This is a genomic window from Bacteroides sp. A1C1 (assembly GCF_004328515.1).
In the GTDB taxonomy this organism is placed as follows: Bacteria; Bacteroidota; Bacteroidia; order Bacteroidales; family Bacteroidaceae; genus Bacteroides; species Bacteroides uniformis.
In genome coordinates this window covers 4,325,069-4,436,927 of the sequence record NZ_CP036491.1, presented here as the reverse complement: position 1 = coordinate 4,436,927, position 111,859 = coordinate 4,325,069, and the positions used below count along the sequence as shown (strand labels likewise).

The window sequence follows — 111,859 nt, the reverse complement described above, 5'->3', positions numbered from 1 at the left end:
GCTTCCAGCCCAATGTTATCATGAGCGACCGCGAACTGGCACAAGTCACTTTTGCCATGCGTATCTTTGACCATGATGTGGACATCTCCTACTCCACCCGCGAGCCTGCCGATATACGCGACCATATGGCAACACTTGGTGTGACAACCATGAGCGCCGAAAGCAAGACCGAGCCGGGAGGATATTACAGCTATCCGCAAACGCTGGAACAGTTTCATGTCAGCGACGAGCGCAAGGCTGTGGAAGTGGACAAAGCGTTGAAACGCCTGGGGCGCGAACCGGTGTGGAAAGATTGGGATGCGAGTTTTGATTTGAAGGCTTTCAAGAGATGAGTGGCCGAATACAGAACCTTAATAATAATGAACAAATGAACCGATATGCCAGACAAACGTCCCTCCCTGAAATAGGCGAAGCCGGACAAGAGAAACTGCGTAATGCCAAGGTGTTGATAGTCGGTGTGGGAGGATTGGGTTCTCCCATTGCCCTCTATCTGGCGGGAGCAGGAGTCGGAACGCTGGGATTGGTGGACGATGACCAGGTCAGCATCAGTAATCTTCAACGTCAGGTTCTGTATGCTGAAGCTGACCTTGGGCAGCCTAAACCTCTATGTGGCGCCCGTAGAGTGCAGGGTTTGAACAGCGATGTAAACGTGGAAGCGTACCCCTTCCGTCTGGACAAGAAGAATGCCGGGGAACTGATAAGGAACTACGATATAGTGGTAGACGGGTGCGACAACTTCGCTACCCGCTACTTGCTGAATGACGTATGCAACGCTTGGGGAAAGCCCTACGTTTATGGTGCCATTCAAGGCTTTGAAGGCCAAGTGTCCGTCTTCTGCTACGGTGAAGGTGCGAAAAACTACCGTGACCTCTATCCGGATGAAGAAGGGACACTGCTCATGCCGTCTCCGGACAAATCGGTTATCGGCGTAACCCCTGCCATTGTGGGTAGCGTAGAAGCCAATGAAGTATTGAAACTGATTTGCGGCTACGGTGAACCCTTGGTTGGAAAGCTATGGACGATTGATTTAAGGACCATGCAGTCGTATATTTTCTCATTATAGACAAACATCCATAAAGATATGAAGCTGATAGTCATTACCACGCCGCAATTCTTTGAAGGAGAAGCAGCGGCAGTTACCTCCTTATTCCAAAACGGTTTGGAAATACTCCACCTGCGCAAGCCGGGAGCTTCGGCAGAGGAGATGGGGAGTTTTCTTCAACAACTACCGATGGAATATATGCCGCGCATTGTCACGCATGAGCAATTCCAGCTGGCATCCGTTTTCGGTCTGAAAGGAATTCATCTGAACGGGCGCAATCCGCAGATACCGTCCGGATATAAGGGACACATCAGTTGTTCCTGCCACTCTCTTGAAGAAGTGTTGAAACATAAATCAGATTGTAACTATGTGTTCCTCAGTCCCATTTATGACAGTATATCCAAAGAAGGCTACTCTTCCGCTTACTCCTGCGATACCTTGAAGAAGGCACAGAAAGCTGGTATTATCGACTCCAACGTCATGGCATTGGGTGGCATCAGCCTGGAGCATCTTCCGGAAATAGCCGCTTTAGGTTTCGGAGGTGCCGTCCTGCTAGGAGACATCTGGCAGCAAGCGAAGGAAGATTTCATCCCCCACTTCCTCCACCTGAAACAGCTCTCCTCCCCCCTTCTTTAATTTTTAATTTTTAATTATCTCATGCTTCCCCCTATTATCCTTTCCATTGCCGGTTCCGACTGTTCGGGCGGTGCAGGCATACAAGCAGACATAAAGACCATTTCCGCTTTGGGAGGTTATGCCGCTTCCGTCATCACGGCTGTTACTGCACAAAACACACTGGGAGTACAATCGGTTTATCCGATACCTGCGGATATGGTTAAAGCACAAATCACCTCTGTTATGGATGATTTAAGGCCGGATGCCGTCAAGATAGGTATGGTACATGGTGCCAGTATTGTGACCGCTATTGTCGATTGTCTTCAGACTTATACTCTGGAGTGTATAGTCTATGACCCCGTCATGATATCGACCAGTGGACGGCGACTGATGACCGAAGAAACTATACAAGTCATTAAGGCGGAACTGTTTCCGCTATGCACCCTCATTACTCCCAACCTGAATGAAGCAAGCCTGCTTTGGGGGCGAACCATTGCCGGCACTGTGGAGATGCAGCAAGCGGCACAGGAATTATCCTGCAGATACAATACCGCTGTTCTCGTCAAAGGCGGACATCTGGAGGGCAATGACATGTGCGACGTGCTTTATTGTCGGCAACCTTCTGCCGGGGCTGACGTCCTGCCATCCGGATGCATCCTCTATTCCAATCCCAAAATAGAAAGCCGTAACCTGCACGGCACGGGGTGTACCCTTTCCTCTGCCATAGCTACATTTCTTGCCGGTAGCAGCAAACTCGATGAAGCGGTCTGCAAGGCTAAAGAGTATATCGGTACTGCGATAAACCGGGGGAAAAACATGGATATAGGGCACGGGAACGGTCCGCTATGGCACTTTCCCTTATAATGCGTTCCGACAAGCCTGCTCCTTAATAGCGTATACCCAGAATTTTCTTGGCGTCGTCTTTCTTGAACAGTGAATCAATGACGTCTAAAATCGCTTCGTAGTTTTCCGGGTCTACGATATTGGGAGCGAATATTCTGAGGACTTTCATCTTGTCGTCATCAAAAGTATATAGTGCCATCAAACTGGCACATTGCACACAGTTCAGACTGTTGTTTCGGGCAACGGTTCTCATCATTTCGATTTGATCATCCTTGAAAGGGCGGGACTTCACTTTTTCATAAAAATGCCGAAAGTCTTCGGGGTGCATCCCTCTGACGTAAACCGGGACTGGAGAATCAATCACTACTTCACAGGGAACAACCGGCAACGTACGTGGCTCTCCGGAGAATGAATCCATCGCAACGACTCTCCCACCTTCAAAAGTCACGACAATCTGAGTTCGGCTGATATTACTTTTACTGGACAGCACTCTGGAATATTCCCATTCTTCTATATCCCGGTCGAAGCGGCGATACTCGGGAGTTCCCAATATCTTGGTGACTTCCTGCCTGCTCATCCCTTTCTAAATACTGTTCAACACATCTGCCTTTGCATCATAAAACAAACTGGAACAACTGGTGAATCCCATCGTCATTACCAGTCCCACAATAATTAGTCTGATTGTCTTCATCTTATTAAGTTTTTAGTTGTAGCAAAGGTAGGTAGAAACATGGATAGACCTCTTATTATCCCCCTATTTGTCAAAAGGGATTTCCCTACTTTTTTTAGCCATATACCTATTAATATGGAAATAATCCGTTATTTTTGCAGATACTATCACTATAAACAGGTAAAACACATGGAAAAAGCAAAAGTATACTACTCTGACTTGCGTACTTCCCCTACATCCAATCTTTTGGATAAAATGGAACGCTTGCTGAAACGGGCAGGCATCGAGCAACTCCCTTTGAAGGATAGCTTTGCTGCCATCAAAATCCATTTCGGCGAACCCGGCAATCTGGCATACTTGCGTCCCAATTATGCAGCTCGAATGGCAACCCTGCTCCGCAGCCTGGGAGCCAAACCTTTCCTGACGGACTGCAACACACTGTATTCCGGTCGTCGCGCCAATGCCGTAGACCACTTGCAAAGCGCGATGGAGAATGGGTTCAACCCCATTTCGGCCCAGTGCCAGGTCATCATCGGCGACGGACTGAAGGGAACGGACTACCGCGAAATCCCTCTGAACGGAGAATATTGTCCGGCACCCAAAATCGGTACAGCGATAGCCGACGCCGATATTGTAATCAGTATGAACCACTTCAAGGGACACGAACAAGCCGGCTTCGGCGGTGCTTTGAAGAATCTGGGCATGGGATGTGCCAGTGTAGGCGGAAAGCTGGAACTGCACTGCGCTTCGCAACCCAAGATTGACGTAGAAAGCTGCATAGGCTGCAACATCTGCGTGAAGCACTGCGCACACGACGCTGTGCACCTCAATACCAGCCGCAAGGCAGAAATAGACTACACCAAATGCGTAGGTTGCGGACAGTGCGTAGCCCTCTGCCAGCACGACGGTGCCGTGATGGGAGCCGAAGATACTTCCGAACGCCTGAACTACAAGATTGCCGAATATGCCTTGGCTGTCGTTATGGGCAAGCCCCATTTCCACATCAGCTTCATCATGAACGTATCTCCCGAATGCGACTGCTGGAACCACAACGATGCCGCCATCGTGCCCGACCTCGGCATCCTGGCTTCGGCAGACCCGGTTGCACTGGACAAGGCATGTGCAGATATGGTCATCCAAGCCCCGATACTGCACGGCAACAATTGCCTCGCCACGGCACACGAGCACGATGACTTGTGCGGATGCGACAAATTCCACTTGATGCACCCCGACACGGACTGGCTTGCCGGGTTGCGCCATGCCGAGAAAATCGGATTGGGAACCATGAAATATGAATTGGTGAAGATTTGACTAAACCTTTTCTGTTTTAAACAGTCATACTAAAAATAGATTTGTCAATTAATGCATAATATTATACAAATGGAAACATCTGCAAAACTTTATTCCCTGCCTTTCGGCAACGTAAAGACCTATCTATTCGCCCTGCTGTTCGTGGCAGGAAACATCGCCTTGCTGCAACTCTGCCATCTGGTCCCGGCAGGCGGTCCGACGTTGCTTCCCATCTATTTCTTCACACTGATAGCTGCTTATAAATATGGTTTCAAGGTAGGTCTGCTGACGGCTATCCTGTCGCCGGTCATCAATCATCTGCTTTTTGCCATGCCTGCAGCAGCCGTGTTGCCGGCCATGCTTATAAAGTCCGGTCTGCTGGCCGGAGCCGCCGCTCTTGCTGCACGCAATGCCAAGAATATCTCTTTATTGGCATTGCTGGGCGTGGTTCTCTCCTATCAAATTATCGGTACGGCCTTTGAATGGGCGCTGTGCGGTAATTTCTTTCTGGCTGTGCAAGATTTCCGTATGGGCATTCCGGGCATGCTGATTCAGTGGTTCGGAGGATATGTACTGCTGAAAGCAATCGCAAAAAATTAAGCGTATATTCTCAAACAGTATCCCTTAATCCTAAAACTTTGTTCGCAAACTGCGGATACATATCCCCAGTTTGCGGATGTCTATCCCAAGCCTTGGGATAGACATCCGCAAACCATAAACAAACTTTTTCCCTAACTAAGAAAAACTTTCTCCTTAATAGAGAAGACTTTTCTCTTAATACTTTGAACTTTTTTCCGCTATTTTCCTTTCTCCCTACAATAAAATCATTAATTTCGTGCCGAACAATATATCATATTTTCAACATGGAGGTAGCAACGAACAACTGGTTCACTAAAAAATATCCGATAGGTTTTGCCTTGAGCGGCGGTTTCATCAAAGGCTTTGCCCATTTGGGTGCCATGCAATCTTTATTGGAACATGACATCAAGCCCAATATACTTTCCGGAGTCAGTGCCGGAGCCTTGGCCGGGGTATTCTACGCTGACGGCAATGAACCGCATCAAGTTCTTGACTACTTTGCCGGGCACAAGTTTCAGGACCTGACCAAACTGGTGATTCCCAAAGTCGGATTGTTTGAATTGGGAGAGTTCATCGATTTCCTGAAAAGCAATCTGAAATCCAAGAAACTGGAAGAACTGCAAATCCCTCTGATTATTACAGCTACTGACCTGGACCACGGACGTCTGGTACATTTCCATAAAGGGGACATCGCCGAACGCGTAGCAGCTTCGTGTTGCATGCCGGTATTGTTTGCCCCGGTCAATATAGACGGCACCCATTACGTGGACGGAGGCCTGCTGATGAACCTGCCTGTCTCTACCCTCCGCCGTATATGCGAAAAAGTGATTGCCGTGAATGTCAGCCCTCTGATGGCAACCAAGTATAAAATGAACATTGTGAGCATTGCCTTACGTTCCTATAATTTTATGTTCCGCTCCAACTCTTTTCCTGAACGCGAGAAGGCTGATTTGCTGATAGAACCTTATAACTTGGAGGGATACAGCAATACAGAGCTGGAAAAGGCGGAGGAGATATTCATGCAGGGATATAATACGACCAATGATATATTGGAACGTCTGCTCATAGACAAAGGCAGCATTTGGAAAGAATAAAATAACCATTCTATAACATAGAAAACAAAGAAATGAACGACGAAAACAAATTGATTATTTATCAAGTGTTCACCCGACTATTCGGAAACAACAATAACCACTGCATCAATAATGGCAGCATCACCGAAAATGGATGCGGCAAGATGGCTGACTTTACAGCCAAGGCGTTGGGAGAAATCAAGAAGCTTGGCGCTACACATATATGGTACACGGGCATCATCGAGCATGCTACGCAAACTGACTACCGCCGTCACAATATCCAACCCGACCATCCGGCCATTGTGAAAGGTAAAGCCGGATCTCCCTATGCCATCAAGGACTACTATGATGTCGACCCGGATCTCGCCAAGGACGTACCGGAGCGTATGAAAGAGTTTGAGAATCTGGTGCAGCGCACTCACCGTAGCGGTCTGAAGGTCATCATAGATTTTGTTCCCAACCACGTAGCCCGTCAATATCACTCGGATGCCCAACCGGATGGCACTTCACAACTGGGTTCAAACGATGATACCAACTATGCGTTCAGCCCATATAATAACTTCTATTATATCCCGAAATCGGAACTGCATGGCCAATTTGACATGAAAGGTGCAGCCACCGAACCTTATAGGGAATTTCCGGCAAAAGCTACCGGAAACAACCGTTTTGACGCTTATCCAAACATCACCGATTGGTACGAAACTATAAAGTTGAATTATGGAGTGGATTATCAGAACGGCGGAACTTGCCATTTCGACCCCATTCCCGACACATGGACCAAGATGCTGGATATCATGCTGTTCTGGGCGGGAAAGAATATAGACGGTTTCCGTTGCGATATGGCCGAAATGGTTCCCGTAGAGTTCTGGGAATGGGCAATCCCGCAGGTAAAGGAGCAATATCCCTCCCTGCTGTTTATAGCCGAAGTCTATAACCCGGGAGAATACAAGAATTACTTGTTCCGTGGCAAGTTTGATTATTTATACGACAAAGTAGGACTTTATGATACCTTGCGGGCTGTTACTTGCGGGTATGAATCGGCAACTGCCATCACCCGCTCTTGGCAAAGTCTGGGAGGTATAGAAAAACGCATGCTGAACTTTCTGGAAAACCATGACGAGCAACGTATCGCTTCCGACTTTTTTGCCAGTAACCCACGCAAGGCGATTCCGGCACTCATTGTGTCAGCCTGCATGAACACCAATCCGATGATGATTTATTTCGGTCAGGAGTTTGGTGAGCTGGGCATGGATAGCGAAGGTTTCAGCGGCCGGGACGGACGTACAACCATCTTTGACTATTGGAGTGTAGATACCATCCGCCGTTGGCGCAATGACGGCAAGTTCGACGGCAAGATGCTGACGGAGGACCAGAAACACCTATACAGCATTTATAAACGGTTGCTGACTCTTTGCAATGAAGAAAAGGCCATCTCTCAAGGAGCTTTCTTCGATTTGATGTATGCCAATGTCAACGGATGGCGCTTTAATGAACATAAGCAATATACATTCCTGCGCAAATTTGAGAGGGACCTGCTGCTGTTTGTCGTGAACTTCGACCATATCTCGGCAGACCTTGCCATAAATATTCCTTCTCATGCTTTTGACTTCCTGCAAATACCGCAGATGGATCAGTACAAAGCTACGGAGCTGCTCAGCGGAAAAGAAGAAAACATAAGTCTGCTTCCCTATAAGGCTACTAATGTGGCCGTCGAAGGATATGGAGGAAAGATACTTAAGATAAAGCTATAATGGGGGCACAACTCAGGTGATTTATTAGGTTTGGCACTAATTATGCAGAACAACACGGATTTCTTAATCGCTTCGCGGCTTTCCGCATAATCAGTGCCAAGTCTTTATTGGTTCTCTTCCATATATTCCTTCAGCCGATATAGCCGCGTGATGGCAGGATTATAAAAATCATCAGGATAATGTGCATCTATATCACTGAGGTTAGCTTGCACAAAACGTTTCACATCCACTATGTTCTCAGCATCAGACAATGTTACACTTTGAGGGAAAGATGTGCTCTTTGCCCAATCTATCAGCGCTTTAACGCTATCTTCATCAAATTTATATTCGGCCATATTCTACATTTTTTCTTGCAAAGATAGTGCAAACTGGATGCAGAATAAAATGACCCACCCATTTTTTATGCTAAAGTTATCCTCATCTGCATGAACAAAATCTCGATTTGTTGTGTTATATAAATGTGTTTTTCATAGTATTAGATATAAGATTAATTAAAAGAGACGTACCCGCTTGTGATAAGTAAGTACATCAAAAACAGAAGCGTCTGTTTGATTGATAAATGTGTAAGGAGCATCGGTTTACCAGAGCCGATGCTTTTTTTACCCTTCTTTGTAGCATGTTAGAAATATTATCCGTAAATTTGGCAGATAATAAGGAAAGAATATGATATGAATATCCCTGTTATATTTCAATTTTTGAAAGAACTGTCTGCAAACAACAATCGTGAATGGTTCAATTCTCACCGGGAACAGTATGAAGTAGCCCGCAGCGAGTTTGAAAACTTGCTTACAGTAATTATCTCCCGTATCTCTTTGTTTGATGAAAGCATCCGTGGCATAGAAGCAAAGGACTGTACATACCGTATTTATCGTGATACACGCTTTTCCGAAGATAAAACTCCCTACAAGACACATCTGGGAGGATATATCAATGCGAAAGGAAAGAAATCCGACCATTGTGGCTATTACGTGCATCTGGAACCGGGAAACTGCCTGTTGGCCGGTGGAAGTTATTGTCCTCCCTCGCCCTTGTTAAGAGCTCTGCGACAAGCTGTATACGATAATATGGATGAATTTCGTAGCATAGTGGAAGATCCCGCTTTCAAGCAATACTTCCCCATCATCGGAGAGAATTTTCTAAAAACAGCTCCAAAAGGATTTCCAAAGGACTATCCCTATCTGAAATACCTTCAGTGTAAAGAGTATACGGTTGCCTGCTGCCAGCCGGACAGCTTCTTTCTTGCTCCAGACTTTTTGGATCGTACAGACGACATCTTCAAGCAGATGAAGCGTTTTTCTGATTTTGTGAATTACACCATAGACGACTTTGAATAATTTACCTATATAACTAACTTAAAACATTTGAATTATGGTTGTAGACAGACTTGAAAACATAGAAAAATATACTTTGCTGCATCCTCTGTTTGAGCAGGCCATTGATTTTTTAAAATCACATGATTTGCACTCTTTGGAAATCGGCAAGACCGAACTGAAAGGAAAGGACTTGTTGGTCAATGTGGCTCAGACAAATCCAAAAGAAAAAGAGAATGCCAAACTGGAAACTCATAAAGACTATATTGACATTCAAATACCTTTGTCCGGTACGGAGATAATAGGTTATACCGCCGCCCAAGACTGCCTTCCGGTTGATGCTCCTTACAATGCGGAAAAAGACATCACTTTTTTTGAAGGACTGGCAGAGAGCTATATTGCAGTGAAGCCCGGAATGTTTGCTATCTTTTTCCCTCAGGACGGGCATGCTCCGGGTATTACTCCTAACGGTGTAAAAAAAGTAATTGTGAAAGTTAAAGCGTAAATTTATCAAATATCCAAAACTCATCCTCTATATGGAAACATTGAATTTAATCAAGAATGACCCATGGCTGGAACCTTTTGCCGATGCCATCAACGGACGTCATCAACATGCCATAGACAAAGAACTAGAACTGACCAATAAAGGAAAGTTAACCTTATCTGATTTCGCATCCGGATACCTCTATTTCGGTCTGCATCGTACTGACGACGGCTGGGTTTTCCGCGAATGGGCGCCTAACGCAACCCAAATCTTTATAGTCGGAACTTTTAACGGTTGGAAGGAAGAAAAGAAATACAGCCTGAAACGCAAGGCAAACGGCAATTGGGAAATCAAGCTTCCTGCTGATGCTGTGAAACACGGTGACTTGTACAAGCTGATGGTACATTGGGACGGCGGTTGCGGTGAGCGCATTCCTGCATGGGCTACACGTGTCGTACAAGACGAACAGACTAAAATATTCAGTGCCCAAGTTTGGGTTCCGGAGAAACCCTATAAAATGAAGAAGCGGGTTTTCAAGCCGTCTACAGATCCTTTGTTGATATATGAATGCCATATCGGTATGTCTCAGCAGGAGGAAAAGGTCGGTAGCTATAAGGAATTTCAAGAAAAGATTCTTCCACGTATCGCCCAAGAAGGCTACAACTGCATACAGATTATGGCTATCCAGGAACATCCCTATTATGGTAGCTTCGGATACCATGTTTCCAGTTTCTTTGCCGCTTCTTCCCGCTTTGGTACTCCGGAAGAACTGAAAGAACTGATTGATACAGCCCATAGCATGGGGATTGCGGTTATCATGGATATTGTCCATTCACACGCTGTGAAGAATGAAGTGGAAGGCTTGGGTAACTTTGCCGGTGATCCTAATCAATATTTCTATCCCGGTGGACGTCGGGAACACCCGGCTTGGGATTCACTTTGCTTTGATTACGGCAAGAACGAAGTTATTCATTTCCTGCTTTCTAACTGTAAATTTTGGTTGGAAGAATATCATTTTGACGGCTTCCGCTTTGACGGAGTGACTTCCATGCTATATTATAGCCATGGTTTGGGAGAAGCATTCTGTAATTACGGAGATTACTTCAACGGACATCAAGACGACAATGCCATTTGTTATCTGACACTTGCCAACAGGCTTATCCATCAAGTCAATGCCAAAGCCATTACTATTGCCGAAGAAGTATCGGGAATGCCCGGACTGGCGGCAAAATATGAAGATGGTGGCTACGGATTTGATTACCGTATGGCCATGAATATTCCTGATTATTGGATTAAGACAATCAAGGAGAAAATAGATGAGGACTGGAAGCCATCCAGCATGTTCTGGGAAGTGACCAACCGCCGCAAAGATGAAAAGACCATCTCCTATGCGGAAAGCCATGACCAAGCTTTGGTGGGTGACAAAACCATCATTTTCCGCTTGATTGATGCGGATATGTACTGGCACATGCAGAAAGGAGACGAAAACTATACCGTAAATCGCGGCATTTCTCTCCATAAAATGATACGTTTACTGACTGCGACTACTATCAACGGCGGTTATCTTAACTTTATGGGCAATGAATTCGGACATCCGGAATGGATTGACTTCCCCCGTGAAGGTAACGGTTGGTCATGTAAATATGCCCGCCGTCAATGGGATTTGGTGGACAACAAGAATCTGGCATATCATTATATGGGTGACTTTGATGCTGCCATGTTGGGAGTTGTAAAAAGCATAAAGAACTTCCAAGCTACTCCGGTCCAAGAAATATGGCATAATGACGGTGACCAGGTATTGGCCTATATGCGCAAGGACTTGATTTTTGTATTCAACTTCAACCCCAAGCAGTCTTTTACTGATTATGGTTTCTTGGTTCCTGCCGGAACTTATGAAGTTATTTTGAATACTGATAATCCAGATTATGGCGGTAATGGTTTAACGGATGATACCATCAAACATTTTACCATCCACGATCCGCTTTATAAAAAAGACAAGAAGGAGTGGCTGAAGCTTTACATACCGGCACGTACAGCTGTTGTACTGAGAAGAACTAAATAATCATTTCATAACATTAAAAAAGGAGGTTGTGTCAAAATGCTGACACAGCCTTTTTTTATGCGCAAAGCCCAGACTTTCTCAAGCCCGGGCTTTGTTATTACCCAAAGTTTTCGTATCTTTAGGCATAAAGTTTTTCGTTATGGCAAAGTTACATTTTCGTCCTTACATTCCCAACCAAACCGTTCTTTTTCCACAAAGAATTGATGAAAACATAGCTGCGAACGACCCGGTCCGCATCGTGAATGCTGTTATTGACAACCTCAATCTTGAGAGTTTCAAGAAGCTTTATAAGGAAACGGGCCGTTGTCCTTATCATCCTAAAATGATGCTTAAGGTGATAATCTACGCCTACATGAATAATATCTATTCTTGCCGTAAAATAGAGAAGCACCTCCTTCGTGACATTCATTATATTTGGCTTGCCGGTAATGAGCATCCGGATTTTATCACGATCAACCGTTTTCGTAACCGTGTAAAGGAGGAAATAAATAATGTATTTACCCAGTTGATTTTTGTCCTTGCCGATAAAGGTTTCATCAGCCTTGATGTGGAGTATATTGACGGCACCAAGATTGAATCCAAAGCCAACAAATATACTTTTGTCTGGCGCAAGACAGTCGAACGGAACCGTACGAGACTAATGGATAAAATCCGTATTCTCTTGGAGCAGGTGGATGAAACCATTGCACAGGAGAACTCTATAAAAGACACATCCGTGGAGTTTACTTCCTGCAGGCTCTCTGACATAGTGGATGAACTTAAAGAAGCCCTGGAACGCCAGCCTGCAACAAAGGATAAGGAAGAAAAGAAAGCCCTGCGCAAAAAGAAGAAGCAGGTCAGGGAACTTGAAGGGTATCGTGACAAGCTGATAGAATATGACAATCACCTTGATACCCTTGGAGAACGTAACTCCTATTCCAAGACCGATCCTGGTGCCACATTCATGCGCATGAAAGAAGATGCCATGAAGAACGGGCAGACCAAACCCGGATATAATCTGCAAATAGGTACTGAAAACCAATTTATCACAGACTTCCGTCTGTTTCCCAACCCTACCGATACACTGACCCTCATACCTTTTTTCCACTCTTTCCAGTACCGCTATAACCGTTTACCGAATATCTGCGTGGCAGACTCCGGTTACGGTTCGGAAGAAAATTACCGGTTCATGCAGGAGAATGGGATAGAAACCTTCATCAAGTACAATTACTTCCATAAAGAACAGCGTCCCCGTTATACTCCCAACCCGTTCCATGCCGAAAGTCTCCATTACAATGCCCAAGAGGATTATTACGTTTGTCCTATGGGACAGCACATGAACCGTATAGGAACCAAACGTGACAAGACAGCGAGCGGATACATCACCGAAAGTGCCCGGTATAAAGCAAAAAGATGCGAAGGTTGCCCTTTGCGTGGCAGTTGTTTTAAAGCTCGGGGGAACCGTATTATAGAAGTCAACCACCGATTAAATCAATACAAACGGCAGGCACGGGAAAGGTTGCTCTCAGAAGAAGGTATCAAGCATAGAGGCAGGAGGTGTATAGAACCAGAAGCTGTGTTTGGACAAATGAAATACAACATGGCATACAGAAGATTCCGGCATGTGGGAGAAGACAAGGTTACAATGGACTTTGCTTTCTTTGCTATAGCCTTTAATATCAAAAAAATGTGTGCTAAACAGATAAAAGAAGGAAAGGGGCTCATTACAGTTGCCAAATATTTGTTTATGGGACTATTTATAACCCGATATAATTGGAATATAGCAACTTGCTGCCAAATGCATGAGGAAAAAGTAGCATAGCCAAAAGAAAATATAGCAGAACTTAAAATATAAAAGAGGTTGTGCCAACGTTTTGACACAACCTCCTTTTTTATATAGGAGAGTCTTTTATTGGTAGTGTAAAATAAACTGTGTCACGCATTATTTATCTCTAGAAAACTCATCGGTCGGGGAACGGCCCGCGCCAAGGGGCGGGACCACCCGTCCCGACGAGCGTAAAATTACAATAATTTAAACCGGTTTCCAAACTTTATAGCCAGTTGTTGCGAGATGGTAGCCCAATTGGCCAGTGGCATGGTCCATTTCTTACGTATATTGCGGTATGCAAGATAAACAAGTTTCTCAAGGGCTGTATCCGATGGGAACACGCCCTTGTTTTTTGTTACCTTGCGGATCTGACGGTGATACCCCTCAACGGTATTTGTGGTATAGATAAGCTTACGGATGACCGGAGTATACTGGAAGTATTCGGACAGCTTATCCCAGTTGTCCTGCCAGGATCTGATAACGACAGGATACTGTTCACCCCATTTTTCATCCAGCTTGAGGAGCTCATTTTCTGCGGATTCCTTATTGACTGCCTGATAGACACATTTCAAATCCCTTAAGAACTCCTTCTGATTCTTGGATCCTACATACTTGATGGAGTTACGTATCTGATGTACTACACAAAGCTGTACGGCTGTATTAGGATAAACGCTTTGAATGGCTTCAGGAAACCCCTTCAGACCGTCTATACAGGCAATGAGAATATCCTCAACTCCACGGTTCTGAAGGTCTGTCAACACGCTGAGCCAGAAGTTTGCTCCCTCATTCCTTGATATATACATTCCAAGTAACTCCTTGTGTCCCTCCCTGTCAATGCTCAGTACATTATAGATTGCACGGGTTACCGCGCAGCCACGTTCATCCGTTACTTTGTAATGAATGGCATCCATCCAGACTATAGGATAAACAGAATCAAGCATCCGTGATTTCCATGCTTTTATCTCCGGAAGTACACGGTCTGTGATGGAACTGATTGTGTCGGCCGAAACACGATTCCCAAGATTTTCTTCCATCCAGTCACTGATTTCCCTTGTGCTGTTTCCCATTGCATACAAGCCAATTATACGGTCAGCAACACCTTCTGCCAGAATAGTCTCACGCTTCTTGATAAACTGGGGATCAAAACTCGAATTACGGTCACGGGGAGTGGAAACGGTTACTTCGCCCAAGGGAGTCTGAACCTGCTTTTGCATCTTTCCGTTACGACGGTTACCCATCTGGCGTTCTTCTTCTGTCAAATGTGCATCCATCTCTCCTTCCAGGGCTGCATTCAATATACTTTCCAATAGTGGGGCAAAGGCGCCGTCCTTACCCAACAAAGGCTTGCCGGCTTTCAGCTGTCCAATGGCCTTGTTCTTGATACTCTCGAAATCAAATTCTTCTTTCATAAAAAAAACTGTGTTAGCAAAGTTAATACTTTATTCCTTGCTGACACAGTTTAATTTACATCCTCCTTTTATTTCAATTGACTGTCGATGAAGTTCAACATCGTTTTTGCATTATCCATCATCTTCTTTTGAGCTGGTTTGTTTGCAGAGAGCAATGGAATAAGTTTATCCAAATATTCTTTGGCTTCCTTGAATTCAACTTTTGCTTTTTCTACATCTGTTTTCATGGTATTGGCACCCTTACTATAATACAAAGAACCCAGACTGTTAAGTGCATTTACATTATCTGCTTGGATAGCTATGGCTTGTTTAAAAGCTTCTTCGGCTGCATCCATCTTTTTGGCTTTCTGCGCCATGATACCTTGATTTACGTAATAAGTAGCATACAATTTAGTCAATGTTTTGTTACCGGGATTTGCTTCCAGCCCTTCCTTTAAAGTGGCAACATACTCATCATTTTTCTTCAAATCTTTCAAAGCACCGGCTTTACCTATATAAGCATTTGCCAAGTTGTACTTTTTCTGTACAGCAATATCAAAATACTTCAAAGCTTCGGCAGGTTTCTTTATCTTATCGGCACAAACGCCACAGTTATATGCAATTACGGAGTCTTGGTTGTTTGTTTGTGTTAGATAAGTACTAAATTTTGTGTAAGCTTCCTGGTAATTCTTAGCTTCAAGAGCAGCCTTACCATCGTTGACCAACTGGGCAGGGTCAGCATTCTGCGCAAAGAAATTCGTAGCTGCACAACATAGTGCAATAGATAAGATTAATTTTTTCATATGCTTTAATTCATTTAAAAGTTGATTTTCAAAGTTAGTTTACAATGGTATAGAAGCAAAACCTTTTTACTTTTTTTAAGGTTTTTAGTATAGTCGTAACAAGTGTTATTTTACGTAAAAACAAATATCTGGATGTGTTTTTGGGGCTTTGTCACATATGTTACACTTATACTTTGAATATCATATTATCTTTGCAACAAAAAAGATTATGGAACAATTACATGCACATGAAATCTTCCACATGATGGAAGGTAATAGTTATACTGAGTTATCATTGAGAGAAGCCATTATCCAAAAATTCGGAGAGCGGCAGCGTTTCTTCACTTGCTCTGCCGACAATATGGATGTAGATACCCTTATAGAATTTCTTAAAAGAAAAGGAAAATTTATATCCGCCAATGGTGGATTTACCGTCGATATGATTAAAGTTTGCAATCATTGGTGAGGAATATTAATTCTTGCTTTTGTTAAATCGAACATTATTTATGTTAATGGTTAACAGAAATAATATTCTACTAAACCATGTTATAATATCCACTGATTACCCACTAAAATTTGGATATCTCCTGCAAGTACGTATCTTTGTACTGTGTTTTTCATAGTATTAGATTTAAGGTTAATAAAAAAGATTGGCTGTCTGGGATAGATAGCCTTTTTTTATGTCTAAATGTCATCTTTCCCCTTTTTAGTTATAGTTTTATTCTATCTTTGTAGGTCAGATAATCCACGCAACATTAATAGAATAAACTGAATATGGGAAAACGCTTTATTTTTATCTTGATGGCATGCTCATTATTGAGTATAGCTACTGTTGTGCATGCACAACATATTGACAAGCAAACCTATACTTTTGCCATCAAAAAGGCTGATACTCTGAAACTGGACAAGTATGTAATGATTGATCAAATACAAGGGACACAATCAAAGCCCGTCATTCTTTTTGCATTTGGGGGAGGTTTCAAAGGCGGGAGAAGAGATAATCCCGATTACATTTCTTATTTTCATTTTCCCAATTATATACTTTAATGCACCAATCACACAAAAATAAAAGCCGCACCCAAATTCAAACTTAGGTGCGGCTATTCTTAATTGCAAATTTTCAATTAAGCTATAAAAATACATATTCCATTATTACCTAATTCTTTAACAGGTATATCCATTTCCTTTAAAGAATTACGTATCATATTAGAAGTACATGGTCTTTCTTTCATCAAGACTTGCATGTCTCCTCTAAAATCAGGCATATAAATGTAATAATACACCTGCTTTAAACACTTACTAAATACTTTTTCCAATAAGGTCTTTAAACGATTTAAATCGTCCATAATGGTATTCTTTTAGATTTGTTAATACTCTTAATGCTCTATCATTCGTCTAAAAAATCTAAAGCATTAATTTTCAATACAAATATAGAGAAACTAAATTAAACGACCAAAAATCGCAATAAAAGACCACCAGAAAACAATCCATCTTTATGGATGTTTTCTAAAATCAAAAGCCAACCACTTAATTATAAGTTGGTTGGCTTTTACTGTTATACTACTTATTATTTTTTTAACACTTTCGCTATCTTTTCAAACACTCCAGCTTTTTTCTCATCCCACTCTTGTGCTTTCTTCTCAAAATACGGTATCATCTTATTATGCTCATCCAAACATTTCAACCTCATCAATTTAGTATCAAATTCAGCACGTTCCCCAATAAGTTGCTGCTTATCCCAAGCTCTTGTAATCATACCAAATCCGGGCATTGTGGGACTTGGTGCAAATTTCTTAGAAATACATTCAGTTAGCCATGAAAGGCTATCAATAATATCTTCAACCTTTTTACTATTTGGTTCACTTGTCGTCTTTTTTACAGACTTTTCTGTTTTACTTTCTTTTTCTTCCACCTTCTTCACAACTTCTACTTTCTTTTTGGAAAAGGCTTCAAACGGGAACATATAAACTACTGAACATTGTTCAATGGCAGAATTAGACTTCAAATAGGCAGAAATATAAGGCTCATTACCCAAAATGTCCTTATTATCTCTTTTGTTTTCATTTCTCGCCTTAGCATTCCAACGGAAATCGCTATCAACCATTGAATTAGCCCAAGTACACCAAGCAATAGTACTCCCTACCATCCAAACTTTAAAATACTTATCGCCTTCTTCTCCCGCATATTCAAATGCTTTCTGCGGACTCAAAATGATAATATCACTTTGATTAATATCCGTAAAATTAACTTGCTTTCCTTTACGCAAAGCATTCACGATTTTATCAAACAGTACTTCATTGTTTGCTTTCAAATACTCTAAAACTGAATTTTCATTATTGTTCATATCTTCTCATTTTAATGTTTCTACCCAATTATCAAATTTCCGATAAACCACACTGCAAAAGCTGTCATATTGGCTACACCAAGTTTCTTTATAAAGATGCCAAATGCAGAATTTACCCAAAAATCTCTTGAAGCAATCGTTACTTCCACACTCAAAGCATATCCTATAAAGAATGCTATAATACCAAATACTCCAGCAAGTCCCGAAGCTGCACTTTCAGCCCAAAACATAATATCTATTGCAACTAATGCAATGATATTCAATACTAACAATACGAATGTTATACAACCCATAATTCTACTATTTTAATGATTCAACAATTTCATCTACATATACATTTGCAACATTTTCGGCTGTTGCTTTAATGTCTTCTAATATTGGAAACCTTTTGACTATTGCACCTCGTGCAGTTCCCGACAAATGCGGCAACATTATTGATTTGACATTTACCATACATTTATCCAAAACTTCTTTCGCTTTCTTACCTAAACAAACACAAAGATTTGGTCTCACTAAGTCTAATTCTTTTTGCAATATATCAGTATATGTCTTTAATCTATTTTCAGCAAAAGTCTTAGACATTTCTCTATCATGTACAAAATACTTATTCGCATCAGTCAAGTATATTGCAAACCTTTTCTTAATCAGACCATTAATCAACAAGTCGGCCATTTTACCTCCACTTCCACTTTTCCTATGGGTTGCATCATGTAACCCAAATGGACTTGACACTATTGCATCATGGCATTCTTCATACCATTTTGCATCACGTAACGGGTCTTGCGCAATAAGCATAATTCGGACATTATCGACTTGAACATTAAACCAAGTCGGCAAATCCAAACCTATTGCACCTTTATCCGCAAAATCTTTTCTAAACAATGGATTCAAAATGGGAATACAAACAGAGGTAGTATCTGTATATCCATTAAAAGGCTTCAAATCATCGGAAAACTCTTTTTGCCATTCTGCATACGAGAAGTCATAGCACTTTCTCATTTGCTTATAACGAGCCTTTAACATATCTAATTGCTGAATACCCAACAATTCATCAGCAACTAATTTTGGAATATCATCCGACAAATGACAATCATTGCAGAAGACTGTTCTCATACACAATCACTTTGCGCTCCCCCAGTCTCAAAGAAAGCATTTTCTAAAATAGGGAAGGCGCAAGACTGTTATCAAATTCCGTCAATGGGTTCTGGACTACCTCTGCACCGAAAAATGAAAACAGCTCACGCCTTTGGCTGTATATCAACACATCAGTGCTATATATGCAAACCAAAGGGAGCATTCTTTCATATTCCTCAGTGCAGGTGAATTGTCCAGATTCATTAACAAGGAATAAGCTAAACGCTTCCTAAACTATGTCTGTCCACTTGGGACAATGCAAATATAGGAACTATTTAGCAAAAATGCTACTTCGTGAACTGCTCTTTTTCTATTTTCAATTCAAATTTACCCATTCTTATGGGTAAATCAAACTTTGATACTTTAATCTTTTATAGGCTGACATCGTAAAATAAATAAATCTTTGAACATCTGTTAGTCCTCTCGTATTATATCTAAATGCAAATTCATCACAGTATTTATCCAAATGCTTTGGACTTACCTTATGATATATTCCTAATATTCCACGTTTCAAGTGTGACCAAAATCCCTCAATACTATTGGTATGGAATCCGTCTTTTACATATTCGCCAGTACTATGTTCAACTACTTTATGAATATAATTTTTCGATATTCCAGTATAACCTTTCCATCCATCTGTTATAACGGTAGAACCTTCCTTGACTAAAGTATTGATTATCGTTTTCAAAACCTTTCCACCAGTATTTGGAACAACGGCTGTATATGCCATTCCATTAGATAATAGACCTACTACGGGAGTCTTAACTTTAAGGCTTCTTCCTTGTGCATTCTTTACTCTACCTTTATTCTTACCACCTACATAGGTTTAATCAACTTGTGTCATATCATTAAATTGAACTACAAGCTTGTCTTTCAAATAATGTCTTATCCGTTCCAACATAAACCAAGCTGTTTTCTGTGTTACATCTATATCTTTAGATAATTGTATGCTACTTATTCCTTTCTTATGGACTAAGAATATATACAATGCATAGAACCATTTCTTTAATGATACATGACTACCTTCAAACATAGTACCAATAGTAACCGTAAATCTTTTCTTACATCGTTTACATTTATATAGTCCTTTAAATTCTCCATTAGACTTTAACTTATAATGCTCTTTCGTTTGACAATTACAGTGTGGGCAAATCGGTTCTCCATGCCATTTAATATCTTCAAGAAATTCTCTACATGATTTTTCACCATAAAAGGATTTCATCAAATCAATAAATGACTTTACTTCTCGCATTTGTTTATTCTTCTTTATTATTTCTACAATATTGATTATTTCTGTTTCCAATTGACATGTTATTTTTATTATATAAATATAATAAAAAATCATAACATATAAAAATAAGTATCTAAAAATTAGGCACTTAAATAAAACAATTGAGTATAATTATCATATACATATTTAAAGATAAAATGTTACATAAAAAATAAACCCGATTTTGCAGAGTCGGGTTCTTGTTACATATCTCCTGTATATTACAGGGCATTAAGATGTTCCAATATTTCAAGTATTTCATGGAACATTCCTAAAACTATTAGGACTATCTCTAATAGGACTATCTCTAATAGTTTAATAATTAGTATAGTTTTATTTCTCATATACTTTTTGATAGTCCTTTTATGAACTATCAAAATTATATATCAGAGTGCCCTTACAAATCAAGGTTGATATAACAATTATTATGAAACATTTATCTTTATGGTCAAATACCTCAATTCAACTTGGGCATTTGACCTTTATTTAAGACAAATTAATATTGCTCATTTAAACATTAACCAAGTGCTTCCAGTACGATACTTGGAACACTTGGTTTTTACTACCATGAAAACTACTTTGGCGAATTATACCCAAATCCAATCTCAAGTGTTATCTACTTAGGATTCTTTAACAAAATTCTTTGATTCACTTGAAAATGGGCATAAAAAATAGGGAAACCCAAAAGATTTCCCTTATTGAAATAAGATATAAATAGATAGAATTAAAATTAGTACATTAAAGTATGGTAACTATATACCACTTTGCACTAAATATTAAATTCAATAAAAATAGAAAGTTATGGAAATGAACGAGGAAAGTATCAAAAATTTATGGGTAATAGTAGAAAAGACCCATAAGCAAGTTTTAGCGATGAAGTTTTTAGGCGAATTTAAAGCTTATGTAGTAAGTGGGTTTTCAACAAAGACAAGGGACAACCCTTTTAATGAAGCTTACAATGCGATTGATATTACAGATATATCGGTTAACCTGCCTATTTTACCGTCGGAATTAAACCCACAATCTTTTGAAGAAAAGCTACGAGGACGTTCTGTAAAAAATTTTAAATTTGGTGGTGATGATTATTTTTGGTTGATTAAATCTGGTAAAACAGAATATTTATAAGAAAAATATACTATTTTAGTTGGATTTGTGAAAAAATATTCGTATATTTAGATGTAAAAGGAGGAATATATTATGATAGGATTCAATTCGTTTAATTCATTGTTTGAACTGTTAGAAGCATTTCCTACTGAACAGTCTTGTATCGAATATTTAAAGAAAGTGCGATGGGGTGAAAAGGTGGAATCTCCTTTTAGCCCTGGCTCTAAAGTGTATGTATGTGGAAATAATACATATTTATGTAAGGACACCGGGAGAAGGTTTAATGTAAAAACGGGAACCATTTTTGAGAATACGAAAATGTCATTGCGAAAATGGTTTATGGCTGTATGGATGGTTCTTTCAAACAAGAAAGGAATATCATCTTTACAGTTGGCGAGAGACATTAAAGTTACTCAGAAAACAGCCTGGTATGTGTTACAACGGATAAGAATATGTTTGGCATGTGAAAATCAAGGGAAATTGCATAATGAAGTAGAAGCCGATGAAACCTTTGTCGGAGGAAAGAACAAGAATAGACACAACGACAAGAAAGTTAAGGCTTGCCAGGGACGTTCATTCAAGGATAAGACCCCGGTTCTTGGAATGGTAGAAAGAAAAGGAAAGGTTATCGGGATAGTTATCAAAAACACGTCCAAAGAGGAACTTACTCCTAAAATATTGGAGTTTGTTGATAGAAACGCTATATTGTACACTGATGAATGGTACGGATATAATGAGATAGACAAAATGTATTATCACTATTCCATAGACCACAGCAAGAAACAATATGGGTACGGAAGAATCAACACTAATACCATTGAGGGTTTTTGGACTTTATTAAAAAGAGGATATGTAGGAATATACCACTATATGAGTTCTAAGCATCTTCAAAGATATGTTAATGAATTTGTGTTCCGCTATAATACACGAAAAATCAGCGAGAATTCAAGATTTAATTTGTTACTTTGTAATATGAATTACCGTATTACATATAAGAAATTGACAGCATGAGTAAAAAGGAAATGACGATAGGAGAAGAATTTGAAAACTTTATGAGTTTTGCAATGCGATATAATTACAAGAAGAAGGATATAAGAAAGAAGAAGAAAGAAAAGAATTTACTTACACCTTCTGAGGTAAGAGATATTTTTAGGCAAAATTCTTGGTCTGATGAAATGCTTTATAAAAGACTTGTAGGAATTGGAGAAAAGCCGGACAATGCACAAATATTAGTACAAAGGATTCTTCACCCTACAGAAAAAGACTTGGAATTAGAGCAGTCTGTTAAGGAAAAAGACCTTTATTTGGATTGATTCTCTTCTTTGTCTGTTTCTTCTTGAAGTTCTTCTGAACTATCTAATATTACTCCTAATACGGGTATAACATCTTTAGTTAAGATAATGGCTGAACATTTTTGGCATGTATAGCCGGAGGATGTTTTTACCCATTCATGTTTGCATTTATTTTTCATAAACTATTTAAAATCAATTATTTATGAGAGTGGATTTAAAAAAGAAAATGATAAACGGTTATGAGGTCGGTAAATTGCTTGCAAACCTTCATAAAATTTCAAAGGAACTTGACAAACCTTTTGACGCACCCGAAGTCTTACTTGCATATAGCGAGCAGAATAACGGAGTGAACGAAGAATTATCGATTTATGTGATTCATCCAATTTATTTTCCGCCGGAGGACTGTTCTTATGATAAGAACGAACTTATAATTTATCCTAACAACCCAGTTTCTCCACTATAATTCTTTTCTAATTCACTGATTAGATTATAGTCTGTAATAGGTTTAACTTTTGAATAATGTATAAATTGTCTATGGGGATTGTCTTTAAGGTAATATTCTAACATGCCATTAGGATTTGAGATTGAGATTTTAACCATAACAGATTTGTCAGATTCCAAGTATACCCATTCTCCACCTGAATAAGGATTTTTAGTGTTTTCTGAAATTTCCATAATATTTTCTTATTTGTTTGACATTGCAAATGTAGCAAATATCACTATATTTGCAAATGTTCTATAGAACAAATGTTTTAGAGAAAATATTCGGGAGTGCCTTACTTCGTTAAAATCGCCAGTTTTAACACGCACACAAGGCACAAGCCCTCACTGTACCAAGTGGGTTGCTTGTCTGCGTGTGCATAGGTTTCTGGCGATACCTTACGAAGTTGTGGACTGTGACCCACTTCCTTTTAGGTACAGCCTTTATAGGTCACGTGAAGGCAGAAATACGAATAGTTATGAAAAAGTTTGTATTATTGATTTTGTTTGTCGTTTTACCAATAATTGAGATAGCATCTCAAACTGGGAAAACTCTAAAATTAGATTCATTGTCTTCTATTTTAGAGAAAAATTATGATGGTATAAAACTTAAGGGAAAATTGGAAGGAATGCGTATAGATAATTTATTTGATATTTATAATTTAGATATTTGTGAATATTATGATTTGAGAGATTATGATACTGAATTAAAACGTAAAATGTTTAAGACAACTCCAGAGGGAAAAGACCTTTTAAATAAATTGAATGCGAAAAAGAAAGATATAATGAATTCAAGTATGTATTATGTATTTCCTTTTAGATACGCAGGTTACGGAAAAGAATATAATTTAGAAACAAAAACCTTTGACCTTTCCTATCAAATGGATTGGGATGATTTTTATCCCATTCAAGGGTATATGAATATTGAACAACTTGTTTTCAAATGTCCTTCTTCTGTTAAACAATATTGGAAAGAGCGTAAGCATTCAGATAGATATTATTATTACAATACTTTAAAATTACCTATGACAGAAAGCCAAGCCTTTCCTATTGAAACAAATAGGGATAATATGGCTTTAGTAATAGAATTCAAATATTATAATGGTAAGTGGAATTCTCGTCAAGCTGCTATATTCAATATTAGAACATTGGTTATCCAAGGTATTTGTTCAAATATTTATATTATAGATAAGAATAGTAAAGAGATTTATTATTCATTATTACCAATAAAATCAACTATTAGTAATTAATTCTATTTTAAAAACACATTGTGCATCAGTTTAAATGTCTGATGCACATATTGTTAATATTTTTAATTAATGTTTAGTGCAAAGTGGTATATAGTTACCTAAAGTATATAATTGGGTTCATTTTTTTGCACGAGCCGGTTATGTGGTAGTATCAACAGATTACCGCACCCAATTAAAGGATATAGATAAATCGGAGTATTCGGACTTGCAAGGATTCTCTTCTGCCCTGCAACAAGCAATCACTTGTGCTGTAGAAGATTTTGGTGATGCTACAAATCATATAATTGAGCATAGTGTAGAATGGCAAATAAATCCTGCACAAATTATAGCTTGCGGTTCAAGTGCAGGTGCGATAACTGCCCTTCAAGCAGAGTATGAGATTTGCAATCAAACGGCCTTTGCGGACAGATTACCTGCCAATTTCAATTATGCAGGGGTCATTTCCTTTTCTGGAGCAATCTGTGCCAATGGTATTCCAAAATGGATAATGTCCCCTTGTCCTCTTATGTTGTTCTATGGTGATGCCGACAGCACGGTTCCTTTTACTAAGGCAGTAATAGAAGAGGAAATGGGGCTATGGGGCTCAAACTTTATCTGTATGCAACTGAAAGAAAAAGAGACAGCATACTATTTCTATATAGCGGAAGGTATAGGACATTCCCTATCCTATTCTCCTATGAAGGATAATCGTCGTGACATCCTGAGCTTCCTAAACCGGTTGGTACTTGGTAAAGAAAAACGTTGCATTACGACTGTAGAGAAGAATCCGGAAATATCTAGATATAAGAGTGATTTTACAATAGAGGATTATATCCGTGAAAATATGCGTTAACTCCTATCTTTATATCCTTTCCAGAGTTTTTGTTTCTCCACCAATCAATTATCTTTGCACATTATTATTCTATAAAAACAAATCTTTAATTCTATAAATTATGTTGGTACGTATTATCAGTATGGTCATAGCCGGAGTTATTATAGTATATCTAGTCCGTTGGATTGATAATTTTTTCTCCAGGTATCGCAAATAAATCTTGCCTGCAATGTAAACCAAATACTCCAATTTGTTTCCCATTACAACCTATGCGGACATTTTCTAATTCTAAAACAAGAAAACCGCAAAAGCTTTTTATTAGCTATTTGCGGTTTTTCGTTGTGATTCCGTTGCGATTCGGAATATAAAATACTATAAAACCAATACATATAACATTACATTAAAAATCAGAGTAATATAAAAATATTATATTGCATGCCATTGCATTATGTTGTGCAATATTTGAACTGAGTTGTGCAATTTATGTATATTTGCACAACCGATATAACAGAGAATATATGACTACAGTAAAAGCATTTATAAGAACAGGGAAGAGAGATAAAGAAGTAAATGTCAGATTTCGATTATCTGATGGACGCAATGTGCAGTTATTCCACAAATCAGATATTATGGTCTCTCCTACTCTTTGGGATGCCAAGACTGAAAAATATAAGGCTAAAAGTATTATAAAGTTAGACATAAGAACATCATTTAACACATCTATTGAAGAACGGAAGAATCTAATTTTATCCATTTATGGGAGCAACAAAGAATTAACCAGTGAAAAACTGGAAATCTTAATAGACCAGCACTTACATCCTGAAAAATATAACATCAGCAGTGAAGAGGAATCCATGTGTAGTATGTTCCAACGCTATGTTGACGGATGGCTAAATGCAGGTGTAATAGGTCCCGGCAGAAAGAAACATTACGATGTAGTGATAAGGGAACTGACTCGATTCCTCATTATCAATGGCATTGACGGGTTGCCGGTCAATGAATTCAATAAGGAACATATTCTAAATTTTCGTGATTTTCTACGCAGAGAATACACTCTGGTTGAAAAATTTCCAGAACTGTACGCAGAAATGAATAAGCGGAATATACCATCAAAGGAAAGAAGCCAGAATACAATTGCTGAGAAACTATTATTATTACAAGCATTTATGGTGGAGCTTGAAAGTAATGATGTTATTCCCGTATCTCCTTTCCGGAAGATAGGAAAAGAAAAAGAGTCCATTATGAAGCAACAATATGACGAGCCTTTCTTTCTCACCAAAACAGAATTCAATGAAGTTATCCACAAAGAATGTCCCGAAACATTGCAGCGAGTAAAAGATGTATTCGTTGTTCAATGTTGTTTCGGTTGCCGTATAGGTGATTTCAGACGATTCACTTTTGATAATATCAGCATTGAAGAAGGAATACCTTACATTCATTATTTACCTCAAAAAACGCACAAGGATGGACTTATACGCACTGAGATAAAAACTCCCATCATTCGTATTGCTTATGATATTATTATGAAGTATAAAGGTAGGCTACCAAGCAATGCTTTGTTACCCTATTATCCTGATGGCAATGGTGAAACCGGGTACAATTATCAAATAAAAAAACTACTTGAATACTGTGAGATTAGCCGGAAAGTGGCAATGTTTAGTGCGGCATTGGGAACAAATGAGTACAAATCCATATATGAGATTGCAAGCAGTAAACTTGCCCGTAAAACTCATGTAGATTTAATGAATAAAGTTCAGATAGATAAATACGCAGCAGGACTTCATGCAAAAGGCAGCGGAGCTGTAGACAGATATACTGGATTAGGTATAAAAGAACGTTTTATTTTAATGTGTGCGGCTTTTGGCTGCAATCAGTATGAAGTTGACGATGATTTATCTGTAATGGAATAGGCTCACTTAGTATCTCATATTGATACTCTGTTATTTGACACCATCCCCGTAGTTGAGCCGCTACGGGGATTTTTACTGAAAGAGGAGCAGCTTATTCAGCAGCCTCTTCTTTGTGTTAGTATTCAAAAACTATAGCTGAGAGATACTGAAAATTCGTGAAGAAATTTATATGTACGTCGTGAAGGACTAATCTTGTGTCCGTCGAAACATACATTTCTTCGACCTGAATAAGGGTCCTGATTGGAAATCGTATAGCCCAAGGAAAAAGCCAATTGGTCAATTCCTAAAGAAAGGGCGCTTTTAACACGCCAAAAGGCAACATCTCCTCCCTTATTGCGAACTGACCTAAACTCTCCCTTTATCTTTCTACCTTCTTCAGTATAATGTGCATATGAAAAAGCCTCGTTGGGTAATGTTAGAATCAATGCCGGCTCACATTGAAGAAAAAGCAGATAATCCCTTTCACGCCCCAAGCCCACTGAAGGAGTCCTAAAACTGGGACCTATCAACCAGTTCCCCCGCAGTAGTTTACCGTCATCATAGCGTGTATACTTCTGGCCTTTGCTGTCACTCACCTCTATATTAGGCTTATAATCATTGTCCATCCAGTTTTGAAAAGCAAGACCGGTCATAACGCCAATATATTTCCCAATGTAACGGATATATGATACCTCAAGCCCTAAAGCAGGATCAGAGCCATATACAAATAGAGAACCGGATAGAGACAAAACATTTTTATTAGTTCTAAAATCTTCCTCTCGTTCACTGGCAAAAAGGTGAATGACCGACAGACATAAACAGAAGATAAAAGCAATTTTTTTCATTTCAGTCTAAATATTATGGCTGATACCAAAATTAAAAAAATATATTCAACTGCTATAAAGACAACTGCTTTTCTGAAATTCCCTACGTGATTTGAGAGAATTTTATAAAAGAAAGAGCCCAAATGAAAAAAAATCCCGACGAAAGCCGGGACATGTCACACACAATAGATATGAATTGTTGCCTATGAATATAAAGGCAGCTTATTCAACCGCCCCTTCTATTACTTCCTTCAACCGATACAATCTATCAATGGCCGGATTATAGAAAGCATCCGGATAGTGCTGCTTTATATCGCAGATATTCGCATTAACATACATGGAGGTATCAAAAATATGTTCTGCCTCACTTAATGTCACCTCCTTGGGTAACTGGGTTGTTTGTGCCCATTCGATTATTGTCTTGACGGATTCCTCGTCATAGGAATATTTACTTTCTTCTGCCATAATTACTATTTATGTTTTTTATGAATTAGCCTGCACAAATATAGATAATTGAAGGCAATTACAAATGATATAGAAGCCGAAGTTATAGGAAATATTGAGGCTTTGCATTAATTTTGTCACTACTTATAACTTTTTACACCATATGAGCCCAAAGAATGTATATGAATTAATCCAGGAAAGACTGAACATGATTTTTAAAGAGTTCGACAATATATACATTTCCTTTTCAGGTGGAAAGGATAGCGGAGTGTTGCTGAACCTATGTCTGGACTATATGCGTAGGAACCGGCTGAAGCGCAGGATTGGAGTGTTCCACATGGACTATGAGATACAGTACAGTATGACCATTGACTATGTGGACCGGGTATTGAAGGCAAACAAGGACATGCTGGACGTGTACCGTGTCTGCGTGCCTTTCCGTGTAACGACCTGTACCTCCATGTACCAGAACTACTGGCGTCCCTGGGACGAAGCAAAAAAGGAAGCATGGGTCAGAGAAATGCCGGAGGACGCAATGACTGTAGACGATTTCCCTTTCTATAACCGCAGGATGTGGGACTATGAATTTCAGACAGAGTTTTCCCGTTGGCTCCATCAACGGAAAGCTGCACGGCGTACCTGCTGTCTGGTGGGCATACGTACCCAAGAAAGCTACAACCGTTGGCGCACAATCTATCGAGGTGTGAAAGAGCAATATAAGGATTACCAATGGAGCACGAAAATCGGTGAGGGTGTGTATAACCTATACCCACTGTTCGACTGGAAAACGGAGGATATATGGATTGCCAACGGCAAATTCCGATGGGATTACAATAAACTATACGACCTCTACTACCAAGCCGGGGTAAGCCTTGACCGGCAACGGGTGGCAAGTCCATTCATCAGTGAGGCCATTGAGAGCCTTGCCTTGTATAAAGTCATTGACCCCAATACTTGGGGACGGATGATAGGACGTGTAAACGGAGTCGGCTTTGCCGGACTTTACGGCAATACCCGTGCGGCAGGAAGGAGAGCGATACGTCTGCCGGATGGATATACCTGGAAGTCATTCATAGAATTCCTGCTTTCGACCCTGCCGGAACATACCAGGAGAAGATACCAGGCCAAGCTGGAAACCAGTATCAAATTTTGGAAGGAAAAGGGTGGAGTTCTCAGTGATGAAGTCATACAGAAGCTGAAAGACCGCAATATCCCCATCCAGGTAGGTGACAGCACCAACTATAGGACAGACAAGAAACCAGTACGAATGGACTACCTGGATGACATTGACATAGAAGAGTTCCGAGAAATTCCCACCTATAAGCGTATGTGTATATGTATCCTGCGTAACGACCATACCTGCAAGTATATGGGGTTCGCCCTAACCAAGGAGGAGAATGAAATGAAGAGCAATGCCTTGAAAAAATACAAGGATATTTTATAAATACTGCATTGTACAGTAAACATATAAAACTGCCCCGACTTTCGCAAGCCAGAGCAGTCCAATTTATAAATTTAAAGTCTTATGATGAAGATTGTCTGTTGCGCCAATGTTTTACTATCAGCATAACGACAATCAAAACGGTTACACAAACACAAGCAAAACCAATTTGTTTAAGCAAGGTGGATTCTTTTTTTTCTTTTATAGTTTCTGACCGTTTTTCCTCACGGGTATTGGAAATGGTTCTTTTATCAGCCTTGACACTCGTAGTATCGGCTACTACCGTCTGTCTATCCTCCTTCTTATTGAAATCACCTTCTACATGACCGTCAGCCAATAACGGAGATTTCCCGGTCAGGCTGTCGGGCGGTTTTCTTGTATCATAGATACGGAAATCAATCACATAGTTACCATTAGCGGTAATGAGTTCGCTCAAAGAGGTACTTGCCCCATGTACGATATCGACCGATTCACTCGTGCTGTCCTTTCTGATTACTTCTGCATCGGACTTGACAGTTTTATGAGAGCTGCCACATGATAACAATAGGAACAGACACATGAAAGGAGCCAGCAATATATGCCGGCTTACCCAGTTCATAACCTTAGCCAACATAGGCAATGTCATTTATACGGTTCATCCAGCCTCTCTTGAATTTATTGTTAGCCGGACGTTTCCTGCATATATCCTCAATGAAGTCGAACCGTGCAAGCTTAATCATGTCGAACAACTCACGCGGGTTCCTGGCATTCACCGCAGCAAGTGTCTTAGGACCTACTATTCCGTCCACAGTAACACCAAGCAAGCGTTGAGGTATCTTTATCCCATGCGCACCGGATGCCCACACCCAATCGACAAGGATATTAGCAACTGATTGCGATTTAATATCGTCAGCTTTCCATCTGTCCCAATAATGCGGCTTGAGCACCCGGTTAACGACATCCTCACGGGTAAGCAAACGCAGGTCATCCACGTCTATATCACCGTCACCGTCCTTGTCATAGCCGCATGATTTCCACGTGCCGATAGTCACACCCATATTCGTAGCCCCTCCCAAATCGTCAGGGTCATTTACAAAACCGCCTTCCCATTTGAGAATCCACGGCGCTAATTTATACACATTCGCCATTCTTATTTTCCTCCTTGATTTTTGGTTTTACATAAAAATACAATATATTCGCAAACGCCTTTGTTTAAACTTTAAGTTGTGTAGTATTAGGGGAAAGGAAGCCGTTGTGAAACACCTTCCTTTCCGCGAATCAGTAGCCGTTTTGCGGTTCTCTATCACCGCATTTCTTTCTCTCACACCGTTTAAGCGCCAGTTCCAGTTTCAGGTCAGAATTAGTCTCCTTCAGTGTAAACAGTTCATCCTGCACCTTACGGAGCCGGTCAGTCTGTTCCACAAACCGCTGTTCCTTCTCCGAAAGTTGCTTCTGCAGGAACTCGTTGTACTCCCGTAATGCCTTGAACTCCTCGACATCAGCATGAGCGTCCTCAATACGTGCATTGGTTTTGCGCGACATCCACCACTTGATAAGCTGCTTGATGCCCTCGATGCCACCGAGGGCGGTCATCAACATAACCCAATCATTCATATCCATTTCACCAATTCATTTAATAATCTACTAATAACCATTTCTTTGTCCGACACCGCACAAATGTACATCAGACGAAATCAAACAAGTTGTTGAATTACAATTTTCCACTGACATTCCGTGACAGCAAAAGTAATTGCTTCCACAACCTTGAAAAAGGACATAAAAAAAGAGCTCGATGACAACATAAGTCGCCACTAAGCTCTTGGTATTTATATACATTTCTACAAGCAAATATAGGAATTTATATTTGAAATCCGATTACTTATTGCATCCTTTTTAAATGTTCATCCAATGTTTTAGGATTGCACTTCAACTTCCGGCAAATAACGGCTTTACTATAACCATATTCGAGCATAGTTCGGATAAGATTTTCCTTTCCAGTCAGCTTGTAATGCGTGTTTTTATCCCCCTTTTTTCGACCAAGTCGTATTCCTGCAGCTTTTCTGTAAGCAAGGGCCTCCTTGGTTCGCTGACTGATAAGGTCACGTTCAATTTCAGCGGATAAACCGAAAGCGAATGCCAATACCTTACTGTTGATGTTATTACCTAATTCGTAACGCTCCTTGACAGTAAGAACACAAGTTTCCTTAATCATACAGAGGTGAAGCATTGACATAATACCCATCAGGTTTCTTCCTAATCGGCTGATTTCTGTTATGATTAGAGTGTCGCCTTTCTTCATCCTCTTGAGAAGTGGACCTAATTTCCTATCATTAGCAATTTTGGTACCGGAAACCTTCTCGGACACCCATTTATCTATTACAAGTCCTTTTTCCGTTGCAAATTTCTGGACTTCGAACCTTTGGTTCTCGACTGTTTGTTTGTCAGTGCTAACCCTAATGTATGCGTAAACCATTTTTAGCCGTGAAGGTAGTCTTATTCAACAGCCTAACCAAAAAGGGTATTCTAATGACCCTCAAAAGTACAAAGGTATGATAGAAAAGGTTAATATAACAGATGCCAATGTGGTTGAGTTAATTAGAGAAAAACTGCCTGCTGCAACAGAAGCAAACAAGGACTTATGCAAGCTAATGGATTTGAACAAGGTAAGAATATATTAAATGAAGAATACGATAGTAAAATCAGTGCTGGTGTATATTCATCTACTGATAATTTAAATAATATGGCACTGGAATTTTATTAGCGCTAAGAGGTTTCAATACACAGCCCATTTATATATTACTAACTCTGCAAAAATATATATTAAAACCATTCGTAGCAATGGAGAGGTTTTGAAAGATTGGACGTTAATAAATAATACCATAACATAAGAGACTTTTGGAGTATCCATTTTCCTACCCTATCCTTTGACCCTCAAAAGTACAAAGGTATGATGGAAAAGATTAAGTTGTCAGAAGTGGAGAGAGGTTTGCCTAACGGAATAATTGCTCAGATACGCGGGCTGAATACCCAGGGAGAGGGCATTTTAGAAACGGTGGAATCTTTTTTGAGTGACATATTATGTGCAAGAGGCTCCTTTATATATAACAGTCAAGAAGTTATAGATAACCTCAAGCAACCTGGTGTGTATATGCATGGGGACCCCATAATCGGTACGGGGACTTTCTATGGCGCGCATGGTGTGCTCTTAGTCTTGTATGTAAATGAATATACAATACATATTGATTTTCCTGCAAGGAAAAACTTTATCCTTGTAAGAAAGTGTGTCACTGTCAACGGGAAAGATGATTGGTCAGAGTGGAAATATATATCGTTAACAGACATATCAACGTAACAGACCTACCCGTTTTATCCGAGATGGCCGGAACGGATAATCTGTTTCTCACAAACTAAACATCCGTCAATGGCGACAAAGACAAGAAACGGAAATAAATGCTACAGTGGGGGGAATTATTCCCCCACCTTAGACTCCTCCATGTAGCTCGCAGCAGTCACCTCACTCTCGTCAGCCGCTTCCAATATGAATTCAAATGTTGTCGGATGGTAGGAAGACAATAGTTTCGCATATACTCCGGGCGTGTAATCCCTACGCTCAAGAAATACCTTGAATGCTCCAGTATCGGTATTATAGAGCTTGAATTTCGGCCTTGCATTTTCCGTTCCCAAAACACCGCCTATCAGATTTAATTTGTATGAAGGAGCTGCTGTTACCCCTTCAGACCTATATATTGAAAGGAAATATAGGGCAACCGGTCCTCCTCCGTATGACTGTACACTAAATAGAATTCCATCGGAGAAAGAAGATGTGTCCTTTCTCTCAAACAACAATATGGAGGATGTCATGGATACCCGCTTTTCTTGTCGCATGTCCCTGGAAGGTTTCAGACCGTTTTTTTACCTCTGTTGCAATGGGTAGTTTCCCTCTGATTAACTCAACTACATTGGAATCTGTTATGTTAACTTTCTCTATCATATCCCTTGTACTTTTGAGGGTCGTCATTTTCGGATAAAAACGACAACCAGTTTAACATTTTGTTTTTATTCTCGTTTTGTTAATAATTATCTTATTTTGTCAACTGTTCGAATAGCGTTTCGTTTCCACCCCATTCTTGGAAAACGCCAACCCGATGGATGGATTTATGAGAGCACTGTATACATCATTTCCCAACGACGAGTCATTAATCATAATCGAGCCTGCTCGCAGAATAGTATCGCCAAATTCCTCACTGTTATGGTAGTTCCTCAATCTGACCATAGGAAGGTAATTGATGTTTCCATTCCATTGCTCTTCCATAAACTTGATTTCACCGATAACACTATTGTTCTGGTTGTACATCCTGATGGAGTTGGTATCCGGATCCAACTCGATTCTCGTTCCATTCAGTGAAGTGGAGAACTTGCCGATAATCTTAATGTCACCGTTATCCTCTATTCGGAATGCACCGTTGGGGGACCTGATGTTTCTGAACACGCCGCCGTCAACCTCGACATTTCTTCCATAAAAGATCCCCCTCAAGAAGTCAATCAGCAGGTTCGGCCTGAACCCGTTCGCCGGATTCATCGGATCACTGTAATTGAAGTCCTTGTACCCGCCCTCCGTCTCCACGGCCGAACCGTCCGCTCTCACCCCGTACTGGGAGAACATGTACTGCCCGTAGAATACGGCGCTCGCCAGTTTTGCGAAGTTCGCCATCAGAATCTCGACGAACGAATACCTGACCTTGTCCATCAGCACCCAGGTGGCCTTGCTGCCGTTGGCCGCATAGTCCTTTTTCGGATTAATATTCTTAAAAGTGCCCTCCTTGTTCAATACGTAATACTGCCCCTCACACAGCACCATGGGTGCGGACAGTGGGGTACGGGTATAGGATACGGATGCCGCGTACTCCCCGGTCGGATAGACCAGCGGGCCGACCGGTCCCTGCTGGAGATACTTCACTTCTCCCGTCTTGCTTGCCAACGCTTTCTTTACCATATCATGCTGCCGTTGAGAATGTCCATGAAACATTGCCGCCTGCCTGCTGGCACATCGCTTCGGTGCAGGTACCGCTTGCCGCCGCCACATTCGCCGTAGCCGGATTGAGAATGACCCCTGCCGAATCCATAAAGACAAAATAGAACAGCATATTCATTGCCTTCGTGGTCTGTCCCCGCTTGACAAGGATAGGCGTATAAGTCACCGAACCTCCGGAACCGGAAACAATCGTCTCATCCTCGGGATTGGGATTAGTTATGATGTCGTAGGGGTCTGACAAGTCCATCACCGTCTGCGTGTCAAGGCCTATCAGATTGCCGCCCTGCGACACCTCCACCTTGAAGATGCCCGTAGTGTCAACCAGGCTGTCCGTGACGGTCAGACTCTTGCCAGTCTGGTCGACGAGTGTCTGCCAGGTACCGTTAACCATCCTGGACCACTTGTAGGTCAGTCCGGAGGTGATCTCTGACGCTCCACGCCGCGCCATCGCCGTGAGAACGACACTGCCTCCCTTCTCACGGATGGCAAAGTATTTGTCATCTCCGGAAACGATGGTCACCACGTTCTGGTTGCCCACACCCTTGGTGATAGGGATGCTGTAGACGAACTGCACCTCATCCGACACGTTGCCCACGGTCACCGTAGCCACCGCCTTGACGCTGCAGCTCGCACCGGATGACGCCTTCACCAGGTTCTTCACGATCTGAAGCCCGTAATAGTTTGTAGTGCCTGCTTTATATGGAATGAACTTGAAATGCCCCGTCTCGCCGCCGAACGTGTTTGTGGAGACGTTACCCGAGAACTTGATCTCGACGTCATTGAAATACCACCTGATGGCTGAGGGCACCACAATCCCCTCAGCCACCCGTGAGGAGGTGAGAAGGAAGGAGAGCGTCGGCTTCATCGTGGTGAAGTCGGGGGCTATGTTTGTCGGAGCCCCCGATTCACCATCATACTCTTGATAGAGGTCGCCTTTGTCGCACATAATCGCTGGCATGTAAACGCCAGACTTTTGCGAAAAGATTACCTGCCCGACCTTACTCGCTACGCTCATCGGTCACCTCCTCCCCGTCTTTATCCATGAAACCCTCCGGAGTGGCGACCTCCACCGGATCTTCCACGCCGTCTATCTCACCCTTGGCCTGCTGCGGGGAAAGGCACACGCCCCCGACTACTGCCGCCCGGTCGAATACCGTATCGCCGGGAAAGCCTGCCACATCGGCCTGCCATAACAGCACATTGCCGTCGGCAGTGCTGTTGCGGATTCCCGCCACTCCCAGCTTGTCCGCAACTTGCTTTGTAACCTTGATATAAAATGCCATATCACAAATTATTAGAAATTAAACATCCCTTTTCCTTGCCACTATAAACTTACCGCTGTCATCCGTCACGTACTTGCCGTCAGATGTCACCACCGCCGCATACGGGCCCTTGTCAATCACCTTCAGCTGTAGCATCATGCCGTCGGTGCATGGGATGGAGGGCGAGTACCCGGCAGCGGCCAGCACGTATGAGGAGGCGCCGGCCGCCTTCGTGTACCATTCGCACTCAAGGATGGCCTGGGGATTGGGGACAATCCCTGCCGTATCACGGATGACCGGTTTCGGGTATATCATCTTGGTTCCGTCTGCCACCTGCTGCGGAAATCCCTCCCAGTCAATCTCGATGCTGGGAATACGCCTGCGGATGGTGGTGGAGACATAGTCTATGTCACTGTCCGGCTTGGATGAAGGAGCACCGTCCTTCGAGTACGATGCTTTCACAACGTAGGTCTGTTCGTGGCCGATATAGTCCCGGTCTATGGTAAGCACGTTCTTTGTCAGTGATACGAACTCCCAGTCATTGTCGCCGTTACCGTCGGTAATCTGCTCCAGTGCGCCCGTATTCAGCTTCCGATAGAAGAAGAACTTGCACTTGTTGGTTGCTGTGACATCTACATCGCCGACAAGCAGCTTGGCGGTAATGATATGTTTTGATATATCACGGCAAGGATTCCAATCCAAAGAAGAAGGAGAATCAATCACCAGCTTAGGCTGTGCTTCGCTGCCATCTACGGCGCGAACAAGACGGCTGAAACGGTAGACGTGCGTCTGTCCGGTACGCTTCGCATCGACATACTCGGCGTAGAACTCCAGTGTTACCGGACTGCCGGGAACGGTATTCTTTTTCACTTGTATCTTACCCTTCTCGGCTCCGGTCTCGGTAATGACATAGCTCTTGTTGGCAGATGTAATCAATGTCCGCACACCGTTCAAGCGCTCGTACCACTTCATGTTGACCAATGACGCGTTGACCGCGCCCACTTTGGTCACCGCATCCGGGTCGGTGGCATTGCACCGGGGGAACAGCGTCAGGGGGGTAAGCGTGTAGTCCGGAGTGTACTCGGCCTTGTCAGCCTGGTACACCTGCACGTCCGGTACGCTGCCGACAACCTCTATCCCGCCGCTGGTCTGGAGAGGGCGGTAGTTGACCTCTATCTTCTTCTGTATAGTCTGCATAATTAGAAAGTTATATAATTCATTGTCTCATAATTATTCTGCCCGTCACGCAGCAGCACCCTTGCGATAAACTTGCACCCGGTCATGTTCATATAGTTGGGACCGAGGTCGTTGACCGTCAGCGGCAGCGACTTGCCGGTTTCCGCGTGTGCGACCGCCCAGGCGTTGTCCTCGGTGACGTTGCCCGTGTCGCGCGTCCACTCCACATCACTGTCAAGGATATGCGCCGTCACGTCACGGTTGTACAGCTCACCGGTAATGGTGAGGGTGGTCGCAAAACGCTCCGCATCGAAGTACCAGCCATTGGAGCTTTCTATATCGATGCTGAAATCCGGATTGCCCTCGATCATTGCCCAGGATGCGGAACCGTATTGGGGTTCGTCGGTAGTGCCGGAAACAAGACACATCCACTTGCATCCGTAGTGCCACACGGTATCGTACATCATCACACGTACAGTCTCGGTCTGTGCCTCGCGGTCGGCTTGGTAGGGTTCTGCTCCCGTGGCGGTCTCCATGCTCCACTCGCCACGGTCGTTGGCGATGCGGGGCAATACGCCTTGGAAGTCGATGCGGTGGATGTCCTGCGCTACCAATCCCCGAACGTAGATATAAGAGTGCAGGTAGTTGATGGGCAGGTTGTCGAACAGAGACAGATGCTTCAGCCTGCCGACGATCACCGAATAGTTGCTTTCCTCAAGGACGGGTTTTGTGACCCCGTTAAGCATGCAGATACAATGCTCACGGGATGACAGATACCAATAACCCTGCCGTTCAGTATCAACCGGGTTGCCACGGTGTGATAATATCATCAACGGCTCAGGAGGATAATTCTTGCCACCCGGCACCTCGCTATCAGGGTACATCACAGCGTTGATCGTATTGGCTGAGATGTCAACATGCAAGACACGTAGCCAGGAGGTATAATACTTGCCGCCACCTGATGCAAGGTCATTGACAACACCATATACAACATCGTTTTCTGCCAGTGCAGTAAAGTCGTTATCCCACCGTTTCTTCATCTTCAGGCTGTATGTGCCGTCTTCAAGCTGCGATACACTTTCGATGGTACCGGACTCGGAGAATGAATAGTCGCTTTCCATGGCGGAGAGACGGTTGAAGATAAGCTCAAGGACGGTAAGGCTGTCGCGGACCTCGAGGCGGGACAGCTGCATACGGCCGTCAGGGAATATTCCGGCACCCTTGCCCGCGACCATCGAGTCGATAAACTCGCCGAACTTCAACAGAAAATTTGTGCCGTCAGACTGGTCTTTGCGAAGGAACATAGCCAAGGAACGCAATGCCGAAAACACGTTATTATCCGTGGCCGGTGTAGAGTCATTCCTTCTTATCACATACACACCACTACTACCACTGCCAGTATAGGTCTGTCCCTTCAGAGTAAGGCTCTCAACCTTCTCCTCCAGCTCCCCAATACGGGAATAGGCAGCGGTTTCCCCGACAGTATATATAGGGGAATCATAAGGCAGGTCAAGATTGAATTCAAATCCGATAATCCTTGACTGCCTTCCGTTCTCGAAATAGGCCTTGTTGATAAGGTTGACCTTTTGACCGATGCTGTAGAGGTTGTGAATGCCGTCCTCACTATATGCGACATCCGACATCATCTTACAGTTATATGTAGAAGGGTCTATCTTTGATTTGGCAACGTACTTATCGGCTTTGTCCTTTAACTCCAACTGTGCTTCTGCTACCAGTCCCATTTCAGCTATCTTCATGGGATTCCAGCCCGATAAGATGTAAGTATCACCATTTTCGGGGATAAGCACTCCATCCGGAAGCGGTCTGCCGTAGTCCTCATTCCTGACTATCTCCCAAAGCTGTGCCTCAGGGTTCCAGCTACCGTTCTCCAGTTTCTCCGGCTTTCCCTCAGGGTCGAATGTCACAGCGAATTCCATACCATTCAACTTGCCGGATTGGAAAGTGATTTTCAATTCATTACCGGGAAGGATATAGTCCTTTGAGAAGGTAATGCCAGTATCCTTGAAACGGTAGGCATTCCACTTCTTTTCAGTGGTAGTCCCGTCGGCATTTTCTATTTTGTCAGTGTATTCCTTGGTGGTAATGTCCGACATCGTGCCGCCCCTTCGGGGATAGATCTCATCGAAGATAACCACTTGTTCGATGGCTTCCTCGATGGTCATACCAGGATAAGCGTCTATGTACGGAGTTCCTTCGGGCAACATTAAGCGTTTTTGCACCACGCCGTTCAGTACTACAGTCTCATCAACGGGGCGGTAGTCAGATGGGATATTCTTTGTTGAGCCGAAAGCATAGATACGGGTGGCGTAGGTGGACCGGGATTCTGATCGTGGCATTTCCTGCACGTTTTTCCCAATCTCGAAATCCACCGCATCGCCAGACTCACAACGTCCGAAATGGATGATGTTTTCAGTCACCCAGCATTCGCAATCCCATTTCTTTGCCATAGAGAAGCAGGCGTCAAGGATGTTGATGTTGTCATAAGTCATCAGTAGCGCCTTATTCTCTACAGTGCTGTCAATGGAGAAAACAAAATCTTGTCCTTTGTATTTGTAACCAAGAGCTTTTAAATTTCTAAGGACTATACCGGCTTGAACATCAAGTGAAGCGGTGAGATTCCAGGACGCTTCCTGCCCGGCCACTTCGGGGGTATATTTAAAGATTTTGTTTTTCCATTTCCAGTAGTGGGCGTCAAGCTGCAACTCATAGTCGTAGCCTGCGTTATCGGTGTTGAATACCGGCTTCTGCAAGTCGCACACCTCGAACAGCCCGAAGTCGCACTCCACGTATGAACCAAGTTTGAAGAATATAGGACTCTCCAAGGAGAACTTTAACGTGATGTAGTCCTCCTTCATAAGAGTAGACTTACGCTTGCAGCCTTCATTGGGAAGGGTAGTAAGCAGGATAGCACCGGATATGTCTTTGATGTCGATTTGTTCCACGTCTTCAAAGTTCGGAGATAAAAAAAAGAGTGCCCAATTTTGAGCACTCATATACGCAACAATCTCTCTATTGTTGGAATTTAATTTCTGTTTGCCGGATTCGGTTCGTTGAACTTGGCTGAAATTTTTCCGAAAGTTCGGTCTAAACTCTGTGCGTAAGTGACACTCTTGCCAGTATAAATAAGATGATAAATCTCGCTACTATTAGCCGGGACTTGAATATCAATCTTGCCTTTATAAAGCTCATCGAAGAAAGCTTTTTTCTTTGATTGATAATCGGACTGGGAGTTTCCTTCAATTGTAAAAGAAAGTGTTATTTCCCTCTCATCGACTTTAGGATTATTGATTATCACACGTTTTCCATGTTCTAACCGGGACTTATTCTCTATAAATTCTTTCATGGGTGATGATGCACCAAGTACATCAAGAAAGCCCTCTCCCATTCTTACCCCCCATGTTGTGTAGGCGTCTTGGGTATTTATCAATAAATCTGACATAGTTTATAATTTAGATGTATTGTTTTTCACTTCTGCCATATCTTTCTGAATTTGAATGATTGGTTTTACAATAGCTCCTGTATTTTCCGTAATCTGTACCAATTCAAGATAAGATTGTGCTATCAAATCTCGCGTATCATCAGCGATATTCCTTGTTTCCGTATTTATGGAAAGTAGAGCATCAGCTTTTACTGTTAGTAAATTAAGCGATTGAGATTGAATGATATTTTGATTCTTTATCTCTTCTCCTGCTATCTGCAGAGCAGTAAACCTACCGCTTAATTCTCCTGCATCTTCATGTGTCATTTCAGTACCGAACCCTCTGGAAGCTGAAGACTGGGATGTTGATTCTTGCGAAATCTTGTCATATCCGGTGGCTGCGGCAAGCTCGTCACGGAGCTTCATCGCTTCTTCAATGTAGCCCATATACTCGTTGTTCAACGCATTTCTTTCGGATTCCGTCAAAGAACCATCCTCCATACCCTTTGCAAACTTCTCATACCACTTCTTTAGCTTGTCCTGATAAAGTGTGCCTATCTGCTCGGAGAGCATAGCTTGCATGAAGTATTCCGAAATGTCTTCGGCAGCATCTTTAGACGATGCCTTCATATTCATAAGGGTATCTATGAAATTACTGTACACACCATCGAATGTGGTTTGTGTAAGCTGCTCGTTTATCTGATTATGGATTTCCTCAATACGTTCCTCTCCCTCGATAATCTTATCAAGATAATCTCTCACATCGCCATCTAATTTAGCCCAAAAAGTAGGCGCTTCTGACTTTAGTTTCTCCAACTGTTCAGTAGTTAGGTCAAACAATCCCGTCATGCGTCCGGTACCTATAAAATCCTTGGCGTCTTTGACAGACATATCGAGCGCTCTGGCGATGTCCTGCCAGTCGCTTGACGAGGTGTTCTTTGCCATGCGCTTGCCAATGGAATGAGAACCGGCAGACGCACCGGAGTTTAATCGTTCACGCCCAAGTATTCTGTACGCCTCAATGCTCTTGTTGACAAGTTCAAGAGCCTCTTTGCCTACCTTGTCCGCTTCTGCTCCGTAAGATGTGTTGATGTACTCCAGCTTCTTGTCTATCAGCTCATCCCATATCTCATTGAGTTTGTTATATTCCTCGACCATCTCATTATAGTGGGAATAATCGGCACCACCCAAACCCGGTATTAACCCTCCCAAAGAAATAACAGAAGTCAAAGCCCCTTTAACGGTTTGTAGACTACCGGTGATGATAGACATAGGCTTCATCAAGTCGATATTTCCAAGTCCGTTCAGCATCTCACCAAAACCGGACATTGTTCCTTCCATCCATTCAGGTGTTTTTATACCAAGCGTTTCCATGATACCGATAACTTGATTACCGGCATCGACATATTGCCCTATCTCATTAATTCCTTTATGTAAAGCATCCGTGGCTTCATATAGGGCTTTCTGCTTGCTGTTCTTTGCACTTTCAAGGGTGGCTTTGGCATTCTTCTTTTCTTCATCAGTACCTTCTTCCAAAGCTTTGTTATACGCTTTCTGTGCTTCACGCTGTGCATCCGTGACTTCTTTGAGGGATTTGAAAGAAATAGACATAGTTTCAAAAGGATCACGTTCTGAAACCTTATCATCAATCCGTTCAATAGCATCTACCAGTTCTTTAAGGCTTTCAGGAGATAAATCCTTTTGAGATGATATAAAGTCTTTAAGGTTCGCTTTCAACTTTTTCAAAGTATCAGTAGAAACCTTGTCAAGATTACCAAAGACTTGTTCCCAATTCATATTTTTCTTGAATTGTTCAGCATCAAGTTTGAATATATCTTCATTCTTGATTTCTGTACGCTTCTCAATGCTTCGGTCTATTTGGGCTATTTCACTAGCATCACCTTTGGTTTCCGCTTTCTTACGGGCTTCCTGTAATATTGAAATATCATCATTAAATTTCTTTTCAATGGCAAGACGTTCATCGGCATAAGACAAATAGCGCTCTGCCAAATCCTTATATATCTTTTCATTACTGATAATGGCTGTCTTGTATAGTTCATCATAATAGTTTTGCTCATCATCAGACAGCTTTATATCGGTGGCATTAAAAGACTTGCCTTTATTCTTCGGATTAGCTTCCCATGCAGCGCGAGCATCCTCAACTTTCTTCCGCAAAGCATCTTCTTTTTGTCGGTCAATAGCCTGCATCTCCTTTTCAAAGTTGAGTTCCATTTCAGCGATAGTCTTGGCAGAACCTTCATCCATAGCTTTGATTCGGGCTTCATCAACTTCCATCTGCAAATCTTCGGCAGAACGTTGCTGTTCTAATGATTGCTTATCAAGGAGGGCATTGTATTTGTCTGTTTGCTTGCGGAGCTTTTCGGCTTCTGTTTCTTGTTCATTACCAGTAATGTCTTCCGTCAATGCCACAATATCTATTGACTTAGCCAATTCCTCATTGGCCTTATTCAATAGTTCAACGGCTTCTTTATTCTTTCTCAGAGCGTCTGTTCTTCGATTGTATTCAGCAGCCTCCTTAGTCAAAACCTGACCGCTTTGTGTATACCCGGTTACTGACGAACCAACAACTACGGTTGTAGTTGCCGTTCCCCCTTTTGTACTTTCCCTATTCCTATTAGTCCAATTAGTATCTGCGTTTATGGCTTTCTGTAACTGGTATATTTTATTGTAATTTTCTTCTATAATTTTCATCGCAGCCCTTGCCTGCGACGCTTTTAGTATATTATCCGTTAGATTCTTGTATGCGGAAGCAGCATTACCTGCAAGAATAGCCTCGTTTGTCAGATTGCTGAAATATGAAGGATATTTCTTTTTCAGCTCATCAGCAGCCGCGTTCCTTTCTTTCAGTGATTTCGTATGGTTCTGTGTCGCTTTGTATAAAGTGTCGAGTTCCACACGCTCCCTCACTGAATCTTTAACACTGTCAGACATAATCTTACTAAGATTCTGTTGATAAGAGGCTACGTCTTGTAAGGCATCCTTAGCTTTAAATAAACCAGCAACCCAATCCACTACTTTATCACCGTATAAAGTAAGCAGTGTAATTCCAACGGTCAATACAGACTGCCAGCTAAACAAAGAGGATACAACCTGTTTCCACACCGGAGTAGCCGCCTGCCCCGACTCCTTCAATAGTTTATATTCAGTTCTCGCCCGTTTAATTTCATCTGCTAAAATTGGAATATTATTCGATATAGCAGAGAAAAAGACTTTTGGACCGTAAGCCAAAGAAGGAAGTTCGCGTCCTACTTGCTGAATAGACATACTAAGCCCATTCCACTGCTTACCATAATTACCTACATTACGTTGATGATTGCCAATAGTGGCATCAAGTTCCTTTATTTTTGTATCCGCTTGTTGAATAGACGCAAGCAATTCTTTACCAAAAGGAGAATTGCGCTCTTCTTCTGTCAATTCGCGATAGGCTATTCTCATTCTTGATAAAGACTGGGATAACCCGTTCATGGAAGTGGCGGCTACATTATCAAGTTTGGCATTATTATTCAACGCTTGTCTCACCTCCGACAAAGCGGTTTTATGTGTCAATAATGAATTGTTTAACTGTTCAAGCCGCTTTTGTTGGGCAGAAGATAAAGAAGATGATTCCCCTTGTGATTTATTGATTTTCTTAATTTCAGCATTAATCAGACGGATAGCATTCATTTCCTCTACCATTCGTTTGATATTGGCATCCCTTGTTCCAAGAATATCGTTAATCTTGGTTTTCAAATCATCATAAGCCTTTGCTTGTGCTTGAATGCTTGCTGTTTCAGCCGTATTAGTCTGTGTATTTGCATCACCTATCTGTGCAGGAGCATTAACGACTTTAGATACTTTCTCCTGCGCTTGAACAATCTTTTCAGTAGCTTTATTGATTCGACTGACCGAAAGCATTATTTTCCCTTCCGTTGCCGCAATTTTATCCACCAACGCATCATATTGCCCAATCAAAGAGGTAAGCTGCGATTGCAATCCCTTTGCAATATCAATATCCACTGTGATATTAATACCCATCAATGCTTTCTTTACATTCTCTATCTCGTTCTTTAGTTTACGCAACTTCTGAACGTCATCGTCTACATTTGATATAATTCCTGCCATATTATAGTTTTTTTTCTATTTGCCTACCTGCATACAAGATGCCATTAGTCATAATAACTTCAAATCCTTTACTTTCGACATAGCTTGCATAAGGCTGACCGTTAGCCAAATAAAGCCCATCCTTTGATTTTTCGGAATAAATCAGAAGATTCTCTGTATTTCTTACCGCTTCGGAATGAGAACCGTCTGATTCCACCCACATATCTACTATTTTCCCATTACGGACAACACACCCCCCATTTGCATTATTCAAGTTACCAGTCCTATTTTCATAAGTCTTGTTAATCTTTGCATTTCGGGTGGCGTCTCTCCCTATTTGAGAAAGAGTATTATAATACTTATCATCTACACTTTCAAGCAATTCATCTAATCCTGATGTATCTCCTCTAAACTCCATTATTTTTCATTTGTGCTAAGTTCGACAAACACAAGTTATCCAGCAATATTTCAAATATTTAATATGCGACAACGGAATAATTGTCGTGAAATAATTGGGAATGATTGATTTTTGAGATATTTTTGTTTATCAATATTAAAGTTAATCATTATGGAAACTACATTAAACATTGTATCAATCATCATCATTGTGTTTGGAATACTTCAAATCATTCTATTTTTCAAAATATGGGGGATGACGAATGATATTTCGGAAATTAAAGTTATGGTTAAAGATTATATCAAAAAATCGAATAGCAAACCTATATGTGATAAAGATAAATCAGAAAGTGATATTAAAATAGAAGATTTGGTTGTAGAATTAAAAAATGAACGTCAATTAAAGGTGGTCAATATAACGGATGATGGGAAATTTGAATGTATCATACCTGGAGGAATATCACCTATTGGTATATTCAATAGGGATGAAATAGAATTGTTTGACAGATACTGGAATAAATCAAAATAAGACGAGACAGCGCACCCCAACCTAATGAGGTGCGCATTATTATTTAAGCAGCATCTTTACCTAAGAACTTTTCTACGAAGTAAATTTGCCCCTTACCAGTCACTTTGGTAGTAGTAGTGACCAATACAGAGCCGTCCGGCTTGGTGATGGTGGTTTTCTTCAATTCAAAAAGCCCCAATTTCATAGCTTTCTGCGTTGGCTGATTGTAGTAGTCACCCTTTTGGCAAAGATAACCATTCTCGCGCATCCAGCTAAACAAACGGTTCTGACCGATATTCACTCCATTTTGTTGCAGTATCTTTGCTAATTCAGCAACCAAGCAAGAACGTTGAGAAGTTGAAACGGCATCGGCAAAAAGGACTTTAGGTGCATCTTTCTGAATCTTCTGTTCGGCTTCGATACGCTTCTGTTTTTCTTCTTTCAAGTTGGTTGCAAGCTGAATCAGAAAATCGGGTGAGGTCAAAGCCTTTTCAAGTGTCTCTTGCGTCATGTATGCACCATGTTTGCGGATTGAAGGCAAAACTTCGCTCGTTACCCATTTGCGAAACGGCTTTGCTTTTTCACTGTCACTGCGAATTATCACATCATATAAACCGCTTTCGGTTATAAATGTAACTTGTTGATTTCTACCTAACGAATCTATGGTGTCCATTTGGTGGACATCATCTTCTTCAAGCCTTGACCGGACATTTCTTGCGTTAGCAATGCCTATAACATTGCATACATCTGCCAAGCAAAACAAAGGTTCATCACTCTCATTCATCGCAATTCTCACTTTTCCGAACTGCTCATTTTGGAAAATCTGAATATTATTCATACTTTTACACAGTTTTAAAAATTAGACCCCACCAAAGGCAAGCTCCTCACTTCTTACCAATGGCGGGGTTATATTTTTCAGCCGTGAGGATAGCTGCGTTGTTTCTGTTTGCAAACTTATTATATAATCGTGTAAGAGAGAGATTTTCACTTTACCATAACACGACAATCGTTTCATTGTCGTAAAGTTTTTGGCGGTGGTCTGATTTTTATCTGTTTCATAATCATTTAGTCAATACATTGTCTATCAATCCACGAAGTTCTTTCAGTTCTTCTTCGGTCAACCCATACACATTGCCCAATGCAGAGGGCTTTTCAATCTTTAAACCGTACTTTACCCCCCCTGTTGCTTCTCTTTGGGTAAAACGGCAATAGCAAATCGTTTACTCATTTCTTGCTGTTTTAATTAATGACTATGTTCTCAGATTCTCGTTGAATAGCCTTAAAGGCGGCGGTCTTGCTTTGAGGTTCATAACTATGGAATTTATAAGGCAGCCTTTAAAGTCGTGCGAAGACTGCCTTTTTGAATAATCGTGTTATTTATACACTCGGATATATCCTGAATCCCTCTACCAGCTTCCCCTCAAAATCAGAAATCAACTTGCGTATCTGCTTGTTTTGATTGTCAGCATTTATATAGTGACCTGCCAAATAATAACCCTCTACATAAGCGTTGCCTATTTGGGAGAAGATATTACGCAATCTTTCTTGAAATGGAAGTTTGTCACAGTCAAAGACACCTGCCATTATTTCGCCATAAACACCATATCCAAACCCTTTTTCATCTCTCATTCTTTTCGCTGTTTCTTTCAACCGTTTATTGAAACGGTTCAGTTCGGACTTGAATATCTTTTCGGCATACTTGGTGCAATCATTCTTGCGAAGCATTTCTTCCATTTCGTTGAAGGCGCTAATATACGCTTCTTTGAATTGTGCAGCCACCCTGCCAGTGAATCCCATAGCCAAAAAGGTGAACCCATCACGGGTTAAATAGTACATGGGTCTTTTTTCACCTTTTTTATCGACATATTCAACGGGCGCAAAATTGCGCTGGTTAAATAACTCACTACAATCCAATGATTTAATAGCTCTCAATACATCTTTGTGTGCTTTACCAAAATACTCGGCAACTACCAATGAGGAAGTTACTGCCTTACCTTCTCTCACTTCAATCAAATCAACTTCATACGAAGAAGAATTGTTCCTTTTAATAATCTCTGTTTGCATGTTCATTATATTTATGTGTTAGTACTATAAGTTCTACTTTAATCACCCACATAGTGAGCACCGAAATGCCCGTAACTATACGGATTGTAATATACTGATTGAGGTATTGACAAATCATCATAAGAGCTACGCTCTGTTGGTTGTGCCAAAGCGGATTTCATAGCTTGCTTCTCTACCTCTCTTATCTCTTCTTTAGAGATACGTTCTTTCTCGTTAGCCCAAGCAAGTTTCAAACAGTCTGCCCAAGTCTTCACACCGTGAGTAAGAGAATACAGTTTCATGTACTTCTTTATCTGATGGGCTTCTTTCATTATCTTGCTTAAATTGTAGCGTTTCATAATTGTATGTTTTAGCATTTATACTATTTCGTTGTACTTTGATGATGCAAACATACTACTTAAATAGTATAACACAAAACAGAAAGAACTATTTAATTAGTATATTAACCTTATTTAATACTATTATAATAGTACAAAAAAACAAAGAAACGTACCTTTGTATAAAATTAAAATACACGATTATGAATCTAAGAATTACCGAACACTGCAAAATGCAAGGCATCACCTTACAGGAATTAGCTGATAAAATGGGGGTAGCCCGTTCGACATTAGCTAATACATTATCAAAAGGCAATCCTACCATTGAAACCCTATCCAAAATAGCGGACGCTCTCGGAGTTGAAGTAACAGACCTATTTGAAAAATCTTCCGATGAAGTTATAGGAGCTGTCCGAATTGGAGATAGCACTCACGTTATCAATAGTAAGGAGGATATTAAGAAGTTAGCGGAAAAATTATAAACTTAACTTAATAAAATAAGGAGGTAATACTATGAGCGAAAAAAAAATCAAAGAATCTGATGTAGTAATAAATACACAAAATGGGAAGGAGTATTATATTACTCAGATAGAAAAAGTGTATGATGCAGATTTAAAACATTCAGTTCCTACGGGATATGCTGAATGCCGTCCTAATAATTTAGATGATAATCTGCCCGATTATAATAGATTCACTATTGACATTTTAGAACTAAAAAAATAAAAATATGGAAAAGAAATATATTATAAAAGGAGTTTTAAATTCTTCTGTGCTATCTTTAAACTCTTATGGAACATACTGCTTAACAAATATTTCAGATATATACCACGAGGCAGAAAAAATTAAATTCTTTGATTCAAAAGAAGATGCGGAAAGCTACATTCTACAAAATAAACTTTCCCCAGTCACCATATTGGAAATTTTCATATAATAGTAAAGCCGGATTCCTCCGGCTTTAACTTTACTTTACCCATTAGCATTTCCCATATAAGTCTTACGAGAAACCTGCTTATTCCAACTCGTTCCATTCTTGTTGAAATTTCCCAAGTACCGCCCTGTAATCCGATTCACAAGATTATTAGGATTACTTGCATTACTCCCATAACGTCTCTCTGCAATTCTTGCAGCTTGTCGGGCAATATCCCAACCTGATTTAGTCCTTTTCCTGACTCAGCTTTAAATTTTAAAAGTTAAACAATATAATTTCGCCATATCTATTTCTTTTTCCTACGATTAGCCAATTCCTTACCACTGATTCTATTCACCTTTTGACCACTGACACTATGAAGTTTATCCCGTTGCATCATCAACAGATTCCTATAAGGGATAATCTCAAACACTTCTGTATAACCCAGATGAAGCGTATCAATCAAATGGGCTATCTGCCCGAAGAACGTTGCGTTTCCTACTGTTTCGGTCTTGCTGCCAGCATCGACACGTTCCTCATCGAGCTGACACACTGAAAAGCCGAAATATCCATCATAGAGAAACAGACTTCCAAGGCATCTTTGACTTCTTCAAAAGTGCCGTTCTCCAATTCTTTGACCAAACTATCATTCCCGCAGATGAAGCATGAAATACCTTTCAGCATATCTTCAGTAGCTTCAGGAAGCTCTTTAATAGCCTCCATGATATTATCTCCTCTCAGGGCGATATCGGAAAAATGATGAATGGCACGACAGATAATTTTAATTGTAGGAGGTTTAATGGTATAAACCATCCCTCCTATCTCCACATTCATGAAATCCAGCCCTAACAAAGCATCAGAAACCGTTTTTGCTGCTTGATTCATATTCTTAAACTAAAAGGGGGAATGGTATATATCCATCCCCCGGTTATCACTCTTGTGCTTTTACCAATGTTATCTCTTTTTTAAGAGTGGTATCAACTTCAGAAGGAGTGGTTTTAATATCTCCTGACTGAGTGACGTACCCCACTTTCGACACTTCATAGTGAACGGTAGCCCCAGCATTCACCTGCTTTGACTTGACCGTTGCACCGTCCAGCTTTACGGTCGCATCGGAAGGAGTAGGTACAATGGTTACTGTAGTTCATGCCTGCAAAGCTTTAATCTGCCCTTCTTCATAGTTATACTCAGAAGAAACACCTTCGATTCCCGGTTCCTGCACCAAGCCTTTTACAGCGATTGCAATTGCCTTATCCGTATTGGCTTCACGGGAAACAATACGGCATTTTGGGAAGATGAACCAGACATCATCATCGGTCAGACAGAACAATGCTTTGTTGATAATAACTTTATCCAAAGCACGCTTCCAACCTACATCTTTAGATGTTGCCTGAATAACATCGCCACCCATGAACGCTTTCTTGGTCTTCCAGTCATATTGTCCGATAGAGAAAGCGGGCGATACTTCTCCCGGCGCATCATCGTAACGGTAATTCTTTCCCGTTAATTGGTTCTTGTGCCCAGTGACGGAGGCTTCCGTTTCCTCAATCTGCCACGTTTCCCCGTGTACATTCAAAACCTCATCTTTCGCTTTGATAGCGGCTTGAATCAAAGTCTTTGCGATTTCGGGGGTAATGTCTGCCGTTACCTTATCAATATCGGCAAACAAGATTCTTTTTATTCCTACTGCTGAAATCATAATCTTATAGTTTTACATTTATTACTTCAAATAAAATTCTCACATTCACGTAATGGCATTTCAAAGCTGTATCCGCTTCCGCGCCAATTGATTCGATAGAGTAACGATAGGTTGTACCGTCATAGGTGCTTACTACATCATCAAGCAGCTTGTCAGCCTTTCTTTCAAGTTCGTTAAGCCGGATTGTGTTCGCTTCATTCTCGCTTAAATTGGGTACACATAGATTCACTTCTGCAAAAGATTTCTTCCAATACTTTCCCGGCTGTTGTTTCTTCGTATGGATAACGATTCTTTCAGAGGTCAATTCACCCGTCAGCGTTTCCCCGTCCGGCACTATGGCTATTCCGAAAGCCTTGCAATCCCGGTAGAGAATGTTTCCTATGTCGGTAGTTACAATCATTCCACAATCTCCCAATCTTCGGCAAATACATCACTGATAGACGGAACCCATGAATCAGCACGTCCGTTATTCTCATTGTAGATAAGGCACTGGCTTGTATAGTCAATGAATCCTTTACTTCTCAGAATAAGGTCTTTTGCTGATTGGGAAAGAGATTGCATCTTAGGGATGATGTCGCTTTCGATATGAGCTGGCACTTGTTTGAATACCATCAAACCTTTACCGTTCCAACCACTTCTACGAACAGCCCCACCTTGTTTTAACACTTCGATTGCATCACCGAAGCCCATTACGGATGAATCATCGGCTTTATCGTATGTTTTCTCAAAAATGTCCGGCTTGCAAGGATAAAACTCCCCGTTTACTCCTTTGATGATATAATCTCCATAGTTTGCAAGCATTTTGCCTTCAAGCGTTTCGATGTACACACCAAGATAAGGCTCATTGGTGTTGCCATTCTCGTCTATACCGAAATCGGGATTGTGTTTCGGTACGGGAGTTCCGCCCATAAAATCACATACAACATCGAAGTTGTCTGTTGTCAACCGAATGGCTTCAATTACTACTGGTTTCTTTCTGTATTTCATTTTTCAAATTCTTCTTTTAATCGTTTCTCCGCATATAAAGCGGCACTACTTAAAACATCAAATCCCTTAGATTCTACGAATGATGCGTATTCCGCTTCGTTTTTCAGTGTCAAACCATCTTTATCGACATCGTAATCATTGGACGTTCTCAAAGTGAGTGTGTGGTCTTGATAATCGCCATGTTCCTCCGCGTACTTCACGGCTTCATCGCCTACATCAATCATCTTCTTTTCGACCTCCCATTCTCCTTCATCGAAAAAGGAGTCGACATCTGAGAAATCGAAATCTACATCCATAATTCCGAGTAGTTAAAGTAGTTTGTACTCTTTACCGTGTAGACTTCGCCTTGACCTCTTACGCCATCACCATCCATGCAACGTACTTCATCACCAGCCTTGACAGTAATTCTTTTCTCACATACTACATGATAATTCGGACGATACACAGAGCCGTTATCAGATGAAAACTCTTTGGTAGTGTTATCATCACAACGGCACTTGCATACCTTCTGCCAGTATTCACCACCTGTTCCGGGAATAGGTCTGCCAAACTCATCCTTGTCCATCGGGGTGATAACTTTTACCTGCAATATGTGTGGGGCGAATATCATAAGAAAGTCACTTTAGGTTTGTTACCCAGTTCGTCTTTCAAACCGTACTGTTTACACAGAAATGAATAGTAATCCTTAATGCCTTGAATGTTCCAAGACATAGAAAAACCGCTTTCGCTGATGGAAGTGGCACGAAGCAATAGAGAGGGGATGAACTTCGCAATTGCCACCGACACCCGTGTTTGGCAATCCTCGTTCATCTCACCCCCTCCGCTTATCTTTGCGTTCAGACATATATCGAAAAGGTCAGCCTCCGACAAGTTAACGCCGAAGGTCTGAAACTTCTGTAATATATAATCGTTTACTGTCATGCGTTCATCTCACTCAAATCGAAGTTCACAATCAGGTTCGGGTTCGCAATCTGCGGAATCCATTCGGCTGTGTATTCCAGATAGCGACCATTGCCGTCCTTGTAACCTGAAATCAGCATATCGCCATCTGCCTGAGTGTAATTACGTCCCGGTACACCATCCACAGCTTCATAAGGAGTGTGGAAGCGCATATAACCGATTTTATCCTGCGGAAGCAGGGAAATACGACCATCTGCATAAATGGGGATATTCTTACCTGTTTGGTCTACCACATAATCTTCCTTGATTTCAATAGCCGGAAGTCCGATACCTGTAAAAATGGTAGAAGCCAGTTGCGAGGTGATAAGCCCGGTAGACATATACATTTCATTGCCTGTAAGCTGCATCTTGAACTTATCACCGAACTCGCTTGAACCGATGATGTTCTTGATGAATGTGCCACGGCTCATAATCATCTTGGGGAATGTGCCGTAAATAGATTTCAGCTCATTCAGTTTCTGCTGCAAGTAAGTGACGAAATAGTCTTTATCCTCTGTGTCCGGCTTGATAAACTTGAACGGCAAGTCGATGTTCAATAAGTCAATTCCTCCGGCATTGTCGTCCTTGTTCTTCACGCTTGCTGCTCCAGTCATCAACAGAGAGCCTACGATAATGTCCATACGCTTGTGCGGTGCCAGCAATACCTGACGGTAATCGTCATAGATGAAGTCCACGATGTCACGCATGGCTGCTTTCTGGTCTTCCGGTTTGGCGGCATTATACTTGTCTATCAAATCCTGCAAATCCGACAAGCGGTCAATGGAGATTTGGTATCTATCGCCCAAATAAGCAATCTCACCATATCCCGAACCGATATTTCTACGTTCACGGATAGGCTTTTCGCCATAACGGGAGTTGATGGAACCAGCCATCACACCAGTAACCTGACCGATGTAGTCTTTAAATACACGAGTAGTAGTCCTACGGAAGCCCAAATACTGCTGCCAATAAATTGTGTCCTTTCTTGTCTTGAGGACACGCTGAATCACTGCATTTACAATGTTCGGGTCATTAAACAATGTATGAATAGTTAGCATCATATATTAGTCCTCCTTTCTTTATTTTGCCATTATACCTGCGTTTTTCAACGCTGTCAATAATCCGTTAAAGTTTTCTACCGACACCGTACCAGATGCATCATTCACTTTGGCTGCCTGCTTTACACCTCCAAGAGCAGAAGGCGTAGCTGCTGTTAAAGTATACTTGTTAGCTTGTGCTGCAACCCCATCCAATTTGGCTTTATCTTCCTTACTCATCAAACCGTCCTGACTAGAAGAAGCCTTAGGAATTGATACAGTATCTTTTTCTTGTTTGACATCCTGAGCATTAAACTGGAAGTGCGGCATATTCGCCTTGTCAATATCTGCGAAAGGCATTACCAGCTTGGTCGGTTCGATTTCAAACGCACGCATCAAAAGGGAAACCAATACTATGCCATCCTCTACCTGCTTCCTTTCATACAGAGCTGAATTTGCGATAACTTTGGGCGTTGTACCGTCTGCGGCTGTCGCTTCGTAAAGAACTGTTCCAGCTTCTAGATTTTCTCCAAAGTCTGCCGCTAACGTCAGCTTATCAAAAGCTTTGTCAGCCTTGTCAATAGCGTTGATTGTCGCTCCATGCGCACCGTTACCCAAGTGCATACCTTTGTAAGCCAAAGAACGTTTCTTGATTTTCAATGTGGTATTGGAGCCTGTCGTAAACTTCTCATATACTTCCACACGGATAGCCACTTGGGATGTTTTCTTCACCAAGTCAGCTGCAATCGGTGTGAATGAGGGCAAGTACGAGCCGACAACGAGATTGGTTGTGTCCAACTTGTACGGACCTCTGCGTCTGCGTCCGGTTTCTACGTCGTAGCGTTCTTCCTGCTCAACTTCCGGTTCAAGATTATACTTAAATCCTGCTGCCATAAAATCACTGTTTTTGTTGTTCTACAATTTCTTTAGTGTCGTCTGCAATCATTTTCGCAAACGCCTGAGTCTCATTCTCCAGTTCTTTTTTTGCTGTATCTGGAGGAACTACACCCTTAAAGCCGTCATTCGCAAACTCCTGCTTCAAGTCCTTGAAGTATGCGTCCAAGTCCTCATCGTCCTTAATGGCGCATCGTTTGGCGTAGTTTTCGGGAATACCATACTCCTTTGCCTTTGCCAAAATCTGCTGGCTACGTGTTGCTTGAGCCTTTTCCGTTTCTAACTGTGTTAGCTTATCAGAAAGGTTCTTGTTGGAGTCAATTAAAGCTTGCGCCCATGCAGGCACATCGTCTTTATTCTCTTCCGTTTTGGTGGTTGTGGTAGTCTCGATTGGCTTACCGTCTTTAAGGTTATGCTTCTTTTCGTAGTTGGAAACTGCGGTCTTGGAAGCATCCCCGGCACGGAAATCACCATAGGAATTAAGCACGTCCGAAAAACTAATACCCTCAACAATGGAGTTTACCTTTGTCTCGTCCGTTACACCCTCTGCCTTTTTAGTAGCGATTCGGGTTAAGATAGCAGTGTCCACCCCAGCGAATTTCTGTTGTAGCCCTGCCAAGATTTGTTCTAAGATTGTCATACCGTATGAATTTGATTTATAAATTTCTACGGTAAATTTCGTTATTTATAAAGAAGGTGAAAAATTATCAGATAGGTGATACACAACAATGAAGCGGTTGTTGTAAAATGATATAAAAAAGGCGTGAAACCGAATGGAATCACGCCTAAATAAAGTATTGTAACTTATGCCGGTACAGCCATTAATTCACGCCCTACTGAACGTATTGTTTCTATAATATCTTCAAAACGTTTCTTAGACGGCTTCTTTGTTCCACTTACATATTGAGCAAACAAACTCTGAGAAATACCTAAACGTCGTGCTATGGCAGCAGCATTCAATTCAGGATGAGCTATAAATAAATCATAAAGAGGATTGGATTTCCTTTCCCGAAAGAATCCCTCAAAACTCAAATCTTCATCAAGCTCTCTCCAATGTATTCCGTCATGGCTCGTTGTGAAATTTGCGCGCTGCGCAGGAGTAGCCCATTTCAGCCTTTGGAAATCTGAAAACTTCTCACATGCCTCCTTCCCGTCAGTGGTACGTATCCATACCTCCGTATCAGTTAACCATACCTTTTCAACTATGATATTTTCCATAACCACTTATTTTGATTTATTAAAAAATTTATTCCAATGCTCTGCTATTACTTCTTGATTTTCTTCTATAACTGATTCTACAAGTTTCAGTTCAGATGACTTCAAGCCATTATTTTTGATTAATGTAACTGGAAATAAAGTGAATTTAGCACTTACATCCCCTTTGATTACATGAACATGTATAGGCTCATGGTCATTAGCGTAAAACATAAAACGAAAACCAAATAAAATAAATATCGTTGGCATACCTTTCTCTATTGATTACCCTACAAATATAGGTAATTATTTAATTACCTACAACTATTCAAGCAAAAAATTAGCGGCAATTCTTTGATGTTGCCGCAAAATATTCTATTTTTCTTGTACTAAAATTATAATCCCCATAATTTTTCTGACTAAGAGGCATTTTTCTGTCCCTTATTTCCGATTTGCTCATTCTTTGCCGCTTGCTCCTCCTTGATTTCTGCAAGCTCCTCTTCTACCCTATCAGCATTCCCGGCAAACATGATTCCCTCACGCGTTGACCAGATGCCACCACTGACAGCGGAAACGGCAGTAGTCACCTTATCATTCAAATCATCAATCATATATGGAACCAGTTCTGTTTCTATGTCAATGGTTTGCGATGCCTTGCTAAACTCGGTTGGATTGATAGAGCCTAAAGCGGAAACAATGAAATTTACTCTCCGCTGTAAAAACTCGCCGATAACCTCACCGTGATTTTCTACCGCCATGTGTGCACCCATGAACATAAAGCGGAAAGCGGTTCCTGATGCTTTGCCTACCCCCTTCAACGTCTCAAAGGATATTCTTGGAGTGTTTGACATATCATAAGCCATATTGGTGAGTGTTTCTGCTTCAAAACGTACCGTATCCGGAACTTGGTTCCACGTCAGATACTGGGCATCCGCACCTTCACCTGTAAGTTTGACCATTCTATCCTTAACCTTACCCATGAAACCCTCCACGTCACCGATAAGTTTCAATAAAGGGAAGAAATGATAATCGATGCAATCTGCATAATTGGATAATAATTTCTCCAACCGAACCCGAAAAGTCTTTATCTTTTTGCAATAAGGTTCAGGACGATAAGCATAGAGAACCGGTAGTTTTGGGAATCCATGAGCAAAAGGCGTTCTTTCTTCATATCCTTTAGACAAATCCCATTGATAAACCATTTTGTCCGTGATAGTCATAAAGCAGATGACCTCCGAATCATCCATGAGCTTCTTTTTATACTCACGTGAGAAAGCAATCATTTTACCTTCATCGTTAAAGAACGGGTATAGCTTATCACCTTTGAATGGAGACCATAACACACTTTTCAGTTTCTTGGTGGGCTTTACCTTGCCACCGAACGTAGTCTTTACTTTTTTCCAGAACTTCGCCCAAAACGAATCATCATCGGTAACATACCAATATTCTGCCGCTTCTTGTTCGGAGAGCCAGGCACGGACAATCTTCTTGTTTTGGTATTTGATTTTGTTGGATTTAAATACAGCCTTTACCGCATCCAGCAGCTTCTTTTCATCATCATCAGTCGGAGTGCAATCCATAGACGGTTCTGTGCCGACCGTGAAAGCAGTTTGAATGTTCACTATATCCTGTTCCAATGGAATGGAGATACGGTTCACTGGTTCTGTTTTATACTTTGCTTCGATTTCATAAGTCTTACCAGTTTTTTCATCGAAGTGCTTCTCAGCTTCTTTTTCAAGAACCTTTCTGTCCGGATACTTCTTTTTGTCAACCATAATTTCATGGCGTTCCGGATTCCAATCGTCCCAAAGTTTACAACAGTCGGGAAGTTCAGTCTTCCTACCTTTCTTCAGGTAGTTTATCTTCTGCCCGATATCGGGCAATGCTAATATTTCTTCTAAATTCAATGGCATAGCTTATATTTTTAGTGTGTGAATATTCCAGTTAAATCTTTCGGCTTCAAAATGCGTCCAAGCAAACAACCCAATACATAATATCTAATAGCATCCATCAAATGATTATATTCATCTACTGGCTCATTGATGTAGTTTCCATCCTTATCTTTATCCCAAACATATTTCCGAAGTTCAGTAATAATATTGTAAGAGCGTTCTGTTACAAAGAACTCCATGTCTTTAATCTTATCAATACCCGCTTTGATGGAGCCGGGAAACTTATCTACCGGATAGATATTCACGCCTCTGTTCTTTATCTCTTGAATCAATCGAGGGTCTTGCGAATCGGCAAAAACTTTCATAGAGAAAGGCTTTAACCTATTGGCAATAGCCGACGAAAGCATATCCGTTTCATAGAAAAGTTCATCAACATACAAACGGTTATCAATAATGCCACATCTTACAGCAGCGGAAGGATCATTAGTAAAGCCGAAGTCCTGCCCTATTCCTACCTTTTTACATTCCTGCGGGAACTCTTTCACAATTCCCCACTTCTTGAACACAGCACCTTCTGCAACGTCAGCCCACCGGCCGATAACCACATGACCATACTTTTCAGGATTACTCACCTTTATATCCTCTACCTCTTTTAGAAACTCCGGTGAAAGATTCTCCAAATTATCAAAGTAAGTCGTATGAATGTGGAGCACATTCGGATGAGTGGAAATCTGAACCTGCACACCATCAATCTCTACCAGCTTGTGAGTTTTCTCAATGTATTTCTTGTAGATGAAGTGATTGGAATCGCATGGGTTCATTATGATAATAATCCGGTTCTGAATACCCTTCTTGCGAATGGAGAGCATTATCTTGTCGAACTCATCTTCGCTTGTCCACTCTTCCGCTTCATCGCAGACAAAAGTCGTAATGCCTTGAATGGATTTCAGTTTTGCTGTCTGGTTCCCGGAAGAAGTCTTGATGCCTCGGAACATTATACGGCTCTTAGTCATCTTATTGACTATATCCGTCTTTGTGGTCTTGAAATATTTCGTGGTACCGTCCAAATCTATCTTCTCCATCATTTCGGGGATGATAGACATACCGGCAGAAACCATCGTGTAACGGGTGTAAAGAATCTGATGAACTATCTTCTCTACGGGAGTCATTTCAAAAGTCAACCGCTCAATAAAGGTAGAAGCATTGAAAGACTTTCCGCTACCACGCCCACCGGTGATAAGAATTATAAATTTTTCCTTATCCTCATATAATGGATGGTAAATTTCTTGAGGTACTATCATTTCAGCTTGTCTTTAATCCAGGAATCAATGTTGATGCCGTGCTCTATGTCTGTTGGAATATCAGCATCTTCATCCTGCTTGCGTTCAATCTTTCTCCAATCTTCATCATGGTGGTACAGCCAAACGGACATTGCTTGCAAATTAGGAGCCAACTCGCTTTCGCTAACTTGTAATTCATCCTCACCTGTCAAATTTCCCTCTGAATCACGGAGCTTTCTTACCACGGTGCTTTTGGTTTTTATGCCACCGAGAGCCATTGCAAGGAATTTAGCCCTTACAGTGGCATTGATTGTCGCGCGCCCACGCGCTAAGACTTCGGATATTTCGGTGTACTCACTTTTCTTTTCGCAGAAAGTTTGTGGTAAAATCCCTATGGCATAGGCTATTTCCTTGTCAGTGAATCCCTTTTTGGCATACGATTCCACGAGAGAAAGAAAGTCCTCGCTTGTATAATCAAACTTTGGCTTTCTTCCTCCTTTACCTTTTCTATTTTGAGATTCACTATTGCTCATATTACTTCTTTAATTTTCCACATTTCTCACATTGTTCATACCTGAACTCAGAGAACATCACACTACCTTTCCAAACATAATGATGAACACAAAACAGGTTTTGCTTTAGAACATTCCTTATCCAAAGTATAAAATCGCCAATCATAATTTTAACCGTTATTGTTACCCATATATACACGGCGAGAAATTGGCTTGTTTCCATAGACATCAACTCCTCTTTTTGAGAAATAGCTATCTATTTTCTCAGCATATCTTCCCATTATAGATTTCGTTCTATCCCTTATGTTTCTTTGTCTTGCAGAACCTAACCCGTATTGCCTTCCAGCGTTGTACATTATTTGTCTGGACTGCTGATATAACTGGCTATATGTTTTCTTTCTAACTCAGCTTTCCTCCCAATAATTAATCTATTCTTTCTACTTGTTCATCAAATACTTCTCCCTTTATGAACTTCATATCCGGATCATACCCGAACCTTTCGCAGAAAGCGGCTTTAGCTTCATAGGTATCAAAGGACAACATCACATAGGCATCCATGTTCTCGACTTGCTTCTGTGCGTTTTCTTTTACCTGTTGCTTGACTTCCTTCATGTGGGCAACCTTTTCGGCACGTTCCAACTGCTTGGTGGCTTTATCGGCTTCTTTCTGTTCTGTTACAGGCGACATCATGCTTTCCAGTTCGTCAGCAATGGAGCTTTCTTCTTCGGTCTGCAAAAGGAAATCAACCCCAATCATATTCAAGTCGGCATCCGTCAATCCTGCATCTTTCCAGTCAATATCAGGAACAATACGGGCAAGAGCGTCAAAATCCCATGTACCTTGTGCATTCGGGTTGTTCATTAAAATATTCAACTCCTTTTCCTGCTGCTCGTTCACATCTATGACATCGACACGAATGCGGTAGTCGTTATCGGGAAACTTTTGCAATTCGTCCATGACAGACAAACGCTGGTGCCCGCTGACTACGGTAAGACCTGTACGCTTGTTCACGACAATTCCACCGACTAAACCAAACTTCTTGATGCCACGTTTCAGTGTCTTACGTGATTCATCGGAAAGTTTCCGGGGGTTATAATCTGCAAAGTGAATGGCAGAACGATTAAGTTCCATCGATTCACTCTTTATGTATTTTGACAATTCCATATCATCCATTAGTTAAACCCATATAAATTCTTCGAGATACTTTTCTTGCGCCATCTTGTTGTTTCCCCTCATTATACCCAAAGGTTTGTTCAATGTATCGAATATACTTTCTTGCAATAGAGTTTACTCTGTTCAGCCTATTACCCGTTAAAGTACGAGATAGTCTGTATCTTTGCTCTGCAATATCATCAATTGATTTTCTTCTGACTCGGCTTTCCTTCTATTGCTTTTGTTGATTATTATACTCCCAAAGCACCCTTTCAGCCATTGGGAAAACTTTGTAAATTCTCTGTAAATCTTGCGGGTAATTATTCTCCATCCAAAGCATACAATCAAGATTGAAACCTACTCCCGAACTGGCTTTCAATGAATATCGAACTGGTTCGGGTAATTTGTGCTGCCTCATATAAGCAAGAATATCCTTTTGTGTCCAATCAGCCAAAGGATAAACCATACCGTTATTCTCGTAACCGTTTACCTCATACCCTTTCAGCATAAGCCTGCGGTTCATACCATCAGCTTTTTTCATGCCCAAGAATGTATAATAAACTCCATGAGTAAGCTGCATAGCCTTTACCACATCTGCCAACTTCAATAGCTTTACTTTCGGATTGGGTACACAATACAAGCCACCTCTAAGAATGTAGGTAAGATTCCAGTGTGGCACTTGAACAAACTCAATCTTTGGATATTTGGCTTTAGTCCAGCCAATCCATCGGTTAATATGCTCCAAATTCTTGACAAAGTACATGAACACACAAACAATCCGGTCAAACTTCGGATAGATTAAATCAAGCAGAACAAGCGAATCTTTACCAAGTGATAAAAACAGTAAAGCCTCATTCGATTTTACCCGAATGAGGTCTATATACCGGTTCGCTTGTTCTACCTTGCTCATAGCTAACCACCACTTAAACCAAATGAAGTACGAAGGTCACTATAACGCTGTCTGCGTGACCCCAACTGTGATGTACCAGCTTCACCGCCACGTCTGGCAACCAATCTACCACCAGCCCCTGCACCGTTCATATTTCTGCGAGGCCCGGCTACTCTGTTAATTCTTCTTGCGACTCTGCTTTCTAATTTTAAAAGTTAAACAAATCAATCTATATGTTTCTCTAATATCTTACCCAAAGTATAATCCATTTGTGCGGCAAGATATTCTTCGCCTTGATATTCGTAAACAATATCATTACCGTTTTCATCTGTGAGAATTACTGCTTCTGCATTCTTTACCTCTATAATGATGTAAGGACGTTTACCCGTATATGCACCTGTCAGAAGCTTGATTGCATCGTACTTGATAGGCTTCAATTCTACCTCACCTTCTTCAGGCAGTTCTGCATCAGCCGGATATTCTTTACCGCCACATAGGTAAGTGATATATTTCTTAGCGTTTGTTGGTCTGATTTCGCGGTATTCGTGGGTTTTCTTGCCTGCCAAGATTTCATCGAAATACTTCTGTTTGATGCTTAATGTAAGAATGTTCATAATCGTGTCAAATTTAAATTAATACTCAATAGTTGCGGGGGGCTGAATCGAACAACCGACCTTCACCAAGTCAAAGTGAAAAGCTACCACTGCTACACCCCGCGATAGTACCCCAAAGGTACTACCACAACCAAAGATAACGAAATATCTTCAATCGTTATACACAACAATCAGGTTATTGTTGTGAACTAAGCCATTTGTCCCGTCTTTCTCTGCACTGCTCTAAGGTAGGTGCACAACAAGAAAACAACTCACCGCTTTCAGTACGGTAGTCATACTGATACATTCTCATTCTCTTTCTGCCTAACTTCGTTGTGTAGGTAGTGTAATTCTCTTTACCGGGCTGGCATACGCTGCAACCGTTTTCGTTTATTGAGTTCATAATCATTTATATTTAAAGTTTCGCTTTCAATCTTTCTTCACTCGTATAAGCCACTACAAGCCCAGTTTCATCATGCTGTATGGTGATGTACTTTTCACCCCTCTCTATGGTGGTAAAATCGCACATACTACATAACTTACCCAATACTTTGCCCAGTTGTTTCATCAGTGGGGCTTCGGGGCTGATAACTAAAACTAAATCCGCTTCCATAATCGTGTGTATTGTGGTAGCCCAAAGGCTACCGGATTAAAACTTATGCTATTTCTATGCTTATTATATCCAAAATATTGTCAGTAATCATGCTATTTACGCTTAATTGGGCAGACTGAATATTGTTATCAACCATCCATCTTTTCGCACGATTAACAGCGGTTTTCTTACTACTGCCGTCCGGTATCAATGCACCCAAATCATTATAATCATCATCTAACAGTTCAAAATAATATCGCTTCATAATCTTCTATATTACGCAGGGCTTTCGCCCTGCTGATTAATTATTTAATACCGTAATCTCTTTGTTGCCTATCTCTGTATCTACATTCAGAACCTCGTACTTTTGAGCCTTGTAGTTATAAACAACTTCACAGGTATTGAAGCCTCTGCCATCTTCTCTTTGGTCATAAACAGTATTTATATGCTGATACATTTTATTGCCTAACATGAAGTTTATCTTACCTGATGTACAGAAGTAGAATGCTACTGCATACTTCAATGTTTTCTTTTCATCAATCTTCTTTGTTGCCATGATCGTATATTTAAGCGTTAATACCAATTGTGTTTCTCATAAAGTCACTTGCTTGCTCTACTGACATACCCAGCTTCTTTTGAATCAAAATGAGCATACAGCTTACTTGTTCTTTTGTGTTCAAATTGCCTTGTACAAACTCTGACATGATGAACTTCTCTATTGTTCTTTGTTTAATTACTGATGCTGCCATAATCGTATATCTTTTAATTGTTATTACTTCTTGTTTGATGATGCAAATGTATGGGTTTATAATTACACTTCAAATAGAATAAAGATAAAAATGTAGCTGTTTAATAAACATTAGCAAAAACACAATTGTAAGGGTATACAATTACATATTTATTAATAAATCAATCTTCTTGATGCAATAAACAGCTACTTTTATTGCATTATTGATTTTATCATATTATATTTGTTCCGTTTATTATAATATACATTTGAAATGGATATAAAAAGCATCATTAAAGAAAAGGGCTACACCATTCAGGATGTAGCAAAAAAGATGGGTGTAAATAGAGTAACTCTTACTCTTACCTTACAAGGAAATCCCACCTACAAAAAGTTGAAAGAGATAGCCGACGCCATTGATTGCAATATAGTTGACTTCTTCCGAGACGAAACAAATAACTCTTCCACTTGTAAAGGAGAAGATAGTGAACTCACCGCCCTTATCCAGTATAAAGAAAACTTCTACAAAGCCGATACGATAGAGGAGCTAAAGAAAATTGTGGCTGAGATTGAAGAAAAACAGTAAATCACTTGTTCTGCAACTGTAAAATAGTTACATTTGCATAAACCATTAAATTATGGGTACAAAAGAGAAGTTGATAGAACGCTTTAAAAGCCAGCCAAAAGATTTTAATTGGGATGAGCTTGTACGCTTGTTCTCCATTTTCGGATATAAGATAGATAACAAAGGAAAAACAAGTGGGTCACGTGTCATTTTCGCAAAAGGGGAAAGCTCGTACACTGCGCATAAGCCACATCCAGGAAGTATCGTAAAAGGGTATGTAATGAAACAAGTATTTGAATTTCTGACTAAAAATAAATTAATATGAAAACATTGACTTACAAAGGTTACATAGGAAGTATTGAGATAAGCGATGAAGATAATTGCCTATTTGGAAAAGTCCTTGATTTGCCAAAAGATACAATGATTTCGTATGAAGGTGAAACTGTATCTGAATTGAAAGAGGATTTTAAAGGAGCTGTGGATGATTATATAGCATATTGTAAGGAAGCCGGAATTACACCGCGTAAAAGTTATTCTGGTTCCCTGAACATACGAATTTCCCCAGAGGTACATAGCAAAATTGCCATTCTCGCCCAACAGGCTGGAATATCAATAAACGCTTTTATTAAATCAGCCGTAGAAAAGCAAGTTGCAACTATGTTATAAACAACCATGGATAAAAAAGAACTCTTTATTTGTGAATGCAACAGCATCGAACATCAGATTGTGATGTCATATTTTGAGGATGAAAAGGAAGTATATTGCAACGTACACTTAAAACCCGAAAGAAATGTACTCAAACGAATTATCCATGCTGTTAAGTACATATTTGGTCATCGAAGTGCATATGGAGATTTTGACGAATTTATTTTCAATCCTAAAGATGCAGATAGGTTGCAAAGTGTTGTTGACCATTTGAGAACAGAAAAGCCGGAGCACTAAACTCCGGCTCATTAATTGATTAGCCCTTTGATTCTTAACCGATTTACGATTTCGGTGTAAAGATACTCTATATCCCCACTGAAATCCCCATAGTTCTGATACAAAAACACGACATCCGCACAGTTGTCGGAAATGGTACATTCTGATTGAACACCAAGAACCCTTGCTAATTCAGGTCGTAACCCTGCTGTCATTTTTCCACCGGCAAGCGAGCTTGGAGAAAACAGATACAGGATAATGAAAATGAACTTCTTCCGCTGGGTTACACTGTCAATATTCGGCGGACATCCCCTCTTATTCAACAACTCAACAAATATTTTATAGATTTCATGGATAAGGCTCTTATCTTTCAGAACCGGGGAAGTTAAGATATTTTCTTCCTCTGAAAGTTCTGATTTTTCGATACGAATCTTTTTAAGACGAATTATTTTGTTAAAATCCAACTCCATAACACGATTATTTTAAAAGTAAATAGTATATTTGCATCATAATCGTGTGAGGAGCTGATTCATGGTCGTGCGTGGGTTGGCTCTTTTTCATTTTTCCCCATTCGTGCTGACGAATGGTTTCTTTTCCAAATCATAGCAGGTGATATATACCCGTTTCCCATTGACATCACATAGAGCAAGGGCATATCCTTTCTCTAGTATTTTAACCGGCTGATTGTCGCAATAGACAGTACTTCCAACCGGAACTCTTATAAAATGACGTACTATCATTTGATTATCTTTAGCTTGTTATACCAGCGTGAAGAAAAAGGGAACCACCCGATTAGGAATGATTCCCCGAAAATAGTTACTTTATATAGTTTGCTCATGGCTATTTCTTTTTCAAATTAGACATCACACATTTAATCACTTCATAAATGAAAATAGCAAGAAAAATAGTAGTCCATGGATATTGGTTTATCAGTTCATAAAAATCTCTCATAGTTTTACCTCCTTCCACTCACTTTCTATAATCATATGTTCACACTTATTACACCTATGCAAATAAGTTGGGAATGGTGCCGTTGTATAGTCCTCAACAGCTATTTCTATACTGCCACATTCCGGACATTCTATCTTTACCTCTTTGATACCGGGATAATCCCAAAAGGATAATTTGCCTTTCACGTCCTCAATTGGATTTTCGTAGAGAATAGGGTTAGCTAGTACCCAGTTATAAACTCCTTTCTCTGCCCAGATGGAAGGATGGTTTTGTACACAGTCTATTATCTCGACGCTTCCGATTATGGAGCCTGTACAAAAACTAAAATCTTTCCACTCTTTGTTTTCCGGTAATGCCAATAACTGCTCATTGGTAAGTATTGAATCATAGAAATTATCATAATTCAAAGGTTTACCGCTTGAATGAATCAGTACCCTCTGCCCTAAGTATTTCTTAGGGCAGCTCCAAGTACGGTTCTCAATGTCTTTAATACCATGGACTATCAAAGAGACCCACGGCTGTTTTATGGTTATTGCTTTCATCTTATTATTTTTTACTTATATTTGTGCCAAGTAACTAAATGGTACGCATTGACGTTAAGGTTCAAATCCTTGTTGCTTTTTAATTATTGTTTAATTTCTAATAAATACTTTTATGAAAATAATACCGACAAATACTTGTCGGCTCATTTCAGAACGTATCTCAGAAATTTTCAGAAATTCTCAGAATAAAAAGCCGACAATAATTAAAAACAAATTTGGCTTTAAACTCAATTTAGGAATTATCTCCTTTAGGCTATGCCGAAAGGAAAGCCTTGTTGAATTTTCAACTCAACTGAATTTGGGGATTTTTCAATTTGAGTGGAGTAGAGAATGGAGTAGTTTAAGTGGAAAGAATGCCACTCATTGTGGAGGCGCAGGTTCGACACCTGCTCTCCATTCTTTTTTATCCTACATTTATCAAGTCAAACAATGTGGGTGCGCTGACCTCCATCTCCGCCTCATACAGATATGAAAGACTGTCTTTCCAATAGTCATAATTCAGTTCTGTAGACAGACCTTTCCTCCCCAGATTGATAGCGCAATATGGAACAGTGCCGATACCTCCGAAGGGGTCAAACACCAACTCACCCTTGTTTGAGTACCGTTCAATCAGTCTTTCAACAATATCGAGTTGTAAAGGGCAGATGTGGTTCTGCCGTTTCTTCTGCGACTGCTTAGTATTGAGCGTGCGCATCCGGGTGACATCATCCCATATCCAGGGCTTCTTGCTTACCGGGTCAACGGCCATGAATGTCTTTGGCAGTTTTCCGTATGCCTCCAACTCTTCGGCGAATGACACGTGTTCCTCATAATCATAAACGTGCCCACGCTCGTAGTTCCTGAATAGGTGGCGTATCTTGTCAATGCCGGCCCCTTTCATGTCCTCGTAACTCAATAGAGAGTTACCCGAAGATTTCCAACTTGCATGAGCGTCTATCTGCCAACGGGCTAACGAATATTCGCTTTTGTTCTTGGTCACCGGCAAATCAGCATAGGCCCGTGAGGTGTCAGAAGGAAGCTTGCGGAAAAGAAGGACATATTCAGGACAACCGATACCCATCTTTGAACCGTCCTTGCACATCTCCGTATATCCAAGCCGATAAGTCTGGTTGTTCTCCCTTACCACATCCGTATCCACAGTGATGCGCCCCATGTAGCGGAAACCGTGTTTTATGTAGTGGAATACAGTCATTTCACTGAACGGGTCGATGGTGGGCATACCGTCACCAGTAGCGTTGCCGAACAAAACACGGTCTTTCACATGGATGCAAGCTAACCTACCGGGTTTAAGAATACGCATAAGCTCCGGTGTAAGATAATCCATCTGCTCGAAGAACTTGCCGTTGTCCTCATTATGCCCGAAGTCGTTATAGGTCGGAGTGTACTCATAGTGGTTGGAGAACGGGATGCTGGTTACAATCAAGTCCACCGAATTACTTTCCATAGTCTGGCATTCAAGAACATTGTCATTATTGATTGCCCTCCACAGTTTACCGGACTTTTCTTCCCTGCTGGCAAACATCCACCGCATCATCTTTTCCTCTGCCTGCAAGCCGAACAAACCGTTCTCGCGGACTATATCGGTCATCTTGGCTACCATCTCGCGGTGTTGCGCCCACTTCTGCATGAAGCTCTTGTATATCTCGCCCTCACTTTCCGCATAGACCAGATAGAGGTCAACCGGATGCTGCTGCATGAACCGGTAGATACGGGCTATCGCCTGGAACTTGTCGTTAAAACGGTAGTCGATGAACATGATTGCCTTATGGCAGTGGTACTGGAAGTTCAAACCCTCACCGAGCATCTCCGGTTTGGCGGCCAAATATTTCAGACGGCCGTCCTTAAAGTCCGCTATTACTCTGTCGGCTTCCTCATCATCCTGCGAGCCGTACACAGCCTTACATCCGGGTATGGCATCACACAAAGCCTTCCGTTCATTCTCCAGGTCATGCCATAAAAGGAAATGGTCGTCTTTGTTTTCAGGACGGTTAATGATTTCCATCACACGGGCAATCTTTTCCTGCATGTTGTCCCGACGTTCTTTCGCTGCGTCGGCAAGTCCGAGAGCAGCCTCACGGAACATCTTCACTTGTCCGTCACGGTCAGTTCCGGCTGTGGAGTTATCAACACTAACCACTTCTTCATGTACACGCAGTTCCGGCAATTCATATCCGGTATCGGGGTAACCAAGGTCGGACGGTTTGGTGAGGAACAACGCCCATGTACTTACCCACAACCAGAACTCCTTCTCCTTGTGCGGATAAAGGGTAAGGTTATTCGCCTTCGTGCTGTCACGCTGAAAGAAACGGGTAAGTGCCTGCCCGGTATCCATCACACCGAGATAACCGGCATAATGTATCAGCTCCTTGTATCTGTTGGGCGATGGCGTGGCGGTGGCTACAAAGCGGTAGGGAACATCCGCAAACAAGGGAAGGAACTCCTGATAGGTCTTGGTACCGAAACCACGTAATACGCTCGCTTCATCCAATGATGTTGCGGTGAAGTAGGAAGGTTCTATTCTTACACCATCTTCACCGTCGCGCACACGCTCGTAGTTCGTAACCATGATGTCAGTCGGGCATATCATCACATCAGCCATAGTTCGTACATAGGTCACTTTCATGTGCAGATGTTGTTCCGCTTGTGTAAGGAACTCAACCACTACACGTTTGGGACAAACTATCAGCCCTTTGCCGCCTTTGTGTTTCAAGACTACCCGAAGTATCTCCAACTGGGTTACGGTTTTCTGCATACCGAAACTGGAGAATATGGCACGGCAACCACCGGACACCGCCCAGCGAACAGTATCTTTCACATGGGGATATAACGACGGTGTCAGTTCATCCGGATTGACCTCGAACCCGGTCTGACGGCTGATGGCCATCTTGTCTTTTAAAAATTCTATATATTCTTTCATTAAGCTACTTCTTTTAATTTCTTCAATCTTAAATCTCTAAGTTTTGCACAAAGTGCTTCGGCATTCTTCTTTGCCTGCGTAACCTCTACCGCATTTCCGATAAACTTCTTCTGGTCAGCTTGTGTACCAACTAACACATAATCTTCCGGAAAGCCCATGATACGTTTTAGTTCAGGAATGCGAAGCATCCGCATTTTAATATCCACTATGCCATACAGTGCCATGAACTCCTTTATCTTCACGGTCATAGGACTATCATTGTCGTAGATTTCAATCGCTATCTGACCGCTTTCTGTTGCTACCAGATAGGGCGGCATCTTATCCATTCGTGCCATCAGGGTGAAGCTGGGGTTATCAACGGAGCTGCCAGCGCTGTTGAACTGTGGATTCATCAGATAATGCCATTTCCGGTTTGCGGTTATTGTCTGTGCCGGTTCCTCTATGTTGCTACCAATATTTGAGAAAGAAGTATTCATAATCCAAGGCTTGCATGTTATAAGTTTTTGCTTGGGATTGGTTAAAATTGCCGGACAAATATTGTCAATACTTGTATGTTGTCCTCCACCGGAATACTCATTGGCGATAAACCTTGGAGTTACTAATGATAATCTGTCTTTTGTTGTAACTGTCGCAGACGGATCGTTTACCGAACGATTAAAGCCGTTCCCATAGTGCGCTGATACGAAGGCATGATGGTCCCTGCATGTGATTGTTCCGGCAGGCTCTTCCACTGATACATTCTTGCTTTCGGGATGTCCGCTGAATTGTTTGGAAAGAAAGCAAACTTGCGCTACTCCAAGTCTGTTTTGTGTTGTTACCACCGGACATGGTTCGTCAATCCCAGGAGCGTTATATTTCCCCGTACGGTTCATAGAATTATACTTCACGAGGAAGGCATCCTTTCCTCCGGCTACAAACTTGATAAGTCCGTTATAGATACGCTCAAGCGTTTTCTCTGCAAGAGGCTTTTCCCTGAAGATGGTAGTTCCTTCATCAGAGAAATCAAGTACATCCTTTACCGGCTTCCACTTCTCCAGCCGCGAAAACATATCTTGCCTACCACCCTTACAGTGGGTCGGTTCAGGGAATACTATCGGCAAACTCTTTTTAGCAAAGATGCCGAAGAAGCGTTTTCTTGTGGTATAGGCGCCGAAGTCGGCAGCATTCAGGATACGGTGTTCAAAGTTGTAACCATATTTTTTCACGTTGCGTACCCACTTCTGATAAAGTCTTCCTTTATCCATGCTGATAGGTTTCCCATTCTCATCCATATCTCCCCATGACATAAACTCTTCTACATTTTCAATCTGAATGTAGTCAGGGTCTATAACATCAATATAACGGAAGAGATGTTCTGCCAGCGTCCGGCTATCAGCATCTCTCGGTTGACCGCCTTTAGCTTTCGAGAAGTTGGTACATTCCAAAGAAGCATGAAGCATTATCATCGAATCAGGATATAATTCACGGATACGTTCAACAATAGTATTTATCGGTGAAAGTTCCAGTGTACGAATATCCTCAATGAAATGAAGTGCATCAGGAATGTTGGCATCATGTGAAAGGATAGCATTCTTATCGTGATTCACACAGCAAACGACTTTTGCACATCTATTGCCATTTAAACGGGCTTCTTCCACGCCTTCCGACAAACCACCGGCCCCACAGAATAGGTCTATGACAAATAATTCAATGTCGGACAACCCTTCTAAGCTGCATAATATCTCTTTCAATGATTTCATAACTCAATCAATCTCCTTCGGTTTCCAATCAGACGGTAATTTTGCCCACTCGCGGAACTTGGCGTCGAAGTCGTCCATGTCCCTGAACATATCCATCTTCGAGTTCTCTGTCTCTACGAGTGAGGAGAATTCCAGGAAGTACATGTCGGCGCTCTTGACAAAGCTGTTATGAATCCTTTTCAAATTTCCGAGTAGTAACCCTTTGGCGTTCATCAGGTCTGCCGCTTCCTCCACCAGCATGTTGGCTTCGCAGTTAAGTATGTGTGCGGCTGAAAGAAGGCTGGTCAATCTGTCAATGCTACCATCGGCTGTGGCGGCGTCAATTAATTGTTTTCTTGGTTTCATAATCGTGTATAAATTATTTATTTCTTATTTGGATAAACCCTCGTTTTTCGCATTCACGAAGAAGCAACAAATCTTCTTCTTTAATTTCGCATGGCGTTTCGTGGTTGATGCTCATATACCGTGAAATTCCGAATTTCCTGCATATATCGTTATAGAAACGCTTTTGTCAACCTTTTGCCATCCAACAGATTGTTAGTTTCATACGTTTTACCCCTATTAAAACTCGCTTGGCTTCTTTTCCAGCCCCTCGTATCTTTTTCTATTCAATTCAGCAATCAATTCATCCGACATCCTCAAGGCGTTGATGGCAGATTTGTCACCGGACAGTGCACGTTTTTTAAGTTCCTCCCGATATTCTTCGTAGAACATCCCATTGGTTGTTCTTTGCTCATCAGCCATGTGTGATTTATGCTCATTCCATGACTGGCTATCAGCAATAGCACAACGTTCTTTGTTGTATTCACGTAACCAGCCCATAATAACTTGCCCGTCTATGCGGTTGTAACTTTCTCCATATTTCATTTTCATTGCATTTTTGAAACACAATTTGAAATCGTCAGTTTTCATGTAAGGGTATTCCTCAATGATTAAGTCTACGGTCATTGCAACCTGTGTGTCAGACATGGTATTAACCACATTGAAGAACGCCAAAGCGTCAGCAATTAAAATTACCAATATGGCTCTCGCCTGCGGCTCTCCGAGTTTTCTGATTATAGTCCCTATGGCCGGCTCATTGCTTAGAAATACATCCTCAACTTTTTTCGGGCGCAGAGTTTCGCAATATTTCTCCGGCGAGGTCTTTAAGACGACTAACCGATTCTCTTCTTGTGGTGACAGTATCAGTTCGTTTCCCATTATAATTTCCTTCCAATATTTTAGTAAAGTTTGCTTGTTTGAAAATCCAATCAAAGTCACATTTCCAATTGCGGTCATTAGCTCCCAGCAGGAACGGGGATTGAAGAATGAGATTGAAAACAGTCCTCACTGACTCTTTTCCATATTGGGCTATCCGGGCTTTTACAGCCTTTTTTCTCACATCGGTCATTGATTTTATCTGCTGGAGTCTATCTTTGAATGTGGAATTATAGTATTCCATCAATCCGCTGTAATCAATCTTTTCAGAAAGAGAGGGCGAAGAAAGCTTGTCTTTCTTTGGTACTCCGTCAGGAGTATTTTCTTTCTTTTGATGTAGAGATATATCTATATACTCTCTTTCTTCTTTCTTTGTATTTGTGCCCTCTGTGTGCCCTGATTTTTGTAAAAGTTCGGATTGCGGTAGATTGTTGTTCATGGACTGTGCCCCAAGTTGTGCCCTTAGTTGTGCCCATTCGTGTCTTAATTCATTGATTTCCTTTTCAATACCCGTGCCCTTACTTGTGCCCTTGGTTGTGCCCATTGGATTATATTCTTCATATTTACATAAGGTTATAAGGTTCATTCCTTGATTGCACTCAACAGTTATCATACCTTTCTTTCTAAGATGCACAAGAAAGGAACGCACCTTCTTTTCAGACCATTTCCAACGCTGTGACAGAAATCTTATGGATGCAGGATATTGACCTCTTGAATAAGAGATTTCTCGACCTCCGATACTCTCCTTTCGGGGCGTTGCCTCAAATCGTGCAGACTGAATTAAGTCTAACCACGCTTCGCAACTGCTAAAAGTACGGGCTTCATTCCACATTTCATTCGAGAAAAACCTGCGGCTTAGCCTCAAAAATCCTTCGTCCATAGTCTTAGAATCTCACGTTAGTTAATTGCCTTCCGTTAGAAAATACAGCCCACTTACCATTTCCGCTATCAAACAACCGTAAGTCCGACACCTCTCCGAAACGTTTGATATTACCGCATAAATCCACAATCCAGCCACATTCTTTGGAAGGATGCGGACGGATGGCACGACCGACTATCTGATACCACATAGCAAGTGACATTGTAGGACGTGCCATAACGACTGTATCAAGTTCCGGATAGTCAAAGCCGGTGGTTAATACCCCGACATTCGCCACTACCGAAATTTCACCAGCCTTGAACGCTTCAAGTATCCTTTCGCGCTCACCTTTTGGGGTGTCACCCGAAACGATTGCGGCTCCGGGTATAGACCAGGTAAGCCGCTCCGCTTCTTTCAGAAAACGGGTAAATACCAAAATACCTTTCCGTTTTCCTCCAGCTTTGGGATTCATCAGCCTTTGGACGATATGAACGAGATAACCGTAGAAGTCTATCCGTTCATATTCTCTTTGAACTGACCTATCCGTATAGTCGGCACCAGTAGTATTTACTTTCAAGTTAAGTTCGTTCCATCCCGAAGGATTCATTGGATAGTAATTCAACTTCGCCAAGTAACCCATGTCTAATAAGGTTGATACCTGTACATGATAAATGACCTCTGAAAAGACATGAGGTTTTGTCCGAGTGATAAATTTCAGCATGGAGCCGAAATCACGACTGGAGCTTAAACGGTATGGCGTTGCTGTCAGTCCAAGAACCTTACACTTCACTGCATCAAAAAAATCCTTGTACATTCCCTCTTTGGGGTTTACAAGATGACATTCATCCACAATGATGTTCTTGAAGTGGGTAAACAGTTCGGGATGATTCTTCACACTGCCGATGGTGGCAAATGTTATTCGGCTTATCTCCTTTGAGTTAAAGGATGCTGAATAGATACTGCAATCAAGAATACCGTATGAACAGAGTTTCTTGAAATTCTGTTCGAGTATTTCCTTCGAGGGCTGGAACACCAAGGTATGACCGTCAAGCCTTGCGGCTATATCCGCTATGATAAGCGACTTTCCGCTGCCCGTAGGTAACACCATAATGGCATTTGTTTTCTTCGCCTTGTTATTGAAGAAAGAAACGGCAGCATCAGAGGCTTTCTGTTGGTAATCTCGTAATACATAACTCATAGCCCTTTCTCCTTTCGTAACTTCTTATTAAGTGCTTTGTAATACTTGATTAGCTGTTCGTACTCAAAATCAGTCATTTTGGAAGTGCTGGCAACTTTGACTTTCAGCAAATCAAACTTCTGTTGACCGATTTTAGCAATTAGATTCACCCGATAGTCTTCCAAATGGTCGGCTTTGAACCTGTTGCAGTGCCGGCATTCGGCATGGCAATTATTCTCATCAAACCGTGTTGCCAAATGTGTACGACTGAAATAGTGTCCGCAGTCGGCTTGTGTAAACGGTTTTATCTGCCCGCACGAGATACATCTAAAATATCCGTTCGGCATTGCATCACGAAGCCGGATAAAAAGGGAAAACTCCTTGTCGAGCTTAGCTTTCAAATCCGGCTTCTTCTTTACTGTTATCCCTGCTTTATCAAACAGAGGTAAAGGCTTGTCTTTCTTCTTAGCCTTTCGTTTTATGTAGTACGGCATTGTCTATTTGTCCAATTGTTCCATCAAGTACCTTGTCTCTTGAACGACGGCTTGTTTGTCCCAGTCATATTCATTGTCTCCATAATGGAATGTGTCAAACCCGAATATCCACCAGTCATCACCTATTTCCGTATTATCGGTAATGAATTCCACATCATCCAATATGGGATTTCTTTTTCCGACATACTTGGAATTAATTTTCCTTTTGCTTCCGATAGATTCTTCACCGCTTATTGCCGGTTCTGAAAATGTGATACCTCCATGTACACTTATATCATCAATATCAAAATAAGACATTCCATGATATTTGTTCGCAGAGGAAACAGCCACATATCCGTTATGCGTTCCATGCTCTACCATAGTGGACTTAAACCATTCGTTTGATTTTATAAATGCTACTGCTTTATTTTCCATAGTTTTCTATTATTGGTTTACACAGTTCAACAACTTGTTTACAATCCTCCACATCAAACATTCCGATATGGCAAAGCTCACGTGGTATGCCCAGTTGATTGGATAGCCACAGGTAGGCTTTGTTTCTGTTTGAAGTGTTGGGGATTTGTTTCTTCCAAATTTTATTGATAAGATTGGTCTTAGCTACCTGGTCGAAGTAGAAGTGGGCTTCTTTCTTGGCTTCCCTTAGTTCCGCGTTTGCCAAACGCCCTAACGCCTGGTCTGTACCCTTGTGTACTCCGACATAAGCCCTACAATCTCGGCAGAGGTAAATCATACCGTAGGAGCGTCCGTAGATCACAGAACTATCCACGTATTCAGTAGACCTACCGCAATAAAGGCAAATCTTACCAGTTAATAATTCATCCATAATTTTCCATTAAAAGCCCCGAAGCGTATTCTCCGGGGCACAACCATTATTTACTAACCCTTGCCATTTATGTGTGGCTCACATCATTCCATCGGGAACACTATCCGTATGCGCATTACAGAAATATCCATTTGCAACTAAATACTTTCATGTCCCCTTTCTAACACAAGTTTGTGGAGAAGCCCGGGCTCGAACCGGGATGAGTTTATTCGGCTTGTTACTATAGCATGACTACTAAGGTGGGAAAGCACCAACTTCCTATTTCTATTACACTCACCGCGCTACCCACGGCGTGCCTACCAATTACACCACTTCTCCATATTCACCTGCCCAATCTTCACAGACCGAGCAGGCAGGTTAACAAAGTTATTCCATATAAGCCATTGAAAACTCTTTCGGAATAAAACGCCCGACCGGGATAGGTTTAGCAGATTCAATGGCTGTATGGATTTCCCTCTTTCTGAACTCATGTCCCTTTTCTTTGGCTTGTTTCTCACATTCTTCCTCTTTGTTTTTGAGATAGTGGGTAATAAGCATCATCGCTCTGTCAACGTTGAAGGTGTTCACGACAAAAGTCTGAACTCTCTCGTCTTCATTCTCCCCATCCGTGAATGTGATTTTCGTCTCAATCTGATAGAATTTCTTTTCATTGGGCTTGGAATCTCCCTCTTCTTCATCTTCTTCCGTTACAGAATCGTTTAAAAGGAATGTATCTTTTAATTCTTCGAGGGTGGCATCATCTACCTTGCGTTCTTTCAAATTATCAGTAAGAATCACACAAGAATCGAACTCCTTGACCATTGTCAAGGTGAATCCGAACATATAGTTTAGTTCGATGTAATCTTTCAAGATACTACAAGAATTTTCCAATCCGGTGGCATACAGCAGGAACTTATGTTTCTTGTCCCCTATTTGTGCCTGTGCAAGATAGGGATATAAGAATTTGTTCTCGTTCTCGAATGCCAAGCGGTTCTGGTTGCTGACTTCCACTTCCTTAATACCGTCAGCTTCCATACTGAAACGAATTTTCGCCAAAGTGTCTTGGTCTATCAGCGTGCCACGGTCAAAAAGAATTTCATTCCGTTCGATGATTACTGTTTCACCTGTATCTTCATCAATGAAAGACTCCTCCCATGTTTTGAGGACACGTTTTGCAAGGTACATGTTGAGCATCTTTTTCGGGTCAGATGTCACATACCTGATTTCTGTTTTTCTTGTTTCTATCATAACTAAATAAATTCTTGATTTCTTTGTATTTCCTGCTGTTCCTCAAATTTCCAACAATATCCACCTGCTGTTTTTCTTTTGTTGTTACAACATTGTGAGATATTTTGAAAATTTATGCCGGTATCTCTACAAGCGTCCATTAATGTCAAATGTCGCTTTATAAAAGCTCCATTCTTATCTAATTGAATAACTACTTTACCTTGAGATACGGCCCTTCTTCTTTGGGCAGTACCATAACTCAAATTATAAGCGTGAGTACACCATTCCAAATTAGACAAGCTGTTATTGCTTTTGTTTTCATCTTTATGATTTACAACTGAATACCTATGAGGATTGGGTAAAAAAGCCTCTGCTACTAAACGATGAATGTTAAGTGTATGTGAGCGTCCGCCTTTGAATAGGTTTACACATTTATATCCACATCTATCTTGTAGTTTAAGGATATGCGGCTTTTTCTTCATTAATTCACCATTTTGTAGTCTTACGTAACTGCATATAGATTTAATTCTACCCCTGTCTGATACTTGATATAAACCTTCATATCCGACAACATCTTTCCATATTTCTGCCATTATAAATAATCTTTATTTCGTCCAATCTCTATTTCCATTAGTTGAATCAATCTATCTTCATCAGCAGAAGGTAAATATATTCCGCATTCAGCACTTGCCCAATTACGAAAACGGGTAATACTTGTACTCATTTCTGCACTATCTAAATCAGCAGAGCTGCGCAATATCTTTATCCGTCCCAAATACTTGTCGTCTCTCTCACGAATGAAAATGGATGGATTAACAAGCTTTTTATAATACTGTTGCTTCACCCACTCCAACGTGTTTCCGGTCTCACACGCAAAGTAACCTAAAATCACATGCAAATATTTATTGCTTTGCAGGCTTCTTTTAGGCTTTTTCTCTGTGAGTTCTACAACCTTACCGCTTTCTGCGAGCTTTGCAGAACGAGCCTTAAATTGCTCTTTCTGCAAAGGGTTTGAAGTATCGTAAAGGGACATACGCTAAAAAGGCAAATCATCCTTTACATTGCCATTAGCATCAACCGGAGGCGGGAAATTCTGCGGCTGTTGCTGATAAGTCGGCTGAGGTGTAGGTTGTTGTATCGATGTTGTCTGTTGGGATTGCGATACACCGCCACGCGCTTCTATTTTATAGCATCGAATGGATACCATACGTTTGAATTCTCCGTCTTGATTCGTCCAAGAACGCCCTTGTAAGACAAATGATACAGTAACAACATCACCCTGATTAAAGCGGTCAAGTTCTGTACACTTGTCACCCGAAAACTCTAAGGGAATAATGTTCTCATACTCGCTACGCTCTCCCGTATAAGGGTCGTAAGTGGTAGCATCTAAAATAAACTCCCGTTTTGTAAATGAGGAACCACCGTTTTTGGATGGTATTTGAACGGTTTGTCCGATTTCGATTATCCGTCCGGTTATTTGGTTTGCCATTAATTTTCTCCTCCAAAAATCTTTTTATCAGTTATAAGTTCTCTGTTTTCTTCCAAAAACCGGATAAATTCCTCACAATGATTAGTGAGAATAGGAATATCACGTTCTGGATTGAAAACGTATGTTTCTGTATAGGTATCTACCACAAAACCGCCTTTATTGAACTCTACAATGTTGTACTCAAATGTCCGTACATCCGAACCGTTCTTCATCAAAGCGTAAGGATAAACCAAATGTTGATGGTGGTCTTTGAACTTCCCTACGGTATAGCTTCCAGTTGTTTTGATGTCGTGGACGCTGGCCGGCATCAGCTCGTCAATCACCCCATAAACCAAAACATTGCCGTATGCGGTTGAAAGAATCGCTTCTACCCTTTGTTGGGTCAATGCTCCTTTGAAGTAACCGGCGAACTCTCGGCAAAGTGAGATTGGGAAAGTAAAAACACGATTATTATAGGTAACTCTCAAACCTATAACCTCGTTGGTCTGAACCTCATCGTAATACAAAGGTTTACCTGTTTCGTCACAAGCTCCTTCGCGTATTGCCTTATATACCTTTTCAATCTGCACCGTTTCGGATTTCCGATTTTCAACCATACAGTCAATAACCTCATTAAAGGCTGTTCCCTTGTCTGCCGCTTCGCTGTCGAATGGCCTGCGGTTAATCCGGTCTATCAGTTCTTGAAACTGCTTCTGCCGAAACTCTTCTTCCGTATATGGTGGATTCTCACTCCACCCATAATAACGCTCATATATGACATCGCTATTAAGGTAATTGAAGTAAGAATCCAACAATGTTGCATATATACGATAGTTAGGCTGCATCTGAGTAGATTTTAGTTTCCTTATTGAATACCAGTCCCAAAGCCTTTACCTTTGCAGCAAACAAACTTCTCGCCATCATCAAAGAACTACCAACGTGTTCAAACTCATTGATATGTGAAGCGAACTCATTAGCGGAGTTGGCATCGGTGATAAATTCAATGCTTTCTTTTATTTCTTCTATCACCTTGTCATACTTTTCCTGCGCTTCCTTCTTGGCAGCAAGCATACCCAAATACGAATTGATTATCTTGGCGGTGATAAAGTCGTTCTTTGCGGTTGGATTACCATTCTTGTCAAGGATGGTAGGAACTTCCATCACTGAAGGAAGATTGCATGTATTCTTACCGTCATTTCTTGAAGTCGGGTCAAAAGTTATAGTGCGTCTTTGAACACCTCTTTCGCTTTTCATTTCAAGATAGCCGAGCAAATCCAGTTCGGTAACGATGGAGTTGTAGGACTTTTCACGCAAGGCAGGGATAAACACGGTATCATCACCTTCTTTCCGTGTGTCGCGATGGGCAACGAAAATGATGTGCTTGTTAAGCCCCGAAAGTGTTCGTGTCATCCATGAAAACTCCGCATTGATACCACTCCAATCCCTGATAGACGGTTGGCGGCTGCCACATTTATAAGTAATGATGAAATCCATCATCTTACCAATAGTATCAACTACAATGGTCTGATAAGCAGACAAATCCTCCTGCAAGACCTGTTGAACATCACTCCATGAAATGACCTGTACGGTATCTATGTTTTCCAAATGCGCCATATTCATACGCTTAACGCCATTATCGAAATCCAATAATAACGGTTTCGGTGCGCTCAATGCCACTGTTGATTTTCCCATACCAGCCTGGCCGTAAATCATCATTTTCACTGTGGTAGGGATTACTAATTCATTTGATTTTTTGATAAGACTCATAATCGTAAAATTTAAAGGGTTAATTATTCTCTTTCTGTAGAATAGCATCTACATCACTTTTTCGGTACAATCTCTTACCTCCTATTTCCAACCTGCACAAATATCCAATTTTATGCCATCTCCATAAGGTTGACTTATCGGTATGTAGAATCTGACTTGCCTCTTTAATGGTCAAGTAGTCCTCTTCCGGTCTGATGAAAGAGTCTCTAATACTTCTCACAGTCTTTTTTACAAGATGTTCTGCGAACTCTTTCAAATCAGTGGACTTTATTGTCAAAGTAACATTGGCACCACTATTTAAAATATCCTCCATGTTCATTCTCTTACCCTTTCTATATGTTCAATTCTAAATCTTCGTAACCTCCTCATATCACCTTGTTCGTGGTAAAGTGACAAAGAAAATATACACAGTAAGCAACATGTGACGGACACACGGACTATAGGCGAAAAATCCATCGTGAGCCTCACACCGGCTATCCGTTCATAAAGCATTGTTGCAAGTTCTCTCCCATTCCGTACATGCAATATTTCAAAAGCCTTTTGCAATTGGTTATTAATCGTGCTAACCGCCCGGCATTTGAAATTGGCGATTTCCTTTTTCTCATACCCTTGTGCATACATCCGTGCTGTAATCTCGCATTCAGGGGTGAGTTCTGTGAATACCCGTTCCATAATCGTGTGAGTTAGATGACTATGACTCCCTTTTTACAACGACAATACCTTTTTTCGGATAAGACTTTGAAGCCCATTTTTTACCCTCAAGAAGATGCTTGGCATTTAGAAGTGATACGTTGTTGCGGATTGTCTCAAGTGAAGATATAGGCAGCTCTATCGTGGCTCCTCTCTTCATGTTTCTCATTTTCTCTTTACTTTCTACTTTTTCCATAAATGTTATATTAGAATGATTGGTGGGCGTTGACGGACTCGAACCGCCAGTTCCTCAAATGAGGTGTGTTAGCCATTACACCGAACGCCCCAATAAGAAAGGTGCGCTATCTTCACAGACGGCACACCCGATACACATAATAAACACGACAAAAAACACATTGAAGTTATATTACTTCTTTGAGTTTTCTTTAATGAAGTCGTAAATAGGTTTGAGCACCTTTTTAGCCTCTTTTACAGTGGGTGATAAATTACCACGTGCATAGATATGGAAGTCGAATACTCTTTCTTTAGAAATATCCCATCTACCTTGATAAGCATAGAATTGAACAGCATCAACATGAGGGGATATTTCAATAAATATTTGGCTTTCGTCTCTTTTCGAGAAGTTCATGCTGTCTATGATAGCTTTTTGAACCAGTCCCATTACACTGTAATTTTTCTTTTTCATAATTGTGTAATTTAATTATTTGAGTTCTTTGAAAGTTATTGTAACGAGTAAGCAACACGCAATAAGAATGATACTCATTATTGTTACTGAAAAGATTTTTATTGGACTGTATGTCGTGATAGCCCCATAAAACATGCCAATAGCACATATAGCTATTAGTATGGATAAAGAGAATTGAATTATTTTCATAACTTCTTTTAATTTTAAGTTTATGCCGCCCGTATAAGGATAAAGCGAAACGGTGCGCACTTCGCTTTGCCCGTGGCTTTTAGTACGGTAGTAGCACTAACCTTTGCTGCGGTTGTTGCGCCCCCGATACCTTCTACGGATTCTACCACGTATCGAGACGTGAAGGGCTTATATTTAGACCTTTCAGCGATACTTGTGCCTAACCAAGCATACTCGCCACACTAAAGACAAATTGGTGTGCTGAAAGTAAAAATCATATCAACTTCGTGGCTTTACCACCATCAGACATATACAACCATTCGCTCTTCATCAGCTTATCTTCGGTTGCTATCGGTGTCAATTCCGTTCCACTTGCACCCACCACTATCTACCATCACTGGCTTCGCTTACGTGCCTTCGCAGAAATATATCTTTATATCGTACCAATATGTCAAAGAACTAATCAATAGTGCCCTACCCGATTCTCGCTATCAGTTGCCGTTCAATCCGTCAATAGGGCTGTCGTGCGTGATATAATCGTGTGATTAATCATCATAAAAGAACTTCTCGCCCGGCTTTCTGAAAAGCCTGTAGCTTGCATACAAGCAGCCTAATACTATCAATGCCTCTATCATACTGCTATTCTATCAAGTTGAAACTCTATGTAATCAATCTCTTCTTGAATAACCTCTAAGGCTTCTTCTTTGGTATCGGTATTACAGAAAGCACAAGCCTCTGTGTCAGACATCTTATCAACTCTATCAAGGTCTATACAAGCCTTATCTAAAGCCTTTTCAAGCCCGTAGGCTTCTACACTGTCACATACTCTAAACTGTCTCATATCAGGCGATTTTTAAAAGGTTAGCTTTCTTAAAGCATCTGAACTCTTGGCGTTCAGTATCATAGTAAGTTTGAACGGTGTCGTTCTTCTTTCTGTTGTCAGTACCAGCAATGGCAGGCATCAACTTTTCATTTAGTGTACCGTAGGCTTCTCTCACAGAACCGTCCACCTTTTGAAAGTAGAATTTCACAATCTTGCTTTTCATCTGCAATTTCAATTTCATGTTAGCCCAAGCGCACTTTAATGCTTCTGACATCGTGAAACCGTTCTTGCGAACGAACTGCCATGCAAGGCTCATAACTTCATGTAAAAAACTCTTCGTGCTCATAATCGTGTGATTTAATATGTTTATACTATTTGTATCATCAATCATTTAGTTTATCTTTGCTACGTGATTGATTGATGATGCAAAGATACACATATTTGTGTATGTTACAAATAATATATAAACGTATATGTGTATATAAATACTATTTAACTATTAGGGTAGTTTATACCTTATTATGTAGAGCTATGGATTTAAAAGACTTTGTAAGCGAGACGCTCAAAGAAATAATCGAGGGAGTGAAGGACGCCCAAGACTTTGCAATAGAAAACGGCGCAGTGATTAACCCTACCAGTTTTGGGGTCGTTTCTCCAAAAGCCATAATGAGCAAAGATAATGACGAGATAACATCCGTACAGCGTATTGATTTCTCTCTGTCATTGCAGCAGTCCTATGCAGCCGATGGAAAGGTAAGTATAGGGGTAATGGACATAGGGAAGATAGAAGGAGAATATAGAAATATCAAGGAAAATCGGGTGAATTTCAGTGTTTTGGTCGTACTCCCTGATAGAGATAACCGTTAGGAAGGGCATTACGATAGAATCTGCCAGTTCTGATATATTCAAATAGTTCTTCCGTGATGCGTATTACGGTTTCGGATTCCGTGTCACTTCCGACAAGGTTGCTATTCAGAACAATGGAAAGTATTTTCTTTCTCTTTCTTTGGGCTATGCGATTCCTTAAAACAGATAACAAGTTCATATCAAAAAGCGAAAGCGACCAACTCCAAAGTTGCGGTTTGAAGTTTAGTCGCCTATATAGTCCCTTAACGGGAACAGTTAAACTTATTAGTCAAAATCACCCGCAACTTGATTTTGATGCAAATATACACATTGTTGTTTACATGAAAACAGAAGGTGAAAGAATTTCTGATATTATTTCTCATTTCTGCGAATCAAAAGCTGATTTTGCAAGGAAAATGGAGGAAAGACCACAAACAATAAGTAATTGGGTGTCTCGTGGTGCTGGTAAAAATGTGCTAAACAAAATATTATCAAAATTCCCAGATGTAAATGCAAACTGGCTTCTTACCGGGGAAGGAGATATGTTGTCTCGAAAACTATATGAATACACAAAAGAAAAAACAGATGTTTTAATGGAGCCAAGCCTTGACGACACTAAACAGCCAAAAATCAATTACACAAAAGGAGTGCCATATTACAATGTGGATTTCATAGGTGGTTTTGATTTGGTTCTAAACGACCAAACCGTAAATCCAGAGTATCTGATAGATTTTCAAAAATACAATAATGCGGATTGCTGGTGCAATGTTACAGGTCATTCTATGGAACCAGAAATTAATCACGGAGATATAATAGCTTTGAAGAAGATTGAAGATAAATCCTTTCTTCCGCTCGGAGAAGTGTATGCAATCGTTACAAAAAACGATATGCGCACTATAAAAAGGCTGGGAGCGGGAAAAACAGATGATTTTTACACCCTTATTCCTTCAAACAAGTCGCCGGAATATTCCCCCCAACAACTTCCAGTAAAAATGATTAGGACTATATTTCAAGTATTGGGAGCAGTGAAGAGATTTTAGTTAGAGAACTCAATTAATATCAATATAATGAAAAAATATCTATTTATATTAGCATTTTCCATTGCTTGTATAGGTTGTGAAAATCAAAACGCAAACATACAGAAATGTTACACAATGCTTAGTGAAGCAGAACAAGCCCAAGAAACTATCGAAACAATCCCATGTGGTATAAGATTTGGCATGACAAAAGATGAGATAAACAGTCATCTCGAAAAGTTAAGTTTAAATCCCGATTCTACAAACGTTAGCAAAAAGGATGATTTCTATTATTATACATTCAAATTCCCAACTGGATATTACAAAGCATTGATTCTTCCAGCCCTCCCTATGAATGGAAAAATACATAATGTTTCATTTATATTTAGAAATAGCATGGTTTCTTTGCCAGAATCAAGAGATGAAAGTTTACTAAAAGACTTAAAACTGGAATTTGGTGATTTGATTTCAAGTAGTTGCGTAATAGGAGATAAGGAACATTTACACAAGAAATACACATGTTGGGCAAAGGATAATTTAGCCATCTATTTTAATAATGACTCGTTTTTTTGTGGGTTAACATTCGCAAATGCCCCAATAGACAAAACAGCGCATACGCTAAAATTTTCCCAAGAAATTACATCATCAGTAAATAGCCAAATCAAGAATAAAGAAAATTCAAAATCTGAAAACCAAGTCACGGGTGCGGATAAGTACATTGAAACAATTACCGGATTTACATGCGTAAAGGCAACAGTTACGGATAATGGTTTTCTTATTATAGCGATTGATGCCACATCAGAAAGCGGATATGATTTCCTTGCTTCGCAATTTCTTGATGAAGCGAAGAAAGAAGGAGTTTCTGGATTAAAGGGTGTAATGATTGTAGATTCCAAGAATTGCCAATTCCAGAAAGGGGCTGTCGTTGGAAAAAGAATAGGAAAAGCATTTAATAAATAAATAAATAGATTATGATTGACTTTCTAACCATCATACTCCTAATATTCGGAGTACTGCAAATCATCCTCTTCTTCAAGGTATGGGGAATGACGAATGACATCAAAGAGATAAGGAACAAGTACCTTAAAGACGAGGATGAGAAACGAAGACAAAAAGCAGAATACGACCCAACTCCCAAAATCAGCGGTGGGGTTAAAACAACAATATAGCCGGAATTATTTCCCGGCTTTTTCTTTCCCTATTCGCGAGTTGTGCAAATGTTGTGCAACTATCATAAAAAGAAAATGCTAACAAGTTATCAATGAACCTATTAGCATTTTTCCTTGTGATTCCGTTGCGATTCGAACGCAAGACCCACGCCTTAGAAGGGCGTTGCTCTATCCAGCTGAGCTACGGAACCAGCCTTAATTGCGGTGCAAAGGTACGCTTTTTTGCGAATATTGCAAATTTTTGTACCACCTTTTTTCGTTACCTATGTACAAAAGGCTCATTTGCTATATAAAAAGTAATGATTAGTTACCTTTACAAACAAGATACACGGTATTTATATACAGATGTATTAAAACATTTTGCAAATTATCAATGTTACTAATTATAAAAAGTAAAAATATGGATGAATATTCAAGCAGGGAAAGTAGCATTGACCCGAAAATGAATGAAAGAGTAATAACAACTAAACTTTAAAGTGATGGAATGGGAAAATCAGTTGATACAAGAATTGCAATGGTCAAATAAAATCAGCAATAAAGCGAATAAGGAATTGGCAGCCCAGGAAATTGCCGGACTGGCCAAAGACAGTGATGCCATAGGAGCAGGCTCCGGCTCTACCGTTTATCTCACTTTGTTTGCATTAGCTTAGCGAGTTAAACAAGAATCTTTGCATATAGAAATCATTCCGGCATCTGCCGAAATTTCGATGGCATGTATACAGCTTGGCCTGCCGCAAACTACTCTGTGGAATAAGCGTCCGGATTGGACATTCGACGGTGCAGACGAAGTGGATCCGCAGAACAACCTCATCAAAGGACGTGGCGGAGCCATGTTTAAGGAGAAACTCCTCATTAAAAGCAGTGGCAAGACTTACATCATTATCGATGAGAGTAAGCTTGTCAGCAAACTGGGGAGCAAATACCCCATACCGGTGGAAGTGTTTCCACATGCTCTCTCCCATGTGGAAAACGAGATACGCTTATTGGGAGCTTCAAAAATCAGCCTACGCCTTGCAGAAGGAAAAGACGGCCCGGTATTTACCGAAAACGGTAATTTCATTCTTGACATTCATCTCAGCAACATTGTTCCTGATTTGGAACAGAAACTGAAAGCCATTACCGGGGTTATCGAAAGCGGGTTGTTCATTGGTTATGACATTACAGTCCTAATGGCAAACCGCTGATGTACCAAAGTACAAATAAGGCGGTCCATGCCAACAGAATGACTAAAGAATATCTCCAAGTATACTTCAGCAGTGAACCATAAGTGGATTGCCTATCATATTGCTGCATATAGGTCAAAACAAGTGGCATGTAGAATATAAAAGGTGTTATGGCATTTGTTGCACTGTCACCTATACGGAACGCACATTGGGTCATATCCGGCGAAATGCCCATACTTGCCAGTACCGGAACAAAAATGAAAGACATAAAAGCCCATTTAGCTGTGGCAGATACCATAAAGAGATTGACCAGCGCCGTAAAAAGAATGAAGAGAATCAATATCCATAAGCTGCTCAAAGAAGCGGAAGATAACAGATTGGCGCCTAAAATGGCAATGCACTTGTCTAAGTGGGAATATTCAAAACAAGCAAACATCTGTGAGGCAAAGAAAGCTATCACAAAATAAACGCCCAGCAGTTTCATCGGCTGCGTAAGCCCTTCTATCACATCACCGTCCGTACGGTATCGGCCGGAGGCAAAACCATAGACCATCCCCATCAAACCTATTCCAAACGAAAGCAAAAACAGAATACCGACTATAAACGGAGAACGAATCAACCCACCATTGACACTCCGCAATATCCCCCATGAAGAGAATGTAGCCCACAGAATAATGGCAATATACAGCAAGCCTGCAAATACAGCTCCCAACATAGCTCTCCGTTCCTTGCGGGACAGTTGTTTGTAGCCATTAAAATGAATATCCCCTGCATACATTCCCAAGTGCGGCAACAAGCTCCTGCGGGTAATATGATAAATGATAAATGCAAGCAGGAACGTGGAAACAAAGAGAAAATAATAATTGCACAGCGGTCCAGTCTGCCCCGGAGCAATATTCATCCTATCAGCCGCTTCTTGCGTTACAGAGGCAATCATGGGGTCTAATGTACTCAAAAACACATTAGCGCTATAGCCACAAGAGACTGAAACATAAGCTGTAATTATACCTCCAATGGGGTGCAGACCGACGGACTGGAACAAAGTCGCAGCTATCGGCAACAGAATGATATATCCTGCATCTCCCACTATATTGGACAACAGTCCTAAGACAATGACCAGCAGGATAATGCGCCAAGGATCACGTGGACGTCGTACCCCCCTGCGAATACATGCATCGATGAAACCCGAATGCTGTGCCACCCCTATTCCGAACATAGCCACAATCACCAGCCCTAACGGAGCGAATCCCGTAAAATTGGTTATGACATGGCGCAGCAGCCAGCGTATGCCCTCCGGACTCAGCAGGCTCTGCACCCGTATTTCTTCTCCAGTCTGCGGTTGCAGCACGCTCAGGCCATAGACATCGAATATCCATGAAAGGAGGATGACTGCCAGCGTCAGCAGGAAGAACATCGTAGCGGGATGTGGCATCCGGAGTTTACTCATCGTCGGCTTCCAGATTGTCTATATTCAGAATTCGGAGTTCCAATGCACGCACCACCAGACGAGTGGCATTCACCCCCACCCGTTCACTAGGCGGGAAAAGACGGCCAATCAAGTCATTCTGTCGTTTCTCCAGCGACTTGACTCCAAAAGGCATTCCCCTAAGATTGGCAATCATTTCTTTGGTATAGCCCAGTGCCAAATGACGGAGGAAACGCTCGTCATACTCATCAATATCATAGCTTATGATTGCTTCCTGACGTTTTGTATCATTCAGGACAGATTTCTTGAAGCGTTCCACTATTTTCTCCAGTATCGGATAGTTAAAGACCAGCTTCTTGCCGTCCATCACTGCCTGCACATCGGTTTTGGTCAGTAACTCTCCGGTTTTCAGGATAATGCCGTCGGCACCGGCTTCAAGTACGTCCACCCATAACTTCTCATTCAATATTTCTCCCGTGAATATCAGCACATGTACTCCCGGATAACGCTTGAAGATATTCCGGCAGATGTCCACCCCGATTGTGGTCGAACCTCCTAATCCTAAGTCTAGCAGAACAAGATCCGGCACGCCGGCTTCAATCAATGTCCAGAACTCCTGCTCAGTCATAGCAGTACCTATTACCTCCGCATTGGGAATTTCATGGCGGAAAATCTCTTCCGTCCCTTTCAGCTCCAACTTGACATCCTCAACGATGATTACTTTAAATTTTTTGTCTTCCATATTTCATTTTTTCGGTAGCGTAAAATATATTGTAAAACCTCCTTCCTTTCCCGGTTCGGCATTGATACGGCATCCCCGGTGTCCGGCAAACTCGTCATGGTCGCGGATAATCTGCTTGCACACCAGATATTCCGTACCATACAGTTCTCCTTTCTCACCGGCCGTCATGCGAGACAAGTCGGGATAGAACAATTGGTTCAATTCTTCACGGGTCTTTTCCCTACGCATATCTGTAAACAGAAAACGTATAAATTCCCCATCTTCCCGGGCCGACAGACAGACAGCTCCATCCAGAGTTACGGAGCAAGCCTCGTCTATCAGGTTTTCAAGCAGGAAACGCAACTGGTTCCAGTCGCCGGTAATCCGTCCTTCCAACGGTTGTATCTTAAAATCAATATGCGCCTTGTTTCCCTTATACACTTTGCGGAAATATTTCCCGGCAGTAGCCATAAGTTCCGGCACAGATATTGTCGCACGCCTGAAAGTCACCTCTTCCAACTGGCGGGAAGCGCATGAACTGAGTGTCGTAAAGATACCTTTGTAATACTCTATCAATTCGCTGATGGCAACCACCGTTTCCCGCTCCTCCGCTTCTGTCTGTTTGCCGGACCGCAGTTTCCCTATCAGCTGCTTTATCTTGTTCGGATAATAAATCGTTTCATGCTTGATGGTCGAGAGACAATTATCCAGCACCATGTTCTGTACATGCAGCAAACTGTCTTCCCAGGAAGCTCGCCGGGCTTCATCTTGAGCCACTTCGATGTCCCGGTATTTCGTAGCCAACTTAACCACTGCATTGAAGATTACAATGGAGACATAACGGGCTATCAGTTCCAAAAGCAAATGGTCGGTCTCCTGCTCCGTACCTTCCCTGCGTTCCAGACACAGCACACCTATGCAAGGACACATATTGCCTGCATCCACAACAAGCGGCAATGCTTGTATACCCTTTTCCGATATGTACACTTGCTGCTCAAAACAATTCTCCATATATTTCCTTCGGACAGGCAGCTCGTCCACGGCGGTATCTTCCACTGGATTGGAAGTGTATTCCAACTTATGTGTAGTCTCGTTGTATACAGCTATGCTTAACCGGTCGATACTCAAAAGTTCGTTCACTGCATCAAAAGCGGAATTTACTATCTGCTGTGGGATTTCCTTCAATGTATCCTCCTCACGCTGCAACATTTCCTCCGTATCCGAAACCGGCAACAAGGAGGCATTGAACACCTTTCCATTAATTTCCAGTACTTGCTCCAGATTCCAGCGGTTCACCAGACGTTTACGGAAGTAGAGTATGTAATATCCCAACAGCAATACGAACAGCAAAATTACCGCCAGCAAAATGCCCACCATCTTGTTGTTGGTGGAACGCTCCAGCTGCCGGCAATATTCTTCCAAGGATTGGTCTTCTCCCAACAGTTTGTATAAGGTAGTGTAGGCAGCATTATTATAACTATAGTCATCCCATTGCTTCAATGCAAGAAATGAGACTGCCGCTTCATTCCTGATATCCAGAATTACATGGAAATCCGAATTGAACATCTGGTTCCACCAATCCAGTTCCGCAGGCGCCCCGTCTCCCGTCAGCGTCATATAGCGATGTATAGGATGGGCGTATTGCTTGTAATGTTCGTTCAGGCAATACATTGCCGAATCTATGTATTGTAAAGCCAGTTCGTATTCTCCGTCTACATTGCAGTAATAAGCTTCATTGGCATAATCGGAGGCTTCGTCCAGCAAAGCTTCGTATTCATTCTGTGCAAGCAGTGCCAAAGAATCCGGCAACACCTCTCCGGAAGCAGGCTGTTCCACAGCATGCCGGCAGGATGACATGCACAAAGACAACACGACGAGCAACACCGACACGGACTTACGGATACCGGCAGGCAGACGGAAATAAAAACGGCTGCCTTTTCCCAGCCCGCTCTCCACATTAAACAGACAGACCTTGAACAAATCATTCGTCTTGCGATATTTTTCAATGATGCCCTTACAATTCATCAGTCCAAAGCCACTTCCTTTGTTCTTCCTCAATTCCTCCTTGTCGGGAGCGTCACTCATACCGATGGCTTTTGAGTCATATACTTTTTCTCCCACGATGCGGGCTACATCTTCCGGTGACAATCCACAACCATTATCCTCTACCGAGATTTCCACATAATCCTCCTCCTGCCGTGCATATACTTTCACCATACCGCCCTGAGGGGTATATTTACGGGCATTCTCCGCCAGTGTATTTATCATAAACAATGTAAGGGCCTTGTCTGCCTTTACCCTGATATCCGTAGGCTGCACCTCCAACGACTGTCTCTTCATCTCGAATGTACGGCTTCCTTTCCTGAGCAGCTCGAAAAGTTCATTCAATTCGAACGTCTCTATGTTCAGGCTAAGGCTTCCTTGCTTCATCTTTATCCAAAGGGCAAGAATATCATTGTATTCGTTGATGGTAGTAACCAACTCGTCGATATACTGGTATTTCTCCTCCTTTATCCGCTCCTCTTTGATGAATCCTTTTTGAGTCAGTTTCTGTACTTCGTTGATGATACGGTCTATGTACGGGTGAATTCCGTTGACAATAGCCATACATGCTTTCTTTATCAGATTTTGCCGTTTGTTCCCTGCGATGTGCTGCTCGTAAATGTAGCGTTGCTTTTCCAGTCTGCGGCGTTCGTCGCCAAGGGAGATGGACGTCATGCCGTTGTCTATCGCCCATTGGATATAGGGAGTTATCACCCGTACCATCGCCTGCTCATCCTTGCTCATCCGACGCGGGAACACTAATTGCCCGTTGTCTATGCGGATGTCCTTCACTCCAAACAGCTTTTCCAATTCCGGGCAGACAGCCGTCCGGATAGAGTCGATGATTTCCTCCTCAGTCTGTGCATCTGCCGGAATGGATGCCGTTATCTTCTGACAGATGTCCAGCATCAGTTGCAAACGGTGGAGATGTACTCTGTTCCGGTCTTTGGAACGCTTGTTGAAAAACCAGAAGAAGAGCGATACAAGCACGAAGCCCACAATGACCAGTGACAACACAACGTTGAGCTGTCCGGCCTCTTTTTCCAATGCCTGATAGCGGCTTTCCAGCTCTTTATCCTGACGTGTATCTTCAAGGATATCCAGGTAAATATTGCGGTTATAGTCTGATTTTTCTTTCATCCCGAGTCCTGCATACGAAACGCTCAACTGTTCACGAATACGTGAAATCCACTCAGGTACGGTTTTCAGTTTCTGCTCCATCCATGCCTTCTCAGCGCAAATCGTATCTCGACGGTCAAATGCTTTCAGCCAGTCCAAACTATCGTGGCAGTCATAGAAAAGGCGGTGATGGTCATTTACACATTCCAGAGCAAGTTTTAACGTGTCAAGAGCTTCTGTATAGTGACTGTGGGCATTCAGGTATTTGCCAATGGACACATATGCGCCTGCTATCTGATACAAATCTTTATATTGACTGAACTTCTGCAGAGCCAACTGCCCTAGACGCATTGGCAATAGAGAGTCTACCGATACTCCAAACCGTGTCAGGGCATGGGAACGGCGGTCCTGGAAAAACTCGTAATTCTCCGGTGAGGCCATCAGGTTGGCAAGCCCCTGCACTCCGTTCCCTTCAAAGTAGAGATACCCTTTACGGGATGCCAACCGCCACGTGGTATATAGTTCGTCAAACTCTCGCAGCCTTTGTTCGTCCGGCGTCTCGCCTTCACACAAGGCAGCGGATCCCTTAATGTAATGATAGTACAATAACTGGTTGGTATCTGCCAACAATTTTTGATTATCAGTTACTTCATTGATAGAAGCCACTGCCTCGGGACGTTGTTGCAGATAATAATAATAAACAGCAGATACGATATAAAATTCGGAACGGGCATAATTCAAACGTATTTGCTCGTGTCGGTCCACAAACAGATTGTCATCCTCCGCTATCCTTTTCATACGGCGCAAGGCACTGTTGCGATAATCGTAGAACTCCTTGTTCAACGCCGTCCGCTGATAAATTTTCATCAAGCCGATGTCGGCAATAAGGAGTTCCAGCTCATTCTTGGTCAGATTATAGACATCCATATGAAATTTTTCGGCCTGCTCAAAATCCATACGCATAAAAGCACAAAAGCCCAGATTATTGGATGCTTCCGCTTTTCCTTGTTTATAGAGGCTGACTTCACGGTAGGCCCTTGATGCCGCATAGCAGGATGAATCCAGGTTTTTATAACGATAAGCATAAGCCACCTGGTTTAGAGAATCGATAAGGCGCACTTCCTTCATGGGTGCCGTTCCTACACACGAAACCATTGCTGTACAAAGGCACAGCAATCCCGCAAAGCATATGGAAGAAAGTCGTTTCATAAAGCAAAGCTACGAATAAATCCGAGAAAGAAAAATAATTTTTATACAATAACTCTTGTTTTATGTAACGGGAAATTCATACCTTTGCATGCAAATTAACAAATAGGTAACATCTATTACACAAATGAGCGAAAAAGCACCCTTTATGGTATTCTCTGGAACAAATTCGAGATACCTTGCAGAGAAAATCTGCGCTAGCCTTGATTGCCCTCTGGGAAAGATGAACATCACCCATTTTGCGGATGGTGAGTTTGCAGTCTCTTATGAGGAATCTATCCGTGGCTCGCATGTATTCCTGGTTCAATCAACCTTCCCTAATTCTGACAATCTGATGGAACTTCTGCTGATGATCGATGCCGCTAAAAGAGCATCGGCAAAAAGCGTTGTAGCCGTTATCCCCTATTTCGGTTGGGCACGTCAGGACAGAAAAGACAAACCCCGTGTTTCCATCGGCGCCAAGCTGGTGGCCGACCTGCTTTCTGTTGCAGGCATCGACCGTTTGATTACGATGGACCTTCATGCAGACCAGATTCAGGGTTTCTTCAACATTCCGGTGGATCATTTGTATGCATCAGCAGTGTTCCTCCCCTATATTGAATCCTTGAAGCTGGAAGACTTGGTAATCGCTACCCCGGATGTCGGCGGTTCAAAGCGTGCCAGTACATTCTCCAAATATCTCGGTGTACCCCTGGTGCTGTGCAACAAGACACGTGAAAAAGCAAACGTGGTTGCCACCATGCAAATCATCGGTGATGTAAAAGACAAGAATGTAGTATTGGTAGATGATATTGTAGATACAGCAGGAACCATTACCAAGGCTGCCAACATCATGTTGGAAGCCGGAGCCAAATCTGTCCGTGCCATTGCCAGCCACTGCGTAATGTCCGACCCGGCTTCTTTCCGTGTACAAGAATCTGCACTGACGGAGATGGTATTTACCGATAGTATCCCCTACTCTAAAAAATGTGACAAGGTTAAACAGTTGAGCATTGCCGATATGTTCGCCGAAACCATCAAGCGGGTGATGAACAATGAATCAATCAGTTCACAATACATTATCTAAACACGAGTTTAGATAATTAAATAATAAAAAATTAAAGGCTGCGCAGTTCAGACGAATATTGCGCAGCCTTTAATTTTTAATTCTATTTCTTTAATTTTCCAACCTTCCCATTTTGTACGTTCCCTTCCGTATCACTTTCCCGTTCTTGTCCGTTTCCACAAACGGGCCGTGTTTCTTTCCTTGTTTGAAAAAGCCTTCATAACGATTTCCGTTCTTGTCTTCCTGGATGCCGCTCCCTTCTTCCATACCGTTCACAAAACCGCCTTTATATTTGGTTCCATCGGTCTGAATCAGGGTACCCTGGCCGTTGAACTTATTGTCTTTCCATTCACCTTCGTAAGAGTCACCTACATTCCATTTGTAAGTACCGTATCCGTCACGTTGGTTGTCTTTCCAATTACCCTCGTAAACGGCGCCGCTTGCCCACGTAAATGTGCCGTGGCCTTCCTGCTTTCCGTCCTTGAAACTGCCCACATACTTGTTGCCGCTGGCATGGTAGTAAATGCCCTCTCCGGTACGCTCACCTTGAACATAAGAACCTTCGTAACGGTCGCCGGTATGGAAAAAGTAAATACCTTTGCCATGCTGCATGTCGTCCTTCCAGTCACCTACGTATTTGTCACCGTTGGCATATTCAAAAGTTCCTTTACCGTCCCGGACATCATTTTTCCATTCCCCATCATATTTGGAACCGTCATTCCAGGTCAATGTTCCTTTGCCGTCTTTCTTGTCATTCTTCCACGAGCCTACATACTTGGAACCGTTCTTCCAGGTATACGTTCCCTGGCCTTCGCGTTTGTCATTCACCCAGTCGCCCTCATAAATATCACCATTGTAATAATACATGGTTCCTTTCCCATGCTGGTAATCCTGAAACCACATGCCGTCATAACGGTTGTTATTCATAAAATAGTAGATACCCCTGCCATGCTGCTGGTCTTGAAACCATTGTCCCTCATACTTTTCACCGTCGGGAAACATATATGTACCGTAGCCTTCACGCTTGCCCTTCACATACTCACCCTCGTAGACGTCACCGTTCTTAAAAACGGTCTTTCCCTTTCCATTGGGCTTGCGGCCTTTTATTTCACCGGTATAGACGGCCCCGTTGTCTTTGAACGTGTAGGTACCTATCTTTATCTCCGAAGAGAATGTACTTTTCACTTTATCGAAAAAGCCGCCTTTTTTTTCCTGGGCAATGGCTCCGCCTTGACATAAGAAAGCCAGAATGAGTGCAGTATATAGATATTTCATTAATTGATAGTTGATAATTGATAGTTGATAATTGACAAAGGTAGGATTTATCCGGTAAAATGATGCGATAACTCCCGCTTTTTATGACATTTTTTTGCCGCACACTATTTCTTTTAATTTCTCTTTGCATAAATAACGCCCTGCAAGTTCACGGATTTCTTGCGGGGTAACTTCCTTGACAGCATCCAATGCTTCGGCAAAGTAAGTATCCTGCAAGCCCGATACCTGCACAAAAATCCAGGCATCCGCCAGCGAGAATGCAGATTCATAACTACGGCACATGTCTCCCAACATATAGTTCTTTACCATGGAAAGCTCTCCATCGGAAACCAGCTCGTTCTGAAGGCGGTCTATTTCATGATAGACCTCACCGATAAGAGGCTCCACAAATTCGTTGGCGGCTTCGGCACTGACCGCCAGCACTCCCTGCCCCGGATAGGGCATGATGGCTGCGGAGATACCGTACGTGTATCCTTTATCTTCCCGGATATTGGACATCAGGCGACTGCCAAAGTAGCCCCCGAACAGTGTGACCAGCACGCGGGCCTTCAAGTAGTCCGGATGATTACGGTCCAGGGAAAGCATGCCCATACGGACGGCACTTTGCAGGGCATCCGGACGTTCGATGAAGATACGTTTTCCGGAAGCGGTAACCGGATGGAATTCTGTCTTCTCCGGTTTGCGGAAATCCGTACCGAAAGCCTCGCAGCCAAACAAGGACTCTATCCGGCGGATGCAATCGTCGGTTACCTTGCCCGAGAGGTAGATGCTGCAATTATTAGAATGATAATAACGGTCATAAAACTCGCGTAGCACAGCAGGAGTGATGCGCTGATAATCCTCTTCCTGCACCAGACGTCCGCCGGGATGCTGCCCGCCGTACAGAGCCTTCACCAATCCGCGGTGCGCCAGGAAGTCCACCTTGGAAGAGTTGACAAGAAACTGCTGGATATTATTGTCTACAATCACTCCCAGCTCTTTCTCGGGAAATACCGGCTCTTTGACGATAGATTCCAATACATCAAGCGTTTGGGGAAGGTATTTATTCAGAGAATAAAGGGTGACATAGGCATACTCGGATGCACTGGACAATTCCAGCCAGGCTCCATAATAGTCCAGCTTTTCCGCTATCCGGGCGGCATCGCAGCGTCGGGTGCCCTCGCGAAGCATGCGGTTCGTAAACAACGCCTGCAAGGGCTGTTTCTGTTGCCATCGGCCGCCTGCCATGAGGAGATCGATACGTGTCACTTCATTGTCACCGGCATTGAGCACGCTCAATGGCACGCCATTAGGCAACTTGATACGTTCCGGCCTTTGCACCACCAGTTGTTCCGGTTCAAGAATCCGGGGTTGGTCACTTCGGTTCAGCATGGGCTTTCTAGTTTACAGCCCATGGCTTTTAAGAAATTCTTCTGCCCGTTCCAAATCTTGAGGAGTATCTATGCCGATAGTTTCCACATCCGTGACACCTACCTTGATGGTATATCCGTTTTCCAGCCAACGAAGCTGTTCCAATGATTCGGCAATCTCGAGGGATGACTGCGGAAGGGCGGTTATCTCTTTCAGTACCTCTACGCGATAGGCATAAAGGCCGATATGCTTATAATACGTATGGTTCTTCAGCCAGTCTTCCTTCGCCGCATTGCGCTGGTAGGGAATGATGGAACGGCTAAAATAGAGGGCATTCCTGTTTTTGTTGAGCACAACCTTCGGAGAGTTCACATTTTCCAGTGCCTCGAAACCATTATCTACCGTAAAGGGTTTCACCAGAGTGGCTATCTGGGTGGCCGGATCGTCGAAACATGCTTTGACGGCTTGTAACTGCGAAGGCTGGATGAAAGGCTCATCCCCCTGGATATTCACCACGACATCAAACTGTCCTCCTATTTTTGTACAAGCTTCCTGACAGCGGTCGGTGCCGCTTTTATGTTCGGTGGAAGTCATTACCACCTTTCCTCCGAATGCTTTTACTGCGACTTCAATACGCTCATCGTCCGTAGCCACGTATGCATCGTCCAAGATTCCTGCCACTTGCTCGTATACTCGCTGTATCACGGTTTTTCCGCCCAACACTGCCAATGGTTTGGCCGGAAAACGCGTAGATGCGTAACGGGCAGGTATGATTCCTAAAAATTTCATTTTCAATCTTCGTCTTTTAAAATGAGGGGGTGTCCGAAAGTGTTCATATACTATCGACACATCTCCTTATATTCTTTATTAATTATAACAGTTGTTTCAATCCTCGCAGGATATAATCACGTTTCAAATCTTTTGGCTTATAGACAGTCCCGTCACAAGACAACAAGTCTATATCCAGCCGTACAATTTCCTGTTCCTTCTCCTCGGGCTTCCTTCCGGCTTCCCGTTCGATGGCTTTCAGGCAGGCAGTGACTTCCTCTGCCGGATTATCGGAAGCGAAGCATGCCACCTGATTGGAGAACAGATTCGGACGGTGAAAGAACAAAGGTGCCGTCTCCTCCTCTTCCGAGAAACGTATTCCGGGAAAAAGTTCCGTCAAGCGTCTGCGAGCCAGTTCCATGTTCTCCCTCCGCTGCTCGTTGCTCCCAATACTAATCGTATAATCCACTTTCAATTTTCACCTTTCAACTAATTAAACAGTTCGTCGAGTCCCTCTATCGGTTCTTCTATATGGGTGTCTCCTTCCAGATTTATATCATCCTTGCACGGGTCATAGCCTTCGGGCAACTGGAATGTTTCATTTTCATCATATCCCAGCGATTTGTCACCGAGCACTTTCACCATGTATTTGGTCCAGATAGGCAATGCCATGGAAGCACCTTGTCCGTGAAGCATCGTATCGAAGTGGATGTCGCGGTCCTCACCGCCCACCCAGCAACCAGACACGAGCGAAGGCGTGAAGCCCATAAACCAGCCGTCGGCATTGTAGTTTGTCGTTCCGGTCTTGCCGCCCATGTCGGCTTTCACACCCAGACGGCGCACACGGCCTCCGGTACCTTCGTTGACAACGGCACGCAGCATGACCAGCATCTTGTAAGCGCTGGATACGCTGATGACTTCCTGCATTTCGGGGGCAAAGGTTGCCAGCACGTTTCCGTCGTTGTCCTCGATGCGGGTCACGAACAGCGGAGCTACCCGGATGCCCTTGTTGGGGAAAGCGGTATAGGCGCTCACCATCTCGCCGACGGAAATCTCGCACGGGCCCAGACAGAGTGAAACGGAAGGTACTATGTCGCGGTTGCGGACACCGAAAGTATGTATCAAGCGTTTCAGGTTATAGGGGTTCAGCTTGCTCATGAGATAGGCCGTAATCCAGTTGTCCGAGTTTGCCAGCCCCCACTTCACGGTCACCATGTCGCCAATCAGCTTTTTGTTGGCATTACGCGGCGTCCACGGTTTTCCGTTTTCATCAATCAGCGTGTATTCCACGTGGCGCACTTCGTCGCAGGGAGAAAAACCGTTCTCCATAGCCAGTGTATAAAGGAAAGGCTTGATGGTAGAACCTACCTGGCGGCGTCCCACCATGGCCATATCGTACTGGAAGTAATGGTAGTTCGGTCCGCCTACGTATGCCTTGACGTGTCCGTTGCGCGGGTCCATGGACATGAAACCGGCACGCAGGAAGAACTTGTAGTAACGGATGGAATCCATCGGGGTCATAATGGTGTCTTTCTCCCCTTCCCAACTGAATACGGACATCTCCTCCGGGGTGTCGAAGGCTTTCTTTATTTCAGCTTCGGTGGCTCCGGCTTTTTTCATGAGGCGGTAGCGGTCGGACAACCTCATGGCACGTCCCAGAATCTCGTCCACCTGCTCCTGGGTCAGACGGAAGGTGTAGGGAGCTTTCTTGGCTCCTTTCTTTTCCTTGAAGAAGTAACCTTGCAGTTCCTTCAGATGCTCTGTCACGGCATCCTCGGCATACTGCTGCATACGCGAGTCGAGCGTGGTATAGATTTTCAGCCCGTCGGTGTAGAGGTTGTATTTGGTACCGTCTTTCTTGGTATTCTTTTCGCACCATCCAAAGAGCGGGTTGTTCTCCCAGTCGAGTGAATCCTCGTAGTATTTCTGCATTTGCCAGCCGCGGTAATCAGCCTTGTCGGGCTTCTTGGCAGTGAGCACGCCGCGCAGGTATTCGCGGAAATAAGTGGCCAGCCCTTCCTTGTGGTCCACACGGTTGTATTTCAGTTTCAGAGGCAACGCCTGGAGGGAGTCGCGCTCGGCTTCCGTAATATATCCCGCTTTCCGCATCTGGTCGAGCACCACATTGCGCCGTCCGCGGGAACGTTCATTGTAGCGCACCGGATTATAGAGAGACGGATTCTTGCACATGCCCACCAACGTAGCCGCTTCCTCAATCTTCAAATCTTTCGGTTCGCAACCGAAGTAGGTAAAGGCAGCAGTCTTGATGCCTACCGCATTGTTCAGGAAATCGAACTTGTTGAGATACATGGTGAGGATTTCCTCTTTTGTATAGTAACGTTCCAGCTTTACGGCAATCACCCATTCGATAGGCTTCTGGAACAGACGTTCCATCACATTGTCAGCACTGGGGGAATAAAGCTGCTTGGAAAGCTGCTGGGTGATGGTACTGCCACCGCCGGCATTCTTCTGCATCAGGATACCGCGCTTCACTATGGCACGCGTCAGGGCGTAGGCATCAATGCCCGAATGTTCGGCAAAACGTACATCTTCCGTAGCTATCAAGGCGTTAATGATATTGGGCGACAAATCATTGTATCCCACAAACACGCGGTTTTCCTTACTATAGGAATAAGTACCCAATACTTTTCCGTCCTCGGAAAAGACTTCTGTGGCAAATTTGTAATTTGGATTTTCCAGGTCTTCCACCGGAGGCATATAGCCTATCCAGCCCTTGGCTATGGAAAAGAATATAAAGACACACACCAGCGAAATCAGTGCGATGAAAATCCATAGGATTTTGACGACTTTCCTTATCATGTTTCAGTTGCTAAAATCAAAGTTCAATAATAGGGCAAAGGTACGGAAATATATTAAACGCACCTATGCTTTCCCGTATCTTTTTCGACAAATAATCAGTATTTCACATTAGAAAACTCGTGTTTTTCATGCGTGTTTTTGCTCGTTTTTGGGCGATTTTTGCTTAAGAAACAGGATTTCCATTGATGTTTTTTTTAGTTTTTCTGCACTTAAACAGCTGCAATACAATACTGATACATAAAACGCAGATGCCATTTATACCTATAATTATATATCTAACAACAGCAACTACAAAAAAAAGTGCTGCTGTTGCCGATTCATACCCTTTGTAGATTTTGCAAAACAAATGCCGCACGGTTTGAAAAACAGCCCATATTTCGCAAAAAAACTTCCCCGCATATTTCCGTAGCCCGCATATTTTCCGTAACTTTACACTCTCGAAAAGTATAAATGAATTCAACGATATGGAAAACAGAAGTTTAGTCACCATTGCCGAGCATAGCCGGGAAAAAATCCTCTATATGCTCGAGATGGCGAAAGAATTTGAAGCCCATCCCAATCGGCATATATTGGACGGGAAAGTAGTTGCCACCTTATTTTTCGAGCCTTCCACCCGTACACGCCTCAGTTTCGAGACTGCCGCCAACCGGCTTGGAGCACGTGTCATCGGGTTCAGCGACCCAAAGGCCACCAGCTCATCCAAGGGCGAGACGCTGAAAGACACCATCAAGATGGTGAGCAACTATGCCGACATCATCGTGATGCGCCACCACCTCGAAGGAGCCGCACGCTATGCCAGTGAAGTCACCACCGTGCCCATTGTGAATGCAGGAGACGGTGCCAACCAGCACCCCTCACAGACCATGCTCGATCTCTATTCCATCTACAAGACACAAGGTACACTGGAGAACCTGAACATTTTTCTGGTCGGCGACTTGAAGTACGGCCGTACCGTCCACTCCCTGCTGATGGCCATGCGCCACTTCAACCCCACTTTCCACTTCATCGCTCCCGACGAGTTGCGGATGCCCGAAGAATACAAAATCTACTGCCGCGAGCACAACATCAAGTACGTGGAACATACGGACTTTACGGAAGAAATCATCGCAGACGCCGACATCCTCTACATGACCCGTGTGCAGCGCGAGCGCTTCACCGACCTTATGGAGTACGAGCGGGTGAAGAATGTCTACATCCTGCGCAACAAGATGCTGGAACATACCCGTCCCAACCTGCGCATTCTGCATCCGCTGCCCCGTGTCAACGAAATAGCCTATGATGTGGACGACAATCCCAAGGCATACTATTTCCAGCAGGCACAAAACGGACTGTATGCCCGTGAAGCTATTCTGTGCGATGTACTGGGCATCACACTGGATGAGGTGAAAAAGAGTAAAGGAGTAATTCAGTAGAATCGTCTAATAACTAATATTTCAAGATGTTAAGCGAAAAGAAACAGGAATTGCAGGTTGCTGCTCTGGAAAACGGCACTGTAATAGACCATATACCCTCCGAGAGACTGTTTACCGTAGTCTCCCTGCTCGGACTGGAACACATGAGCAACAATATCACCATCGGCTTCAACCTCAAGAGCAAGAAGCTGGGCACGAAAGGCATTATCAAGATTGCCGACAAGTTCTTCTGCGACGAAGAGATAAACCGTATCGCCGTGGTGGCTCCCAATGTAAAACTGAACATTATCCGCGACTACGAAGTGGTGGAGAAACGCGAAGTCCGCCTGCCCGACGAACTGCGCGGAATCGTGAAATGCGCCAACCCGAAGTGCATCACGAACAATGAGCCTATGCCTACGTTGTTTCATGTCGTGGATAAGGACAATTGCGTCATCAAATGCCACTACTGCGAAAAGGAGCAGACCAGAGAAGATATTGAGATTATATGAAAGAAGACTGGAAACCCGGAACCATGATTTATCCGCTGCCCGCCGTACTGGTGAGCTGCGGAAGCACTCCGGAGGAATATAACATTCTGACTATCGCATGGACGGGGACGATTTGTACGAACCCGCCCATGTGCTACATCTCCGTACGCCCCGAACGCCACTCCTACGACATCATCAAGCGGAATATGGAATTCGTCATCAACCTCACCACGAAAGACATGGCCCGTGCCACGGACTGGTGTGGCGTACGCTCCGGAAAGGACTACAACAAATTCGAGGAAATGCATCTGACACCCGGGAAAAGCACCGTAGTCAGCGCGCCTCTTATCGAGGAATCACCGCTTTGCATAGAATGCCGGGTAAAGGAGATTATGGCTCTCGGTTCGCACGACATGTTTATAGCAGATGTGGTAAATGTCCGTGCCGATACCCGTAATCTGAACCCTGAAACCGGCAAACTGGAACTGGCGGAAACGAATCCGCTGGTTTATGTGCACGGCGGATATTATGAGCTGGGGGAAAAGATAGGCAAGTTCGGATGGACGGTGGAGAAAAAGAAGTAATAATGCGATAAAGGTTTTAAGAGATGGAGCTGCGACGAATCCTGATGGGCTTATATCTGTTGGCCTTCCCCACCATGATGTGGGGACAGACTCCGATTGTGCCCGGTACTGCCGATGAAGAGCATTCCGGACACCGCAAGGAAACTCCGGTCAATTTCGGTTTCAAAGGCGGTTTCACCTCTTCCCTGTTCCTTGTGTCCCAGTTCAGCGTCAACGGAGTGCCCATCGACGAAGTGCAGAACAATTACAAGATAGGATATTTCGGTTCCCTTTTCATGCGGATAAACTTCGACCGCCACTTTCTGCAACCGGAAATATCCTACAACATCAACCGGTGCAACATCACCTTCGAGAAACCTCTGCCCGAAAACGCCGCATCAGGAGCCCTGCCGGAGGAAGCCTCCATTACATCGTCCATCCACAGTATAGACATCCCCGTCATCTACGGATACAACTTCGTCAAGGAGGGACCGTACAGCCTTGCCGTCTTTGGCGGACCCAAAGTGCGCTATATATGGGACCGGAAAAGCGACATCGACTTCGAGAATTTCGACCAGGTGAATATCCGTGAAAGGCTGCGTCCGCTCAATCTCAGCTTCACGGTCGGCGTATCCGTCACCATCTCACGCGTCTTTTTCGACTTCCGTTACGACATGGGGCTGCACAACATCTCCAAAAGTGTGACATACGATATTCCGGCCGACAACAACGCCGCAGACGAAAATACGAAAAACGAAATCCGTTTTCACCGCAGGGACAATGTGCTGAGTTTTTCTTTCGGAGTGTTCTTTTGACAGTAAATTTCTTCCTTTTCTTTCAATTTATTCATTTATTTCCCGTAAATTTGTGCGCTTAATAAGAGAACACAGATTTACCAAACTTATCTAATAAGCAGAATGAAAAGAGATGATTTAATTTTCGAACTTATCGAAAAAGAACACCAACGTCAGCTCAAAGGCATTGAACTGATTGCATCAGAGAACTTTGTAAGTGACCAAGTTATGCAGGCAATGGGCTCCTGCCTTACCAACAAGTATGCTGAAGGATACCCCGGCAAGCGTTACTATGGTGGCTGTGAGGTAGTGGATCAGAGTGAACAGATTGCCATCGACCGCCTGAAACAAATCTTCGGCGCAGAATGGGCCAACGTACAGCCGCACTCCGGTGCACAAGCTAATGCAGCCGTATTCCTCGCCGTGCTCAACCCGGGCGACAAATTCATGGGACTGAACCTTGCACACGGTGGTCACCTCTCCCATGGCTCCCTGGTCAACACTTCCGGTATTATCTATACTCCCTGCGAATACAATCTGAACCGGGAAACCGGACGCGTGGACTATGACCAGATGGAAGAAGTTGCCCTGCGCGAGAAACCCAAAATGATTATCGGCGGCGGTTCTGCTTATTCCCGCGAATGGGACTACAAGCGCATGCGCGAAATCGCGGACAAGATAGGTGCCATCCTGATGATTGACATGGCTCATCCTGCCGGACTGATTGCAGCCGGTGAACTGGATAACCCCGTGAAATACGCCCACATAGTGACCTCTACTACTCACAAGACTCTGCGTGGTCCTCGTGGTGGCGTTATCATGATGGGTAAGGACTTCCCCAATCCCTGGGGCAAGAAAACTCCGAAGGGAGAAATCAAGATGATGTCCCAGTTGCTGGATTCAGCCGTATTCCCCGGTATCCAAGGTGGTCCGCTGGAACATGTCATCGCAGCCAAAGCCGTTGCCTTCGGCGAAATCCTGCAACCGGAATGGAAAGAATATGCCAAGCAGGTGAAGAAAAATGCCGCTGTCCTGGCACAAGCCTTGATGGACCGTGGCTTCACTATTGTTTCCGGCGGTACGGACAACCACTCCATGCTGGTGGACCTGCGCAGCAAATATCCCGATTTGACCGGTAAGGTTGCCGAGAAAGCGTTGGTATCTGCCGACATCACCGTAAACAAAAACATGGTTCCGTTTGACAGCCGCTCGGCTTTCCAGACTTCCGGCATCCGTTTGGGTACTCCTGCCATCACAACCCGTGGTGCCAAGGAAGACCTGATGCTCGAAATTGCCGAGATGATTGAAACCGTTCTGTCCAACGTAGACAACGAACAAGTCATCGCAGAGGTACGTGCACGCGTCAATGCAAAGATGAAAGAATATCCTCTGTTTGCTTATTGATAAGCAAACAGCAATTAAGAATTAAAATTAAAGGCTGCGCGATGTTCGCTTTGAACTGCGCAGCCTTTATTCTTGCTTTTTAATTCTAAACGCGCTCCGCGCGTTTAGCTCAGCCCTTCTATATTTCCATCCACAATATCAATGTGTTCGGCTTGTGGTTTCTTTGGTAATCCCGGCATACGAAGAATTTCACCGGCGATGGCTACAATCATTTCCGCACCGTTGTTGACTACAATATCCTTGATATGGAATTCAAAGTTATTGACCGCACCATATATCTTCGGATCGGCAGAGAAGGAGTACTGCGTCTTGGCGATACAGACGGGGTAATGGCTGATACCCATCTGCTCTATCAGTTTGATAACCTTGCGGGAATGGAGACTGTAAGTCACTACACTTGCTCCGTAGAGGTTGCAGGCTACCTTTTCGATTTTGCGTTCCACGCAATCGTTCTCCTCGTAAGTGAAGGTCAGCGGCTCGGATGGTTTGTTCTCAATAGTATCTACTACCAGATTGGCAAGGTCAACGGCTCCCTCTCCTCCTTTGGCAAAGGCGTTGTTCACGGCAAAACCTACCTCGAGCTTTTCTTCGCAATGGCGGCGGATAGCTTCCACCTCCTCGTCCGTATCACTGGCAAAACGGTTGAATGCCACGATGACCTGCTGACCGAATGAACGCAAATTGCGTACATGCTTGTCCAGATTGCCGAAGCCCTCTTTCAGTCCTTCCATATTGGGTTCCTTGATGCGGTCCAGACTGACGCCGCCATGCATCTTCAATCCTTGTGCGGTAGCAACGATTATCGTCAACTTGGGTTGTAGGCCGCTCTTGCGGCACTTGATGTTGTAGAACTTCTCCGCACCCAGGTCAGCCCCGAAGCCGGCTTCCGTCACTACATAATCGCCGAATGTCATGGCCATTTTTGTGGCAAGAATGGAGTTGCAACCATGGGCAATATTTGCGAACGGTCCTCCATGAACAAAAGCGGCAGTACCTTCGGTAGTCTGCACCAAGTTGGGATTGATGGCATCTTTCAGCAGAACAGTAATGGCACCGGCTACTCCTAACTCTTTCACAGTGAATGGAGTACCATCAAAACGAAATCCCAAGATAATGTTCTCGATGCGACGGCGGAGGTCATCAAGGTCTGTTGCCAAGCAAAGAATGGCCATAATTTCAGAAGCCGGAGTAATGTCGAAGCCCGACTCCTCGGTAATGCCGTTAGTGCTCGGACCCAATCCGGTGACAATACTGCGCAAGGAACGGTCGTTTACATCGAGTACACGCCGCCAGATGATTTCTTTCAGTCCGAAGCCGTCCGCCTGATGTTGGTACAAATAATTGTCGAGTAATGCGGAAATCATGTTGTGTGCCGAAGTAATGGCGTGAAAGTCGCCCGTAAAGTGCAGGTTTATCTTCTCCATGGGAAGCACCTGGGCATATCCTCCGCCGGCAGCACCGCCTTTCATGCCGAAACAAGGACCCAAAGAGGGTTCGCGCAGAGCGACAATTGCCTTTTTGCCTATCTTGTTCAGTCCCAGTGCCAGACCGATGGATACGGTTGTTTTACCGATACCCGCCTTTGTCGCAGTAATTGCCGTCACCAGTATCAGATTACTTTTCTTCACCTTCTCTTCATCAATCAGATGAGTGGGAATCTTGGCTATGTATCGTCCATAGTTCTCTACCTCGTCACGCGGGATATCCACACTTTCGGCAACCTGCTTTATCTTCTTCAGCTCTATGCTGCGGGCTATTTCAATGTCCGATTTCATACAGAGTCTTTTCTTTAAATAACAACTTTAATGTTTTGAAAGTTGCAAAAGTACATTTTTTGTAGCAAACCACATCAAGGTAGAAATACTTTTATTACATTTGCAAGAGACAAAAACATGGTTCATCTTATGAATAAATCTGAATTGGATGTTACTTATTTCATCTCGTTCTGCATAGAGCAGTATAAAAAGAAGAACTCTATGCAGGGAAGGGAGGTAATGGAGTTGTTTGACAGATACGGAGTGTTACAATAGAGGCACTAACCTATCTCAATTATATTAAAGCAGAGGAGGTATACTATGAATAGAAAAATTACAGACAATAACCTATATTTATTGCTACCCTCCAAAGTCAGTCTGTTCAATTGCTTGAAAAGGAAAACACCAAATATTGGCATTACGGTCCTGTCGCATTGTATGAAAGTTTCATTAGAGAACGGGAATAATTTGATTATCATTCCATCAGTTTTCCCAGTTTCTCCAACAAACTGCCTTTCCCGTAACCGGACCACATCTCTACAACCTCTCCCTCCGGAGATAAAAACACATAGCGGGGAATGGAGCCTGCGCTATACTTGGCATACAATCCGTGATTGCCTTTCAAGTCATTCAAGTTCCACCAACTGATGGCATGATGGCGCGAAGCTATCTCCCAATTTGTTTTGTCATCAATGCTTATACTTACTACCTCCAAACGGTCTTTATACTTTTGGCTGATTTCCTTCATCTCCGGCAAAGCCTTGAGGCAAGGACCGCAACCACGGCTCCAGAAATCTATCAGCACCGCTTTCCCCTTGAAATCGGACAAGCGGTGTACGTTTCCTTGCAAGTCAAACAAGTCACCATCCGCAGCTTGCTCTTGGGTAGCAACCGTCTGGGCAGGAAATAGATATGCCCGGATATCCAGAGCTTCCGGTGTCTCGCGCTGTTCATCGGTAAGTCTGGCATATAACTCCTCTACTTCTTTGCGATAGGGATATCCCTTGGTGTACCTCACCCCTATCGCCAGACTTTTCAGTTTATCCATCCATACCTCCTCTATCGGCAACTGCTTCATGCGGGCTATAACATTGGAATCTATGCGGATATCCAAATCATTTTCTACTTTCTCCAAGCTGTCACGTAGAGCAACGACCTTTGCCAACACCTCCTTATCATCCGGTTTCCGGGGATATTTGCGCATCAATCGCATGTGCTCCATTCTATTCTCCTGATTATGGTTCCATAAATCCCGTGAATCGTTTACAAAAAGCTGCCATATCTTCTGTTGCGGCATTTCACTTTCCACCTGCCAGGTGTAGATGTTCATATCCTCGCCCGTCAAGCGGATATGGGAACCTTCCTTAGCCCAAAGGGACAATCCCATACTATACAGATTACCGTCACGAATCATCAAACTCAAACGTTCTGTATCTGTTTTAGAGATAGGTATTTCAAAACGAAAACTGTCTCCCTGAAGGGTATCTGTTGCAATACTGTTTCCCACGTCTCCTTCCATCCGAAATAGATTCAGGCAGACTCCTTGCTTCACATTCTTTACTTTTCCTTCAATGACACAAGTACCTTGCGCCTGCATACAAACGCTTACTAATAACAGAAATACAGCGCTTACTACCTTCCTGCAGTTCATATCCTTTATCGATTTTGATTAACAATGAACAATGATACTAAGAATAAAAGGAATTACGAAAATATCGTAATCCCTTTTATTCATATTTAACATCGACCTTTTTTATTGTAACTATTCAGCGAATAATTACTTTTTATTTGAACCGCGACGTATCCACCGCCTCCCGTTGCTTCTCCTTATATCCTCCGAATTTATAGGTAAACGATACGCCGAATTCGCGGAAGCATGAGTAATGATTCGTCACATTCTGCGTCTTGAAACGAATGCGGGGAGAAATCTGTCCCGTCTCAAAAATATCGTTGCAGTAGAGGTTGAGGATGGCTTTGTTCTTGGCAAAGCCGTAGCGCAGGGCAATATTCACATTGCCCGACGTAGGCAGGTCGTAAATGCCCTGAATGGCTTTACTATGCACAAAGCCGGTCACCGTCAGCTTCAAGTCGGGTTTGGTGGAGAGAGTAAAAGTATTGCTCATCTGGGCAATGCCATAGCATTGCTTTCTGTCGAAAGGAATATCCCAGAAATCACCATCCTTTTCGCGGTGCCACAAGCCTATGAGGGTAAGGCGAGAATTCAACCAATCCTTCACCTTAAATGGGATAGAGGCTTGTATTCCTGCTTGTTGCTGATAATCAAAATTGAGTGTCTTGTAGATTTCAACCAGACGTTCGGAGGATTGGTAGAGTGTCTGTACAGAGTAGTCCTTGGTGTGGTTGAACCAGGCGCTGAAGATGTATTTGCTCTTCAAAATATAGGTCATTTTCAGCTCATACTCTTGTGCCGGTTTCAGCAACGGATTACCATGCAGCTCAGAGTATCCACCGCCGATGTAAGAGACGGCATCCTGCACCGCCCAGTAGTCGGGATAGTCCTTGTCGCTGCTCAGAGAGAGCTGAAGGATATGTCCCGGTGCCGACATATAGTTCAAGTTGACGATGGGATACCAGTCCCACTGGTTCCAGACGGGAGTCTTGTAATGCTCCACAGCCAGGGAAGCGTCCAAAGCGAGTTTGTCGCCGAAACTCTTGCTGAAACCTGCATAGATATTCCAGGTCTGTTCGCGGCGGCGGGACTTCATATTGCTTAAGGCATCTGAGGAGGTCAGTTGTTCGCCGGTTTCGGGGTCGTAATAATATTGGTAGCTGTTGTCGATGCTGGTAGTATAGATGGCTCCGTAATTCAAATCCCAACCTTTTCCCAGACTATGCTCCTGGGCCAGAAAGAATTTCCATCGGTTGATGCGTTGGCAATCTTCGGTGTAGAAGTCAAGTTCCTCATCCTGCATGCGGCTATGCAGCAACTGGTCGGACGGGGAACGGTAGTAGGTCAGTTCGGCACCGGCTTTGAGGCCGAAAGGGGTACGATAGTCCAGACGGCCGTTGTGCAGCCAGTCAGTGCTATTGCCATGAGTTGTGGACACCTGCGTGCCCGTCACGCCCTTCCAGTTGTGGGAGGTGGAATAGCCACCGTTATAGACGAAACTCAGCTGATGGTCCTTGGCGATGTTATAGTCCGCCCCTACCCTGAAATTATGGGTATGGCTGCGGCCACGGCCCACCTCATCTGTTGTCATGGGGTGAACCGAGCCGTCTGCCAGGGTGTGCACAGCCTCTTTGTCGGTAGTAGAGTAGCCCCGGCCATGGCTGTGCGAGTAAAGAAAATCTGCTGAGAATTTATTTTTGCTGAAGAGCAGGCTGGCGCGTTCCTCAAAGCCTTCGTTATGCTTCTGGCGATACTTGGCATAGAGTTCGCCTTGCCAGGAGCCGGGGCCGCCTGCCGATTGTTTCAGGGTGATATTGATCAGTGCGCCACGCACCTGGTAGCGTGCAGGGGCGTTGTACATCACTTCCGCCTTCTCTATGCGGCTGGCAGGGATGCTGCGCAGCAAGGAATAGAGCTGCTCTGTGCTGAGGGTGGTTACTTTGCCGTCCAGGATAACGGTGACTCCCTGGCCTGCCAACTGCAGCCCGCCATTCATCTCGATGACGCCGGGAAGCTCTTTCACGGCATCGTAGGCATTGTCTACAGGGAGGTTCCGGATAAGGCGGGGCAGGTCGTACACCAGCTTGCCTTGCGCTGCCTTAACGATGGGGCGTTCACCGGTAATCATCACTTCCGGCAAGGTCTGATAAAGACTGTCCAGACGGGCATCGGTCGTGATAAGGCTGTCGGCGCTGAGGATGCGGTTGTCGTCCGCACCGGAGGTGGTTGCAGTACCGTTATTCTCTTGTGCCGAAAGGCTGATGCTCAAAGCACAGCATACAATAGGGAGTAAATAGAATCGTTTCATGTTCTTCTTTTTATTTATGTTTATATTCTTCTTCTGCAAATCTTCGTCTGCAAAGTACGGCAGAATCAGCAGAAACTTGTGTTATCAGCGGCTTACCAAGTGTTATCCAGTGTTATCGGGAGTGTTATTTAGTCTTATCGGATGATAGGTTTCACAATATTAATCTTACCTTTGTATGTATAAAAGTAACCGGAAACAAACATGAAACTGCCATTCAAATATATTGCCATACTTGTCATCGTCTCCCTGGCCGGTATCTTCGCCTACCAAGCCTACTGGCTGACGGGGCTCTACCATACCATGCACAGCGAAATGGAAAGGGACATCACCGAAGCCATGCGCATGAGCGACTATAACGAAATGATGATACGCGTGGATAAAATGAAGCAGGACGACATCAACCACGGTGAAGTCAGCGTATCAGCCGGATACAGCGATGACGGAAAATCATTTGTCCGTAGCAGTACCACCATCTCCCGTGAAGATTCTTTGGACAACGCTACCCTGCACGAAACCTTCATGCCCAAAGGAGACAGTGTTTACGTGACCCACCCGAACGATTCAACCCGCGTAGAAGTCAGTGTCAGGAAGAACGTTCCTTTGCTCACCAAAGAGGACAGTGTGCTTTTCATCGACCAGTACAGGGAAACGGATAAAGTCCGTTGGATGTCTGCCGATTCTGCCCGAGAGCCTCTGGAAGAAGCAGTCAGGGACTCAGACAGCTCTCCCCAATCCGCATTGAGTGCCAAAGAGAGACTGGATGTGATTTTGCGCGACCAAAACAGTATGCTGGAACTCGCCACCTACTTCCAGCGCGGACTGCATTCGGGACTGGACATCATTTCCGACCCCGACGTAGTGCTTTATGACAGCCTGCTGACTTCATTCCTGCACGACCGTAACATCAATCTTCCCCATAGGCTGCTACATCTTCACAAAGGCAGCAAATGGGACTCTACCATTCTCTATATAGATACATTGGTAAACATCGGTACCCCCGGCTATGTGCCTACCTCAAAAGCCGTGGAATATAATTATTCTTTCGACATCAATACAA

129 protein-coding genes, 4 tRNA genes and 2 pseudogenes (2 of these 135 cut by a window edge) are annotated in these 111,859 nt (G+C 42.5%); 46 read left to right on the top strand and 89 right to left on the bottom strand.

The features are described from left to right. The 4 genes in view from thiH to thiD are tightly spaced (at most 35 nt apart) and all read left to right on the top strand, a layout consistent with a single transcriptional unit that may run on beyond the window. Positions 1–332: the final stretch of a 2-iminoacetate synthase ThiH gene (gene thiH / locus EYA81_RS18800; RefSeq protein WP_117599608.1), read on the top strand. The gene continues 802 nt to the left of window position 1, outside the view; 332 of the gene's 1,134 nt are visible here — the last part of the coding sequence; the start codon falls outside the window, past its left edge; the stop codon is at positions 330–332. 35 nt (positions 333–367) lie between these two features. Continuing rightward, positions 368–1,063, top strand: a complete 696-nt coding sequence (locus EYA81_RS18795) for a HesA/MoeB/ThiF family protein (RefSeq protein ID WP_117599737.1) — start codon at positions 368–370, stop codon at positions 1,061–1,063. A gap of 18 nt (positions 1,064–1,081) precedes the next feature. Continuing rightward, positions 1,082–1,678, top strand: a complete 597-nt coding sequence (locus EYA81_RS18790) for a thiamine phosphate synthase (RefSeq protein WP_131226375.1) — start codon at positions 1,082–1,084, stop codon at positions 1,676–1,678. A gap of 21 nt (positions 1,679–1,699) precedes the next feature. Then, complete coding sequence (thiD, locus tag EYA81_RS18785) at positions 1,700–2,521, top strand: bifunctional hydroxymethylpyrimidine kinase/phosphomethylpyrimidine kinase (protein WP_131226373.1); 822 nt, start codon at positions 1,700–1,702, stop codon at positions 2,519–2,521. Positions 2,522–2,543: 22 nt separating this feature from the next. Here the strand turns inward: thiD and EYA81_RS18780 are convergent, their stop codons facing one another. Continuing rightward, positions 2,544–3,077, bottom strand: a complete 534-nt coding sequence (locus EYA81_RS18780) for a DUF4476 domain-containing protein (protein WP_242672399.1) — start codon at positions 3,075–3,077, stop codon at positions 2,544–2,546. Positions 3,078–3,359: 282 nt separating this feature from the next. Between EYA81_RS18780 and EYA81_RS18775 the strand changes: the two genes are divergently transcribed. The 4 genes from EYA81_RS18775 to EYA81_RS18760 all read left to right on the top strand — a co-directional run bounded on the left by EYA81_RS18775 (position 3,360) and on the right by EYA81_RS18760 (position 7,863). Next, positions 3,360–4,481 (top strand): DUF362 domain-containing protein, encoded by a 1,122-nt coding sequence (locus tag EYA81_RS18775; protein ID WP_131226371.1) that lies wholly within the window; start codon positions 3,360–3,362, stop codon positions 4,479–4,481. A gap of 69 nt (positions 4,482–4,550) precedes the next feature. Further along, complete coding sequence (locus EYA81_RS18770; protein WP_165491404.1) at positions 4,551–5,060, top strand: ECF transporter S component; 510 nt, start codon at positions 4,551–4,553, stop codon at positions 5,058–5,060. A gap of 263 nt (positions 5,061–5,323) precedes the next feature. Continuing rightward, a complete protein-coding gene (locus EYA81_RS18765) occupies positions 5,324–6,133 on the top strand; it encodes a patatin-like phospholipase family protein (RefSeq protein ID WP_131226370.1) in 810 nt (269 codons plus the stop codon). 32 nt (positions 6,134–6,165) lie between these two features. Next, positions 6,166–7,863: an alpha-amylase family protein gene (locus EYA81_RS18760; protein WP_117599603.1), complete on the top strand. Its 1,698-nt coding sequence runs from the start codon at positions 6,166–6,168 to the stop codon at positions 7,861–7,863. Between the two features lie 104 nt (positions 7,864–7,967). Here the strand turns inward: EYA81_RS18760 and EYA81_RS18755 are convergent, their stop codons facing one another. Then, entirely contained in the window at positions 7,968–8,198 is a 231-nt protein-coding gene (locus EYA81_RS18755) for a hypothetical protein (protein ID WP_117599602.1), read from the bottom strand. 333 nt (positions 8,199–8,531) lie between these two features. Here EYA81_RS18755 and EYA81_RS18750 point away from each other — a divergent pair, with 333 nt between their 5' ends. The 4 genes from EYA81_RS18750 (at position 8,532) to EYA81_RS18735 (ending at position 13,520) form a co-directional block, all read left to right on the top strand. Next, positions 8,532–9,197, top strand: coding sequence for a DUF2461 domain-containing protein (locus EYA81_RS18750; RefSeq protein ID WP_117966448.1), 666 nt, complete (start codon positions 8,532–8,534; stop codon positions 9,195–9,197). 34 nt (positions 9,198–9,231) lie between these two features. Further along, positions 9,232–9,678 carry a YhcH/YjgK/YiaL family protein gene (locus EYA81_RS18745; RefSeq protein WP_117966445.1) on the top strand — a complete coding sequence of 149 codons (447 nt, stop codon included), beginning with the start codon at positions 9,232–9,234 and terminating at the stop codon, positions 9,676–9,678. Between the two features lie 31 nt (positions 9,679–9,709). Beyond that, entirely contained in the window at positions 9,710–11,719 is a 2,010-nt protein-coding gene (locus tag EYA81_RS18740) for an alpha amylase C-terminal domain-containing protein (protein ID WP_131226368.1), read from the top strand. A gap of 139 nt (positions 11,720–11,858) precedes the next feature. Then, positions 11,859–13,520: an IS1182 family transposase gene (locus EYA81_RS18735; RefSeq protein WP_131225595.1), complete on the top strand. Its 1,662-nt coding sequence runs from the start codon at positions 11,859–11,861 to the stop codon at positions 13,518–13,520. Positions 13,521–13,720: 200 nt separating this feature from the next. Here EYA81_RS18735 and EYA81_RS18730 read toward each other — a convergent pair whose 3' ends face one another. After that, entirely contained in the window at positions 13,721–14,935 is a 1,215-nt protein-coding gene (locus EYA81_RS18730) for an IS256 family transposase (RefSeq protein ID WP_131226366.1), read from the bottom strand. Between the two features lie 68 nt (positions 14,936–15,003). Continuing rightward, the gene (locus tag EYA81_RS18725; RefSeq protein ID WP_131226364.1) at positions 15,004–15,717 is read right to left on the bottom strand and encodes a hypothetical protein; all 714 of its coding nucleotides are present in this window, start codon (positions 15,715–15,717) and stop codon (positions 15,004–15,006) included. Positions 15,718–15,925: 208 nt separating this feature from the next. On the opposite strand from EYA81_RS18725, the gene EYA81_RS18720 reads away from it, so the two are divergent. Together EYA81_RS18720 and EYA81_RS18715 are read left to right on the top strand one after the other, a co-directional pair. Continuing rightward, positions 15,926–16,162 (top strand): YecH family metal-binding protein, encoded by a 237-nt coding sequence (locus EYA81_RS18720; protein ID WP_131226362.1) that lies wholly within the window; start codon positions 15,926–15,928, stop codon positions 16,160–16,162. Positions 16,163–16,470: 308 nt separating this feature from the next. Continuing rightward, a complete protein-coding gene (locus tag EYA81_RS18715) occupies positions 16,471–16,743 on the top strand; it encodes a hypothetical protein (protein ID WP_226791167.1) in 273 nt (90 codons plus the stop codon). 77 nt (positions 16,744–16,820) lie between these two features. Here the strand turns inward: EYA81_RS18715 and EYA81_RS18710 are convergent, their stop codons facing one another. The 5 genes and pseudogenes from EYA81_RS18710 to EYA81_RS18690 all read right to left on the bottom strand — a co-directional run bounded on the left by EYA81_RS18710 (position 16,821) and on the right by EYA81_RS18690 (position 20,477). Further along, positions 16,821–17,042, bottom strand: coding sequence for a hypothetical protein (locus tag EYA81_RS18710; RefSeq protein WP_131226359.1), 222 nt, complete (start codon positions 17,040–17,042; stop codon positions 16,821–16,823). Between the two features lie 221 nt (positions 17,043–17,263). Further along, positions 17,264–18,040, bottom strand: a complete 777-nt coding sequence (locus EYA81_RS18705; protein ID WP_131226357.1) for a hypothetical protein — start codon at positions 18,038–18,040, stop codon at positions 17,264–17,266. Between the two features lie 20 nt (positions 18,041–18,060). Then, complete coding sequence (locus EYA81_RS18700; protein ID WP_131226355.1) at positions 18,061–18,333, bottom strand: hypothetical protein; 273 nt, start codon at positions 18,331–18,333, stop codon at positions 18,061–18,063. Positions 18,334–18,340: 7 nt separating this feature from the next. Beyond that, positions 18,341–19,153, bottom strand: a complete 813-nt coding sequence (locus EYA81_RS18695) for a uracil-DNA glycosylase family protein (protein ID WP_131226353.1) — start codon at positions 19,151–19,153, stop codon at positions 18,341–18,343. Between the two features lie 358 nt (positions 19,154–19,511). Then, positions 19,512–20,477, bottom strand: a pseudogene (locus EYA81_RS18690) (IS1595 family transposase). A 768-nt stretch (positions 20,478–21,245) separates the two neighbouring features. On the opposite strand from EYA81_RS18690, the gene EYA81_RS18685 reads away from it, so the two are divergent. From EYA81_RS18685 to EYA81_RS18675, 3 genes are all read left to right on the top strand, one after another. Next, entirely contained in the window at positions 21,246–21,569 is a 324-nt protein-coding gene (locus tag EYA81_RS18685; protein WP_005825891.1) for a hypothetical protein, read from the top strand. A gap of 72 nt (positions 21,570–21,641) precedes the next feature. After that, complete coding sequence (locus tag EYA81_RS18680; protein ID WP_131225884.1) at positions 21,642–22,559, top strand: IS1595-like element ISBun1 family transposase; 918 nt, start codon at positions 21,642–21,644, stop codon at positions 22,557–22,559. Next, a complete protein-coding gene (locus EYA81_RS18675; protein WP_131225885.1) occupies positions 22,556–22,861 on the top strand; it encodes a hypothetical protein in 306 nt (101 codons plus the stop codon). The genes EYA81_RS18680 and EYA81_RS18675 overlap by 4 nt, the downstream gene beginning before the upstream one ends. On the opposite strand, the gene EYA81_RS19310 is transcribed toward EYA81_RS18675, so the two are convergent. Further along, positions 22,849–23,019: a hypothetical protein gene (locus tag EYA81_RS19310; protein WP_165491390.1), complete on the bottom strand. Its 171-nt coding sequence runs from the start codon at positions 23,017–23,019 to the stop codon at positions 22,849–22,851. The genes EYA81_RS18675 and EYA81_RS19310 overlap by 13 nt on opposite strands. Before the next feature lie 23 nt (positions 23,020–23,042). Here EYA81_RS19310 and EYA81_RS18670 point away from each other — a divergent pair, with 23 nt between their 5' ends. Next, the gene (locus EYA81_RS18670; RefSeq protein ID WP_131225887.1) at positions 23,043–23,303 is read left to right on the top strand and encodes a hypothetical protein; all 261 of its coding nucleotides are present in this window, start codon (positions 23,043–23,045) and stop codon (positions 23,301–23,303) included. Here EYA81_RS18670 and EYA81_RS18665 read toward each other — a convergent pair. Beyond that, on the bottom strand, positions 23,273–23,515 hold the full coding sequence (locus EYA81_RS18665; RefSeq protein ID WP_131225889.1) for a hypothetical protein: 243 nt from the start codon (positions 23,513–23,515) through the stop codon (positions 23,273–23,275). The genes EYA81_RS18670 and EYA81_RS18665 overlap by 31 nt on opposite strands. Before the next feature lie 284 nt (positions 23,516–23,799). On the opposite strand from EYA81_RS18665, the gene EYA81_RS18660 reads away from it, so the two are divergent. From EYA81_RS18660 to EYA81_RS18650, 3 genes are all read left to right on the top strand, one after another. Continuing rightward, positions 23,800–24,570, top strand: a complete 771-nt coding sequence (locus EYA81_RS18660; RefSeq protein ID WP_131225891.1) for a hypothetical protein — start codon at positions 23,800–23,802, stop codon at positions 24,568–24,570. Between the two features lie 142 nt (positions 24,571–24,712). Continuing rightward, positions 24,713–25,402 (top strand): alpha/beta hydrolase, encoded by a 690-nt coding sequence (locus tag EYA81_RS18655; RefSeq protein ID WP_226791165.1) that lies wholly within the window; start codon positions 24,713–24,715, stop codon positions 25,400–25,402. A 497-nt stretch (positions 25,403–25,899) separates the two neighbouring features. Then, complete coding sequence (locus EYA81_RS18650; protein ID WP_131226351.1) at positions 25,900–27,291, top strand: integrase; 1,392 nt, start codon at positions 25,900–25,902, stop codon at positions 27,289–27,291. Positions 27,292–27,413: 122 nt separating this feature from the next. On the opposite strand, the gene EYA81_RS18645 is transcribed toward EYA81_RS18650, so the two are convergent. Beyond that, on the bottom strand, positions 27,414–28,115 hold the full coding sequence (locus EYA81_RS18645; RefSeq protein WP_131226349.1) for a hypothetical protein: 702 nt from the start codon (positions 28,113–28,115) through the stop codon (positions 27,414–27,416). Between the two features lie 201 nt (positions 28,116–28,316). Beyond that, positions 28,317–28,559: a hypothetical protein gene (locus EYA81_RS18640; RefSeq protein ID WP_131226343.1), complete on the bottom strand. Its 243-nt coding sequence runs from the start codon at positions 28,557–28,559 to the stop codon at positions 28,317–28,319. A 142-nt stretch (positions 28,560–28,701) separates the two neighbouring features. Between EYA81_RS18640 and EYA81_RS18635 the strand changes: the two genes are divergently transcribed. Continuing rightward, entirely contained in the window at positions 28,702–29,982 is a 1,281-nt protein-coding gene (locus EYA81_RS18635) for a DUF3440 domain-containing protein (protein WP_131226340.1), read from the top strand. A 79-nt stretch (positions 29,983–30,061) separates the two neighbouring features. Here the strand turns inward: EYA81_RS18635 and EYA81_RS19370 are convergent, their stop codons facing one another. The 4 genes from EYA81_RS19370 to EYA81_RS18610 all read right to left on the bottom strand — a co-directional run bounded on the left by EYA81_RS19370 (position 30,062) and on the right by EYA81_RS18610 (position 32,431). Then, positions 30,062–30,592, bottom strand: coding sequence for a hypothetical protein (locus tag EYA81_RS19370; protein ID WP_171030430.1), 531 nt, complete (start codon positions 30,590–30,592; stop codon positions 30,062–30,064). After that, a complete protein-coding gene (locus EYA81_RS18620; protein WP_117974786.1) occupies positions 30,582–31,106 on the bottom strand; it encodes a glycoside hydrolase family 108 protein in 525 nt (174 codons plus the stop codon). Before EYA81_RS18620 ends, EYA81_RS19370 begins: the two co-directional genes overlap by 11 nt. 130 nt (positions 31,107–31,236) lie before the next feature. Next, a complete protein-coding gene (locus EYA81_RS18615; RefSeq protein ID WP_118936747.1) occupies positions 31,237–31,578 on the bottom strand; it encodes a hypothetical protein in 342 nt (113 codons plus the stop codon). 259 nt (positions 31,579–31,837) lie between these two features. Next, positions 31,838–32,431 (bottom strand): master DNA invertase Mpi family serine-type recombinase, encoded by a 594-nt coding sequence (locus EYA81_RS18610; RefSeq protein ID WP_117974782.1) that lies wholly within the window; start codon positions 32,429–32,431, stop codon positions 31,838–31,840. 76 nt (positions 32,432–32,507) lie between these two features. Here EYA81_RS18610 and EYA81_RS19840 point away from each other — a divergent pair, with 76 nt between their 5' ends. Together EYA81_RS19840 and EYA81_RS18605 are read left to right on the top strand one after the other, a co-directional pair. Further along, positions 32,508–32,636, top strand: coding sequence for a hypothetical protein (locus EYA81_RS19840; protein WP_255425187.1), 129 nt, complete (start codon positions 32,508–32,510; stop codon positions 32,634–32,636). Positions 32,637–32,905: 269 nt separating this feature from the next. Beyond that, positions 32,906–33,310, top strand: a complete 405-nt coding sequence (locus EYA81_RS18605) for a hypothetical protein (RefSeq protein ID WP_117974780.1) — start codon at positions 32,906–32,908, stop codon at positions 33,308–33,310. A gap of 116 nt (positions 33,311–33,426) precedes the next feature. Here the strand turns inward: EYA81_RS18605 and EYA81_RS18600 are convergent, their stop codons facing one another. The 9 genes from EYA81_RS18600 to EYA81_RS18560 form a co-directional block, all read right to left on the bottom strand. Then, positions 33,427–33,843, bottom strand: coding sequence for a hypothetical protein (locus EYA81_RS18600; RefSeq protein WP_131226338.1), 417 nt, complete (start codon positions 33,841–33,843; stop codon positions 33,427–33,429). 205 nt (positions 33,844–34,048) lie between these two features. Then, positions 34,049–34,951, bottom strand: a complete 903-nt coding sequence (locus EYA81_RS18595; RefSeq protein WP_131226336.1) for a hypothetical protein — start codon at positions 34,949–34,951, stop codon at positions 34,049–34,051. Between the two features lies 1 nt (position 34,952). Continuing rightward, positions 34,953–35,948, bottom strand: coding sequence for a hypothetical protein (locus EYA81_RS18590; RefSeq protein ID WP_242672398.1), 996 nt, complete (start codon positions 35,946–35,948; stop codon positions 34,953–34,955). Positions 35,949–35,988: 40 nt separating this feature from the next. Next, positions 35,989–36,273 (bottom strand): hypothetical protein, encoded by a 285-nt coding sequence (locus tag EYA81_RS18585; RefSeq protein ID WP_131226333.1) that lies wholly within the window; start codon positions 36,271–36,273, stop codon positions 35,989–35,991. Between the two features lie 18 nt (positions 36,274–36,291). Then, positions 36,292–37,449 carry a hypothetical protein gene (locus tag EYA81_RS18580; protein ID WP_131226332.1) on the bottom strand — a complete coding sequence of 386 codons (1,158 nt, stop codon included), beginning with the start codon at positions 37,447–37,449 and terminating at the stop codon, positions 36,292–36,294. A gap of 2 nt (positions 37,450–37,451) precedes the next feature. Then, a complete protein-coding gene (locus tag EYA81_RS18575; protein WP_242672397.1) occupies positions 37,452–40,442 on the bottom strand; it encodes a hypothetical protein in 2,991 nt (996 codons plus the stop codon). Between the two features lie 29 nt (positions 40,443–40,471). Next, positions 40,472–40,888, bottom strand: a complete 417-nt coding sequence (locus EYA81_RS18570) for a hypothetical protein (protein ID WP_131226330.1) — start codon at positions 40,886–40,888, stop codon at positions 40,472–40,474. A gap of 3 nt (positions 40,889–40,891) precedes the next feature. Beyond that, positions 40,892–44,989, bottom strand: a complete 4,098-nt coding sequence (locus EYA81_RS18565) for a hypothetical protein (RefSeq protein ID WP_131226329.1) — start codon at positions 44,987–44,989, stop codon at positions 40,892–40,894. Position 44,990: 1 nt separating this feature from the next. Then, positions 44,991–45,386, bottom strand: a complete 396-nt coding sequence (locus EYA81_RS18560) for a hypothetical protein (protein ID WP_131226327.1) — start codon at positions 45,384–45,386, stop codon at positions 44,991–44,993. Positions 45,387–45,536: 150 nt separating this feature from the next. On the opposite strand from EYA81_RS18560, the gene EYA81_RS18555 reads away from it, so the two are divergent. Next, positions 45,537–45,893 carry a hypothetical protein gene (locus EYA81_RS18555; RefSeq protein ID WP_131226325.1) on the top strand — a complete coding sequence of 119 codons (357 nt, stop codon included), beginning with the start codon at positions 45,537–45,539 and terminating at the stop codon, positions 45,891–45,893. A gap of 43 nt (positions 45,894–45,936) precedes the next feature. On the opposite strand, the gene EYA81_RS18550 is transcribed toward EYA81_RS18555, so the two are convergent. The 3 genes from EYA81_RS18550 to EYA81_RS18540 all read right to left on the bottom strand — a co-directional run bounded on the left by EYA81_RS18550 (position 45,937) and on the right by EYA81_RS18540 (position 48,274). After that, positions 45,937–46,710, bottom strand: a complete 774-nt coding sequence (locus EYA81_RS18550) for a phage antirepressor KilAC domain-containing protein (protein WP_131226323.1) — start codon at positions 46,708–46,710, stop codon at positions 45,937–45,939. 539 nt (positions 46,711–47,249) lie between these two features. Then, positions 47,250–47,936 carry a Rha family transcriptional regulator gene (locus EYA81_RS18545; protein WP_207389418.1) on the bottom strand — a complete coding sequence of 229 codons (687 nt, stop codon included), beginning with the start codon at positions 47,934–47,936 and terminating at the stop codon, positions 47,250–47,252. 38 nt (positions 47,937–47,974) lie between these two features. Then, positions 47,975–48,274 (bottom strand): hypothetical protein, encoded by a 300-nt coding sequence (locus EYA81_RS18540; protein ID WP_131226320.1) that lies wholly within the window; start codon positions 48,272–48,274, stop codon positions 47,975–47,977. A 182-nt stretch (positions 48,275–48,456) separates the two neighbouring features. Between EYA81_RS18540 and EYA81_RS18535 the strand changes: the two genes are divergently transcribed. Genes EYA81_RS18535 through EYA81_RS18525 form a run of 3 tightly spaced genes read left to right on the top strand, consistent with a single transcriptional unit; the run spans position 48,457 to position 49,184 of the window. Further along, the gene (locus EYA81_RS18535) at positions 48,457–48,735 is read left to right on the top strand and encodes a helix-turn-helix domain-containing protein (protein WP_131226318.1); all 279 of its coding nucleotides are present in this window, start codon (positions 48,457–48,459) and stop codon (positions 48,733–48,735) included. A gap of 31 nt (positions 48,736–48,766) precedes the next feature. Further along, a complete protein-coding gene (locus EYA81_RS18530; protein WP_131226317.1) occupies positions 48,767–48,976 on the top strand; it encodes a hypothetical protein in 210 nt (69 codons plus the stop codon). A 4-nt stretch (positions 48,977–48,980) separates the two neighbouring features. Continuing rightward, positions 48,981–49,184 carry a hypothetical protein gene (locus EYA81_RS18525; protein ID WP_131226315.1) on the top strand — a complete coding sequence of 68 codons (204 nt, stop codon included), beginning with the start codon at positions 48,981–48,983 and terminating at the stop codon, positions 49,182–49,184. Between the two features lie 474 nt (positions 49,185–49,658). On the opposite strand, the gene EYA81_RS18515 is transcribed toward EYA81_RS18525, so the two are convergent. The 23 genes from EYA81_RS18515 to EYA81_RS18400 form a co-directional block, all read right to left on the bottom strand. Further along, positions 49,659–50,045 (bottom strand): hypothetical protein, encoded by a 387-nt coding sequence (locus EYA81_RS18515; RefSeq protein WP_131226314.1) that lies wholly within the window; start codon positions 50,043–50,045, stop codon positions 49,659–49,661. A gap of 259 nt (positions 50,046–50,304) precedes the next feature. Continuing rightward, on the bottom strand, positions 50,305–50,859 hold the full coding sequence (locus EYA81_RS18505; protein ID WP_131226312.1) for a hypothetical protein: 555 nt from the start codon (positions 50,857–50,859) through the stop codon (positions 50,305–50,307). 4 nt (positions 50,860–50,863) lie between these two features. Further along, positions 50,864–51,259, bottom strand: a complete 396-nt coding sequence (locus tag EYA81_RS18500) for a hypothetical protein (RefSeq protein ID WP_131226311.1) — start codon at positions 51,257–51,259, stop codon at positions 50,864–50,866. After that, on the bottom strand, positions 51,256–51,846 hold the full coding sequence (locus EYA81_RS18495) for a DUF2829 domain-containing protein (protein ID WP_227186820.1): 591 nt from the start codon (positions 51,844–51,846) through the stop codon (positions 51,256–51,258). The genes EYA81_RS18500 and EYA81_RS18495 overlap by 4 nt, the downstream gene beginning before the upstream one ends. Beyond that, positions 51,843–52,142 (bottom strand): hypothetical protein, encoded by a 300-nt coding sequence (locus EYA81_RS18490; RefSeq protein WP_007759428.1) that lies wholly within the window; start codon positions 52,140–52,142, stop codon positions 51,843–51,845. The genes EYA81_RS18495 and EYA81_RS18490 overlap by 4 nt, the downstream gene beginning before the upstream one ends. Then, positions 52,133–52,456 (bottom strand): hypothetical protein, encoded by a 324-nt coding sequence (locus EYA81_RS18485; RefSeq protein WP_032944332.1) that lies wholly within the window; start codon positions 52,454–52,456, stop codon positions 52,133–52,135. Before EYA81_RS18485 ends, EYA81_RS18490 begins: the two co-directional genes overlap by 10 nt. Continuing rightward, positions 52,453–52,767 (bottom strand): DUF6706 family protein, encoded by a 315-nt coding sequence (locus tag EYA81_RS18480; RefSeq protein ID WP_008666886.1) that lies wholly within the window; start codon positions 52,765–52,767, stop codon positions 52,453–52,455. The genes EYA81_RS18485 and EYA81_RS18480 overlap by 4 nt, the downstream gene beginning before the upstream one ends. Then, entirely contained in the window at positions 52,764–53,846 is a 1,083-nt protein-coding gene (locus EYA81_RS18475; protein ID WP_007849521.1) for a hypothetical protein, read from the bottom strand. Before EYA81_RS18475 ends, EYA81_RS18480 begins: the two co-directional genes overlap by 4 nt. Before the next feature lie 18 nt (positions 53,847–53,864). Continuing rightward, a complete protein-coding gene (locus EYA81_RS18470) occupies positions 53,865–54,716 on the bottom strand; it encodes a head fiber protein (RefSeq protein ID WP_131226309.1) in 852 nt (283 codons plus the stop codon). A 4-nt stretch (positions 54,717–54,720) separates the two neighbouring features. Then, entirely contained in the window at positions 54,721–55,356 is a 636-nt protein-coding gene (locus EYA81_RS18465; protein ID WP_131226308.1) for a hypothetical protein, read from the bottom strand. A gap of 164 nt (positions 55,357–55,520) precedes the next feature. Continuing rightward, a complete protein-coding gene (locus EYA81_RS18460; protein WP_005837049.1) occupies positions 55,521–55,934 on the bottom strand; it encodes a DUF2442 domain-containing protein in 414 nt (137 codons plus the stop codon). A 6-nt stretch (positions 55,935–55,940) separates the two neighbouring features. Beyond that, entirely contained in the window at positions 55,941–56,180 is a 240-nt protein-coding gene (locus tag EYA81_RS18455) for a DUF4160 domain-containing protein (RefSeq protein WP_005824559.1), read from the bottom strand. Between the two features lie 149 nt (positions 56,181–56,329). Further along, positions 56,330–57,823, bottom strand: a complete 1,494-nt coding sequence (locus EYA81_RS18450) for a phage portal protein (RefSeq protein WP_131226306.1) — start codon at positions 57,821–57,823, stop codon at positions 56,330–56,332. Between the two features lie 11 nt (positions 57,824–57,834). Next, positions 57,835–59,103, bottom strand: a complete 1,269-nt coding sequence (locus tag EYA81_RS18445; protein ID WP_118930767.1) for a PBSX family phage terminase large subunit — start codon at positions 59,101–59,103, stop codon at positions 57,835–57,837. After that, a complete protein-coding gene (locus tag EYA81_RS18440) occupies positions 59,100–59,615 on the bottom strand; it encodes a hypothetical protein (RefSeq protein WP_119961660.1) in 516 nt (171 codons plus the stop codon). Before EYA81_RS18440 ends, EYA81_RS18445 begins: the two co-directional genes overlap by 4 nt. A gap of 402 nt (positions 59,616–60,017) precedes the next feature. Continuing rightward, positions 60,018–60,758, bottom strand: coding sequence for a ParB N-terminal domain-containing protein (locus EYA81_RS18435; RefSeq protein ID WP_131226305.1), 741 nt, complete (start codon positions 60,756–60,758; stop codon positions 60,018–60,020). A gap of 220 nt (positions 60,759–60,978) precedes the next feature. Then, positions 60,979–61,656: a phosphoadenosine phosphosulfate reductase family protein gene (locus EYA81_RS18430; RefSeq protein WP_131226303.1), complete on the bottom strand. Its 678-nt coding sequence runs from the start codon at positions 61,654–61,656 to the stop codon at positions 60,979–60,981. A gap of 203 nt (positions 61,657–61,859) precedes the next feature. After that, positions 61,860–62,249, bottom strand: a complete 390-nt coding sequence (locus EYA81_RS18425; RefSeq protein WP_119961662.1) for an ASCH domain-containing protein — start codon at positions 62,247–62,249, stop codon at positions 61,860–61,862. A gap of 175 nt (positions 62,250–62,424) precedes the next feature. Then, the gene (locus EYA81_RS18420; protein ID WP_081106205.1) at positions 62,425–62,631 is read right to left on the bottom strand and encodes a DUF3873 family protein; all 207 of its coding nucleotides are present in this window, start codon (positions 62,629–62,631) and stop codon (positions 62,425–62,427) included. Positions 62,632–62,643: 12 nt separating this feature from the next. Further along, on the bottom strand, positions 62,644–62,841 hold the full coding sequence (locus tag EYA81_RS18415) for a hypothetical protein (protein ID WP_131226302.1): 198 nt from the start codon (positions 62,839–62,841) through the stop codon (positions 62,644–62,646). 43 nt (positions 62,842–62,884) lie between these two features. Further along, positions 62,885–63,085 carry a hypothetical protein gene (locus EYA81_RS18410; protein ID WP_057279906.1) on the bottom strand — a complete coding sequence of 67 codons (201 nt, stop codon included), beginning with the start codon at positions 63,083–63,085 and terminating at the stop codon, positions 62,885–62,887. Between the two features lie 36 nt (positions 63,086–63,121). Continuing rightward, positions 63,122–63,376 (bottom strand): hypothetical protein, encoded by a 255-nt coding sequence (locus EYA81_RS18405; RefSeq protein WP_131226300.1) that lies wholly within the window; start codon positions 63,374–63,376, stop codon positions 63,122–63,124. Between the two features lie 10 nt (positions 63,377–63,386). Further along, positions 63,387–63,569 carry a hypothetical protein gene (locus EYA81_RS18400; RefSeq protein WP_061412734.1) on the bottom strand — a complete coding sequence of 61 codons (183 nt, stop codon included), beginning with the start codon at positions 63,567–63,569 and terminating at the stop codon, positions 63,387–63,389. A 252-nt stretch (positions 63,570–63,821) separates the two neighbouring features. Between EYA81_RS18400 and EYA81_RS18395 the strand changes: the two genes are divergently transcribed. The 4 genes from EYA81_RS18395 to EYA81_RS18380 are packed head-to-tail and all read left to right on the top strand — an operon-like array spanning position 63,822 to position 65,054. Continuing rightward, the gene (locus tag EYA81_RS18395; RefSeq protein WP_081106202.1) at positions 63,822–64,133 is read left to right on the top strand and encodes a helix-turn-helix domain-containing protein; all 312 of its coding nucleotides are present in this window, start codon (positions 63,822–63,824) and stop codon (positions 64,131–64,133) included. Positions 64,134–64,185: 52 nt separating this feature from the next. Continuing rightward, positions 64,186–64,437 (top strand): type II toxin-antitoxin system HicA family toxin, encoded by a 252-nt coding sequence (locus EYA81_RS18390; RefSeq protein WP_061412731.1) that lies wholly within the window; start codon positions 64,186–64,188, stop codon positions 64,435–64,437. Then, positions 64,434–64,778 carry a type II toxin-antitoxin system HicB family antitoxin gene (locus EYA81_RS18385; protein ID WP_061412725.1) on the top strand — a complete coding sequence of 115 codons (345 nt, stop codon included), beginning with the start codon at positions 64,434–64,436 and terminating at the stop codon, positions 64,776–64,778. The genes EYA81_RS18390 and EYA81_RS18385 overlap by 4 nt, the downstream gene beginning before the upstream one ends. A 6-nt stretch (positions 64,779–64,784) precedes the next feature. Then, positions 64,785–65,054 carry a hypothetical protein gene (locus EYA81_RS18380; RefSeq protein ID WP_061412722.1) on the top strand — a complete coding sequence of 90 codons (270 nt, stop codon included), beginning with the start codon at positions 64,785–64,787 and terminating at the stop codon, positions 65,052–65,054. An 11-nt stretch (positions 65,055–65,065) separates the two neighbouring features. Here the strand turns inward: EYA81_RS18380 and EYA81_RS18375 are convergent, their stop codons facing one another. Both EYA81_RS18375 and EYA81_RS18365 read right to left on the bottom strand, forming a co-directional pair. Next, positions 65,066–65,503, bottom strand: a complete 438-nt coding sequence (locus tag EYA81_RS18375) for a hypothetical protein (RefSeq protein WP_131226298.1) — start codon at positions 65,501–65,503, stop codon at positions 65,066–65,068. Positions 65,504–65,980: 477 nt separating this feature from the next. Then, positions 65,981–66,526: an ASCH domain-containing protein gene (locus tag EYA81_RS18365; protein ID WP_131226296.1), complete on the bottom strand. Its 546-nt coding sequence runs from the start codon at positions 66,524–66,526 to the stop codon at positions 65,981–65,983. 328 nt (positions 66,527–66,854) lie between these two features. Here EYA81_RS18365 and EYA81_RS19305 point away from each other — a divergent pair. Further along, a tRNA-Met gene (locus EYA81_RS19305) sits at positions 66,855–66,926 on the top strand. A 3-nt stretch (positions 66,927–66,929) separates the two neighbouring features. On the opposite strand, the gene EYA81_RS18360 is transcribed toward EYA81_RS19305, so the two are convergent. The 23 genes from EYA81_RS18360 to EYA81_RS18250 all read right to left on the bottom strand — a co-directional run bounded on the left by EYA81_RS18360 (position 66,930) and on the right by EYA81_RS18250 (position 82,846). Continuing rightward, complete coding sequence (locus EYA81_RS18360; protein ID WP_131226295.1) at positions 66,930–69,443, bottom strand: DNA methyltransferase; 2,514 nt, start codon at positions 69,441–69,443, stop codon at positions 66,930–66,932. Beyond that, positions 69,443–71,182 (bottom strand): DNA cytosine methyltransferase, encoded by a 1,740-nt coding sequence (locus EYA81_RS18355; RefSeq protein ID WP_131226293.1) that lies wholly within the window; start codon positions 71,180–71,182, stop codon positions 69,443–69,445. The genes EYA81_RS18360 and EYA81_RS18355 overlap by 1 nt, the downstream gene beginning before the upstream one ends. A gap of 3 nt (positions 71,183–71,185) precedes the next feature. Next, complete coding sequence (locus tag EYA81_RS18350; RefSeq protein WP_131226292.1) at positions 71,186–71,527, bottom strand: hypothetical protein; 342 nt, start codon at positions 71,525–71,527, stop codon at positions 71,186–71,188. A gap of 216 nt (positions 71,528–71,743) precedes the next feature. Continuing rightward, a complete protein-coding gene (locus EYA81_RS18340) occupies positions 71,744–72,049 on the bottom strand; it encodes a hypothetical protein (protein WP_242672395.1) in 306 nt (101 codons plus the stop codon). A 229-nt stretch (positions 72,050–72,278) separates the two neighbouring features. Further along, a complete protein-coding gene (locus EYA81_RS18335; protein WP_242672394.1) occupies positions 72,279–73,259 on the bottom strand; it encodes a hypothetical protein in 981 nt (326 codons plus the stop codon). Between the two features lie 4 nt (positions 73,260–73,263). After that, entirely contained in the window at positions 73,264–74,436 is a 1,173-nt protein-coding gene (locus EYA81_RS18330) for a DEAD/DEAH box helicase (protein ID WP_118936943.1), read from the bottom strand. Next, positions 74,433–74,909, bottom strand: coding sequence for a recombination protein NinG (locus tag EYA81_RS18325; protein WP_131226288.1), 477 nt, complete (start codon positions 74,907–74,909; stop codon positions 74,433–74,435). The genes EYA81_RS18330 and EYA81_RS18325 overlap by 4 nt, the downstream gene beginning before the upstream one ends. A 3-nt stretch (positions 74,910–74,912) precedes the next feature. Next, the gene (locus EYA81_RS18320) at positions 74,913–75,323 is read right to left on the bottom strand and encodes a hypothetical protein (protein WP_131226287.1); all 411 of its coding nucleotides are present in this window, start codon (positions 75,321–75,323) and stop codon (positions 74,913–74,915) included. Further along, on the bottom strand, positions 75,313–75,732 hold the full coding sequence (locus tag EYA81_RS18315; protein ID WP_131226285.1) for a zinc-finger-containing protein: 420 nt from the start codon (positions 75,730–75,732) through the stop codon (positions 75,313–75,315). Before EYA81_RS18315 ends, EYA81_RS18320 begins: the two co-directional genes overlap by 11 nt. A 174-nt stretch (positions 75,733–75,906) precedes the next feature. Then, positions 75,907–76,050: transfer RNA gene (locus tag EYA81_RS19300), tRNA-OTHER, on the bottom strand. Positions 76,051–76,098: 48 nt separating this feature from the next. Then, the gene (locus EYA81_RS18310) at positions 76,099–76,959 is read right to left on the bottom strand and encodes an RNA polymerase subunit sigma (protein ID WP_131226284.1); all 861 of its coding nucleotides are present in this window, start codon (positions 76,957–76,959) and stop codon (positions 76,099–76,101) included. Positions 76,960–76,961: 2 nt separating this feature from the next. Further along, the gene (locus EYA81_RS18305; RefSeq protein WP_119962228.1) at positions 76,962–77,531 is read right to left on the bottom strand and encodes an NUMOD4 domain-containing protein; all 570 of its coding nucleotides are present in this window, start codon (positions 77,529–77,531) and stop codon (positions 76,962–76,964) included. Then, a complete protein-coding gene (locus EYA81_RS18300; RefSeq protein WP_227201700.1) occupies positions 77,531–77,944 on the bottom strand; it encodes a hypothetical protein in 414 nt (137 codons plus the stop codon). Before EYA81_RS18300 ends, EYA81_RS18305 begins: the two co-directional genes overlap by 1 nt. Before the next feature lie 30 nt (positions 77,945–77,974). Continuing rightward, positions 77,975–78,427 carry a DUF3127 domain-containing protein gene (locus tag EYA81_RS18295; protein WP_119962227.1) on the bottom strand — a complete coding sequence of 151 codons (453 nt, stop codon included), beginning with the start codon at positions 78,425–78,427 and terminating at the stop codon, positions 77,975–77,977. Next, complete coding sequence (locus EYA81_RS18290; RefSeq protein ID WP_131226282.1) at positions 78,427–79,251, bottom strand: HNH endonuclease; 825 nt, start codon at positions 79,249–79,251, stop codon at positions 78,427–78,429. Before EYA81_RS18290 ends, EYA81_RS18295 begins: the two co-directional genes overlap by 1 nt. Next, positions 79,241–80,173, bottom strand: coding sequence for an ATP-binding protein (locus EYA81_RS18285; RefSeq protein WP_131226280.1), 933 nt, complete (start codon positions 80,171–80,173; stop codon positions 79,241–79,243). Before EYA81_RS18285 ends, EYA81_RS18290 begins: the two co-directional genes overlap by 11 nt. 19 nt (positions 80,174–80,192) lie before the next feature. Beyond that, entirely contained in the window at positions 80,193–80,486 is a 294-nt protein-coding gene (locus EYA81_RS19975; protein WP_168354301.1) for a helix-turn-helix domain-containing protein, read from the bottom strand. A gap of 2 nt (positions 80,487–80,488) precedes the next feature. Next, entirely contained in the window at positions 80,489–80,845 is a 357-nt protein-coding gene (locus tag EYA81_RS19760) for a DNA-binding response regulator (protein ID WP_118936953.1), read from the bottom strand. A gap of 19 nt (positions 80,846–80,864) precedes the next feature. After that, positions 80,865–81,059: a hypothetical protein gene (locus tag EYA81_RS18270; protein ID WP_117880743.1), complete on the bottom strand. Its 195-nt coding sequence runs from the start codon at positions 81,057–81,059 to the stop codon at positions 80,865–80,867. A 20-nt stretch (positions 81,060–81,079) separates the two neighbouring features. Further along, positions 81,080–81,149: transfer RNA gene (locus EYA81_RS18265), tRNA-OTHER, on the bottom strand. An 81-nt stretch (positions 81,150–81,230) separates the two neighbouring features. Further along, positions 81,231–81,509, bottom strand: coding sequence for a hypothetical protein (locus EYA81_RS18260; protein WP_131226278.1), 279 nt, complete (start codon positions 81,507–81,509; stop codon positions 81,231–81,233). A gap of 799 nt (positions 81,510–82,308) precedes the next feature. Then, positions 82,309–82,518 (bottom strand): hypothetical protein, encoded by a 210-nt coding sequence (locus EYA81_RS18255; protein ID WP_118132120.1) that lies wholly within the window; start codon positions 82,516–82,518, stop codon positions 82,309–82,311. Between the two features lies 1 nt (position 82,519). Beyond that, positions 82,520–82,846 carry an SH3 beta-barrel fold-containing protein gene (locus EYA81_RS18250; RefSeq protein ID WP_022400762.1) on the bottom strand — a complete coding sequence of 109 codons (327 nt, stop codon included), beginning with the start codon at positions 82,844–82,846 and terminating at the stop codon, positions 82,520–82,522. A 185-nt stretch (positions 82,847–83,031) separates the two neighbouring features. Between EYA81_RS18250 and EYA81_RS18245 the strand changes: the two genes are divergently transcribed. The 4 genes from EYA81_RS18245 (at position 83,032) to EYA81_RS18230 (ending at position 85,531) form a co-directional block, all read left to right on the top strand. Further along, positions 83,032–83,367 carry a hypothetical protein gene (locus EYA81_RS18245; RefSeq protein WP_131226276.1) on the top strand — a complete coding sequence of 112 codons (336 nt, stop codon included), beginning with the start codon at positions 83,032–83,034 and terminating at the stop codon, positions 83,365–83,367. 320 nt (positions 83,368–83,687) lie between these two features. Next, positions 83,688–84,386, top strand: a complete 699-nt coding sequence (locus EYA81_RS18240; protein ID WP_165491403.1) for a helix-turn-helix transcriptional regulator — start codon at positions 83,688–83,690, stop codon at positions 84,384–84,386. A gap of 27 nt (positions 84,387–84,413) precedes the next feature. Further along, a complete protein-coding gene (locus EYA81_RS19755; RefSeq protein WP_242672392.1) occupies positions 84,414–85,322 on the top strand; it encodes a hypothetical protein in 909 nt (302 codons plus the stop codon). 11 nt (positions 85,323–85,333) lie between these two features. Then, entirely contained in the window at positions 85,334–85,531 is a 198-nt protein-coding gene (locus tag EYA81_RS18230; protein WP_009038480.1) for a hypothetical protein, read from the top strand. A 117-nt stretch (positions 85,532–85,648) separates the two neighbouring features. Here the strand turns inward: EYA81_RS18230 and EYA81_RS18225 are convergent. After that, positions 85,649–85,722 (bottom strand) — tRNA-Arg (locus EYA81_RS18225). Between the two features lie 288 nt (positions 85,723–86,010). Here EYA81_RS18225 and rpiA point away from each other — a divergent pair. Further along, positions 86,011–86,715, top strand: a pseudogene (rpiA, locus tag EYA81_RS18220) (ribose 5-phosphate isomerase A). Here rpiA and EYA81_RS18215 read toward each other — a convergent pair. Genes EYA81_RS18215 through EYA81_RS18205 form a run of 3 tightly spaced genes read right to left on the bottom strand, consistent with a single transcriptional unit; the run spans position 86,690 to position 93,212 of the window. Further along, positions 86,690–88,141, bottom strand: a complete 1,452-nt coding sequence (locus EYA81_RS18215) for an AbgT family transporter (RefSeq protein WP_131226274.1) — start codon at positions 88,139–88,141, stop codon at positions 86,690–86,692. The pseudogene rpiA and the gene EYA81_RS18215 sit on opposite strands and share 26 nt — an antisense overlap. Beyond that, positions 88,134–88,862, bottom strand: coding sequence for a DUF5932 domain-containing protein (locus EYA81_RS18210; RefSeq protein ID WP_117966437.1), 729 nt, complete (start codon positions 88,860–88,862; stop codon positions 88,134–88,136). Before EYA81_RS18210 ends, EYA81_RS18215 begins: the two co-directional genes overlap by 8 nt. A 3-nt stretch (positions 88,863–88,865) precedes the next feature. Further along, positions 88,866–93,212: a DUF5113 domain-containing protein gene (locus EYA81_RS18205; RefSeq protein WP_131226273.1), complete on the bottom strand. Its 4,347-nt coding sequence runs from the start codon at positions 93,210–93,212 to the stop codon at positions 88,866–88,868. Between the two features lie 124 nt (positions 93,213–93,336). On the opposite strand from EYA81_RS18205, the gene EYA81_RS18200 reads away from it, so the two are divergent. After that, positions 93,337–94,275: a ribose-phosphate pyrophosphokinase gene (locus EYA81_RS18200; protein ID WP_165491402.1), complete on the top strand. Its 939-nt coding sequence runs from the start codon at positions 93,337–93,339 to the stop codon at positions 94,273–94,275. 90 nt (positions 94,276–94,365) lie between these two features. Here the strand turns inward: EYA81_RS18200 and EYA81_RS18195 are convergent, their stop codons facing one another. The 5 genes from EYA81_RS18195 to EYA81_RS18175 form a co-directional block, all read right to left on the bottom strand. Then, entirely contained in the window at positions 94,366–95,529 is a 1,164-nt protein-coding gene (locus EYA81_RS18195) for a phosphatidylinositol-4-phosphate 5-kinase (RefSeq protein ID WP_117966430.1), read from the bottom strand. An 81-nt stretch (positions 95,530–95,610) separates the two neighbouring features. Further along, positions 95,611–96,900 (bottom strand): pitrilysin family protein, encoded by a 1,290-nt coding sequence (locus tag EYA81_RS18190; protein ID WP_131226271.1) that lies wholly within the window; start codon positions 96,898–96,900, stop codon positions 95,611–95,613. A 12-nt stretch (positions 96,901–96,912) separates the two neighbouring features. Then, positions 96,913–97,668 (bottom strand): 3-deoxy-manno-octulosonate cytidylyltransferase, encoded by a 756-nt coding sequence (kdsB, locus tag EYA81_RS18185; RefSeq protein WP_117966425.1) that lies wholly within the window; start codon positions 97,666–97,668, stop codon positions 96,913–96,915. Between the two features lie 82 nt (positions 97,669–97,750). Further along, positions 97,751–98,116 (bottom strand): 2-amino-4-hydroxy-6-hydroxymethyldihydropteridine diphosphokinase, encoded by a 366-nt coding sequence (locus EYA81_RS18180; protein WP_117966482.1) that lies wholly within the window; start codon positions 98,114–98,116, stop codon positions 97,751–97,753. Between the two features lie 20 nt (positions 98,117–98,136). Beyond that, positions 98,137–100,467, bottom strand: a complete 2,331-nt coding sequence (locus tag EYA81_RS18175) for a transglycosylase domain-containing protein (RefSeq protein WP_117966422.1) — start codon at positions 100,465–100,467, stop codon at positions 98,137–98,139. A gap of 464 nt (positions 100,468–100,931) precedes the next feature. On the opposite strand from EYA81_RS18175, the gene pyrB reads away from it, so the two are divergent. The 5 genes from pyrB (at position 100,932) to glyA (ending at position 105,110) form a co-directional block, all read left to right on the top strand. Further along, positions 100,932–101,879, top strand: coding sequence for an aspartate carbamoyltransferase (gene pyrB, locus EYA81_RS18170; RefSeq protein ID WP_005829081.1), 948 nt, complete (start codon positions 100,932–100,934; stop codon positions 101,877–101,879). Positions 101,880–101,905: 26 nt separating this feature from the next. Then, positions 101,906–102,370 (top strand): aspartate carbamoyltransferase regulatory subunit, encoded by a 465-nt coding sequence (gene pyrI, locus EYA81_RS18165; RefSeq protein WP_117966419.1) that lies wholly within the window; start codon positions 101,906–101,908, stop codon positions 102,368–102,370. Further along, complete coding sequence (locus EYA81_RS18160; RefSeq protein ID WP_117599593.1) at positions 102,367–102,933, top strand: flavin reductase family protein; 567 nt, start codon at positions 102,367–102,369, stop codon at positions 102,931–102,933. Before pyrI ends, EYA81_RS18160 begins: the two co-directional genes overlap by 4 nt. A gap of 23 nt (positions 102,934–102,956) precedes the next feature. Continuing rightward, complete coding sequence (locus EYA81_RS18155; protein WP_117966416.1) at positions 102,957–103,727, top strand: porin family protein; 771 nt, start codon at positions 102,957–102,959, stop codon at positions 103,725–103,727. Between the two features lie 102 nt (positions 103,728–103,829). Continuing rightward, complete coding sequence (gene glyA / locus EYA81_RS18150) at positions 103,830–105,110, top strand: serine hydroxymethyltransferase (protein WP_117599591.1); 1,281 nt, start codon at positions 103,830–103,832, stop codon at positions 105,108–105,110. Positions 105,111–105,214: 104 nt separating this feature from the next. Here glyA and EYA81_RS18145 read toward each other — a convergent pair whose 3' ends face one another. Continuing rightward, positions 105,215–106,885, bottom strand: coding sequence for a formate--tetrahydrofolate ligase (locus tag EYA81_RS18145; protein WP_119962218.1), 1,671 nt, complete (start codon positions 106,883–106,885; stop codon positions 105,215–105,217). A 129-nt stretch (positions 106,886–107,014) separates the two neighbouring features. Between EYA81_RS18145 and EYA81_RS18140 the strand changes: the two genes are divergently transcribed. After that, positions 107,015–107,140 (top strand): DUF3791 domain-containing protein, encoded by a 126-nt coding sequence (locus EYA81_RS18140; RefSeq protein ID WP_117966480.1) that lies wholly within the window; start codon positions 107,015–107,017, stop codon positions 107,138–107,140. A gap of 199 nt (positions 107,141–107,339) precedes the next feature. On the opposite strand, the gene EYA81_RS18135 is transcribed toward EYA81_RS18140, so the two are convergent. Both EYA81_RS18135 and EYA81_RS18130 read right to left on the bottom strand, forming a co-directional pair. Continuing rightward, positions 107,340–108,515 carry a TlpA disulfide reductase family protein gene (locus EYA81_RS18135; protein WP_226791163.1) on the bottom strand — a complete coding sequence of 392 codons (1,176 nt, stop codon included), beginning with the start codon at positions 108,513–108,515 and terminating at the stop codon, positions 107,340–107,342. A gap of 133 nt (positions 108,516–108,648) precedes the next feature. Next, positions 108,649–110,802, bottom strand: coding sequence for an outer membrane beta-barrel family protein (locus tag EYA81_RS18130; protein WP_131226270.1), 2,154 nt, complete (start codon positions 110,800–110,802; stop codon positions 108,649–108,651). A gap of 201 nt (positions 110,803–111,003) precedes the next feature. Here EYA81_RS18130 and EYA81_RS18125 point away from each other — a divergent pair, with 201 nt between their 5' ends. Then, positions 111,004–111,859: the 5' portion of a sensor histidine kinase KdpD gene (locus EYA81_RS18125; RefSeq protein WP_119962215.1), read on the top strand. It continues 839 nt past the right edge of the window; only the first 856 of its 1,695 coding nucleotides appear in the window; it begins with the start codon at positions 111,004–111,006; its stop codon lies off the right edge, out of view.

What these genes read in the sequence shown, in the direction of transcription:
- EYA81_RS18795 (WP_117599737.1), top strand. Translation starts at nt 368, where the DNA reads ATGAACCGATATGCCAGACAAACGTCCCTCCCTGAAATAGGCGAAGCC.
- EYA81_RS18790 (WP_131226375.1), top strand. Translation starts at nt 1,082, where the DNA reads ATGAAGCTGATAGTCATTACCACGCCGCAATTCTTTGAAGGAGAAGCA.
- thiD (WP_131226373.1), top strand. Translation starts at nt 1,700, where the DNA reads ATGCTTCCCCCTATTATCCTTTCCATTGCCGGTTCCGACTGTTCGGGC.
- EYA81_RS18780 (WP_242672399.1), bottom strand. Translation starts at nt 3,077, where the DNA reads ATGAGCAGGCAGGAAGTCACCAAGATATTGGGAACTCCCGAGTATCGC.
- EYA81_RS18775 (WP_131226371.1), top strand. Translation starts at nt 3,360, where the DNA reads ATGGAAAAAGCAAAAGTATACTACTCTGACTTGCGTACTTCCCCTACA.
- EYA81_RS18770 (WP_165491404.1), top strand. Translation starts at nt 4,551, where the DNA reads ATGGAAACATCTGCAAAACTTTATTCCCTGCCTTTCGGCAACGTAAAG.
- EYA81_RS18765 (WP_131226370.1), top strand. Translation starts at nt 5,324, where the DNA reads ATGGAGGTAGCAACGAACAACTGGTTCACTAAAAAATATCCGATAGGT.
- EYA81_RS18760 (WP_117599603.1), top strand. Translation starts at nt 6,166, where the DNA reads ATGAACGACGAAAACAAATTGATTATTTATCAAGTGTTCACCCGACTA.
- EYA81_RS18755 (WP_117599602.1), bottom strand. Translation starts at nt 8,198, where the DNA reads ATGGCCGAATATAAATTTGATGAAGATAGCGTTAAAGCGCTGATAGAT.
- EYA81_RS18750 (WP_117966448.1), top strand. Translation starts at nt 8,532, where the DNA reads ATGAATATCCCTGTTATATTTCAATTTTTGAAAGAACTGTCTGCAAAC.
- EYA81_RS18745 (WP_117966445.1), top strand. Translation starts at nt 9,232, where the DNA reads ATGGTTGTAGACAGACTTGAAAACATAGAAAAATATACTTTGCTGCAT.
- EYA81_RS18740 (WP_131226368.1), top strand. Translation starts at nt 9,710, where the DNA reads ATGGAAACATTGAATTTAATCAAGAATGACCCATGGCTGGAACCTTTT.
- EYA81_RS18735 (WP_131225595.1), top strand. Translation starts at nt 11,859, where the DNA reads ATGGCAAAGTTACATTTTCGTCCTTACATTCCCAACCAAACCGTTCTT.
- EYA81_RS18730 (WP_131226366.1), bottom strand. Translation starts at nt 14,935, where the DNA reads ATGAAAGAAGAATTTGATTTCGAGAGTATCAAGAACAAGGCCATTGGA.
- EYA81_RS18725 (WP_131226364.1), bottom strand. Translation starts at nt 15,717, where the DNA reads ATGAAAAAATTAATCTTATCTATTGCACTATGTTGTGCAGCTACGAAT.
- EYA81_RS18720 (WP_131226362.1), top strand. Translation starts at nt 15,926, where the DNA reads ATGGAACAATTACATGCACATGAAATCTTCCACATGATGGAAGGTAAT.
- EYA81_RS18715 (WP_226791167.1), top strand. Translation starts at nt 16,471, where the DNA reads ATGGGAAAACGCTTTATTTTTATCTTGATGGCATGCTCATTATTGAGT.
- EYA81_RS18710 (WP_131226359.1), bottom strand. Translation starts at nt 17,042, where the DNA reads ATGGACGATTTAAATCGTTTAAAGACCTTATTGGAAAAAGTATTTAGT.
- EYA81_RS18705 (WP_131226357.1), bottom strand. Translation starts at nt 18,040, where the DNA reads ATGAACAATAATGAAAATTCAGTTTTAGAGTATTTGAAAGCAAACAAT.
- EYA81_RS18700 (WP_131226355.1), bottom strand. Translation starts at nt 18,333, where the DNA reads ATGGGTTGTATAACATTCGTATTGTTAGTATTGAATATCATTGCATTA.
- EYA81_RS18695 (WP_131226353.1), bottom strand. Translation starts at nt 19,153, where the DNA reads ATGAGAACAGTCTTCTGCAATGATTGTCATTTGTCGGATGATATTCCA.
- EYA81_RS18685 (WP_005825891.1), top strand. Translation starts at nt 21,246, where the DNA reads ATGGAAATGAACGAGGAAAGTATCAAAAATTTATGGGTAATAGTAGAA.
- EYA81_RS18680 (WP_131225884.1), top strand. Translation starts at nt 21,642, where the DNA reads ATGATAGGATTCAATTCGTTTAATTCATTGTTTGAACTGTTAGAAGCA.
- EYA81_RS18675 (WP_131225885.1), top strand. Translation starts at nt 22,556, where the DNA reads ATGAGTAAAAAGGAAATGACGATAGGAGAAGAATTTGAAAACTTTATG.
- EYA81_RS19310 (WP_165491390.1), bottom strand. Translation starts at nt 23,019, where the DNA reads ATGAAAAATAAATGCAAACATGAATGGGTAAAAACATCCTCCGGCTAT.
- EYA81_RS18670 (WP_131225887.1), top strand. Translation starts at nt 23,043, where the DNA reads ATGAGAGTGGATTTAAAAAAGAAAATGATAAACGGTTATGAGGTCGGT.
- EYA81_RS18665 (WP_131225889.1), bottom strand. Translation starts at nt 23,515, where the DNA reads ATGGAAATTTCAGAAAACACTAAAAATCCTTATTCAGGTGGAGAATGG.
- EYA81_RS18660 (WP_131225891.1), top strand. Translation starts at nt 23,800, where the DNA reads ATGAAAAAGTTTGTATTATTGATTTTGTTTGTCGTTTTACCAATAATT.
- EYA81_RS18650 (WP_131226351.1), top strand. Translation starts at nt 25,900, where the DNA reads ATGACTACAGTAAAAGCATTTATAAGAACAGGGAAGAGAGATAAAGAA.
- EYA81_RS18645 (WP_131226349.1), bottom strand. Translation starts at nt 28,115, where the DNA reads ATGAAAAAAATTGCTTTTATCTTCTGTTTATGTCTGTCGGTCATTCAC.
- EYA81_RS18640 (WP_131226343.1), bottom strand. Translation starts at nt 28,559, where the DNA reads ATGGCAGAAGAAAGTAAATATTCCTATGACGAGGAATCCGTCAAGACA.
- EYA81_RS18635 (WP_131226340.1), top strand. Translation starts at nt 28,702, where the DNA reads ATGAGCCCAAAGAATGTATATGAATTAATCCAGGAAAGACTGAACATG.
- EYA81_RS19370 (WP_171030430.1), bottom strand. Translation starts at nt 30,592, where the DNA reads ATGTTGGCTAAGGTTATGAACTGGGTAAGCCGGCATATATTGCTGGCT.
- EYA81_RS18620 (WP_117974786.1), bottom strand. Translation starts at nt 31,106, where the DNA reads ATGGCGAATGTGTATAAATTAGCGCCGTGGATTCTCAAATGGGAAGGC.
- EYA81_RS18615 (WP_118936747.1), bottom strand. Translation starts at nt 31,578, where the DNA reads ATGGATATGAATGATTGGGTTATGTTGATGACCGCCCTCGGTGGCATC.
- EYA81_RS18610 (WP_117974782.1), bottom strand. Translation starts at nt 32,431, where the DNA reads ATGGTTTACGCATACATTAGGGTTAGCACTGACAAACAAACAGTCGAG.
- EYA81_RS19840 (WP_255425187.1), top strand. Translation starts at nt 32,508, where the DNA reads ATGATAGAAAAGGTTAATATAACAGATGCCAATGTGGTTGAGTTAATT.
- EYA81_RS18605 (WP_117974780.1), top strand. Translation starts at nt 32,906, where the DNA reads ATGATGGAAAAGATTAAGTTGTCAGAAGTGGAGAGAGGTTTGCCTAAC.
- EYA81_RS18600 (WP_131226338.1), bottom strand. Translation starts at nt 33,843, where the DNA reads ATGCGACAAGAAAAGCGGGTATCCATGACATCCTCCATATTGTTGTTT.
- EYA81_RS18595 (WP_131226336.1), bottom strand. Translation starts at nt 34,951, where the DNA reads ATGGTAAAGAAAGCGTTGGCAAGCAAGACGGGAGAAGTGAAGTATCTC.
- EYA81_RS18590 (WP_242672398.1), bottom strand. Translation starts at nt 35,948, where the DNA reads ATGCCAGCGATTATGTGCGACAAAGGCGACCTCTATCAAGAGTATGAT.
- EYA81_RS18585 (WP_131226333.1), bottom strand. Translation starts at nt 36,273, where the DNA reads ATGGCATTTTATATCAAGGTTACAAAGCAAGTTGCGGACAAGCTGGGA.
- EYA81_RS18580 (WP_131226332.1), bottom strand. Translation starts at nt 37,449, where the DNA reads ATGCAGACTATACAGAAGAAGATAGAGGTCAACTACCGCCCTCTCCAG.
- EYA81_RS18575 (WP_242672397.1), bottom strand. Translation starts at nt 40,442, where the DNA reads ATGAGTGCTCAAAATTGGGCACTCTTTTTTTTATCTCCGAACTTTGAA.
- EYA81_RS18570 (WP_131226330.1), bottom strand. Translation starts at nt 40,888, where the DNA reads ATGTCAGATTTATTGATAAATACCCAAGACGCCTACACAACATGGGGG.
- EYA81_RS18565 (WP_131226329.1), bottom strand. Translation starts at nt 44,989, where the DNA reads ATGGCAGGAATTATATCAAATGTAGACGATGACGTTCAGAAGTTGCGT.
- EYA81_RS18560 (WP_131226327.1), bottom strand. Translation starts at nt 45,386, where the DNA reads ATGGAGTTTAGAGGAGATACATCAGGATTAGATGAATTGCTTGAAAGT.
- EYA81_RS18555 (WP_131226325.1), top strand. Translation starts at nt 45,537, where the DNA reads ATGGAAACTACATTAAACATTGTATCAATCATCATCATTGTGTTTGGA.
- EYA81_RS18550 (WP_131226323.1), bottom strand. Translation starts at nt 46,710, where the DNA reads ATGAATAATATTCAGATTTTCCAAAATGAGCAGTTCGGAAAAGTGAGA.
- EYA81_RS18545 (WP_207389418.1), bottom strand. Translation starts at nt 47,936, where the DNA reads ATGCAAACAGAGATTATTAAAAGGAACAATTCTTCTTCGTATGAAGTT.
- EYA81_RS18540 (WP_131226320.1), bottom strand. Translation starts at nt 48,274, where the DNA reads ATGAAACGCTACAATTTAAGCAAGATAATGAAAGAAGCCCATCAGATA.
- EYA81_RS18535 (WP_131226318.1), top strand. Translation starts at nt 48,457, where the DNA reads ATGAATCTAAGAATTACCGAACACTGCAAAATGCAAGGCATCACCTTA.
- EYA81_RS18530 (WP_131226317.1), top strand. Translation starts at nt 48,767, where the DNA reads ATGAGCGAAAAAAAAATCAAAGAATCTGATGTAGTAATAAATACACAA.
- EYA81_RS18525 (WP_131226315.1), top strand. Translation starts at nt 48,981, where the DNA reads ATGGAAAAGAAATATATTATAAAAGGAGTTTTAAATTCTTCTGTGCTA.
- EYA81_RS18515 (WP_131226314.1), bottom strand. Translation starts at nt 50,045, where the DNA reads ATGAATCAAGCAGCAAAAACGGTTTCTGATGCTTTGTTAGGGCTGGAT.
- EYA81_RS18505 (WP_131226312.1), bottom strand. Translation starts at nt 50,859, where the DNA reads ATGATTTCAGCAGTAGGAATAAAAAGAATCTTGTTTGCCGATATTGAT.
- EYA81_RS18500 (WP_131226311.1), bottom strand. Translation starts at nt 51,259, where the DNA reads ATGATTGTAACTACCGACATAGGAAACATTCTCTACCGGGATTGCAAG.
- EYA81_RS18495 (WP_227186820.1), bottom strand. Translation starts at nt 51,846, where the DNA reads ATGAAATACAGAAAGAAACCAGTAGTAATTGAAGCCATTCGGTTGACA.
- EYA81_RS18490 (WP_007759428.1), bottom strand. Translation starts at nt 52,142, where the DNA reads ATGGATGTAGATTTCGATTTCTCAGATGTCGACTCCTTTTTCGATGAA.
- EYA81_RS18485 (WP_032944332.1), bottom strand. Translation starts at nt 52,456, where the DNA reads ATGATATTCGCCCCACACATATTGCAGGTAAAAGTTATCACCCCGATG.
- EYA81_RS18480 (WP_008666886.1), bottom strand. Translation starts at nt 52,767, where the DNA reads ATGACAGTAAACGATTATATATTACAGAAGTTTCAGACCTTCGGCGTT.
- EYA81_RS18475 (WP_007849521.1), bottom strand. Translation starts at nt 53,846, where the DNA reads ATGATGCTAACTATTCATACATTGTTTAATGACCCGAACATTGTAAAT.
- EYA81_RS18470 (WP_131226309.1), bottom strand. Translation starts at nt 54,716, where the DNA reads ATGGCAGCAGGATTTAAGTATAATCTTGAACCGGAAGTTGAGCAGGAA.
- EYA81_RS18465 (WP_131226308.1), bottom strand. Translation starts at nt 55,356, where the DNA reads ATGACAATCTTAGAACAAATCTTGGCAGGGCTACAACAGAAATTCGCT.
- EYA81_RS18460 (WP_005837049.1), bottom strand. Translation starts at nt 55,934, where the DNA reads ATGGAAAATATCATAGTTGAAAAGGTATGGTTAACTGATACGGAGGTA.
- EYA81_RS18455 (WP_005824559.1), bottom strand. Translation starts at nt 56,180, where the DNA reads ATGCCAACGATATTTATTTTATTTGGTTTTCGTTTTATGTTTTACGCT.
- EYA81_RS18450 (WP_131226306.1), bottom strand. Translation starts at nt 57,823, where the DNA reads ATGCCATTGAATTTAGAAGAAATATTAGCATTGCCCGATATCGGGCAG.
- EYA81_RS18445 (WP_118930767.1), bottom strand. Translation starts at nt 59,103, where the DNA reads ATGATAGTACCTCAAGAAATTTACCATCCATTATATGAGGATAAGGAA.
- EYA81_RS18440 (WP_119961660.1), bottom strand. Translation starts at nt 59,615, where the DNA reads ATGAGCAATAGTGAATCTCAAAATAGAAAAGGTAAAGGAGGAAGAAAG.
- EYA81_RS18435 (WP_131226305.1), bottom strand. Translation starts at nt 60,758, where the DNA reads ATGGAATTGTCAAAATACATAAAGAGTGAATCGATGGAACTTAATCGT.
- EYA81_RS18430 (WP_131226303.1), bottom strand. Translation starts at nt 61,656, where the DNA reads ATGAGCAAGGTAGAACAAGCGAACCGGTATATAGACCTCATTCGGGTA.
- EYA81_RS18425 (WP_119961662.1), bottom strand. Translation starts at nt 62,249, where the DNA reads ATGAACATTCTTACATTAAGCATCAAACAGAAGTATTTCGATGAAATC.
- EYA81_RS18420 (WP_081106205.1), bottom strand. Translation starts at nt 62,631, where the DNA reads ATGAACTCAATAAACGAAAACGGTTGCAGCGTATGCCAGCCCGGTAAA.
- EYA81_RS18415 (WP_131226302.1), bottom strand. Translation starts at nt 62,841, where the DNA reads ATGGAAGCGGATTTAGTTTTAGTTATCAGCCCCGAAGCCCCACTGATG.
- EYA81_RS18410 (WP_057279906.1), bottom strand. Translation starts at nt 63,085, where the DNA reads ATGAAGCGATATTATTTTGAACTGTTAGATGATGATTATAATGATTTG.
- EYA81_RS18405 (WP_131226300.1), bottom strand. Translation starts at nt 63,376, where the DNA reads ATGGCAACAAAGAAGATTGATGAAAAGAAAACATTGAAGTATGCAGTA.
- EYA81_RS18400 (WP_061412734.1), bottom strand. Translation starts at nt 63,569, where the DNA reads ATGGCAGCATCAGTAATTAAACAAAGAACAATAGAGAAGTTCATCATG.
- EYA81_RS18395 (WP_081106202.1), top strand. Translation starts at nt 63,822, where the DNA reads ATGGATATAAAAAGCATCATTAAAGAAAAGGGCTACACCATTCAGGAT.
- EYA81_RS18390 (WP_061412731.1), top strand. Translation starts at nt 64,186, where the DNA reads ATGGGTACAAAAGAGAAGTTGATAGAACGCTTTAAAAGCCAGCCAAAA.
- EYA81_RS18385 (WP_061412725.1), top strand. Translation starts at nt 64,434, where the DNA reads ATGAAAACATTGACTTACAAAGGTTACATAGGAAGTATTGAGATAAGC.
- EYA81_RS18380 (WP_061412722.1), top strand. Translation starts at nt 64,785, where the DNA reads ATGGATAAAAAAGAACTCTTTATTTGTGAATGCAACAGCATCGAACAT.
- EYA81_RS18375 (WP_131226298.1), bottom strand. Translation starts at nt 65,503, where the DNA reads ATGGAGTTGGATTTTAACAAAATAATTCGTCTTAAAAAGATTCGTATC.
- EYA81_RS18365 (WP_131226296.1), bottom strand. Translation starts at nt 66,526, where the DNA reads ATGAAAGCAATAACCATAAAACAGCCGTGGGTCTCTTTGATAGTCCAT.
- EYA81_RS18360 (WP_131226295.1), bottom strand. Translation starts at nt 69,443, where the DNA reads ATGAAAGAATATATAGAATTTTTAAAAGACAAGATGGCCATCAGCCGT.
- EYA81_RS18355 (WP_131226293.1), bottom strand. Translation starts at nt 71,182, where the DNA reads ATGAAATCATTGAAAGAGATATTATGCAGCTTAGAAGGGTTGTCCGAC.
- EYA81_RS18350 (WP_131226292.1), bottom strand. Translation starts at nt 71,527, where the DNA reads ATGAAACCAAGAAAACAATTAATTGACGCCGCCACAGCCGATGGTAGC.
- EYA81_RS18340 (WP_242672395.1), bottom strand. Translation starts at nt 72,049, where the DNA reads ATGAAATATGGAGAAAGTTACAACCGCATAGACGGGCAAGTTATTATG.
- EYA81_RS18335 (WP_242672394.1), bottom strand. Translation starts at nt 73,259, where the DNA reads ATGGACGAAGGATTTTTGAGGCTAAGCCGCAGGTTTTTCTCGAATGAA.
- EYA81_RS18330 (WP_118936943.1), bottom strand. Translation starts at nt 74,436, where the DNA reads ATGAGTTATGTATTACGAGATTACCAACAGAAAGCCTCTGATGCTGCC.
- EYA81_RS18325 (WP_131226288.1), bottom strand. Translation starts at nt 74,909, where the DNA reads ATGCCGTACTACATAAAACGAAAGGCTAAGAAGAAAGACAAGCCTTTA.
- EYA81_RS18320 (WP_131226287.1), bottom strand. Translation starts at nt 75,323, where the DNA reads ATGGAAAATAAAGCAGTAGCATTTATAAAATCAAACGAATGGTTTAAG.
- EYA81_RS18315 (WP_131226285.1), bottom strand. Translation starts at nt 75,732, where the DNA reads ATGGATGAATTATTAACTGGTAAGATTTGCCTTTATTGCGGTAGGTCT.
- EYA81_RS18310 (WP_131226284.1), bottom strand. Translation starts at nt 76,959, where the DNA reads ATGATAGAAACAAGAAAAACAGAAATCAGGTATGTGACATCTGACCCG.
- EYA81_RS18305 (WP_119962228.1), bottom strand. Translation starts at nt 77,531, where the DNA reads ATGGCAGAAATATGGAAAGATGTTGTCGGATATGAAGGTTTATATCAA.
- EYA81_RS18295 (WP_119962227.1), bottom strand. Translation starts at nt 78,427, where the DNA reads ATGGCAAACCAAATAACCGGACGGATAATCGAAATCGGACAAACCGTT.
- EYA81_RS18290 (WP_131226282.1), bottom strand. Translation starts at nt 79,251, where the DNA reads ATGCAGCCTAACTATCGTATATATGCAACATTGTTGGATTCTTACTTC.
- EYA81_RS18285 (WP_131226280.1), bottom strand. Translation starts at nt 80,173, where the DNA reads ATGAGTCTTATCAAAAAATCAAATGAATTAGTAATCCCTACCACAGTG.
- EYA81_RS19975 (WP_168354301.1), bottom strand. Translation starts at nt 80,486, where the DNA reads ATGGAGGATATTTTAAATAGTGGTGCCAATGTTACTTTGACAATAAAG.
- EYA81_RS19760 (WP_118936953.1), bottom strand. Translation starts at nt 80,845, where the DNA reads ATGGAACGGGTATTCACAGAACTCACCCCTGAATGCGAGATTACAGCA.
- EYA81_RS18270 (WP_117880743.1), bottom strand. Translation starts at nt 81,059, where the DNA reads ATGGAAAAAGTAGAAAGTAAAGAGAAAATGAGAAACATGAAGAGAGGA.
- EYA81_RS18260 (WP_131226278.1), bottom strand. Translation starts at nt 81,509, where the DNA reads ATGAAAAAGAAAAATTACAGTGTAATGGGACTGGTTCAAAAAGCTATC.
- EYA81_RS18255 (WP_118132120.1), bottom strand. Translation starts at nt 82,518, where the DNA reads ATGAGACAGTTTAGAGTATGTGACAGTGTAGAAGCCTACGGGCTTGAA.
- EYA81_RS18250 (WP_022400762.1), bottom strand. Translation starts at nt 82,846, where the DNA reads ATGAGCACGAAGAGTTTTTTACATGAAGTTATGAGCCTTGCATGGCAG.
- EYA81_RS18245 (WP_131226276.1), top strand. Translation starts at nt 83,032, where the DNA reads ATGGATTTAAAAGACTTTGTAAGCGAGACGCTCAAAGAAATAATCGAG.
- EYA81_RS18240 (WP_165491403.1), top strand. Translation starts at nt 83,688, where the DNA reads ATGAAAACAGAAGGTGAAAGAATTTCTGATATTATTTCTCATTTCTGC.
- EYA81_RS19755 (WP_242672392.1), top strand. Translation starts at nt 84,414, where the DNA reads ATGAAAAAATATCTATTTATATTAGCATTTTCCATTGCTTGTATAGGT.
- EYA81_RS18230 (WP_009038480.1), top strand. Translation starts at nt 85,334, where the DNA reads ATGATTGACTTTCTAACCATCATACTCCTAATATTCGGAGTACTGCAA.
- EYA81_RS18215 (WP_131226274.1), bottom strand. Translation starts at nt 88,141, where the DNA reads ATGAGTAAACTCCGGATGCCACATCCCGCTACGATGTTCTTCCTGCTG.
- EYA81_RS18210 (WP_117966437.1), bottom strand. Translation starts at nt 88,862, where the DNA reads ATGGAAGACAAAAAATTTAAAGTAATCATCGTTGAGGATGTCAAGTTG.
- EYA81_RS18205 (WP_131226273.1), bottom strand. Translation starts at nt 93,212, where the DNA reads ATGAAACGACTTTCTTCCATATGCTTTGCGGGATTGCTGTGCCTTTGT.
- EYA81_RS18200 (WP_165491402.1), top strand. Translation starts at nt 93,337, where the DNA reads ATGAGCGAAAAAGCACCCTTTATGGTATTCTCTGGAACAAATTCGAGA.
- EYA81_RS18195 (WP_117966430.1), bottom strand. Translation starts at nt 95,529, where the DNA reads ATGAAATATCTATATACTGCACTCATTCTGGCTTTCTTATGTCAAGGC.
- EYA81_RS18190 (WP_131226271.1), bottom strand. Translation starts at nt 96,900, where the DNA reads ATGCTGAACCGAAGTGACCAACCCCGGATTCTTGAACCGGAACAACTG.
- kdsB (WP_117966425.1), bottom strand. Translation starts at nt 97,668, where the DNA reads ATGAAATTTTTAGGAATCATACCTGCCCGTTACGCATCTACGCGTTTT.
- EYA81_RS18175 (WP_117966422.1), bottom strand. Translation starts at nt 100,467, where the DNA reads ATGATAAGGAAAGTCGTCAAAATCCTATGGATTTTCATCGCACTGATT.
- pyrB (WP_005829081.1), top strand. Translation starts at nt 100,932, where the DNA reads ATGGAAAACAGAAGTTTAGTCACCATTGCCGAGCATAGCCGGGAAAAA.
- pyrI (WP_117966419.1), top strand. Translation starts at nt 101,906, where the DNA reads ATGTTAAGCGAAAAGAAACAGGAATTGCAGGTTGCTGCTCTGGAAAAC.
- EYA81_RS18160 (WP_117599593.1), top strand. Translation starts at nt 102,367, where the DNA reads ATGAAAGAAGACTGGAAACCCGGAACCATGATTTATCCGCTGCCCGCC.
- EYA81_RS18155 (WP_117966416.1), top strand. Translation starts at nt 102,957, where the DNA reads ATGGAGCTGCGACGAATCCTGATGGGCTTATATCTGTTGGCCTTCCCC.
- glyA (WP_117599591.1), top strand. Translation starts at nt 103,830, where the DNA reads ATGAAAAGAGATGATTTAATTTTCGAACTTATCGAAAAAGAACACCAA.
- EYA81_RS18145 (WP_119962218.1), bottom strand. Translation starts at nt 106,885, where the DNA reads ATGAAATCGGACATTGAAATAGCCCGCAGCATAGAGCTGAAGAAGATA.
- EYA81_RS18140 (WP_117966480.1), top strand. Translation starts at nt 107,015, where the DNA reads ATGAATAAATCTGAATTGGATGTTACTTATTTCATCTCGTTCTGCATA.
- EYA81_RS18135 (WP_226791163.1), bottom strand. Translation starts at nt 108,515, where the DNA reads ATGAACTGCAGGAAGGTAGTAAGCGCTGTATTTCTGTTATTAGTAAGC.
- EYA81_RS18130 (WP_131226270.1), bottom strand. Translation starts at nt 110,802, where the DNA reads ATGAAACGATTCTATTTACTCCCTATTGTATGCTGTGCTTTGAGCATC.